We start from the raw sequence: 115,343 nt of genomic DNA, 5'->3' as shown, positions 1-115,343 counted from the left end.
CGGCACGGCCGACGGTCTGGCGTCACTGCTGGCGCGGATGGACCTCTCGCCGATCGAGGCGCAGCGGCTCGAGCCGGGCTCGCCGGCCTACCGCTATCTCACCTGAGCCGGACGGGATCCCGGCGGGGGAGCGCCGTCCCCCGCCGCGGTCCGCGGCGGCCGCTCAGCGCCAGGGGGCGCAGACCAGCCAGGGGCCGAACCACCAGCACGGGGCCGGCGGACCCCACCGGTTCCGTTCCCAGCCGCGATCGTGGTCCCGGCGGTCGCGGTGGTCGCGGCGATCCCAGTCGTTGCGGTGATCGGTCTGCTCCCAAGTGATCCCGATCGGCGCCGGGGCGTCGGCGGGTGCCGCGGCCGCGACTCCGGCCGGGGCGAGAGTGAGGGTGGCGGCGAGGAGTGCGCCGACGGTGGCAGTCCGGAGTTTCATGGAAATACACCCCGAGAAGCGTGTGCGTGCAGGAAGATTCCCCGACTACTCTTGACCGTACTCGGGACGGTCGGCGACAATCAAGGGTTCTTCGTCCCCAGGAGCCGGGCGACGACGCGCCTGTGCAGTTCCGGGTCGGGCTTGGGCAGGCCGAGCATCGCGCCCAGGTAGATGCCGTCGCCGACGAGGCGCACGATCTCGGCGGTGACCGGGTCGTCGATCTCCGCGCGCAGCCCCTCGTCCCACGACCGCAGCACCTCGACGACCGCCCGGTGCACGTCGTCGTGCCGGCCGTCGGCGCTGCGCAGGGCGGCCACCGTGGACCGGAACAGGTCCATCTCCGCCGAGTCGCCGGTCTCGTCCGGGTCGGCGAGGTACCACTCCGCGACCGGGGTGCCGCCCGCGACGGCGTCGGCGAGTCGGGCGTCGCCGCGTTCGCCGAGGCGCCGCACCATGGCGGCGAGCATCGCCTCCTTGGTCGGGAAGTGGTACAGCAGACCGCCTTTCGATACCCCTGCGGCGGCCGCGACGCCCTCGAGCGTCACCTGGGCGACCCCCACGTCGACGAGGGTGCGTTCGAGGGCGTCGAGGATCCGGTCGCGTGTGTCGGAGGCCATGGCCCGATCCTACCGTCCGTTTCTGTACCGTCCGGACGGTAGGTGCTACCGTACTTTGTGTACCGGCTGGACGGTTCAGTGTGGAGGGACGAAGGATGACGAACACCGGGCAGATGCCGCCGGTCCACCCGGCGGACGCGGGAACCGGGCATGCGCAGGCCGGCGTGCGCACCTGGGCGGGCCTGGTGGTGCTCGCGGGTGCCGTGCTGCTGATCGCGGTCGATGCAACCGTTCTCGACCTCGCCCTGCCCTTCCTCAGCGCCGATCTGGCCCCGAGTGGGGTCCAGCTGCTGTGGATCATCGACGTGTATTCGTTCGCCGTGGCCGGTCTGCTGGTGACGATGGGCGTGCTCGGCGACCGCGTCGGCCGACGCCGGCTCCTGCTGATCGGTGCCGTCGGCTTCGCCGCGGCGTCGGTGCTCGCGGCGTGGGCGCCGAGTCCCGAGCTGCTGATCGTGGCGCGGGCACTACAGGGTGTCTCGGGCGCCACCCTCATGCCCGCCACCCTGGGACTCATCCGGCACATGTTCACCGATCCGCGGGAGCGGACCGTCGCCATCGGCGTGTGGGGCGCGATGGCCGGCGGCGGGGCCGCCGCCGGCCCGCTCGTCGGCGGCTGGCTGCTCGAGCACTTCTGGTGGGGGTCGGTGTTCCTGATCAACCTTCCGATCATGGCGGTCCTCGTGGTCGCCGCGCCGTTCCTCGTCCCGGAATCGCGGGATCCGCACCCGGGCCGCTTCGACCTGCCGGGAGCCGCCCTGTCCCTGCTGGCCGTGGTACCGATCGTCTACGCGGTCAAGGAGACCGCGCTGCACGGCCCCCGCGTCGCGGCGCTGGTCGCGCTGGGGGGTGGTCTGACGGCCGCCGTCGCGTTCGTTCGTCGCCAGCGGAGCGCGGCGGATCCGCTGCTCGACCTCACGCTGTTCCGGCACCGCGAGTTCTCGGCCGCCGTCGCGACCAATCTGCTGTCGATCTTCGCCCTCGCCGGGGTGTTGTTCTTCGGTTCCCAGTACCTGCAGCTGGTCCTCGGAGTCGGACCGCTGGAGGCGGGTCTGCTGATGCTCCCCGGCACCGCGACCAGCGCCCTGTCCGCACTCGGCGCGGCCTGGCTCGTGCGGCGCCTGCCGGTGGGAACCGTCCTGTCGGGTGCCCTGGCCGTCGCAGCCGTGGGCGCCGCCGTGCTCCTGGCGCTGGACACCGCGCACGGAGCCGGCGTGTTCGTCGCCGGTTTCGTCCTCATCGGCGTGGGCGTCGGCATCGCGCTGACCCTCACCACCGACCTGGTGGTCGGGGCCGCCCCGGCCGACCGGGCCGGCGCCGCGTCCGCGGTGTCGGAGACGGCCTACGAGCTCGGTGTCGCCCTCGGTGTCGCGGTCCTCGGCAGCGTCGTCACCGCCGTCTACCGGTCCCGGCTCGGCGTCCCGGGTGGGGACCACGAGTTCGATACCCTCGGCGGCGCCGTCGCCGCGGCCGGCCGCCTGCCGGCGGCCGAGGCGGAGATCCTCCTCGAGTCGGCGCGCTCCGCGTTCGTCGCCGGCACCCACGGTGCCGCGGCCGCCACGGCGGCGATTCTGGCGGCCACTGCCGTGCTCACCCTGCGGATGCTGAGCCCGCGATGACCCGTCAGGTCCGAGGTGCAGCGGCGGCGTCGAGAACGACGAACGAATGCCCCGGGACGAGGGTCGCGGAGGCGGTCCGGTTGACCACCACCGGCTCCCACCACACGAGGGGAGCCCCGCCGAAGGGCACGGTGACCGGGTCGGGTCCGAGGTTGCACGCCACGCGCAGGCTGCCGCGGTGCAGCACGATCCAGCGCTCGTCCTCGTCGTAGTCGACGTGCAGGTGCTCGAGCCACGGATCGGTCAGCTCGGCGCGTTCGCGGCGCAACGCCAGGAGCTGCCGGTAGCAGTCGAGCACCCGTGCGTGGGCGGGTTCGGTCCGTTCGGCCCAGTTCAGCGTCGACCGCCGGAACGTCTCCGGATCCTGCGGGTCGGGGACGTCCTGGGCGTCCCATCCGTGCTCGGAGAACTCGCGCCGACGTCCTTCGGCGGTGGCCCGGGCCAACTCGGGTTCCGGGTGGGAGGTGAAGTACTGGAACGGTGAGCTCGCGTCCCACTCCTCGCCCATGAACAGCATGGGGGTGAACGGGGAGGTCAGCACCAGCGCGGCCTTGACGGCGAGCTGACCGGAGTCGAGGTAGTGGCCGGGCCGGTCGCCGACCGCCCGGTTGCCGACCTGGTCGTGGGTGCACGTGTAGGCCAGCAGGGAGCTCGCCGGGACGCGCCCGGTGTCGAGCGGCCGCCCGTGGGTGCGCCCGCGGAAGCTCGAATAGGTGCCGGCGTGGAAGAACCCGTGCCGCAGGGTGCGGGCGAGGCAGTCGAGCGAACCGAAATCGCCGTAGTAGCCCTGCCGCTCCCCGGAGACGGCGGCGTGCACGGCGTGGTGGATGTCGTCGTCCCACTGCGCCTGCAGGCCGTAACCGCCGGCTGCGCGGGGCGAGATCATCTTCGGATCGTTCAGATCGCTCTCCGCGATCAGGCTGAGCGGACGGCCCAGATGCGCCGACATCCGGTACGTCGCGACGGCCAGCTCCTCGAGCAGATGCACGGCGGTGTGGTCGACGAGAGCGTGCACCGCGTCCAGGCGCAGCCCGTCGATGTGGAACTCCCGCATCCAGCGCAGGGCGTTGTCGAGGATGTAGCGGCGCACCTCGCCGGAGTCCGGACCGTCGAGGTTGACCGACGCACCCCAGGTGCCCTGCCCACCGGACAGGTACGGCCCGTAGCGGTCCAGGTAGTTGCCGGACGGTCCGAGATGGTTGTACACCACGTCCAGGATCACCCCGAGGCCGCGGGCGTGGGCGGCGTCGACGAAGCGCTGCAGGCCGTCCGGACCGCCGTAGGGCTCGTGCACCGCGTACCAGAGCACACCGTCGTAACCCCACCCGCGGGTGCCGTTGAAGGCGTTGACCGGCATGAGTTCGACCAGGTCGACACCGAGGTCGACGAGGTCGTCGAGCCGGGCGACGGCCGCGTCGAAGGTGCCCTCCTCGGTGAAGGTGCCCACGTGCAACTCGTACACCACCCCGCCGGCGAGTTGCCGGCCGGTCCACGACGTGTCGGTCCAGGCGCGCTCGTCGAGCGTGTGCAGCTGGGACAGCCCGTGCACCCCGTCCGGTTGCCGCGGGGAGCGCGGGTCGGGCAGCACGGTCTCGTCCTCGTCGAGGAGGAAGCCGTAACGGGCACCGGGGGAGGCGTCGACCTCGGTGCGCCACCACCCCTGGTCCTCCCGGCGCATGGAGTGAACGGTGCCGTCGACGTGGAGCCGGACGGATTGCGGGGTCGGAGCCCAGACCTCGAAGGTGTGCACCCGATCAGCATGCCCGCTCGCCGCTGCCGCTGCAGACCTCCGGAATCGGCTGCAGTTCCGATGCAACCGATGCTGATAAGCTGAGTTCGATGTCCCAGCATGCCAAGAGGGCCTACAGTTCACCGCTGCGTGAGGAGGCTGCGCGCCGGACGCGAGCGACGATCGTCGACGCCGCCGCCCGGCTCTTCGTCGACCGCGGGTACGTCAGCACCACGGTCAGGCAGATCGCCGAGGCTGCCGGGGTGGCGGTGCGCACGGTCTTCACGGCGTTCCCCGGCGGCAAGTCCGAACTGTTCCGGGAGGCGCTCGACGCCGCGGTCGCGGGCGGGTCCGCGGTTGCCGTCGGCGACGAGCCCGCGCCGGGCCGGGGGCCACGTCCGGGACGGGTCGCGACCGGAACCGCGGGCTCGGACGCCGAACGCATCGTCGAGCAGGTCGTCCGCTACGGCGCCGACCTGCTCGAGCGGGCCGGCGGTCTGCTGATGACCTCGGTCGAGTCCTCGGGTGCGGACCCGGACATGCGCCGGTTCGCCGACGAGGACGCGCGCGCGACCGCGGACAACGCGCGCACCATCGCGGACGGGCTGCACCGGCACGGATTGCTGCGCGACGACGTGAGCGTGGAGCACGCGGCGCACGTGTTCTACACGCTGGGTTCTCCGCAGGTGCATGCCCTGCTGCGCCGCGACTGCGGCTGGGACGTGGACGAATACCGGGCGTGGCTCACGGCGACCCTGCGGGCGACGCTCCTGCGCTGAGCGCGGCCGCGGGCCCGGCCGCCCGCACCGCCCTCGGGGTGGTCCCGAAACGGGCCCGGAACGCCGTGCCGAACGCACTGAGCGAACCGAAGCCGGACGCGAAGGCGATACCCCCCACGGACACCGCGTTCCAGCGCGGATCCTCGAGGCGGCTGCGGGCGCGGTCCAGCCGCCGGGCGCGGAGCAGTTCCGCGGGCGTGGTGCCGGCCGTCCGCAACGCGAGCTGCAGTTGGCGCAGCGACCAGCCCAGCTCGCGGGCCATCGACGCCGGGGTCAGATCCGGGTCGTCCGAACGTTCGTCGACGTAGGCCCGGGCCGCCTCGGCCACCGCCTGCAGGCCACCGGGACGGAGGGGGCCGTGGGTATCGGCCAGGACGAGGGACACGAGCTCGATCACCCGTGCGCTGATCGCGACGAAGGCGGGGCCGGACAGCGACGTGCGTTCGCGGGCCAGCGTCCGCGTCATGGTCCCCGCCACCGCCCCGACGCCGCGGCGCAGGTCGAGCACACTCGGGCCGTCGGCGACGGCCCGATCGGGCAGGCAGCCCTCGGGGACGGTGAGCACCCACGCCCGGGCGTGGGCGCCATGGACGAGCTCGAACGGGCGGGCCATCGACACCAGGGCCGCGCGCCCGACGGGCACCGGCAGTGCGTGCCCGCCGTGGGCGACGGTGAGCGCACCGGACTTCGGCACGAACAAGCGCATGCTCCGGTCGTCGTCCCCGCGGACGTGCCGGGCGGTCCGCGCGTAGGTGATGCGATCGGACCAGAACTCGACGAGCTGGTGACCGCCGCAGCGCTGCACGTGTGTGGCCCCGACGAAGCCGGCCGGGGCACGCTCGTCCCGATCGGGGAACGAATAGTCCAGGGTGCCGTGGTTGAACCGCACGTGGTCGGTCCAGAACTCGGCGCGGTCGCGCTCCGGCACCCGGCCCGTCGTCGTGAACCGCACCTCGTACTCCGCTGCCACCGTGACCTCCTCGTCGGCCGTGCGCGCGCCGGACAGTGCTCTGCGCGGATCGGCGAGTGCTGCGTCCCGCCCGCTCCCTACGCTCGTCGGCAGTGTAGTGACGAACGCCACAGCCGGAGCGCGGTGGCCCGATCCAGGAGGTTTCCATGCTGCGAGCAGCGGTCAACGGGACGGAACTCGCCTACGTCGACGCCGGTCCGCGCGACGGAGTGCCGATCGTGTTCAGCCATTCGCTCTTCTTCGATCACACGATGTTCGACGCGCTCGCGGAGAAGTTCACCGCCGACGGGTACCGGGTCGTCGCCTACGATCATCGCGGGCAGGGCGAGAGCGCCCCGGCGCCGCGGGCGGAACTCGCGGTCGACGTCCTCGCCGAGGACGCGGCGGCCCTGATCGAACACCTCGGTCTGGCCCCGTGCCACGTCGTCGGCAACTCGCTCGGCGGGTTCGTCGCGCTGCGGCTCGCCGCGCGACGCCCCGAACTGCTCCGCACGGCCGCCGCGCTGGGTTCGTCGGCGGAGGAGGAACACAAGCTCGCCGAGTTCGCTCCGCTGGTCGAGCATCTCACCGAGCACGGCACGGCGGACGTCGTCGACACGGTCATGTACATCATGTTCGGCGATTCGAGCCTCGCTCAGGAGAGTTCGATGACGAGCACGTGGCGCGCCGCGATCGCCCGGCTCGAACCCCGCATCGGCGACGCCGCCCACGGCGTCATCCACCGCGGGCGGATCGTCGAGGAGCTGGCCGGGTGCCGCGTGCCGGTCCTCGCCGTCGCCGGGAGCGAGGACCACGCGTACCCGCCGCCGATCTCGTCGGCGAACATCGCCGACGCCGCGAGCGGCCGGCACGTCACGGTGGACGCCGCAGGGCACTCCGTGGCACTCGAACAGCCGGAGGCGGTCGCCGAGCACCTCAGGAAGCACTTCGCCGCGGCGGAGAAGGGCTGATCCGCAGGTCGGAGGGGCGCGGCAGCCGCCCGGCGACCTGAACCGTGCGGAGCTCGCGCACAGCAGCGGGAGGGCACCGGGCAGGAGCGATCGGGATGTACGGGCACGAATCCATACGAGACGGAATATCAAAATTATCCGAATAAGTGTGTCCACGTTCCTCGATCCACCGAAGCCCCGCCGAATAACCCCGCCGAGCAGCCACGCCGACCTCGGGCGGTGCGACGTGCCCCGGTGCCGAACCGGGGACGCTGACACAACCCGCCGACGGCACGGCGGGCGTGTTTCGGACCACCGCGCGGCGGATACCCGGGGCCGACAGGTTCCACCGTCCGCGCCCCCACCGGGGGTGCGGACGGCGATCGTCGCCGGCTCGACGGGTCGGTGACGGTGCGCCGGAGATGACGCTGCCGAGAAGGGGTTCCATGAGCCACGCCAGCTTCGCGTCCCGGGTCGGCGCGGCACGCGAGAGGATGTTCGATCTCGTGCTGGAGATCGCGGCGATCGTCGAGGCCGCCGACGCGCTCGACCGGGACTCCCTGCCCCTCGCCGACGAGATCGCCGTGAGCGGACTGATCGATGCCCTCACCGACGTGAGCCGGCACTTCGATGCGGCGGCGGAACCGTTCGGGGAGGCGGTGTGGTTCTCGCGGCACCTGCCCGGTCCGTTCGGTTGACGGCCACGGGTGAGGATTGCGCCGCCGGAAACCGGGTATGCGGTCGGGGCCGAGACGCTGCGCTCGGCCCTGTTTCCGTACAGCAGACACCAGGAGCGCACTTGAGCAACCAGGACCCCGGACCCCGACCCGAAGATGCGCCCGGCCTCGACGCCGGTGGGGGCGTACAGCCCGGAGACACCCCACCCGACGCCGGACAGACCTCCGGCCTGTCGCATCCCCAACCGAACCCGAGCCGGGTGATGCCCGTCTTCGCGATCGTGCTCATCGCGCTGATCGTGCTCGGAGTGGCGGCGTTCTTCGTGGCGCGCGCGTTCGCCCTGTTCGACTGAGACACCGAACGACTGGGACACCGAACGACTGGGACACCGAACGACTGAGACACCGAACGGTCGGGCTCGTCAGGGTCGTCCGAGCGCCCCGACGTAGTACCAGCGGCCACCCTCACGGAGGAACCGGCTGTGCTCGTGCAGCACGTCCTCGTGACCGCCGAAGCGGTAGTGGGCCCGGAACTCGACCGTCCCCTCCGAGTGCAGGAACCCGCCGCTCGTGCGCACCACCTCGAGCCCGGTCCACCGCTGCGCCGGATCGAGATCCAGTCGCGCCGGGCGGGTGTCGGGGTGCCACGTACGACGCAGATAGTCGTCGTCGCCCACCGCGAAGGCGGTGTACCGCGACCGCATCAGCTGCTCGGGCGTCGGCGCGTCCCCACCCGCGAGGAACGGCCCGCAGCAGTCGCCGAACGGAAGACCCCGGCCGCACGGACACGGAGCGGACGATTCGGGCCGGGGGTAGCGCGGGCGTCGAGTCACCGGCACATTATCGCCGCCGCCCGGAACCGGACGGTCGTGGCACGATCGACGCCCGGGACGAGCGCGGTCGGAGGAACGGTGAACCATGGTCGATTCTGCCGCCACACCGGCGCGGGGACAGGGCAGTCCCGGCACCGCGCTACACCACAGCTTCGCGGCCGTCCCGGTGGCCGGGCCGTACGACACCGCCGCCGACGTGCTCGACCGGATGCGGGAACACAGCTTCGACAGTGCCGCCGTCGTCGCCGTGCTCGTCGGTGAGACGCTCGCCGGTCTCGTCACGATCGAACGGCTGCTGGCGGCCCCCGGTGCCGCCCGGATGGACGACCTCATGGACCCGGATCCGCCGGTGGTGCACCCGGATACCGCGCAGGAACGCGCCGCGTGGAAAGCGGTGCAGCACGGCGAGCCGGGCCTGGCCGTCGTGGACGGCCACGGCCGGTTCCGCGGCCTCATCGCGCCGCAACAACTGCTCGCCGTGCTGCTGCACGAGCACGATCAGGACATGGCCCGGATCGGCGGCTTCGCGCACTCGGTGGAGGCGGCGCGGGCCTCGAGCGTCGAGGGAATCCGTCGCCGGCTCTGGCACCGGCTGCCGTGGCTCGTCGTCGGTCTGATCGGGGCCATGGTCTCGGCCCGCCTGATGCAGGTGTTCGAGGCCGAACTCGACGCCGACCTCGCCGTCGCGTACTTCGTGCCGGGAATCGTGTACCTGGCGGACGCCGTCGGGACGCAGACCGAGGCACTGGTCATCCGCGGATTCTCGGTAGGGGTGGGGATCCGCCGGATCGTGCGCCGGGAGGTGCTGACCGGACTGTCGGTGGGGGCGCTCCTCGGGGCGACCATGCTGCCGGCCGTGCTGCTCATGACCGGGAACCGGGATCTCGCGGTCGCCGTGGCGTCGGCCGTGCTGGCCGCGAGCACCATCGCGACGACCGTGGCGATGGTGCTGCCGTGGGCGCTGCAACGGCTGGGCAAGGACCCGGCGTTCGGGTCCGGCCCGCTCGCGACGGTGATCCAGGACCTGCTCTCCATCGTCATCTACTTCGTGGCCGTGACGCTGCTCCTCGGCTGAGGGTGGGGCGATCTCCACCCCAGGGTTCCTTGGGGCGCAGGACGATACCGGGTCACGATGAGACCACCGACCGACAACCCGTGGAGGCCCCGTGACCGCAACCTCGGAGAGGTTCACCCCGAGCCACACCGACCCGGATCGCGTGTTCGACGAGATCGACCGGATCGATGCCGAGATCGTCGCCGCCATCCGGTACCGGACCGGCCTCGTCCACCGTGCCGGCCGGCTGCGCCGCGCCGGGCACGGAACGACGTCCGTGCATGCGTGCCGCGAGATGGCGGCGCTCACCCGGTTCACCACTGCGCTGGGCCGGGACGGCACGGCGCTGGCGGCGACGCTGCTGCGGTTGGGCCGCGAACCCCTTGCCGACACCGCGACCTGCGGGCAGGATTGAGTCCGCCCCCGGAGGTTGTGATGAGCGTCGTCACCGAATCGCGTCTGACATACGTCGACAAGCAGGGGCGGCAGCATCGATTCGAGCTGTCGCCGGGCTCGCCTCGCGTCACCATCGGCCGGGCCCCGACGTCGGATGTGGCCTTCACCGGCGACAACGAGGTCTCCCGCCTGCACGCCGTCGTGGAGTGGATCGGCACCCACTGGACCATCCTCGACGACGGGCTCTCCCGAAACGGCACGTTCCTCAACGGGGAACGCATCACGGGACGCCGGCGGCTTCGGGAGGGCGACAGCATCCGGATCGGCTCGATCCGCCTGACCTTCCAGGAGATCGGCGCCGGCCCGGACGAGGCGACCCGTGTCGCGTCGGAGCTGCCGACGGTGCGATCGCTGACGCAGACACAACGCGGCATCCTGCTCGCGTTGTGCCGGCCCTACAAGCACGGCGCCGCCTTCGCCACCCCGGCATCCAACCAGGACATCGCCTCCGAACTGTTCCTCAGCGTCGATGCGGTGAAGACCCACCTGCGGGCGCTGTTCGCGAAATTCGGGGTCGAGGACCTGCCGCAGAACCAGAAGCGGGTCCGGCTCGCCGAGCTCGCCCTCCACAGCGGCGTCATCACCGAACGCGACCTCTGACCGGCGGCTCACCCGACCCGCTGCAGCAACCCGCCGAGTGCCCGCGCGACCTCCGCGGGCCGGTCGGTGATCACCGAATGGCCCGCGCCGTCGACCCGCACCAGCTCGGCGCGTGGCAGCCGCTCCGCCAGACCGGCCGACAGCTCGAACGGGGTCCACTCGTCCGCCGAGCCGCACAGCACGACTGCGGGGACGGCGGCGAGCACCGCCAACGCGGCGGACTCGTCGAGCACCGCGAACGATCGCAGGAACGCCGCCATCGTCACCACCGGCGTGTCGTTCGCCAGCACCGTCATCAGAGCCGCCCACCGGGAGCCGGGGGTTCGTCGCTGCGACGTCCGCCGCAGCGGCCGCACCGCCCGCCCACCCAGGTGCAGCGCGCGTTGCACCGCGCCGGGCGCGTGCCGCACCGCCCGGTGGAACAACGCGACCGCGGGACTGTCGAGGTAACGCCCGAGACCCGACCGCCCGAGATCACCGGCGGCGGTGCCGATGAGACAGACCCCGGCGACGCGGGTGCCGATCTCGTGCGGATGCTGACGGGCGTACGACAGGATCGTCATGCCGCCCATCGAGTGGCCGACCAGCACCACCGGACCGGCGGAGACCGCGCGCAGTACCGCCGCGAGATCACGCCCGAGCTGCTCGACGGTGTACGTCTCCGGCCCGGCAGTGCCGGACGCGCCGTGACCCCGGTGGTCGAAGAACACCATCCGCAGCGTGGCCCCGTACCGCCGGATCAACGAATCACGAAGCGGCGACCAGGTTTCCGTGCGTCCGCAGTGCCCGTGGACGAACACGGCGGTGAGCGGCGCGTCGGCCGCGCCGAGCTCGTGGACCGCGAGCGGCACGCCGTCGTCGGCGATCACCGTGTGGCGGCGCACGAGACGCTCGGTGCGGAGGGTGGACATGCGGACAAGGATCCACGGACGCCGGCGCCGGGACGAGCAGCCCCGGTGGTGGTGGATTTCACCTCAGGGGGCCACTTCTGCACCCTGGGTGGTGGACAATCTCGTCATGGATGCGCAGCGGTACGTCGGCGTGGTCGGGCCCGCGGAAGCCACGGCCGAACAACGCCGGATCGCCCGTCAGGTCGGCGGGCTGCTCGCGGCGCGACGCGCCGTCGTCGTGACCGGGGGACTGGGCGGGGTGATGGCCGCGGCGTCGCGCGGCGCCGCCGAGGCCGGCGGCACCACCCTCGGCCTGCTCCCCGGCGACGACCGCGCGGAAGCCAACCCGTACCTGACCGTGTCGATTCCGACCGGGCTCGGCGAGATGCGCAACGCCCTGCTGGTACGCACGTGCGAGGCGCTGATCGCGGTCGGCGGCAGCTGGGGCACGCTCAGCGAGATCGCGCTCGCCGTCCGGACCGGGGTCCCGGTGATCTCGATCGGGGGGTGGCCGCTGCCCGCCGCCGGGGTGCTCGCCGTCACCTCCGCCGGGGACGCCGTCGAAGCCATCCACGACCTGCTGTGGCGGCGCGATCCCACCGCGGGCTGGACCGGTTGAGGACTTCCCGCACCCGAGGGTGATTCTCGACCACCCCTGCGGGTGCCACCTCCACCGCTGGGGTCGGTATCTGCATCGGGGTCTGCGGACGACCGTGGAAGCAGCACAGTCCACCGGTCGTCAGGAGTACCCCCGTGTTGCACGAAAGCCCGGTCGCCCACGCACATCTCGGTGCCCCGCAGCCCACCGGCGCGTTTCCGCTCTCGGCGGCCCAGCGCGGCATCTGGTTCGCCCAGCACCTGGCCGGCGACACGCCCGTCAACATCGCCCAGTACGTCGACATCACCGGGGATCTCGACCTCGACGCCCTCGAGACTGCCGCGCGTGCGGTCGGACGCGAGTTCGGCACCGGGTTCCTGCGCATCCTCGAGGAGGACGGTCACCCGTTCCAGACCGTCGTGCACACCGGAGAGCGCCTGACGGTGGTCGACCTGCGGGGCGAAGCCGACCCGGTCGCCGCGGCCCGCGACTGGATGGAGCGCGACTACACCGCCCCCGTCGACATGTGCACCGACCGGCTCACCGTCACCGCCGTGCTGCGCGTCGGCGACAACCGCTGGTTCTGGTACGCCCGAATCCACCACATCGCCCTCGACGGCGTCGGAGCGATGACCCTCGTCGCGCGCACCGCCGAGCGCTACACCGCCACCGTCACCGGAACCACGGTGCACGCGCCGCGCACCGCCGCGCTGCCCGACATCGTCGCCGCGGACGAGGCCTACCGGCGCTCCCCGCGGTTCGAGACCGACCGCGCGTACTGGACCGAACACCTGGCCGGCCTGAGCGATCCCGTGTCGCTGGCCGGCCGGGGTGCCCCCGCCGACGCGCATCCACTGCTGGTCGGCGCGGAACTTCCCCCCGACACCGAGCAGGCCCTGCGCGATGCCGCCGCCCGGCGCGGGTCGAGCCTCGCCCCGCTGGTGGTCGCCGCGTTCGGCACCTACCTCGCCCGGATGACCGGCCACGACGAGGTGATGCTCAGCCTGCCCGTCTCGGCCCGCACCACTGCCGTGCTGCGCCGCTCCGGCGGCATGCTCGCCAACGTCGTGCCGCTGCGGTTGCGGACCGACGCCGCCACCGTCGCCTCCGTGATCGCCGCAGCGGAACTCGAGCTGACCGGGGCGCTGCGCCGCCAGCGGTACCGGCAGGAGGACATCGCCCGCGACCTCGGTCTCACCGGCGACCACGCCGCCGGGTTCGGCCCGTCGGTCAACCTCATGCTGTTCGACCACCAGGTCCGGCTCGGCGCGCTCACCGGCCGGGTGCACGTGCTCACCTCCGGGCTCATCGAGGACCTCTTCGTCAACCTCTACCCGGGCGGGCACAGCACGCACCTCGACTTCCAGGCCAACCCGAACCTGTACACCCGGGACGAGCTCGCCGCGCACCACCGACGGTTCCTCGCGTTCCTGCACCGTTTCGCCACCGCCGCCCCCGACCGGCGGCTCACCGACCTGGACCTGCTCGACGACGACGAGCGCGCGGCCCTCGTCCCGGCCCGCGGCGCCGACTCGGTGCCCCCCCGCACCCTCGCCGACCTGCTCGCCGCCGGGGCGGCCCTCGACCCCGGTGCCGTCGCCGTGATCGACGGTCCCCGCACCGTGACCTACTCCGAACTGGACAGCGCCACCGACCGGCTCGCCCGGCTGCTGCTGGCCCACGGCGCCGGCCCGGAGACCACCGTCGCGCTGGCGCTGGCGCGCTCGCTCGACTCGGTGCAGGCTGTGTGGGCGGTTGCCAAGACCGGGGCCGCGTTCGTGCCCGTCGACCCCGGCCACCCCGGCGCCCGGCTCGAGCACGTCCTGCGCGACAGCGGTGCCCGCATCGGCCTGACCGTCGCCGCGCACCGCGACGGGCTGCCCGACGACACCGACTGGATCGTGCTGGACGACCCCGCGACCGTCGCGGCGGTCGCGGCCACGGACGCCGCGCCGATCGCCGACCGGATCGTCCGACCCGAGCACGCCGCCTACATCGTCTACACCTCCGGGTCCACCGGCACCCCCAAGGGCGTCGTCGTCACCCACGCCGGCCTGGCGAATCTCGCCGACGACACCCGCACGCGGCTCGCCGTCACCCCCGATTCGCGGGCCACCCACCTGTACTCGCCGGCCTTCGACTCCTCGATCGAGGAGCTGCTGACGACCTTCACGGCCGGCGCCACCCTGGTGGTGGTACCGCCGCAGGCCTACGGCGGCGCCGAGCTCGCCGAGGTGCTGCACGCCGGACGGGTCACCCACCTCGACGCGACCCCGGCCGTGCTCGCGACCCTCGACCCCGACGACCACCCCGAGATCGGCACGGTCGTGGTCGGTGGTGACACCTGCCCGCCCGACCTGGCCGATCGCTGGTCCCGGGGCCGGCAGTTCCGCAACGCCTACGGCCCCACCGAGGCCACGGTCACCGCCACGTTCGCCGCCCCGCACCGTCGCGGCGCCGGCATCGACGTGGGAGCACCGATCCGCGGCATGCGTGCCCTGGTTCTCGACCGGTGGCTGCAGCCCGTGCCGGTGGGGGTGACCGGCGAGCTGTACCTGGCCGGGCCGGGTGTCGCGCGCGGCTACCTCGGCCGCCCCGACCTGACCGCGGCCCGCTTCGTGGCCGACCCGTCCGCGCCGGGCGAACGCATGTACCGCACCGGTGACCTGGTCCGCTGGCGCGGTGCGTCTTTCGGGCTGCCGGGGGAACCCGAAGGACACACCGGCGGCGCAGCCGCCGTACTCGAATTCGCCGGCCGCACCGACCACCAGGTCAAGATCCGTGGATTCCGCGTCGAACTCGGCGAGGTCGACGCCGCGCTGCTGCGGCACGACACCGTGGCCCGGGCCGTCACCGTCGGCACCTCCACGTCTGCCGGCGCGACCGTCCTCGCCGCCTACGTCGTCGGACGTCCCGGCACCCCCGTCGACGGTGACGCCCTGCGCGCCGCACTCGCCGACACCCTGCCCGCCTACCTCGTGCCCGCGGTGGTCACCGTGCTGCCCGAGCTGCCGCTCACCCCGGTCGGCAAGATCGACCGGGCCGCGCTGCCCGCCCCCGACTTCGGCGCCACCGCGACCACCGGCGGCCGCGCCCCCGAGGGCGCACGCGAGGAACTGATCGCCGCGCTGTTCGCCCAGGTGCTCGGGGTGGAGCGGGTTTCCGCCGACGACAGCTTCTTCGCCCTCGGCGGCGACAGCATCGTCGCGATCACCCTGGTCTCCCGCGCCCGCGCCGCCGGACTGCGCTTCACCGCCCGCGACGTCTTCGAACGTCGCACCGTCGCCGCCCTGGCCGCCGTCGCGGTGGCGGACACCGGCGCCGCGACGGCCCTCGCCGAACTCCCCGGGGGCGGCACCGGCCCGGTCGAGACCACCCCGATCGTGGCCGAACTGCTGGCCGGCGGCGGGCCCGTCGACCGGTACGGGCAGGCCGTGCTGATCCGGCTGCCCGAGCACCCCGACGCCGCGCACCTGGCCGGGGCCGTGCAGGCACTGCTCGATCGGCACGACGCGCTGCGGATGCGGCTGACCGCGTCCCGCACGCTCGAGGTGCTCCCGGCCGGCGCGGTTGCCGCCGAGGCAGTGCTGCACCGCACCGCCGTCGACGAGCCACGCCGCGCCGCCGAGGCCGCGCTGGAGGCCGCGGTGGACCGGCTCGACCCGGCCGCCGGGATCGTCGCACAGTTCGCGTGGCTGGCCTCGTCCGACGGCCGCGACGACCTGCTCGTGGCCGTCGTCCACCATCTCGCCGTGGACGCGGTGTCCTGGCGCATCCTGCTGCCCGACCTCGCCGCCGCCTACACCAGCGGCGGTGCCGCGTCCGCCCTCGCCCCGGTCGGCACGTCGCTGCGCCGGTGGGCACACGGCCTGACCGAGGCCGATCGCAGCGACGAATTGCCGCTGTGGGAGCGGATTCTCGCCACGCCCGATCCGGCGCTGGGGGAGCGGCCGTTCGACCCGGCGCGCGACACCGTCGCCACCTCCGCGCAGCTGCGCGTGCGCGTGCCCGCCGAGGTCACCGACGCCGTCCTGACCGCCGTGCCCCAGCGTTTCCACTGCGGCCCCGTCGAGGCGCTGCTCGCCGCGCTCGGCATGGCCGCCGACCGGTGGCGCCGCAACCGTGGCCGCACCGCCCCCGCGACGCTCGTCGGCGTCGAGGGCCACGGCCGGGAGGAGGCGGCGGTCCCCGGTGCCGACCTGTCCCGCACCGTCGGATGGTTCACCACCGTGCACCCGCTGGACGTGGACCTGACCGGGATCGACGTCGACGACGCCTTCGGCGGTGGTGCCGCCGCGGGCGCGGCGATCCGATCGGTCAAGGAACGGCTCGCCACCGTCCCCGACCACGGCATCGGCTACGGCCTGCTCCGGTACGTCGCCGGGCTCCTGCCCGCGCATCCGGCACCGCAGATCGCGTTCAACTTCCTCGGCCGCATCGACACCACGGTCGACGGGCCGTGGCTGCCGCTCGGCACCGCCGCGACCCGCGAACCACGCATGTCGCTGCCCGCGGTGCTCGACATCGACGCCGCCGTCGACGGCGACGGTCTCGTCGGCACGTTCACCTACGCCAGCGGCCTGCTCGACGAGGACGCCGTCGACGAGTTCGCACAGCTGTGGGTGGCCGCGCTCGCCGCCCTCGCCTGGCACGTCGCCGACCCGGCCGCCGGCGGGCACAGTCCCTCCGACTTCCCGCTCGTCGCCGTCGACCAGGACCGGATCGACGAGTGGGAGCACGAGAGGGAAGGCCTGGCCGACGTGTGGCCACTGTCCCCCCTGCAGGCCGGGCTGCTGTTCCACACCGGCTACGCCGCCGCGGACGCCCCCGACGACTACACCGTGCAGACCGTGCTCGACCTCGCCGGCACCGTCGACGCCGCCCGGCTGCGCGCCGCCGCCCAGTCCGTGGTCGACCGGCACGACAGCCTGCGTGCCGCCTTCCGTGACACCGCCGCCGGCCCGGTCCAGCTCGTGCGGCACACCGCCGTGCTGCCCTGGCAGGAAACCGACCTGCGCGGCCGCGCCGACACCGACGGCGAACTGGCGCGCATCCTCGAGGCGGACCGCGCCGACCGGTTCGACCTCGCCGCCGCACCGCTGCTGCGCATCCACCTGATCCGCACCGCCGACGACCGGTACCGGCTGCTGCTGACCAACCACCACCTCGTCCTCGACGGCTGGTCCACCCCGCTGCTCGTCGCCGAACTGCTCACCGCCTACGCCGCGGCCGCGGCGGTGCCCGGCCCGGCGCCGTCGTTCCGCGACCACCTGGCCTGGCTCGCCGGCCGGGACGCCGGTGCCGCGCGGTCCGCGTGGGCCCGGGCCCTGGACGGCATCGACGCCCCCACCCTCGTCGCCCCGCACGCCGACGCGTCCGACACCGGCGGCGCCGCCCACACCGTCGAGCTGAGCGCCGAGACCGCCGCCGGACTCGCCGCCACCACCCGCGCCCACGACGTCACCCTCGCCACGATCGTGCAGGCGGCGTGGGCGCTGACCCTGGCCGAGGCCACCGGCCGCACCGACGTGGTGTTCGGCTCCACCGTCTCCGGCCGCCCGCCCGAGCTGCCGGGCGTGGACGCGGTGCTGGGTCTGTTCGTCAACACCGTGCCGGTGCGAGTGCGTCTGCAGCCCACCGACACCGGCACCGAACTGCTGCGCCGCATCCAGGCCGAACAGGCGGCGCTGCTCGAGCACCAGCATCTCGGCCTCCCCGAGATCCACCGGGCGGCCGGCGCCACCGAACTGTTCGACACCCTCGCCGTCGTCGAGTCCTACCCGCTCGACCGCGACGCGCTCTCCGCTCTGGCCGGCAGCGCCGGAATGCGGGTCCTCGGCGTCGCCGGCGCCGAAGCCACCCCGTACCCCGCGAGCCTGATCGTCGAGCCGGGCGACCGGCCGCAGCTGAGCCTGCGGTACCGCCCCGCCGCGGTCGGCGACCTCGCCGCCCGCCACCTCCTCGAGCGATGCGCGCAGCTGCTCGGGTTGCTCGCCCGGACCCCGGACCGCCGCATCGCCGCGCTCGGCGCTCCCGGTGTCGCGGCCCCGTTCACACCCGGCCGGGACCGGGCCGTCACGCTCGCCGAGATCCTCACCGGCACCGCAACCCGTCACCCGGACGCGGTCGCCGTCGTCACCGACGCCGGCGAGACCACCTACCGCGATCTGAACGACCGGGCCGACGCGCTGGCGGGGCTGCTCGCGGCGCACGGCGCCGGTCCCGGCACGGCCGTCGCGCTGGCGCTCACCCGCTCGTTCGAGTCTCTCCTCGCCGCGTGGGCGGTCGCGAAGACCGGTGCAGCCTTCGTTCCCGTCGATCCGCGCCATCCGCAGGACCGGATCGAGCACATGCTCACCGACTCCGGCGCCCGGCTGGGCGTCACGGTCTCCGCTCACGGCGACCGGCTGACCGGTTCCGCGGCGACCTGGCTGGTCCTCGACGACCCCGCCACCCCCGCCCGCCTCGCCGCGACCGGCCCCGCGGTGACGTCGCCGGCCCGGCTCGACGACCCGGCCTACCTGATCTACACCTCCGGTTCCACCGGCACCCCGAAGGCCGTCACCGTCACCCACCGCGGCCTGGGCAACCTGGTCGACGCCCAGATCGCCGTGCTGGGACTGACCCCCTCGGCCCGTGTCGCGCACGTCGCGTCACCGAGCTTCGACGCCTCCGTCTTCGAACAGCTCGCCGCGTTCGCCGTCGGCGCCGGGCTCGTCGTCGTGCCACCGACCGTCGTCGGCGGCGACGAACTGACCGCCCGGCTCACCGCCGCCGCCGTCACCCACCTCGTCCTCACCCCCGCGGTGCTGGCCACCCTCGACCCGGCGGCGGCCACCACCGTGCGGACGGTGGGTGTCGGCGGCGAAGCCGTCCCCGCCGACCTGGTGCGCCGGTGGGCACCCGGCCGGACGATGCTCAACTTCTACGGCCCGACCGAGGCCACCATCTGGGCCACCGTCGCCGACCTCACCGCCGACGCGCCCGTCACGCTCGGCACCGGCATCCCCGGCACCGAGACCCTCGTCCTCGACGGCTGGCTCCGGCCGGCACCCCTCGGCACGGTCGGCGAACTGTACCTGTCCGGCCCCGGCCTGGCCCGCGGCTACCACGGGCGGGCACCCCTGACCGCGAGCCGGTTCGTCGCGCATCCCCGCCGGCCCGGCGCACGCATGTACCGCACCGGCGACCTCGTACGCTGGACCCGCGACGGCGACGGCCGACCCGTCCTGGAATATCTGGGCCGCACCGACTTCCAGGTCAAGGTGCGCGGCATCCGCGTCGAGCTCGGCGAAATCGACACCGCCCTCACCGCCGACGTCGACGTCGACTTCGCGACCACGCTCGGACGCCCCGGACCCACCGGCTCCACCGTCCTCGTCTCCTACGTGCGGCCCGTGCCGGGGCGCACCCTCGACCCGGCACGGCTGCGGGACCGGCTCGCCGAACAGCTCCCCGCCCATCTCGTGCCCGCCGCGATCGTCGTCCTCGACGAGGTTCCGCTCACCCCGGTCGGCAAGCTCGACCGGACGGCGCTGCCGGCACCGGACTTCGGCCGCAGCCGCCGCCCGGCCCGCGCGCCGCACGGGCCCGTGGAGGCCGCTGCCGCCGCCGCGTTCGCCGAGGTTCTCGGCCTGGACGACCTCGGTGCCGACGACTCGTTCTTCGACCTGGGCGGCAACTCCCTCGACGCGACCCGCGTGATCGCCCGCGTCAACGCCACCACCGGCACCGCCCTGGCGGTACGCGACCTGTTCGAGGCGCCCACCCCCGCGGCGCTGGCCGCACGCGCCGCGGGCCGCACCGGTGCCGCCGCCGCGCTCGGGCGACGCGAGCGGCCCGCCCGCCTGCCCCTCGGACCGGCACAGCACCGGATGTGGGTGCTCAACCAGTTCGACCCCGACTCCGGCGTCTACAACATCCCGGTGGCGCTGCGCCTGCACGGACCTCTCGACCTCACCGCCCTCACCGTCGCCTTCGGCGACCTCACCGGCCGGCACGAGAGTCTGCGCACCGTCTTCCCGGCCGACGCACACGGCCCGCACCAGGTGATCGTCGATACGGTGCCCCCCGGCATCGACGTCGTCGACGTGCCCGCAGACGCGGTCCGCGCCGCGGTGGCGGACTTCGCCGCTGCCGGTTTCGATCTGACCGTCGAGCTGCCGGTGCGGGCCCGGGTGCTGCGCCTGGGGGCGCAGGAGCACGTGCTGGTGCTGGTGCTGCACCACATCGCCGCGGACGGCGTGTCGGTGGCTCCGCTGGCGCGGGACCTGATCGCCGCGTACGCCGCGCGCACCGCGGGGGCGGCGCCGGCGTGGGCGCCGCTGCCGGTGCAGTACGCCGACTACACGCTGTGGCAGCGCGAGACGCTCGGCGACCCCGACGACCCCGACTCGACCACCGCCCGGCAACGCGAGTTCTGGACCCGCACGCTGGCCGGCCTCCCGGACCGCATCGTGCTGCCCGCCGACCGGCCCGGACCCGCGGTGCAGTCCGGCGCGAGCGCCGACGTCGCCTTCACCGTCGCCGCCGACGTGCACGCCCGGCTGCGACGTCTCGCCCGCACCGAGAACGCCACCGTGTTCATGACCGTGCACGCCGCGCTCGTCGCGCTGCTGTCGCGTCTCGGCGCCGGCGACGACATCGCGGTGGGCACCGCGGTCGCCGGCCGCGGCGCCGCCGAACTCGACGACCTGGTCGGGATGTTCGTCAACACCGTGGTCCTGCGCACCCCGGTGCGTCCCGAGGTCACGTTCGCCGACCTGGTGGCGCAGGTGCGCGAGGCCGACCTGGCCGCGTTCGCCCACGCCGACCTGCCGTTCGACCAGGTGGTCGAGGCGGTGCGCCCGGCCCGCTCGACCGCGCACCACCCGCTGTTCCAGGTCTCCCTCGCGCTGGCCGACTTCGCGGCACCCACGCTCGAGCTCGACGGGCTCGGGATCGCCGTGGAGGACATCGCCCGGGACTCCTCGCAGTTCGATCTCGCACTCGAGCTGCGCGAACACACCGGCGACGACGGACGGCCCGCCGGGCTGGACGCCACCCTCACCTACGCGACCGACCTGTTCGACCACGACACCGCCCGCACCCTCGCCGCGCGGTTCGTGCGCCTCCTCGCCACCGTCACCACCGACCCGGCCGTCCCCGTCGGGGACGTGACACTGCTGGACGCGGCCGAGTCCGCCGAGCTGGCCGCCACGGCCGGGCCGGCGGGTATCGGGCCGTGGCTGCTGCCCACGCTGCTCGCGGCCGCCGCCGCCGCACACCCCGCCCGCCCGGCGCTGCGGGCCGGCGGCACCGACTGGACCTACCGTGAACTCGACGACGCCGCCGGCCGGCTCGCGCACCGGCTCGTCGCCGCCGGGGTGGGTCCGGACGTGCGCGTGGCACTCGCACTGCCCCGCTCCGCGGAGTCGGTGCTCGCCGTGTGGGCGGTCGCCAAGGCCGGCGGCGCCTTCGTGCCCGTCGATCCGGCGTACCCGGCCGAGCGCATCGCGCACATGCTGCACGACAGCGGCACCACACTCGGACTGACCACGGCCGCGCACCGGGCCGCGCTGCCCGGCGCGCTCACCTGGCTCGAGCTCGACGACCCGGCGGTGCGGGCCGCATACGCCGACGACTCGGCCGCACCGTGGACCGATGCGGACCGGACCCGGCCGCTGCATCCCGAGCACGCCGCCTACCTGATCTACACCTCCGGCTCGACCGGCACCCCGAAGGCCGTCACCGTCACCCACCGCGGGCTGGCGAACATCGTGCGCGCCCAAGCCGACTCGCTCGACGTCGGGCCGGATGCGCGGGTCCTCGGCTTCGCCTCGCCCAGTTTCGACGCAGCGATCTTCGAACAACTGGCCGCCTTCGGCGCCGGGGGCTGCCTGGTGTCGGTCCCGCCCGGCATCGTCGGGGGCACCGAACTCGCCGCTCTCCTCGAGGCCGAGCAGGTGACGCACGCGGTCCTCACCCCGTCGGTGCTCTCGACGCTGGACTCGGCGGAGTCGACCTCGGTCCGGGTGCTCGCGGTGGCCGGCGAGGCGGTCGGTACGGACCTGGTGGAGCGGTTCGCCGGGGGCCGGACGATGCTGAACCTGTACGGGCCGACGGAGGCCACGATCTGGGCGACCGCGTCGTCGGCACTGACGGCGGGCCGGGCACTGACGATCGGATCCGCCGTGCGCGGCGTGACGCCGCTGGTGCTCGACGACCGGTTGCGGCCCGTCCCGGTCGGTGTGGCGGGGGAGTTGTACCTCGCCGGCGACGGGCTGGCGCGCGGCTACCACGGGCGGCCGGGACTGACCGCGGCCCGGTTCGTGGCGCATCCGCAGGGCGCGCGGATGTACCGCACCGGGGACGTGGTGCGGTGGGTGCACGCCGCCGGCCGGCTCGAGCTCGAGTACGTCGGCCGCAGTGACCACCAGGTCAAGATCCGCGGAATGCGGATCGAGGTGGGGGAGGTCGACGCGGCGCTGGCCGGGCTGCCGGAGGTCGACCGCGCGGTGACGGTGGGCCGGCCCGGACCGGCCGGGTCGCCGGTACTGGTGTCGTACGTGCTCGCGGCGACCGGGTGCGCCCCGACGGCCGAGGCGCTGCGGGCCCGGATGTCCGAGTTGCTGCCGGCCCATCTCGTGCCGGCGGCGCTCGTCGTGCTCGACGAGTTGCCGCTGACGCCGGTGGGCAAGCTGGACCGGGCGGCCCTGCCCGAGCCCGTGTTCGCCGCCGGCGCGGGGCGTGCCCCCCGCACACCGGCCGAGGAGGCCGTGGTCGCCGCGTTCGCCCAGGTGCTGGATCTGGACCGGGTGGGCATCGACGACTCGTTCTTCGACCTCGGCGGCAACTCGCTCGACGCCACCCGCGTCGTCGCCCGCCTGAACTCCGCCCTGGCGGTGCGCGACCTGTTCGAGGCGCCCACCCCCGCGGCGCTGGCCGTGCGCCTGCTCGAGCGTCCCGCGCCGAGGATCGCCCTCACGGCCCGGCCCCGCCCGGCCCGGGTGCCCCTCGGACCGGCGCAGCAGCGCATGTGGGTGCTCAACCAGCTCGACCCCACCTCCGCGGCGTACAACATCCCCGTCGCGTTGCGCCTGTCCGGTCCGATCGACGCCGCGGCGCTCGCCGCGGCGTGGCGGGACGTGACCGACCGGCACGAGAGCCTGCGCACCGTCTTCCCCGCCGATGCGGACGGCCCGCACCAGGTGGCCGTCGACGCCGGGAACGTGCTCGACTTCACCGAGGCACCCGCCGACGTGCATGCCGCGGTGGCGGGTTTCGTCGGTGCCGGTTTCGACCTGACCGTCGAGCTGCCGGTGCGGGCCCGGGTGCTGCGTCTGGGTGCGCAGGAGCACGTGCTGGTGCTGGTGCTGCACCACATCGCCGCGGACGGGGTGTCGGTGGCGCCGCTGGCCCGGGACCTGATCGCCGCGTACGCCGCGCGTACCGCGGGGGCGGCCCCGGGGTGGGCGCCGCTGCCGGTGCAGTACGCCGACTACACGCTGTGGCAGCGCGACATCCTCGGTGACGAGACCGATCCGCGGTCGACCGCCGCGCGTCAGCGCGACTTCTGGGTGAGCACCCTCGCCGGGCTCCCCGACCGGATCACCTTGCCCACCGACCGGCCGCGCCCGGTCGTGCAGTCCATGGCGAGCGCCGATGTGTCTCTCGCAGTCGACGCCGACGTGCACGCCCGGCTGCGGGCCGTCGCCGCCACCGAGAACGCCACCGTGTTCATGACCGTGCACGCCGCGCTCGTCGCGTTGCTCTCGCGTCTCGGCGCCGGCGACGACATCGCGGTGGGCACCGCGGTCGCCGGCCGCGGCGCCGCCGAACTCGACGACCTGGTCGGGATGTTCGTCAACACCGTGGTCCTGCGCACCCCGGTGCGTCCCGAGGTCACGTTCGCCGACCTGGTGGCGCAGGTGCGCGAGGCCGACCTGGCCGCGTTCGCCCACGCCGACCTGCCGTTCGACCAGGTGGTCGAGGCGGTGCGCCCGGCCCGCTCGACCGCGCACCACCCGCTGTTCCAGGTCTCCCTCGCGCTGGCGAACTTCGAGGAGCCGGAGCTCGAGGTCGCGGGCCTGCGCATCGCACTGCAGGACGTCGCCCACGAGTCCTCACCGTTCGACCTGAGCCTGACACTGCGCGAACGCACGACCGCGAACGGCGAACCCGCCGGAATCGAGGTGAGCCTCGGCTACGCCACCGACCTGTTCGACGACGCCACCGCCCGGACCCTCGCCGCCCGCTTCGGCCGGCTGCTGACGGCGGTCGCCGAGAACCCGCACGCCACGATCGGCAACGTCGACCTGCTCGATCCGCGGGAGGCCGACGAACTGCGGGCCGGCACGGGCCCGGAGCCCGTCGCCCCGGTGACCCTGCCGGAACTGCTGCACGCCGCGGCGACGGCGCGACCCGAGGCCGTCGCCGTGGTCACCGACGACCGGCAGGTCACCTATCGCGAACTCGACGCCCGCGCGGCGCTGCTCGCCGATGCCCTCGCCGCGCGGGGTGCCGGCCCCGGCACCCTCGTCGCGCTGGCACTGACCCGATCGTTCGACTCGGTGCTCGCGGTGTGGGCGGTCGCCCGAACGGGCGCGGCGTTCGTGCCCGTCGACCCCCGGCACCCGCAGGAACGGATCGAGTACATGCTCGCCGATTCCGGTGCCGTCCTGGGGGTGACCGTGACCGAGCACCACGACCGCCTGCCCGCCTCGCTCGGGTGGCTGGTGCTCGACGGCCCGGCTGCCGACACGCGTCTCGCGCTCGTCCCGCAGCGGCCGCGGGCCACGGCCGTGCACGTCGACGACCCCGCCTACCTGATCTACACCTCAGGTTCGACCGGCGCTCCCAAGGCGGTCACCGTCACCCACCGCGGACTGGGCAATCTCGTCGCCGCGCAGCGGGAGACCCTGGCGCTGACCCCGCAGGCCCGGGTCGCGCACATCGCGTCGCCGAGTTTCGACGCCGCGGTGTTCGAGCAACTCGCCGCGTTCGCCGTCGGCGCCCGGCTCGTGGTCGTCCCGCCCACCGTCGTCGGCGGCACCGAACTCGCCGACCGGCTCCGCGCGGCCCGGGTCAGCCATCTCGTCGTCACCCCCGCCGCGCTGTCGACGCTCGACCCGGCCGCCCTGACCTCGGTCGAGGTGCTGGCCGTGGCCGGGGAGGCGACCGGACCGGAACTCGTGGACCGGTTCGGCGAGGGCCGGACGATGCTGAACCTGTACGGACCGACGGAGGCCACGATCTGGGCGACGGCCGGCCCGCTGGTGCCGGGCCGGGCGGTGACGATCGGATCGGCCGTGCGCGGCGTGACGCCGCTGGTGCTCGACGCCCGCCTGCGGCCGGTACCCGCCGGCGTGACGGGCGAACTCTACCTGGCCGGGGCCGGGCTGGCGCGGGGCTACCACGGGCGGGTGGGGCTGACCGCGAGCCGCTTCGTCGCCCGTCCCGATCAGCCGGGGGAGCGGATGTACCGCACCGGGGACCTCGTGCGGTGGGTGCGGGCCGGGGGCCGGCTCGAGCTCGAATACCTCGGGCGCGGTGACCACCAGGTCAAGGTCCGCGGGATGCGCGTCGAGGTCGGGGAGATCGACGCGGCGCTCACGGCCCTGCCCGAGGTCGACTTCGCGGTCACCGTCGGGCGGCCCGGACCGTCCGGCGCCCAGGTGCTCGTCTCCTACGTGCTCCCGGCGCCGGGGCACCGCCTCGAACCGGCCCGGGTACAGCGCCGGACGGCGCAGCGGCTGCCCGGACACCTGGTGCCGGCGGCGATCGTCGTGCTCGACGAGTTGCCGCTGACCCCGGTCGGCAAGCTGGATCGCGCGGCGCTGCCGGAGCCGGTGTTCGCGGCCGGCTCGGGACGCGCCCCGCGCACCCCGGCGGAGGAGGCGGTCGTCGCGGTGTTCGCGCAGGTGCTCGGCCTCGCGCACGTCGGGATCGACGACTCGTTCTTCGACCTGGGTGGGACCTCCCTCGATGCCACCCGTGCCTGCGATCGGCTCGGCGCCGAACTCGGGACCGCCGTGCCGGTGATCGCGTTGTTCTCGGCGCCCACCCCGGCGGGCCTGGCCGCCCGCATCGAGGCCGAGGACACCGGCGGGCAGCCGGACTCGCCGTTCGCGGTGCGGCTGCCGCTGCGCACCGACGGCGACGGAGCCCCGCTGTTCTGCGTGCATCCGGCGTCCGGACTGGCGTGGGGCTACGCCGGGCTCGCCGCGCACCTCGCCCCCGGACGGCCGGTGTACGGACTGCAGTCCCCGCACCTCGACGGCCGCGAGGACGCCCCGGCGACGATCGCCGCGTACGCCGAGCGGTATGTCGACGAGATCCGTGCGGTCCAGCCCACCGGCCCGTACCACCTGCTCGGCTGGTCGCTCGGCGGATTCATCGCCCACGCCGTCGCGGCGCGGCTGCGCGACGCCGGCGAGGAGGTGGCGCTGCTCGCGCTGCTCGACGCGGACCTGATCGCCCGCGACGTCGCCGCGCCGGAACCGCTGACCGCCGGCGAACTCGTCGCCGCCCTCGGCTCGTCCCTGGGGCTGCCCGACGTCGATCCGGACCTGACGGCTGCCGAGGCCGCCGCGCTGATCCGGACCCACACCGGGGCTCCCGTCGACGCCGGCCACCTCGACCGGATGGTCGCCGACTACAACGGTTCGGCGGCGCTGCTCGCCGGCTACCGGCCACCGCTCTACGACGGCGACCTCGTCTTCGTCACCGCGACGGCCGACAAGCCGCATCACGCCGGGGGTTTCGCCGGCTGGCGACCCTACGTCACCGGCGCGATGCACAACCACCTGCTCGATGTCGCCCACGACCGGATGACCGCACCCGACGCGGTACCCGCCCTGGCCGCGGTGCTCGATCGGCATCTCGGCGACGACCGGTACCTCGCCGCGTCCTGACCGCGCAATCCACCCCCCTTTTCTTCCGAACGGAGCACCATGTCCCCCTCGACCCCCGCCGTCCTCGTCGATGCCGTCACCAAGAGCTTCGGGCCGGTCCCGGCCCTGTGCGGCGTGAGCTTCGCCGCCCAGCCCGGTGAGGTCCTCGGCGTCCTCGGCCCCAACGGCGCCGGCAAGACCACCACCGTGAACATCCTGTCCACCCTGCTGCGGCCGGATTCCGGACGTGCCGTCGTGGCCGGGCACGACGTCGTCACCGACCCGGCCGGGGTGCGCCGGGCGGTGATGCTCACCGGTCAGTACGCCGCCCTCGACGACATGCTCACCGGCTTCGAGAACCTCGTCCTGTTCGCCCGTCTGCTCGGGCTGCGGCGCCGCGCGGCCCGAGCCCGCGCGCGGGAACTGCTCGCCGAGTTCGACCTCGAGGATGCCGCCGACCGGCGGGTCGGCAAGTACTCCGGCGGCATGCGCCGCCGCATCGACATCGCGTGCGGGCTCGTCGTCCCGCCCCGGGTGGTGTTCCTCGACGAGCCGACCACCGGCCTCGATCCGCGCAGCCGCCAACGGGTCTGGGATCTGATCGCCGGCTTCAAGGCGCAGGGCGTCACCACGCTGCTCACCACGCAGTACCTCGAGGAGGCCGACCTGCTCGCCGACCGGATCGTCGTCATCGACCGGGGCACGGTCGTCGCCGAGGGCACCCCCGCCCAGCTGAAGCAGCGCGTCGGCGCCACCTTCTGCGAAGTCGTCCCGGTGCGGGCGGCCGACGTGCCCGCCGTGGCGCACGTGCTCCGCCGGTTCGCCCCGGCGGCGGTGGTCGAGGTCGCCGCCGACCGCGTCACGATCCCGGCCCCGCACGGCGCGGGCACCCTGGCGCAGGTCGCGACGGCCGTCGCCGCCCACGGCGTCGCCGTCTCCGACATCGCGCTGCGGCGGCCGTCGCTGGACGAGGTCTTCCTCGCCCTCACCGCCGCCCGGCCGCGATTCGAGGTGGTGGCATGACCACGACGACCGCCGCACCGTCGCCCCTCTACCAGTGGTGGGTGCTGTCCGCGCGCACCCTGATCCCCGCCGTCCGCGGCGGCGAACTCGTCACCGCGCTCGTCGCGCCGCTCGTGTTCACCGTCGGGTTCTACGTGCCGCTGCAACGGGTGATCGCCCTGTTCACCGGCGGGGCCGTCGACTACGGGCAGTTCCTGATGCCGCTGATCGCGCTGCAGGCCGTGGCCTTCACCGCGATCTCCGCCGCGTTCCTGGCCGCGACCGACGCGGTGCACGGCATCGACCGCCGGTTCGCGACGATGCCGATCGCGGCGGCCGTGCCGCTCGCCGCACGCCTGTCCGCGAGCACCGTCAAGTGCGCGCTGTCGCTGGCGGCGGCGATCGGTTGCGGGTACGTGATCGGCTTCCGATTCGCCGGGGCCACCGCGGCCGTCGGGTTCTGCGTACTCGCGCTCACCATCGGCACGGTCCTCACGCTGGGGGCCGATGTGCTCGGCACCGTGTTCCGCAGCCCGGAGGCCACCACGCAGGCACTGATGCTGCCGCAGCTCGTGCTCGGAATGCTCTCCTGCGGCTTCGTTCCGATCGACCAGTTCCCGGCCTGGATCCAGCCGTTCGTCCGCAACCAGCCCGTCTCCCAGTTCGCGTCGAGCCTGCGCGGGCTTGCCGACGGCACCGGCGCCACCCTGACGCCGACGCTGCTGTGGCTCGGCGGGATCCTCCTGGTCGTCGTCCCCCTGGCCACCCGCACGAACCGGAGGCAGCGATGAGCACCACCGTGACCACACCCGAGAATTCGGTTCCCGCTCTCGTGCGGCACACCGGCCTGCAGGCCGGGCGCCTGCTGACCCGCTGGCGCCGGGATCCGATGACGGTGCTGCAGAGCCTCGCCTACCCGGTGCTGCTGTTGCTCATGCTCGAGGCGGTGCTCGGCCGGCAGGTCTCGGCGTTCGCCGGGCAGGACGCGCTGTACGGGACGGTGCCGATGGTCGTCGTGATGAGCGCGCTGCTCGGCTCGCTGGCCGGCGCCGTCACGCTCGGCCGCGAGTGCGAGGCCGGGCTGCCCGCGCGGCTGTGGGTGCTGCCCGTCCACCGGGCTTCGGCGCTGGCGTCGAGATTCCTCGCCGAGGCGGTGCGCATCACCGTGACCACCGTCGTCGTCGTCGCCGCCGGGGTCGTGCTCGGTTTCCGCTTCCACCGCGGCCCGCTCGCCGCGATCGGTTTCCTGGCCGTACCGGTGCTGTTCGGGCTGGCGTTTGCCGCGCTGGTCACCGCGGCCGCATTCATGGCCGCGAAAACGGTGGTCATCGAAGCGATCTCGTTGCTGTGCACGCTGATGCTGTTCTTCAATCCGGGGTTCGTGCCGATCGGTGCGTACCCGGACGTGCTCGCGCCGGTGATCCGCAACCAGCCCATGACCAGTGCCGTCGAGACGATGCAGGCGCTGGCCCTGGGCGGCGCCGTCCAGGGCCCGCTGGTGCGCACCGTGGCCTGGTCGGTGGCCCTGGTCGCGGTGTGCGCCGTGCCGGTGATCCGCGGATACCGGCGGGCCCTGTGACCGGATCCGCCGCCGGTGATCCCGGCAGGGTGGCGAATCCGCCACCCGGGGTGGCTGGTTCGCGGCCCCCGGGTACGGGAGGATCGATCCAGTGAACACGCCGAATCCCGAAGGGAGGCAAAATGACCGCCGTTGCCGAACCAGGCACCACCGACTCCGAACTGCCCCGTCTGCGCGCCGACATCGACAGTCTCGACACCGAGATCCTCGCCGTGGTGCGGCGCCGTGTCGCGCTCGAGCGACGGATCGGGCAGCTCCGGGTCGGGACGGGGGCGCCCCGCGTCACCCACGCCCACGACATGAGCATGATCCGTCGCTACGCCGCCGAGCTCGGGGAGGACGGCACGGCCCTGGCCCTGGTCCTGCTGCGCCTGCGTTAGCGGTGCGGAGCGCGCCCGACGGTGCCGGGCGACACCCCTCGTTCCGGGTGTCGACACGGACCTCATCCGGTCGGTCGTCGGCGGGGCGGTCCCGGGTCCACACCCACTGTCCGCGGGGCCGCCCGCACCACCGGACCTTCGCCGCATCATCGAGCATCCGGACAACCCCTCCCGGCGTCGCCGGGAGGGGTTGTCCACCCCCGGGCGCAGTCCTAGTCGCGGGCCAGCACGGCTACGGGAAGGTCCGCGAACACCTCCGCCGGCGACACCGTTGCCGACAGCCGCCGCCCGGTGAGCCGGTCCACCCAGCGGCCCGGCGGCAGGTCGAGCGTCGTGTCGCCCCATCCGGTCTCCTCCAGGGTGACCGTGTGCCGCGAGGCGAGCGCCACCACGTCGACGTCGTCGGCCGCCGGGCCGCGCCCGAACCCGATGAGGTGAGCGGCGGCCGGACCCGACGCGGACAGCGGGACGTAGGCGCCACCGACGAAGCTCGCCGGCCGTTCGCGGCGCAGCCGCAGCGCCGACCGCACGACCGCGAGCTTCGCGGTACCGGCGTCGTCCACGGCCGGCGGCGGGTCCTGCTCGAGCAGCCGGCGCCTCGCGGCGAAGTCCACCGGCCGCCGGTTGTCCGGGTCCACGAGCGAGTCCTCCCACAACTCGGTGCCCTGGTACACGTCGGGGATGCCGGGTCCGAGCAGCTGCAGCAGCTTCTGCCCGAGCGAGTCCGCGGAGAAATGCGGGGCCAGCGACGCGACGAACTCGGTCAGCGACGCGCCGACAGGCCCGTCGCACACCGCGTCGAGCCAGGCCGCCACCGCGCCCTCGAACTCCTCGTCCACCTCCGTCCAGGTGGTGCGCACGCCGTTCTCCCGCAGGGCTTTCCGGGCGTACTCGTGCAGCCGGGACCGCAGCTCCTCCGTCACTCGACCGTCACGCGGCCAGGCCCCGAAGATGTTCTGCCACAAGAACAGTCCCGAGGCGGCGTCCGGGGGCGGTGTGACGGATTCCCATTCGGACAGGCACGCCGCCCACAGTTGCGGCACCTGCGAGAGCACCCCGATACGGGCGCGGACGTCCTCGCCGCGCTTGGTGTCGTGGGTGGACAGCGACGTCATCGCACGCGGCCACCACCGCGCCCGTTCCGACCAGGCGAGGTGGAATTCGGCGACGGGCAGCCCGAACCGGCCCGGGTGGCCGCCGACCTCCTGGAGGGAGACCAGCCGCGCCGCGCGGTAGAACAGGCAGTCCTCGACCGCCTTGGCGGTCGCGGCGCCGCACACCTGCCCGAACCGGGCCGCCGCCTCTGCGCCCCGGGCCAGGGCCCGCGACAGCACCTCGAGCGCGGGTTCGAGCGCGGGTTCGGCGCGGGCGCACTCACCCAGGATGCGGGGCAGCATCCCGGCCAGGGGCGCGTAGTCGGACCGGTACACGGGCAGCTCCGCCACCACCGCGATCACCGCGTCGCGCAGGTGCTCGTCCGGACAGGTCGCATCGGCGGCGTCCCGGCGGACCGCCCGCACCAGCCGGCGCACCTCCGGTGCCAGACCCGCCTGCAGCACCGTGCTCTTGAGCTGTCTCTCCTGCGCGTGCAGCCACTGCGCGTCGCCGGGCGCGCCGGTGCGGTCACGCGAGAGCGCGTCGAGGTCCTTCTCACCGCGCGGATCGAGGAACACCGCACCGACCTCGCCGAGCGCGTCGTAGCCGGTGGTGCCGTCGACCGGCAGGGTCGGGTCGAGCGGTTCGCCGTCGCCGAGGATCTTCTCGACGACCAGCCAGCGGTCCGGGCCGACGAGCTCGCGCAACCGCTGCAGGTAGCCGGTCGGGTCCGCCAGTCCGTCCGGATGGTCCACGCGGACGCCGTCGGTGAGGTCGTCGTCCATCCACGACGCCACCTGGGCGTGCACCGCGTCGAACACCGCCGGATCCTCCACCCGCACCGCGGCGAGATCGTCGACGGTGAAGAACCGGCGGTATCCGATCAGGCCGCTGTCCCACGGCACCAGCCGGTACGCCTGCCGCGCATGCACCTCCGCTCCGGTTCCCGCGTCGGTGCCCGGGGCGATCGGGAAGCGCCGCTCGTAGTAGGCCAGCGTCGGCTCGTCACCGGTACGGTCCACGGTCAGATCCTCGACGTCGGTCGCCGACCCCAGTACGGGCAGGGCGATCCGGCCGTCGCAGCCGTTGTCCGCGTCCCAGTCGACGTCGAAGTACGTCGCGTACGGCGAGGTGCGGCCGTGCCGCAGCACGTCCCACCACCACGGGTTCTCCCGCGGATCGCCGACGCCGACGTGGTTGGGGACGATGTCGATCAGCAGACCCATCCCGCGGGAGCGGACCTCGCGGGCCAGGGCCGCGAGACCCTCGCGGCCGCCGAGCGCCGCCGACACCGTCGTCGGATCCACCACGTCGTACCCGTGGGTCGAGCCGGCCGCGGCGCTGAGCACGGGGGACAGGTACACGTGGGAGACGCCGAGCGCGTCGAGGTAGTCCACGAGCGCGATCGCGTCCGCGAAGGTCGTCCCGTCGCCGGTGAGCTGCAGCCGATACGTCGACGACACCGGGCGCGGGCTCATGCGGTCCTCCGCATCACCAGCAGCGAACGGGCCTGCACCCGCACCGACTCCCCGGCGGTCACCACCTGCTCGCGCAGCCCGTCCGGCACGTCCGTGTCCAGCGCCACCGACCATTCCTCGGCGTGCGGACCGTCGGGGGTGACGAAATCGATCGGCTCGTCGTGCGCGTTGAAGCACAGCAGGAACGAATCGTCGACGACCCGTTCGCCGCGCTGGTTCGGCTCGTGGATGCCCTCGCCGTTGAGGAACACCGACAGCGACTTGCCGAACCCGCTGTCCCAGTCCTCCGGCGTCATCTCCTCGCCCGCCGGGGTGCGCCAGGCGATGTCACGGGACTGCTCGCCGCTGCGGATCGGGCGGCCCTCGAAGAACCGCCGTCGCCGGAACACCGGGTGCGACCGGCGCAGCGCGATCACGTTGCGGGTGAACTCGAGCAGGTCCGCGTTCGTCTCCGCGAGCGACCAGTCCATCCAGGACAACTCGTTGTCCTGGCAGTAGACGTTGTTGTTGCCCTGCTGCGTGCGCCCGAACTCGTCGCCGTGCGCGAGCATGGGGGTGCCCTGGGACAGCATCAGCGTGGCCAGGATGTTGCGGCTCTGCCGCTGCCGCAGCGCGAGCACGTCCGCGTCGTCGGTCGGGCCCTCCACGCCGCAGTTCCACGAGCGGTTGTGTGACTCGCCGTCCATGTTGTTCTCGCCGTTGGCGTCGTTGTGCTTCTCGTTGTAGGAGACCAGGTCGGCGAGGGTGAAGCCGTCGTGGGCGGTGACGAAGTTGATCGACGCGCTCGGCCGGCGGCCGGTGGCCTCGTACAGGTCCGACGAGCCGGTGAGCCGGGAGGCGAACTCGCCGAGCGTGGCCGGTTCCCCGCGCCAGTAGTCCCGGACCGTGTCGCGGTACTTGCCGTTCCACTCGGTCCACAGGCCGGGGAAGTTGCCCACCTGGTAGCCGCCCTCACCGACGTCCCACGGCTCGGCGATCAGCTTGACCTGCGAGACGATCGGATCCTGCTGCACGAGGTCGAAGAACGCGGACAGCCGGTCCACGTCGTGCAGCTCGCGGGCCAGGGTGGAGGCCAGGTCGAAGCGGAATCCGTCGACGTGCATCTCGGTCACCCAGTAGCGCAGCGAATCCATGATCAGCTGCAGGGTGTGCGGATGGCGGGCGTTGAGGCTGTTGCCGGTGCCGGTGTAGTCCATGTAGTAGGACTTGTCGTCGTCGACCAGCCGGTAGTAGGCGGCGTTGTCGATGCCGCGGAAACAGATCGTCGGCCCCATGTGGTTGCCCTCCGCGGTGTGGTTGTACACCACGTCGAGGATCACCTCGATGCCCGCCTCGTGGTAGGCGCGCACCATCGCCTTGAACTCGGCGACGACGCCGCTCGGGTTGCTGGCCGACGAGTAGTCCAGGTGCGGAGCCAGGAAGCCGAAGGTGTTGTAGCCCCAGTAGTTCCGCAGGCCCCGGTCCAGCAGCACCTGATCCTGCATGAACTGGTGCACGGGCATCAGTTCGATCGCGGTGACCCCGAGACTCTGCAGGTGCTCGATGATCACCGGGTGGGCCAGCCCCGCGTAGGTGCCGCGCAACTGCTCCGGCACGCCCGGATGGGTCGCGGTCATGCCCTTCACGTGGGCCTCGTAGATGACGGTCTCGTAGTAGGGCCGGCGCGGATGCCGATCGGAGACCCAGTCGAAGAACGGGTTGATCACCACGGTCGTCATCGTGTGTCCGAGCGAATCCAATTGGGGGAAATCGGGATTCGACGGTTCTTTGGGCTCGGTGGCGGACTCGGCCGGCGTGTCGTTCTCGTCGCCCGACTCCGCGGTGGCCGCACCTGGAGCGTCCGCACCGGAGGCGTCCTCCGCGGCCGCGTCCGACTGCTCCGGTTCCGACGGGGCCTCCTCGGCCTCGGACCCCGTCATGGCGTACGAGAACAGCGACGCATCGCCGTCGAACGCGCCGTCGAAGGCCTTGCCGTACGGGTCGAGCAGCAACTTGCTCGGATCGCAGCGCAGACCCTGCCCCGGATCGTAGGGGCCGTGGACGCGGTAGCCGTAGCGTTGGCCGGGGGTCACCGTGGGGAGGTAGACGTGCCAGACGTTGCCGTCGACCTCCTCGATCGGCACGCGGGTCTCGGTGCCGTCCTTGGCGATCAGGCACAGTTCGACCTTCTCGGCGACCTCGGAGAAGAGGGCGAAGTTCGTCCCCGCCCCGTCGTAGGTCGCGCCGAGCGGATAGGCGTTCCCCGGCCACACCGGGATCTCGGCCGGGAGGGCCTCGGTGGACGTGCTCGGCTCGGTGGGTTCCATGACGGCAACCCTAGCGGGATCCTCGGTCGTGTACGGACCGAGTGAGCCGGTCCGGCGCAGGTGCCGACCGGCCGCGCGGCGCGGACGCCTACAGTCGGACCCCGTGACCGTTCGCCGCCTGAATCCCGACGAGGTCGCCACGCTCGACGCGGCGCACCTGTGGCATCCCTACGGGGCCGTTCCCGCATCGACCGTGCCGCTCGTGGTCGACGAGGCCCACGGCACCCGGCTGCGGCTGGCCGACGGCCGGGAACTCGTCGACGGCATGAGCTCGTGGTGGGCCGCCGTGCACGGATACCGCCACCCCGCCCTCGACGCGGCGGTCACGCGCCAACTGGGGCGGATGAGCCACGTGATGTTCGGCGGGCTCACCCACGAGCCGGCCGCGCGGCTCGCGGAGCTGCTCGTGCGGATCACCCCCGACGGCCTGGACAAGGTCTTCCTCGCCGATTCCGGGTCGGTGTCGGTGGAGGTCGCGGTCAAGCTCGCCCTGCAGTACCAGCGCGCGGTGGGCCGGCCGGGACGGCACCGGCTCATGACCTGGCGGGGCGGCTACCACGGTGACACGTTCGCGCCGATGAGCGTGTGCGACCCCGACGGCGGCATGCACTCGATGTGGACCGGCGTACTGCAGCGGCAGGTGTTCGCGCCGGCGCCGCCGCGCGAGTTCGACCCGGCGTACGTCGCCGAGTTCGAGGCCACGCTCGAGGCCCACACGGACGAGCTGGCCGCCGTGATCGTCGAGCCGGTGGTCCAGGGCGCGGGTGGCATGCGCTTCCACGACCCCCGCTACCTGACCGAGCTGCGCCGGATGTGCGACACCCATGGCCTGCTGTTGATCTTCGACGAGATCGCCACCGGGTTCGGTCGCACCGGGGAGCTGTTCGCCGCCGATCACGCGGCCGTCGCGCCGGACGTCATGTGCGTGGGCAAGGCGCTGACCGGCGGATATCTGACGCTGGCGGCGGTGCTGTGCACGTCGGCCGTCGCCGAGGCGGTCAGCGCGGGCGAGGGCGGCGGCATCATGCACGGCCCGACGTTCATGGGCAATCCGCTCGCGTGCGCGGTGGCCGTCGCTGCCGTGGAGCTGCTGCTCTCGCGCGACTGGCGCGGCGAGGTCGCCGCGCTCGGCGCCGGCCTCGAAGCGGGTCTGGCGCCGGCGCGGGAGCTGCCGGGCGTGGTGGACGCGCGGGTGCTCGGCGGCATCGGCGTGCTCGAACTGGACCGGCCCGTGGACATGCGCGCCGCGACGGCGGCCGCCGTCGCGTCCGGCGTGTGGCTGCGTCCGTTCCGCAACCTGATCTACGCGATGCCGCCGTACATCTGCACGGCCGACGACGTGCGGATGATCGCCGCGGGGATGTGCGCCGCCGCCCGGACCTGACCCCGCCGTGGGGTGCCGGACGAGCCGGGCACGCCGCCCGCATTCCGACTTGAACGGTGTTCAGGTATGGTCTGCGGGCATGACCGCCTTCGCCAGCCTGGATTGGCTCGACGACGTCGCCGACGCCCGGCGCGCGGCGGGCCTGCGCCGCACCCTGCATCCGCGCACCCCGGCGCCGGGCATCGTCGACCTCGCCTCCAACGACTACCTCGGTCTCGTCCGGCACCCCGAGGTCCTCGCCGCCGCGACCGCCGCGCTGCGCCGCTGGGGCGGTGGCGCCACCGGGTCCCGCCTCGTCACCGGCACCACGAGCGAGCACGAACTGCTCGAGCGTGAACTCGCGGAGTTCACCGGCGCCGAGTCCGGTCTCGTGTTCGCCAGCGGGTACGCCGCCAACCTCGGCGCCGTCACCGCCCTCGCCGACCGCGACACCCTGATCGTCTCCGACGCGGGCTGCCACGCGTCCCTGGTCGACGCGTGCCGGCTCTCCCGCGCACGGGTGCAGATCGCCCCGCACGCCGACGTCGACTTCGTGCGGACGGCGCTCGCGACCCGCACCGAGCGGCGTGCCCTCGTGCTCACCGACTCCGTCTTCAGCGCCGACGGGGACCTCGCGCCGCTGCAGCAACTGCATGCGGCGTGCCGGGCACACGACGCGCTGCTGCTCGTCGACGAGGCCCACGGGGTGGGGGTCCGGGGCGGGGGCGGTCGCGGACTCGTCCACGAGGCGGGTCTCGCCGGTGAGCCGGACGTCGTGGTCACTGCCACGCTCTCGAAGTCCCTCGCGTCGCAGGGCGGCGTGGTGCTCGCCGACGCCCGCGTCCGGGCCCACCTGATCGATGCCGCCCGCACCTTCATCTTCGACACCGGTCTCGCGCCCGCCGCCGTCGGCGCCGCCCGTGGTGCGCTGCGCGTGTTGCGTGACGAGCCGCACCGGGCCCGAGCCGTGCTCGAGCGGGCCGCCGACCTGGCCCGGATCGCCGGGGTCGCCGCCCCCACGTCGGCGGTGGTGTCGGTGGTGCTCGGGGACCCGCAGGTCGCGTTCGACGCCGCGCAGGCGTGCCGCAGCCGGGGGGTCCACGTCGGATGCTTCCGGCCGCCGTCCGTTCCCGAGGGCACGTCCCGGCTGCGGCTGACGGCCCGCGCGAACCTGGACGCCGACGAACTCGCCCACATCGACGACGTCCTCACCGATGTGCTGTCCGGGGCACGGTCATGACGGTCCTGTGTGTGACCGGCACGTCCACCGACGTGGGCAAGACCGTCGTCACGGCGGCCTACGCCGCCGTGGCGGTGGCGGCGGGGCTGCGGGTCGCCGTATGCAAACCGGCACAGACCGGGGTGGCCGACGAGGCTCCCGGCGACCTCGCCGAGATCGCCCGGCTCACCGGGGGACGCGTGCACACCGTGGAACTGGCCCGCTACCCGGAGCCCCTGGCGCCGGACACCGCGGCGCGCCGCAGCGGCCGGCCCCTGCTGCACCTGCCCGTCGTCGTCGCCGCCGTACGCGAGCTCGCCGGCGCGCACGACCTGGTGCTCGTCGAGGGCGCCGGTGGGCTGCTCGTCCGGCTGGGCGAGGACGGATTCACCCTCGTCGACGTCGCCGCCGCGGTGAGCGCCCCGGCCGTGGTGGTGGCAGCCCCCGCCCTGGGGACCCTGAACCACAGCGCACTGACCGTCGCCGCGTTGCGGGCCGGCGGGGTCGAGTGCGCGGGCGTGGTGATCGGTGCGTGGCCGGAGCACCCGGGTCTGGCCGAGCGGTGCAATCTGCAGGATCTGCCCGGGGTCACCGGTGTGCCCCTCCTCGGGCGCCTCCCGGCGGGCAGCGGCGCCCTCGACGCGGTGTCCTTCGCCGACCAGGCCGCCCGCTGGCTGCCTGCCGACCGGCTCGGCCTGCCGGTTCGGCCCTGACACCTGTCCCCGCGGCGCCCGGCCGGGCGCACCGCCACGCTTCCCGCAGGTGAACGAATGTGCGAGGACGACGAGTTCGGGTAGGGTATCCGGTGCGGTTGAGACACCAGCCGTAGTGCCAGTGAGGACGCGTCCCGACGACGCGTCCCTACGTCAGTGCTACGCAGTGTTCGCCGCGTCCGGCGTCGACCGCTGCGTATCCCCGACCGAGGCAGACCGGAAGTCGGTGTAGGAGACAGCGCAAGCGATGAGGGTGCTCGATCACCAGCAGTGCGAGACGGCCCGCAGGCGGGCGGTCTCGCACTCCCACATTCTCGACGGCCCGTTCGGCCGGATCGCCGCGTCCTGGTTCGGGGCGCCGGTGCCGATCGTCGACGCCGACCGCATCCGGCTCGAGGCCGCCCACGGGCTGGGCGGGGCGCGGCAGATCCGCCGCGCTCCCGGCTCGTGCGCCGCACCGATCCTCTCCGACCGCCCGGTGGCCGACGCCCGCCTCGTCGCCGAACTTTCGGAATCGATTCTTGCACGGGCGCAGGACGACATCGCCCTGCTCACCGCAGGTATACCCCGTTGACTCCGACCCCCGGGATCGGACCCGCTATCGCACAGGAGGACAGTGTCTTGCATGATGGACAGATGAACGAAGCGACTTCCGAACAGCCGATCATGGCCGTTTCCCAGGCGTGGAGCGGCGACATCGCGGTGCTGTCGGTGGCCGGTGACGTGGATCTGGTCAGCGCCCCGCAGCTCGAGGAGGAAGCTGTCGCCACCCTCGGCAACGACAAGTGCCGGGGCCTGATCGTGGACCTCGGTGCAGTCAACTTCCTCGCGTCGGTCGGCATCGCCGTGCTGGTCGACCTGTCGAAGAAGACCGCCGGCACGACCCCCTACGCCGTCGTCGCGCAGGGTTCGGCCACCGCCCGGCCGCTGTCGCTGCTCGGCCTGGACGAGGTGTTCCCGATCCACAGCCGCCTGGACGAGGCGCTGGCCGCTCTGCAGGCCGACAAGGCCGGCACGGAGGCATGAACCGCCGCGGAGGCACGAGTCGGTCGGGTCGCGCCGGCTCGACCGGACCGGTGTGTCCGGGGTGGAAATCCGGCGGGGACCCGTCGACGACGAGGGAACGAGGATGCAGGCGCGAGGCGTAGCACCGGCCTTTCTGACGACGGGACTGTACTTCCGCGGCGTACGGGCCGAGGCCTCGCAGGTGACGATGCTGCGGCAGGCGCTCGACCGCTGGCTCAGCGGCTTGCGGCTCGCCGAGGTCGGCGGCCAGGACGTGCTGCTGGCCAGCTACGAGGCGCTCGCGAACGCCGTCGAGCACGCGTACACCGCGGATGACGGTGACGGCACGGTCGACCTCGAAGCGAAGTACTCGCCGCAGGACCGGTGTGTGGAGGTCGTCGTCACCGACCACGGGCACTGGCGGGGTTCGGCCACGCCGGCGGCCGATAGCTCCCGGGGGCACGGCCTGGCGCTGATCCGGAATCTGGCCTCGGATACCGACCTGGCCGTCAACCCCGACGGCACACAGGTGGCGATGCGCTGGCAGTTGCCGGGGAAGACCTCGGCGGCCACCGGCTGACGCGAGTCGCCCGGGCGGCACGCTGCCCACGAACGGATTCCGGCCCCGGCGCTTCGCGCGCCGGGGCCGGAATGCACTCCGGGAGAAGTCAGGCAGGCTGCGGGTGTCGGCGAAGGGCGGCGTCGCCGCCCGAGGCGAACACCGAGGTGCATACGGTCCCGAGGGGGACCGGGACGTCCCGGGCCGGCGAGGTCCCCGCACCGACCGGCAGGTCGTGCTCGGCGAGTGCCTCGAGGATCCGTGCGGGGGCGTCGTGCACGCAGACGCACGGAACGCCTGCGGCGCGCACGGACTGCATCGTCATCGCCTCGGCCGCGGAGCACGCGCCGTCGAGCACCTCCTCGGCGACGATCGCGCACACCACCCGGCCTCCGGCGAAGGTATCGGTGAGTCCGAATCCGTGCTCACGTGCCCACGTCCGCAACTCGGCCCCACGGGCGCCGTCGAGCACCCGGGAGCAGTCGCCGACGATCAGCAGTTCGCCGGCCGATCCCCCCTCGATCGATCCTGAAGTCATCTGATCCCCTGCTTTCCGCATCGACGTCCTCGACCTCATGCGCGCCCGGTGCCCGCCGACTGCTCGTCGGTGCGTGGTTCGGCGAACATCGCCTCGATACGGCGCTTGATCTCCTCGGTGCTCATGGCCGAGCCGGCAGTGGCCGAGGCGCGGCGGGAGGCGGCGGAGGCGAACAAGGTGGTCTGCATGACGTTTCTCTGTCCTAACTCTCTTCAGCGCGTGCTGCTTTCACAGTGGCATCCAAGTCTTCCCGGAGCACAGGTTTTCGAAACCTGTAGCAGAGATTTCACATTTCCTGGTCCGTTCTGTCCGGATCCGGCTCGGCATCCCGTTCGGTCACGGCCCGTGCGCGTCGATACCCGGATTCGCCTGCGAGGCCGCGCGAATGTCGTACTGTGATAGCTGTCACACAGAGTCGGCAGGTGTCGACGTGCCGACCGACCTCTCGGAGGTACGAATGTCCACCACCGAAATGCAGGAACTGCACCGCACCATCGGTCACCTGCGGCACTGCCTGACCTCGCTCCGGTCGCGGTACGGCGACGCCGCCGCCGTACGTCGTCTGGTCAACGACGTGGACCGGCTCGACATCGACGCGCAGGACCTGGCGGCCTCCCCGCCGCGGGAGGCGTCCCGGCCGGTCGGCGAGCGGATCCCGATCCCCGACACCCCGTACGACGAGATCTTCCGCGGCGTCGACTGCGACGACGAGGGGCTCGGCGGCCTGCACGGCTCGCGGTGAGCGCGCCCGCGGCAGGCACCGGCGTGCGCTCCGCGACGCGGGCCCGGATCGCGGCGCGCACGCTACGCACCGACCGGTGGTGGCAGCCGCCCCTGCTCACCACACTCGGACTGGCCGTCTTCGTCGTCTACGCGACGATCCGGTCGTTCGTGCGCACCGCGTACTGGGTGGAGGAGTACCACTACCTCACGCCGTTCTACTCCCCGTGCGTCAGCGCGTCGTGCGTGCCCGGTGCCCGGCACTTCGGCACGTGGGTGGGTGAACTGCCCATGTGGATCCCCCTGGCGTTCCTGTCGCTGCCGTTCCTGCTCGGGTTCCGGCTGACGTGCTACTACTACCGCAAGGCCTACTACCGCTCGATCTGGCTGGCGCCGCCGGCCTGCGCCGTCGCCGAGCCGCACGCCCGGTACACGGGGGAGACGCGGTTGCCGCTGCTGATCCAGAACTCGCACCGCTACTTCTTCTACGTCGCGCTCGTCATCTCGGCGATCAACACCTACGACGCGATCCTCGCGTTCCACGGTGCCGGGGGCGGGTTCGGGTTCGGGCTCGGCAACATCGTCCTGGTGGTGAACGTCGTGCTGCTGTGGGCATACACCGTCTCGTGCCACTCGTGCCGGCACGTCACCGGCGGCCGGCTCAAACACTTCTCGAAACACCCGCTGCGCTACCGGGTCTGGACGTTCGTTTCCAGGCTCAACACCCGGCACATGCAGCTGGCGTGGACCACGCTGGGCACCCTGATGATCACGGATTTCTACATCATGCTCGTGGCGAGCGGCACGGTTTCGGACCTGCGGTTCGTCGGCTGAGCCACGACGCCGGCCCGGGCGCCTGCCGCGGGCGGTTCGGCAGCAGAGGAGGACTGGATGGCGGACGTCGAACGGCACAGCTACGACGTGGTGGTCATCGGCGCGGGCGGGGCGGGGCTGCGTGCCGTCATCGAGGCGCGTCAGCGCGGACTGCGGGTCGCAGTCGTGTGCAAGTCGCTGTTCGGCAAGGCGCACACCGTCATGGCGGAAGGCGGGTGCGCCGCCGCGATGGGCAACGCCAACCCGCACGACTCGTGGCAGGTGCACTTCCAGGACACCATGCGCGGAGGGAAGTTCCTCAACAACTGGCGCATGGCCGAGTTGCATGCGCGCGAGGCCCCCGACCGGGTGTGGGAACTCGAGACCTACGGTGCGTTGTTCGACCGCACCCCCGACGGCCGGATCAGCCAGCGCAACTTCGGCGGTCACACCTACCCCCGGCTCGCGCACGTCGGCGACCGTACCGGGCTCGAGCTGATCCGCACGATGCAGCAGAAGATCGTGTCGCTCCAGCAGGAGGACTACGCCGCCACCGGCGACTACGACGCGCGGGTGCGGGTGTTCGCCGAGTGCACCGTCACCGAACTGCTGAAGGACGACGAGGGCCGCATCGCCGGTGCGTTCGGGTACTGGCGCGAGTCCGGCCGGTTCGTGCTGTTCGAGGCCCCCGCCGTCGTCCTCGCCACCGGCGGGATCGGCAAGTCCTGGAAGGTCACGTCGAATTCGTGGGAGTACACCGGCGACGGTCATGCGCTCGCGCTGCGGGCCGGGGCCGCTCTGATCAACATGGAGTTCGTCCAGTTCCACCCCACCGGGATGGTGTGGCCGCCCAGCGTCAAGGGCATCCTCGTCACCGAGGGGGTACGCGGTGACGGTGGGGTGCTGAAGAACTCCGAGAACGAACGGTTCATGTTCTCCTACATTCCGCCGGTGTTCAAAGGTCAGTACGCCGAGACGGAGGAGGAGGCCGACCGCTGGTACACCGACCAGGAGAACAATCGCCGCACCCCGGACCTGCTGCCGCGCGACGAGGTGGCCCGCGCCATCAATTCCGAGGTCAAGGCCGGTCGTGGCACCCCGCACGGCGGGGTGTTCCTCGACATCGCCTCACGCATGCCCGCCGAGGAGATCGTCCGGCGGCTGCCGTCGATGCACCACCAGTTCAAGGAACTCGCCGACGTCGATATCACCGCCGAGGCGATGGAGGTCGGCCCCACCTGCCACTACGTGATGGGCGGGATCGAGGTCGATCCCGAGACCGGGGCCGCGTCCGTGCCCGGCCTGTTCGCCGCCGGCGAGTGCTCGGGCGGGATGCACGGGTCGAACCGGCTCGGCGGCAACTCCCTGTCGGACCTGCTGGTGTTCGGCCGGCGCGCCGGTCTCGGCGCCGCCGACTACGTGCAGGGCCTCGGGCACCGTCCACGCCTCGCGGACGCGGACCTCGTCGCGGCGGCGCGTACGGCGCTGGCGCCCTTCGATCCCGCCGAGCCCGCGACGGCGGAGAACCCGTACACCCTGCACACCGGGTTGCAGCAGTGCATGCAGGACCTGGTGGGCATCATCCGGCGCGCGGACGAGATCGCCCGCGCCCTCGACGATCTCGCTGCGTTGCGGGCACGGATCCGCAACGTCGCCGTGGAGGGGCACCGGCAGTTCAATCCCGGCTGGCACCTCGCCCTGGATCTGCGCAACATGCTGCTCGTGAGCGAGTGCGTGGCCCGGGCGGCGTTGCTGCGCACCGAGAGCCGGGGCGGGCATACCCGCGACGACCACCCGTCGATGGATCCGAACTGGCGCCGGACGCTGCTGGTGTGTCGCACGGACGACGGCGACGGCTCGATCCCGGATGTCACCGTCGCGCCCGAACGTCAGGTGCCCATGCGTCCGGACCTGTTGGCGCTGTTCGATGTCGAGGAACTCGCCAAGTACTACACCGACGACGAACTCGCGGAACATCCGGGACGGAGGCCGTAGCCATGGGCTACCGAGCGGCATTCAGGATCTGGCGCGGCGACGACGGGGGCGGCGAACTGCGCGACTACACCGTCGAGGTGAACGAGGGGGAGGTCGTTCTCGACATCGTCCACCGGCTGCAGGCCACCCAGGCTCCCGACCTGGCGGTGCGATGGAACTGCAAGGCGGGCAAGTGCGGGTCCTGCTCGGCGGAGGTCAACGGCCGTCCGCGGCTGCTGTGTATGACCCGGATGTCGGTCTTCGCGGAGGACGAGGTGGTCACCGTGACCCCGCTGCGCACCTTCCCGGTGATCCGGGACCTGGTCACCGATGTGTCCTTCAACTACGCCAAGGCCCGGGAGATCCCGGCGTTCGCGCCCCCACCCGACCTGGCGCCGGGGGAGTACCGGATGCGGCAGATCGACGTGCAGCGGTCGCAGGAGTTCCGCAAGTGCATCGAGTGCTTCCTGTGCCAGAACGTCTGCCACGTGGTGCGCGACCACGAGGAGAACAAGGAGGCGTTCGCCGGACCCCGGTACCTGATGCGGATCGCCGAACTCGAGATGCATCCGCTCGACGTGGCCGACCGGCGCACCGCCGCCCAGGAAGAGCACGGACTGGGGCTGTGCAACATCACCAAGTGCTGCACCGAGGTGTGCCCGGAGAACATCCACATCACGGACAACGCGCTGATCCCGATGAAGGAACGCGTCGTCGACCGTCGCTACGACCCGATCGTCTGGCTCGGAAACAAGCTGTTCCGGCGCTGACCGGTCCGGCCGAATGTCACATGCGTTCAGTTGAACCGCACCGGTGTGACATTCGGTCCGGGCGCCTCGGCGCCGCCCGCGTGCAACCGGGTGCGGATGCCGTCGACGAACAGGGTCAGGCCGAAATCGAAGCGCACGGCCGGATCCCCGTCGAGCAGGTCGTCGTCCGAACCGGCCGCGGTCTCGGTGGCGACGTCGGGGGAGACGGGCTTGCGGGTCAGCGCCCCGAGTTCGGCGAGTTGCAGGCGGGACTGTTCGTCGACGGTGTGGCCGAGGACGTAGTGCAGCAGCGCGTATCCGGCGAGCTCGGCGTGCGCCCGGGACAACCGGGCCCGGAGCCCCGCCGCGACGAATGCCTCGCGCACCCGCGCAGTGGTCAGGCGCGACGCGTAGGTCGCGGCGACGAGTTCCGCGCCGTCTCGGTGCGCGAGCAGTGCGGCGCGGAAGCGATGCGCGAGTTCGCTGAGGGCGCCGTCCCACGTGGACGCGGTGGGCGGGGCCGCGACGCCGTCGAGGATGCGGTCGGCCATCGCCCCGAGCAGGGTCTGCTTGTTCGGGAAGTGCCAGTACAGGGCCCCGGGCTGGACGCCGAGCGAGGTGGCGAGCTTCCGCATCGTCAGGTCGCCGAGCCCGTACTCGTCGAGGATCGCCATCGCGCCGTCGAGGACGTCGCCGCGTCGCAACTGCACCGTTCGCTCCCGTCTGGTTCCCGAGCATCCGTCGCGTTGACAGTAGACCACCGTCACCCTAGCCTGAACGTCGTTCAAGTGAACGGTGTTCAAGTGTGCCGCGACCCGCATCCTCCAGGAGACTCCCGTGACCCAGGCCCCCGCCCGTGCCGACATCCTCGCCCTCGCCCGCGAACAGGTCCTGGGGCGTGGCGAGGGACTCGACCGTGAGCAGGTGCTCGAGGTGCTGCGGCTGCCCGACGACCGGCTCGAGGACCTGCTCGGCCTGGCCCACGAGGTCCGCATGACCTGGTGCGGCCCCGAGGTCGAGGTGGAGGGCATCATCAGCCTCAAGACCGGCGGCTGCCCCGAGGACTGCCACTTCTGCTCCCAGTCGGGACTGTTCGCCTCCCCGGTCCGTTCGGCGTGGCTCGACATCCCCAGCCTCGTCGAGGCCGCCAAGCAGACGGCCAAGACCGGCGCGACCGAGTTCTGCATCGTCGCCGCCGTCCGAGGGCCCGACGCGCGTCTGATGGCTCAGGTCGCCGCCGGTGTCGAAGCGATCCGCAACGAGGTCGACATCCAGGTGGCGTGTTCGCTCGGCATGCTCACCCGGGAGCAGGTCGACCAGCTCGCCGCGATGGGAGTGCACCGCTACAACCACAACCTCGAGACCGCCCGCTCGTTCTTCCCCCAGGTCGTCACCACCCACACCTGGGAGGAGCGGTGGGAGACGCTGCGGATGGTCCGTGAGGCCGGGATGGAGGTGTGCTGCGGCGGCATCCTGGGCATGGGGGAGACGCTCGAGCAGCGCGCCGAATTCGCCGCCGACCTGGCCGCCCTCGAACCCGACGAGGTGCCCCTGAACTTCCTCAACCCGCGCCCGGGCACCCCGTTCGGGGACCTCGAGGTCCTGCCGGCGGCGGAGGCGCTCAAGGCCGTTGCCGCCTTCCGGCTCGCGCTGCCGCGCACCATCCTGCGCTTCGCCGGCGGCCGCGAGATCACCCTCGGCGACCTCGGCGCCAAGCAGGGCATCCTCGGCGGCATCAACGCCGTCATCGTCGGCAACTACCTCACCACCCTCGGCCGGCCCGCCGAGTCCGACCTCGACCTGCTCGGCGAGCTGAAGATGCCGATCAAGGCGCTCGGCGAGACCTTCTAGGAGGCCGGTGTGTTCAATCCGTTCACCGGCCGGCCCGTGGACGAGGACGCCCCGGTCCCGGCCGCGGCCCGGCTCGGTCTCGAACCGCCCCGGTTCTGCGAGCAGTGCGGACGGCGGATGATCGTGCAGATCGCCCCCGACGGCTGGTGGGCCCGGTGCTCACGGCACGGGATGCTCGATTCGAGCCTGACCGAACGTCGCTGAGACGGGGGCCGGCCGCCGGCGGGCACGGTCGCAGCGCGTCCGCCGGCGGCCGGACCCGGCTCAGTCGAGGATGGCGGTCGCTTCGACTTCGACGAGCACATCCGGCTCGAACAGGTAGTCCACGCCGACGAGGGAGGCCGGCGGCACCGGCACGGGCAGCCCGATCTCCTCGGCGACCTGTTCGAGGCCCGCCATGAAGTCGGTGATCTTCTCCGGTGCCCAGTTCGTGACGTAGAAGGTCAGCCGCAGGACGTCGCCGAACCCCGCCCCCGCACCGGCCAGTCCGGTTGCGGTGTTCCGCAACGCCTGGGCGACCTGTCCCGCCAGATCGCCGGGTGAGACGGGGGTGCCGTCCGCGAGCCGGGCGATCTGGCCGGCGACGTGGACATGGCGGGTGCCCGTGCCGACGGCGACGTGGTGGTACGGGGTGGGCTGGGTCATGCCTTCGGGGGTCAGGTATCGAACGGTCATGGGGTGCTCCTCGCTCATCGATCCGAACAGGTATCACAGTGATACTTGGTCTCCGAAGGTCACTTCAACGAGACTAGGTGTCGTGCGCGATACCACCTCGGACGCCCTCGGTGCACTCACGGTCACCGCACCGCATCGTGAGCTGCTCGATCAGATCCTCGACAAGTGGTCGTTGGCGGTGTGCAACGAGCTGTGCGAGCGTCCGAGCCGGTTCAACGAGCTGCGGCGCGCGATCCCCGCCGTGACGCAGAAGTCGCTGACCGCGACCCTGCGTCGACTCGAACGCAACGGCATCGTCGAGCGCACGCTCCTCAGTTCCCGCCCGGTCGCGGTCGAATACCGGATGACCCCGCTCGGTAAGACGCTCCGCCCGCCGGTCGACGTCCTCCTCGCGTGGGCCGACGCGCACCTGCCCGAAATCGACGCCGCCCGCGCGCGCTTCGATGCGGAGTCGGACCTCGCCTGAGGCGCCGCGTCCGGGGCTCGCGGAATCGGGGTGCGCGCGAACTCCGGGTGCGATCCGGGACGCCGTGCGGCGGGCCAGGGCGGATCGCCCCCGGGTGCTGACCCCCGCCCCGCCGGGTCCACCCGGGCGCCGGCACCGGTCAACCCGGCGGGCGCAGGGCGGCGAACTCGTCGGTGACGCGCAGGCGCGACTCGGTGAAGCGGAACAGCGCGGGAGGCCGGCCGCCGGCCCGGCCGGACGGCGCGGTGGTGCCGGTGGGGGTCAGGACGTCGCGCCGCTTGAGCACGCGCTGCAGGTTCGTGGCGTCCACCTGGTATCCGAGTGCCGCGCAGTAGATCTCGCGCAACGTGGACATGGCGAACTCGGCCGGGGCCAGCCCGAAGGCGATGTTGGTGTACGACAGCTTGGCGGCCAGGCGGGTGCGCGCGTTCTCGACCATGATCCCGTGGTCGAAGGACATCGCCGGCAGGTCCGAGACGGGATGCCAGGCGGTGTCCCCGGGTAGCCGGGGATCGGAGGTGATCGGCACCAGCCCGAGGTACGTCGAGGCGATCGTGCGCGGTCCCGGCACGCGGTGCGGATCGGAGAACACCGAGAGCTGCTCGAGGTGCGCCACCTCGCGCACGTCGACCTTCTCGGCCAGCTGGCGGCGCGCGGAGGTGGTGAGGTCCTCGTCGTCGCGGAGGCGGCCTCCGGGCAGCGACCAGGTGCCCGCCTGCGGGTCGAGGGCACGCTGCCACAGCAGCACTCCGAGCTCGGTCTTCGTGCCCCCGTGGGTGTCCGGGAATCGGCGGACCTGGAACACGACGATGAGCACTTCGTGAAGGGTGCTACCATGTGTCATGTTTTCGATCCTAAGTCGAAAACCACCGAATACGGAAATCCGGGCACAGCCCGCCCGGTGCACGGCGAAGGAGCAGGCCATGACCACTACGACGTGGGCGGGCGCACAGACCCCGATCCAGGACGGACCCGCCGGTTACACGGGCGTCGAGGCGACCCCGGAATGGGCCGAGGAGGTCCGGCGACTGGCGCGTGAGCGCAACGCCACGTTGCTGGCGCACAACTACCAGCTGCCCGCCATCCAGGACGTTGCCGACCACGTCGGCGACTCCCTCGCCCTCTCGCGCATCGCCGCCGAGGCCGAGGAGGACACCATCGTCTTCTGCGGCGTGCACTTCATGGCCGAGACCGCGAAGATCCTCAGTCCCACCAAGACGGTCCTCATCCCCGACGAGCGGGCCGGCTGCTCGCTCGCGGACTCGATCACCGCCGAGCAGTTGCGCGAATGGAAGGCCGATCATCCCGACGCGGTCGTCGTGTCGTACGTCAACACCACCGCCGAGGTCAAGGGCCTGACCGACATCTGCTGCACCTCCTCGAACGCGGTCGACGTCGTCGCCTCCATCGACCCCGACCGCGAGGTGCTCTTCCTGCCCGATCAATTCCTCGGCGCCCACGTCAAGCGCGTGACCGGCCGGCAGAACATGCACATCTGGGCGGGCGAGTGCCACGTGCACGCCGGGATCAACGGCGACGAACTCGCCGCCAAGTCCAAGGCGCACCCCGACGCCGAGCTGTTCGTCCACCCCGAGTGCGGCTGCGCGACGTCCGCGCTGTACCTCGCGGGCGAGGGCTTCGTCGCCGACGACAAGGTCAAGATCCTGTCGACCGGCGGCATGCTCGACGCGGCCCGCGCCACCGGCGCGAAGCAGGTTCTCGTCGCCACCGAGGTGGGCATGCTGCACCAGCTGCGCAAGGCCGCACCCGGAGTCGACTTCCAGGCCGTCAACGACCGCGCGTCCTGCCCCTACATGAAGATGATCACCCCGGCCGCGTTGCTGCGCTGCCTGCAGGAGGGCAAGGACGAGGTCCACGTCGACCCGGCCGTCGCCGAGCGGGCGCGGCAGTCGGTGCAGCGGATGATCGCCATCGGCAACCCCGGCGGCGGGGAGTGATCATGTCCTCCGGTGTCGGCGCGGCCCGAGCGGAGCGGCAGGACACGATCCGCTGGGAGGCCCGCGCCGACCTCGTGGTGGTCGGGGGCGGCGTGGCCGGCCTCACCGCCGCCCGCGCCGCGTCCCGGCGCGGACTGCGGGTACTGACCGTCAGCAAGGGCGGCCCCACCGACACCGCCACCCAGTACGCGCAGGGCGGCATCGCCGTCGTCGCCCCGGGCCCGGCGGATTCCGTGGACGCCCACGTCGCCGACACGTGCGCCGCCGGTGCCGGTCTGTGCGACGAGGCGGCCGTGCGGTCCATCGTCTCCGGCGGCCAGGATGCCGTCGCCGCGCTCACCGACCTCGGCGCCGTGTTCGACCGCGGCCGCGACGGCGGCATCGCCCGCACCCGCGAGGGCGGGCACAGCACCCGGCGCATCATCCACGCCGGCGGCGACGCCACCGGCGCCGAGATCCAGCGTGCCCTGGGCGCCGCCGGCCTGCCGGTGCTCTTCGGGGCCACCGCCGCCCGCGTCCTCACCGACGACGGTGGAGTCACCGGGCTGCTCGTCCTCGACGGCCGGGGCCTCGGTGTCGTCCACGCCCCGGCCGTGCTGCTGGCCACCGGCGGTCTCGGGCAGCTGTACGCGTGCAGCACCAACCCGGCCGGCGCCACCGCCGACGGGATCGCGCTGGCGCTGGACGCCGGCGCCGCCGTCGCCGACCTCGAGTTCGTGCAGTTCCACCCGACCGTGCTGTTCGCGGCCGGATCCGTCGGCCGCCGCCCACTCGTCAGCGAGGCCGTGCGCGGCGAGGGCGCACGCCTCGTGGACAGCGCCGGCCGCTCGGTCACCGCCGGAGCGCATCCCCTCGGCGACCTCGCACCGCGCGACGTCGTCTCCCGTGCCATCGCCACCCGGCTCGCCGAACTCGGCGACGACCACGTCCTGCTCGATGCGCGGCACCTGGAGGGATTCGCGCGGCGGTTCCCGACCGTCACGGCCTCCCTCGCGCAGGTGGGCCTGGACCCGGCTCGGGACCTGATCCCCGTCGCCCCGGCCGCGCACTACTCGTGCGGTGGGGTCGTCACCGACGTGTACGGCCGCACCGGCGTTCCGGGGCTGTACGCGGCGGGGGAGGTCGCCCGCACCGGCCTGCACGGGGGCAACCGGCTCGCCTCCAACAGCCTGCTCGAGGGCCTCGTCGTCGGCGAACGCGCCGGCGTGGCAGCGGCCGAGGAGCGCGGGGGACTGCGCGTCGAGACCGCCGACGCCGACCTGCCGGCGCGGCCCCGCGCGCCCCGGGCGGCGTTGCAGCAGCTGATGACCCGGCACGCCTCCGTCGTCCGCGATGCGGCCGGACTCGCCGTCGCCGGGGCGAACCTCGCTGCCGCCCCGACCGACCGGTGCGCCGACGCGCCGGCACTCGAGGACGCCGCGCTCACCGTCGCGGCCCGGGCCCTGACCCTCGCGGCCGGCGCCCGGACCGAGAGCCGCGGATGCCACACCCGTTCGGACCATCCCGGCACCGACCCCGCCCAGCGTCGCAGCCTCGAGACGCGGCTCGATGCGGACGGCGAGATCACGCTGCACACACCACAACTCACAGGAGCGCACTGAATGGCCAGTACCGAGCTGCCCGCCGGACTCGATCGGGACGAGACGCTCGCGCTGGTGCGCGTCGCCCTCGACGAGGACCTGCGCTACGGCCCGGATGTGACCACCGACGCCACGGTGCCCGCCGATGCCGTGGCCACGGCATCGGTGGTGCCGCGCAGCCCCGGCACCGTCGCCGGGATCGACATCGGTCTGCTGGTGCTCGACGAGGTCCTCGGCGCCGGCACCTACGAGGTGCTCGACCGTGCCGTCGACGGGCACCGCGCCGAGGCGGGGGAGACCGTCCTGACGGTGCAGGCACCCACCCGGGGCCTGCTCACCGCCGAGCGCACCATGCTGAACCTGATGTGTCACCTGTCCGGCATCGCCACGGCCACCGCTCGGTGGGTGGACGCCGTCGCCGGCACCGACGCGAAGATCCGCGACAGCCGCAAGACCCTGCCCGGCCTGCGCGCGCTGCAGAAGTACGCGGTGCGGGTCGGTGGTGGGGTCAACCACCGGATGGGTCTCGGCGACGCCGCGCTGATCAAGGACAACCACGTCGTCGCCGCCGGTTCGGTCGTCGCGGCGCTGCGGGCCGTGCGGGCCCAGGCCCCCGGCCTCGAGTGCGAGGTGGAGGTCGACAGCCTCGAGCAGTTCGACGAGGTGCTCGCCGAGAACGTCGAGCTGATCCTGCTCGACAACTTTCCGTTGTGGCAGACGCAGATCGCGGTGCAGCGGCGTAACACCCACGCGCCGCGGACTCGCCTCGAGTCCTCCGGGGGCCTGACCCTCGACGTGGCCGCGGACTACGCCCGCACCGGCGTCGACTACCTCGCCGTCGGCGCGTTGACCCATTCGGTGAGCGTCCTCGACCTCGGTCTCGACATGTGACGCCACGCCGAGCCGCGCGTGGCGCCGGCCGCGCCGATCGCGTACAACTGGCTACGTATCCGCCGCCGTGAGGCACCTCACGGCGGCGGCGCGCGTCCGGCGGGTCACAGGGGGCCCACCACGAACGAGTTCCCCGGCGGGGGAGCGGAGAGAGTTCGCATGCGTCTGCCGATGGCACCGACCGACTCGATGTTCCTGCTCGGCGAGTCGCGCGAACATCCCATGCATGTCGGGGGACTGATCCTGCTGCAGCCGCCGCCGGGCGGCGACGCCCGTACCCTGCGCACCTTGTTCGACGCGGCCCTCGCCCGTGACGACGTGGCGTCCCTGTGGCGCCGACGAGCCGTCCGCTCGCTCACCACCTTCGGGATGTGGGCGTGGGAGGACGATCCGCACTTCGATCTCGAGTACCACGTCCGGCGCGACGCGCTGCCGCAGCCCGGCGGGAACGCCGAACTGCGCGCGCTGGTGTCCCGGCTGCACAGCACCCTGCTCGACCGCAGCCGGCCGCTGTGGGAGATGCACCTGATCGAGGGTCTCGCCGACGGCCGGTACGCGATCTACACGAAGATCCACCACGCCCTCGCCGACGGGGTCGGTGCCATGCGGCTGCTGCACCGGGCCCTGAGCGCCGACCCGGACCGCACCGACATGCCGGCGCCCTGGTCGCCCTTCCCGTCCCCGGACCCGGTGCACTCCGCGGTGGGGACCGCGCTCGACCTGCCGGGCGTGACGGTGCGCGCCGTGCGCGGCGTGATCGGCGAGACCGTCGGGATGGTGCCCGCCGTGGTCGGGACCGTGGACCGGGCCCTGCGGGGCCGAGGTGGCGCGATGTCGCTCGCGGCGCCGCGCACGATGTTCAACGTCTCCATCGCCGGTGGCCGCCGCTTCGCCGCGCACGACTGGTCGCTGGTGCGGCTGCGGCGCGTCGCCGAGGCGGCCCGCGCCACCGTCAACGATGTCGTTCTCGCGATGTCCGCGGGAGCACTGCGCGCCTATCTGCTCGAACACGAGGCCCTGCCCGACGATTCGCTCGTCGCGATGGTGCCGGTCTCGCTGCGGCGGGAGAAGACCACCGAGGGCGGCAACGACGTCGGCGTCCTGATGTGCCCGCTGGCGACCCACCTCGACGACTCGGCGGCGCGCCTGCTCGCCGTCAGGGACGCGATGGTCGACGGCAAGCAGTCCCTGCGGGGCCGCTCCCAGACGGCGCTGCTCACCGTGAGTGCCCTGGGCATGGCACCGCTTGCGGTGGGGGTGCTCACCGGCAACCGGGCCGTGGTCCGCCCGCCGTTCAACGTGATCGTCTCCAACGTGCCCGGCCCGACCGAGCCGCTGTACTGGAACGGTGCCCGCGTCGACGCCCTGTACCCGCTGTCGGTGCCGGTCGACGGGCAGGCCCTCAACATCACCTGCACCAGCACCGACGACCGGATCGCCTTCGGTCTGACCTCGTGCAGCCGCAGCGTCCCGCGGCTCGATCGTCTCCTCGGGCACCTCGACGACGAACTCACCGCACTCGAACGCGCCTTCGGGGTGCCGGCCGCCGGCCACGATCGGTCGGGCTAGGCTCGCCGGCGTGACTTCCTTCGAGCCCGCCGTCGTCGCGGCCGTGACCCGGCACATGAACGACGACCACGCCGACGACAACCTGCTGGTGGTCCGTGCGTTCGCCGAACCCACGGCAGACGTCGCGCGCATGACCGGCGTGCACACCGAGTTCGGCGAGTGGGTCGCCGAGGTGGGCGGCACCGAGACGACGGTGCGGGTGCCGTGGCTCGAACCCGTCGCCGACCGGGCGGGGATCCGTACCGCGGTCGTCGCCCTGTATCACGCCGCGTGCGAGCGGCTCGGCGTGCCGCCGCGACAGCACTGACCGGACGCTAGGCCGCGGTGGCCGTGCGGCGCACGGTGGCGAGGAACGCGGCGGCAGCGAAGAACAGCCCGGAGAACACCCGGCCGGTGAGGCGCTGCTGGTGTGGCGAGCGCATCAGCGTCAGCACCCGTGCCGCCAGACCCGTGTATCCGGTCATGACGATCATGTCGACGGTCACCATGGTCGCCGCGATGATCAGGTACTGCTGCAGCAGCGGAGCCCCGGGATCGAGGAACTGCGGCAGTACGGCCAGCATGAACACCACAGCCTTCGGGTTGCTCGCGTTGATCAGGAAGCCGCGGGCCACCAGGACCGGTGCCGAGCCGAGACCCGGCGCCGCGTCGGGGGTGACCTCGGTGGGCCGCGTGCGCCACTGGCGCACTCCCAGATAGACGAGGTAGGCGACGCCGAACCACTTGATCACCGTGAAGGCGGCGGCGGATCCGGCGAGGATCGCGCCGACGCCGGCGGCGACCACGACGATCTGCAGCAGCAGGCCGAGTTGCAGTCCGACGATGTTCCACCAGCCGCGCCGCAACCCGTGGGCGAGGCCCGAGGACATCGATGCGATGGCGCCGGCGCCGGGGGAGAGGCTGATCATCCAGGACGCGCCGAGCAGGGCCACCCAGGTCTGCCAGGTCATCCCGCCATGCTACGACCGGGCCGGGCGGGTCATCTCGGCACCGGTGCCGGCACCGGCACCGGCCAGGGCTCGCCGGTGACGGCCCGGTAGGCGGCGACCCCGTCGGTCGGGCGGCGCATCAGATCCGGATCGGTGCGCACGTCGACGGTGTAGAGGCCGAAACGTGGTGTGTAGCTTCCCCACTCGTAGTTGTCGGTGATCGACCAGTAGTTGTATCCGAAGACGGGGGCGCCGTCGGCCGCGGCTCGGCGCACCCGGTCGACGTGCTCACGCAGGTGTCGCGCCCGGGTCCAGCCGTCGGCGCGGGGCGCCCCGTCGGCGGTGGGCATTCCGTTCTCCACCACGTACAGCGGCAGCCCGGGGTAACGGTGGGTGTAGTGCATCAGCGCCTCGTACATCCCGTCGGGATGCGGAACGATCGAGGCGAAGTCGTCGGTGAGCGCGTGGATCGCGCTCGGGTTGTCCACCGTGGCGCCGTAGTAGTAGTCCAGGCCGAGGAAGTCGAGGGTGTCGCGGACCCGGTCGACGAACAGCGTGTCGAGTCCGGTCTGGACGCCGGGTATGTATGCGGTGTTCGACGTCACGCGCGCCCCCGGATCCAGTTCGTGGATCCGGGCATAGACGGCGCGGTGCGCGACGACCAGGGCGTCGAACATGCGCGGGACGTCGCCGGCGGTGAGCCCGCCGAAGGCGAGTTCCTTCTGGACGTAGATGGTCGGTTCGTTGATCGTCACCCACATCACCCCCTGCCCGGCGTACCGGGCGACGACCCGCTCGGCGTTGGCGAGCCACGCCTCGATCGTGGCGGGATCGCGCCAGCCGCCGCGGTCGGCGATCCAGCCGGGGTACACCCAGTGGTCGAGGGTGATCATCGGGATCATGCCGTGCCCGCGCACCGCCGCGACCACGTCGTCGTAGTAGCGCAGTTCGGTCTCGTCCCAGTCGTGTGGGGTGGGTTGGATGCGGGACCACTCGACCGAGAACCGGAACACGTCCACCCCGAGGCCTGCGGCGGCGGCGATGTCCTCCCGGTAGCGGTGCCGGAAATCCACCGACGTGCCGACAGGTTCGCGGGTGCGGCCCGCCGCGGCGTATCGGGTCCAGTTGCTGTCCGGCGGTGAGCCTTCGGACTGGAAGCCCGAACTCGACACGCCCCACAGGAACCCGTCTGCCGGGGCGTGGGCGGGCGGCGCCGGCCCCGCCGCGGCGGGGGTTGCGACGACGACGGCCAGTACCACCGCCACCGCGGCCCTCGAGGCCACCGCGACCGCGGCCGCCCGGACTGCGGTGGCGGAGATCCTCATCGGGAGTGCGCGGCGATCCGGGCAGCGAGCCGTGGCCACAGGTCCGCGAGGGCGCGCCGGCCGACGAACAACCCGAGGTGGCCGGCATCGACCTCGTGCACCGTGATGTCACCCGCGGGGGTGCGCACCTGGTCGGCGAGGGCGAGGACCTGTCCCGGTGGCACCACGAGGTCCTGTCGACCGAGGACGATGTGCACGGGGCACTCGACGGCGGTCAGGTCCACCGTGCCGGCAGCGGTGGTGACGGCGCCGGCGACGAGGCCGTTGCCGATGAACAGGTGCTCGAGGATCCACGTCCGGAACGCCGCAGGGATCTCCTGCCGCCACAGGAACCACCGGCGTTCCTCGATCGCCTGGGCGAGGGTCTCGGGGTCGTCGAGCAGACCCAGCAGTTCGAGGCTGCGCTCGATCTCGCTCACCGGGTCGGTGGGCAGCACCCCGAACAGCCGGCCGGTGTCGTACCACAGGTTCAGCACGGACGTGGACACCGCGCGGGGCAGGTGGTCGAAGGCGACGGCAGCGGGACGGTCGGCGTGGAAGTCGATCGGCGCCCCCGCGACGGTGAGGCTGTGCACGGTCTGCGGGTGCAGGGCGGTGTGCATCGCCGCGAGCCAGCCGCCCTGGCTGCCGCCGATCAGGTTGACCCGACCGCCGAGCATGTCGACGGCCTCGGCGAGGACGGCGAGATGGTCGTCGAGGGAGGCGCTGTCGGTGGCCGGACCGGCGGGTGCCCAGTCCAGGCAGTACAGCCGTGTCAGCCCGCCGCCGCGCAGGGCCTGGACCTGACTGCGGTCGGAGGAGAGATCGACGATGCACGAGTGCGACCCGGACTGCGGCGGCAGCAGCAGGGTGGGTACGGCTTCCGGTTCCGGGGCGTCGGGGTCGCTGCAGTCACGCAGCCGGGCGAGCGGCCAGGAGTGTGCGACGGGCCACGGATGCGCCCAGTGCGGCGGTTCGCGGTCGGTGAGCGCCCGCCACCAGTCGGCGATGTCGGTCGCGACGTCGAGTGGATGCGCGCCGCGCCGGGTCAGGGTGGCCAGGTAGCTGCTCCAACCGGCGATCGCCGCCGCCCCCAGACGGAACGGGGCGGCGGCGATCGCGACGGTCTGCAGGGCATCCATGGGGTTCATTGAACCGGCGCCCGGCGTAGTGGTACGGCTTCTCCGTCGCGATCGCGACGGAAAAGACGCACAATCGATCACTTGAGGAGATCGCGGGCGGTGGTGGTGACCGTGGCGGTCAGCTCCCGGGCGAAGGAGACCTGCGCCTTGGTGAGGTCCTCGACCCAGCCGACGGGGCTGGCGGAGGCGAGCTTCTCCTGCAGGTCGAGCAGGCTCGACACGGCGCGCTCGTAGGTGTCGACGGTCAGGTTGCCGCTCTGCTTGGCGGCGTCGACGACCTTGTCGTTGAACTCGCTCAGGCGGGCGGCGCTGTCGTCGAGGGCCTTGGTGAACTCGGCGGTGGCCTGGTTGGCGGCGGCGGTGGCCGACTCGGCGATCTTCTGAGCGGCGGCGGTGGCGTCCGCGGTGGCCTTGGCAGCGGCCTCGTTGGCCTTGGCGGCGTCGGCGGTGGTCTTGGCGACGGCGGCGTCGACCGGGGTCTTGGCGGTGGTCATGGCGTTCCTTCCGTTCGAGTGTGCGACAGCGCCTCGGAGGACGCTGTTAGCAGGTTAGCAGGATGATTGCTAACGGGCAAGTCCTCAGCTGAAGACGTACGTACCCGGAGCATCCTCGAGCGGGGGATGGGCGGTACTCCCCATGGCCGGCGGCGCCACCAGTTCCCCGGCGCGCTTGTTCGACCACGCCGTCCAGTCCTCCCACCACGAGTGCTCGTAGCGGGTGGCGGCCTCGTCCCAGACCTGCGGATCCGCGGGCAGGGGGGTGCCGGACTCGGCGTCCGGCGCGCCGACGGCCTTGAACCACACCCGCTTGCCCGGGGGGTTCACCGCACCGGCGACGTGCCCGCCGTTGGTGAGCACGTAGCGCACGTCGCCCCCGAGCAGGTTCACCGCCTGGTACGACGACGTCCAGGGCACGATGTGGTCGTTGATCGCGCCGACGACATAGGTGTCACACGCGATGTCGTGCAGGTTCAGCGGCTGTCCGTCGAGCACGTAGAGGCCCTCGGCGAGCTCGTTGCGGCCGTAGAGCGACCGGAGGTAGTGCGAGTGCATCTCCGCGGGCATGCTCGTGCTGTCCTCGTTCCACGCGAGGATGTCGAAGGCCGCCGGCTTCTCGCCCTTCATCCACCGCGAGACCCAGTAGTTGAAGACGAGGTCCTTCGCGCGGATCATGTCGAAGCTGCCGGCCATCTCCTTGCCGGACAGGAAGCCCTGCTGCCGCATCCGGAACTCGACGAGGTCCAGCGTCGCCGGGTCGGTCAGCAGACCCAGTTCCCCGACCTGGCTGTAGTCGAGCAGCGTGTTGAGCATCGTGAAGGCGCTCACGCGCTTGTCGCCGACGGCGAACGCGCGCGCGGCGGCCATCGCGGCCATCGCGCCGCCGAGGCAGATGGAGAGCACCTCGATCTTCGGCGAGCCGGTGATCTCCTCGACCACGTCCAGCGCAGTGGCGATGCCGTCGACGTAGTAGTCGTCCATCGTGATGTGCCGCATCGACTCGTCCGGGTTCCGGTACGAGATCATGAACACGGTTCGGCCGTGCTGGACCGCCCATTCGGCGAGGCTCCGGCCGGGCGCGAGGTCGAGGATGTAGTACTTGTTGATCCAGGGCGGTGCGGCCAGGATCGGCACCGCGTGCACCTGCTCGGTCTGCGGCGCATACTGGATCAGCTCGATCAGGTCGTTGCGGAAGACCACCTTGCCGGGTGTGGCCGCGAGGTTCTCGCCGACGGTGAACGCGTCCGAATCCACCTTCAACGGCAGGCCGCCGCGGTTGAGGATGTCGTGCGCGGCGTAGCGGGCGCCGCGCAGCAGGCTCGCCCCGCCGGTCTCGAAGGCGCGGGTGAGCACACCGGGATTCCACAGGAAGTTCGACGGCGCCAACGCGTCGAACATCAGGTTCGCGAACTGGCGTGCCTTACCGTCCTGCAGCGGATCGCCGGAGCCGGCCTCGGTGAGTTCCTCGACGTAGGCCCGCGTGGCCAGGTAGCTCTGCAGGAGCGAGAAGTACGCGGGGTTCTCCTGCCACGCGGTGTCGGAGAAGCGGCGGTCCCGCGGGTCGACCGGCATCGGTGCGTCGGGATCGTTCGCGTTGAACACGCGGGTGGCCGCGGCCGGGATCTTCGCCAGCCGGCCCGCGTACTCCGCCGTCGCGGCGGTGACGGCCTGAGGGTTGCGGACCGCGCGTCCGGCCACCGACGTCACTGCGGGACCCCAGCCGATCGGGTCCAGGGTCGACTTCAACTTCTTGTGCACGTGGTCGAGCAAGGGACATCTCCAGACGAGGAAGAGGGGTGTGTCCCGAGGGTGACACCGCGTGCCGAGCCGCGCATCTTACCGCGAGGTACATGCGAGCTGCACGTCCCGGGCATGGTCCGGGACGGGCCCCTCACCAGCCGAAACATGAGGAAGGCTCACATTGGCGGGTGCGATGTGAACTTCCTCACTCTGTGCCGTCGTCGGGGCGCGCGCCACGACGACGCTTACCCACCGTCACCTCCCGGAACGCCTCGTACATCTCCACCAGCGACCGCCGCTGCGCGTTGGTCAGGTCCGGATCCTCGTGGATCGCGCGGACCACCGCCGACTCACCCGGGTCCGGCCGGCCCACCTCCGCCGTCAGCGCGTCGGCCGACAGATGCAGCTGCTCGGCGATCGCCTGCAGCACGCGCTCGCTCGGTGCGCGCAGGTTCCGTTCGATCTGCGACAGGTACGGGTTCGAGATCCCCACCATCGCGGCCAGCTGCCGCATGGGCAACTCGGCGAGCTCACGTTGCCGGCGGATCAGCTCCCCCAACGTCGGGGGGCGCGACGCATCGTCCTCCATGGGGTCAGCATAGGTCCGGCTGCCCCTCGCACCGGAGCGCGCCGACGGCGCGTTCGGGGACTGCCGTCGAGGGTGATCGCCGCCATCACGGATAATGGAACGGACCCCCGTTCGCGAGAGAGGACACCTCATGCTTGCCCGCACCGACCTGCGCGGTCGAACCCCCACCACTGCGGAGCTGAGGGGCGCGCTGCCCCGCGGCGGAGTGGATGTGGACGCGGTGCTGCATCAGGTGCGGCCCGTCGTCGAGGACGTACGCGACCGAGGCGCCGTCGCGGCCCTCGACTACAGCGAGAAGTTCGACGGGGTCCGTCCCGACCGCGTGCGGGTTCCGAGGGCCGAACTCGACCGGGCGCTCGACGAACTCGATCCCGCCGTGCGTTCGGCGCTGGTCGTGGCGATCGAACGCACCCGCACGGTGCACCAGGACCAGCGCCGGACCGACACCGTCACCGAGGTCGTGCCCGGCGGCACCGTCACCGAACGCTGGGTGCCGGTCGAGCGGGTGGGGCTGTACGTGCCCGGCGGCAACGCCGTCTACCCCTCGTCGGTCGTGATGAACGTCGTGCCCGCCCAGGCCGCCGGTGTCGAGTCGCTCGTCGTCGCCTCCCCGCCGCAGGCGAACTTCGGGGGCCTGCCGCACCCGACGATCCTCGCCGCTGCCGCCCTGCTCGACGTCGACGAGGTGTGGGCCGTCGGCGGGGCCCAGGCCGTGGCGCTGCTCAGCTACGGCGGCACCGACACCGAGGGTGCCGAACTGGCGCCCGTGGACATGATCACCGGCCCGGGCAACATCTACGTCACCGCCGCCAAGCGCCTGTGCCGCGCCGTGGTCGGCATCGACGCCGAGGCCGGCCCCACCGAGATCGCCATCCTGGCCGACCACACCGCCGACCCGGTGCACGTCGCCGCCGACATGATCAGCCAGGCCGAGCACGACGTCATGGCGGCGTCGGTGCTCGTCACCACCAGCGCCGACCTCGCCGACGCCGTCGACGCCGCCGTCGACGCCCAGCTCGAGCGCACCAAGCACCGCGAACGTGTACGGACCGCGTTGTCGGGCAGCCAGTCCGGGATCGTCCTCGTCGACGATGTCGACCAGGGTCTGCAGGTCGTGAACGCCTACGCCGCCGAACACCTCGAGATCCAGACCGAGAACGCGTCCGCGGTCGCGGCGCGGGTGCGGGCTGCGGGCGCGATCTTCGTCGGTCCCTGGGCGCCGGTCAGCCTCGGCGACTACTGCGCCGGCTCGAACCACGTGCTGCCCACCGCCGGCTGCGCCCGGCACCAGTCCGGCCTGAGCGTGCAGACGTTCCTGCGGGGCATCCACGTCGTCGAGTACACCCGGGAGGCGCTCGAGGACGTCGCGGGACACGTGATCACCCTCGCCACCGCCGAGGATCTGCCCGCCCACGGCGAGGCGGTACGGCTGCGCTTCGAGGACCAGCAGTGAGCACGCCGGGATCCGGTATCACCGTCGACGACCTGCCACTGCGGGAGAACCTGCGCGGCAAGTCCGCCTACGGTGCGCCGCAGCTGACGGTGCCGGTGCAGCTGAACACCAACGAGAACCCGCACCCGCCGACGCAGGCGCTGATCGACGACGTCGCCGAGTCGGTGCGCGAGGCTGCCGCGCAGCTGCACCGCTACCCCGACCGTGACGCCGTCGCGCTGCGCACCGACCTGGCCGCCTACCTCACGCGGCAGACCGGGGTCGCCGTGAGCGTCGAGAACGTCTGGGCCGCCAACGGATCCAACGAGATCCTGCAGCAGATCCTGCAGGCCTTCGGCGGCCCGGGCCGCTCCGCGATGGGGTTCGTGCCGTCCTACTCGATGCACCCGATCATCGCCGACGGCACCCAGACCGAGTGGTTGCCCACGTACCGGGGCGAGGACTTCACCCTCGACGTCGACTCGTCGGTCGCCGCCATCCGGGTGCAGCGCCCCGACGTGGTCTTCGTCACCAGCCCCAACAACCCGACCGGACACAGCATCCCGCTGGACGAGCTGCGCGCGATCTGCGCGGCCGCCCCCGGCATCGTGATCGTCGACGAGGCCTACGCCGAGTTCTCCGCCGCCCCCAGCGCGCTCGCCCTGATCGACGAGTACCCGGCCAAGGTGATCGTCTCGCGCACCATGAGCAAGGCGTTCGCGTTCGCCGGTGGCCGGCTCGGTTACCTCGCCGCCGCGCCCGCCGTCGTCGAAGCGCTGCTGCTCGTGCGGCTGCCCTACCACCTGTCGGTGCTCACCCAGGCCGCCGCCCGCGCCGCGCTGCGCCACGCCGACGAGACTCTCGGCTCGGTCGCGCGGCTGTGCGCCGAACGCGACCGCATCGTGACCGAGCTGACCCGATTCGGCTACCACGTGGTGCCTTCGGATGCGAATTTCGTCCTGTTCGGCCGCTTCGCCGACGCCGCCGCCACCTGGCGCCGCTACCTCGACGAGGGAGTGCTGATCCGGGACGTCGGCATCCCCGGGTTCCTGCGCACCACCGTCGGCCTGCCCCACGAGAACGACGAACTGCTACGGGTGAGCGAAAAGCTCGCCGCCACCGAGATCGAGGACGCGCGATGAGCGAGCAGACCACCCCCACCCCGCGCACCGCGCGGATCGAACGGACCACCAAGGAGTCGTCCATCGTCGTCGAGCTGAACCTCGACGGCACCGGCCGCACCGACATCGCCACCGGTGTCCCGTTCTACGACCACATGCTCACCGCACTCGGTCAGCACGCCAGCTTCGACCTGACCGTGCGCGCGCAGGGCGACATCGAGATCGAGGCGCACCACACCGTCGAGGACACCGCCATAGTCCTCGGCCAGGCGCTGAACCAGGCGCTCGGGGACAAGCGCGGCATCCGCCGCTTCGGGGACGCCTTCATCCCGATGGACGAGACCCTCGCGCACGCGGCGGTGGACGTCTCCGGCCGTCCCTACTGCGTGCACACCGGCGAACCGGACTACATGGTGCACTCGGTGATCGGCGGTTACCCCGGCGTGCCGTACTCGACCGTGATCAACAAGCACGTGTTCGAATCCCTGGCCTTCCACGCCCGCATCGCCCTGCACGTCCGCGTGCTCTACGGCCGCGACCAGCACCACATCACCGAGGCCGAATTCAAGGCCGTCGCGCGAGCGTTGCGCCAGGCCGTCGAGCCGGATCCCCGGGTCAGCGGCGTGCCGTCGACCAAGGGCACCCTGTAGTGGACGTCGTCCTGACCTACGGCCTGTTCATGGTGGCCGGCCTCGCCGCAGGCGGCACCTGGTCGATGTGGCGGGCCGGGAACAACCTCTTCGCCGGAGTGCTGCTGGCGCTGACCCTGCTTGCCGCGATCGCCGGCGTGCTGAGGCTGCTCTGACCCCCTCGGATCGGCCCGGCCTGATCGGGGTGCCGGGCCTGCCCGCCGCCTGGGCGATGGCGGCGGGCGCGTTCGCCGGCTTCTCCCTGCTGCTGCCCGTGGTGCCGCAGGCCGTCGCCGACGCCGGCGGCAGCGGCACCCTCGCCGGCGCGGTGACGGCAGTGTTCATGGCCGCGACCGTGCTCACCCAGCCGGCCGTCCCGCGCCTGGTCCGGGCCCGCGGCTACCGCACCGTGCTCGCCGCCGGATGCCTGCTCCTCGGCGTGCCGTCGCTGCTGCTCCTGCTGTCACTGCATCCGGCCGTGGTGCTGCCGACCTCCGCGGTGCGCGGCATCGGCTTCGGCATGATCACCGTGGCCAGCGCCGCGCTCGTGGCCGAACTCGCCCCCGCCCGGCTGCTCGGTCGCGCCACCGGGGCACAGGGCATCGCCATCGCCGCGGCGCAGATGGTCGGCCTGCCGCTCGGCCTGGCCGTCGCCGAGCGGGCCTCCACCGTGCCCGTGTTCGTGCTCGGCGCAGCGGTGCCCACGTTCGCGCTCGTCGCGATAGCGCGCCTGCCGCGAGTGGTCGCCCGCCGCCCCGGCGCGGCCGGAAGCCGCATGCCGCTCGGCGCACTGGCCCTGCCGGCGGTGGCGATCGCCGCCGGCGCTGTCGCCTACGGTGGCCTCACCTCGCTGCTGGCGATCGCCGTACCCGCGGCCTCCGGGTACGTGGCGGTCGCGTTGGCGCTGATCAGCGCGTCCACCCTCGTCGGCCGCTACGGTGCCGGCGCGGTCGCGGACCGGATCGGCGCGGGCCGGCTCCTGCCGGCCGGGCTCGGTCTGGTCGCCGTGGCGATGGTGCCGTTCGCGCTCGCCGCGGACGAGCGCGGTGGCGCGGCGGTACTGCTCGGTGCGGCCGTGGTATTCGGTCTCGGTTTCGGGATCGTCCAGAACGACGCGCTGATGCTGGCGTTCCGTCGCGCCGGACCCGCCCACATCGGCGCCGCGAGCGCCGCCTGGAACATCGGCTTCGACGCGGGCACCGGGGCCGGATCCCTGCTGCTCGGCGGGATCGCCACCGTCGCAGGCTATCCCGCCGCCTTCGCCACCGTCGCGCTGCTCGTGCCGCTCCTGCCGCTGCTCGCGCGGATCGCCGGGCCGTCGGAGCGGCGCGGCGCGGCCCCATAGAATCGAGGCCATGAGCGCAACCAAGGTCGCCGTCCTCGACTACGGCTCCGGCAATCTGCATTCGGCGACGCGCGCGGTGGCGCGCACCGGCGTGCAGGTGGAGGTGACCGCCGACCCGCAGGTCGCGCTCGCCGCCGACGGCCTGGTCGTGCCCGGTGTCGGCGCGTTCGCGGCGTGCATGGCGGGACTGAAGGCGGTGCGCGGGGACCGCATCATCGGCCAGCGGCTCGCCGGCGGCCGTCCCGTGCTCGGCATCTGCGTCGGCATGCAGATCCTCTTCGACAAGGGTGTGGAATTCGGGGTCGAGACCGACGGCTGCGGCGAATGGCCCGGCACCGTCGAACGCCTCGATGCGCCGGTACTGCCGCACATGGGGTGGAACACCGTCGACGCCCCCGACAACAGCGTGCTGTTCGCGGGCATGGACCCCGACACCCGGTTCTACTTCGTGCACTCCTACGCCGCGCAGACGTGGGAGCTGCCGCCGTCGGAGCTCATCGCTCCGCCCGCACTGACCTGGGCCGAGCACGGCGTGCGGTTCCTCGCCGCGGTCGAGAACGGCCCGCTGTCGGCGACGCAGTTCCATCCCGAGAAGTCCGGTGACGCCGGGGCCGAACTGCTGCGCAACTGGGTCGGCAGTTTGTGAACCGCGGCGCGGGCGACGACCCGGCCCGGCCGGGCTTCTCGCTCGGCCGGCTGGCCCTGACCGCGATGGGTGCCGCCACGGGCGTGCTCCTGCTCGCCACCGGCGTGATCGTGGTGCTGCAACCGGGGCCCGTCGTCGCGTTGATCGTCGCCCTCGCCGGCGTGGCCGGCGCGATCGGCGCGATGGGCGTCGTCTCGACACGGATGACGCGCCGCGCCTTCGGCCGCGACGGTAACGATGTGCCGCGCCGCGACGGTAACGATGTGCCGCGCCGCGACGGTAACGATGTGCCGCGCCGCGACGGGGACGATGTGCCGCGCCGCGACGGTAACGATGTGCCGCGCCGCGACGGGGACGTTTGACCGTCGGGGCCGGTGCTCGGCGGCCGCCGCGACCCGCTAGCATGGGCGCAGTGAGCCTGGTCCTTTTGCCTGCAGTCGATGTCTCCAACGGTGAAGCAGTTCGCCTCGTCCAGGGAGAGGCGGGCAGCGAGACCAGCTACGGCTCTCCGCGCGATGCCGCCCTCGAATGGCAGAACGCCGGCGCCGAATGGGTGCACCTCGTCGATCTCGACGCCGCCTTCGGGCGTGGCTCCAACCGCGAGCTCCTCGCCGACGTCGTCGGCGAGCTCGATGTGAAGGTCGAACTGTCGGGCGGTATCCGCGACGACGAGTCCCTCGAAGCGGCGCTGGCCACCGGGTGCGCCCGTGTCAACCTCGGCACCGCCGCTATCGAGGATCCCGACTGGTGCGCCCGCGCCATCGCCGAGTACGGCGACCGCATCGCCGTCGGACTCGACGTCAAGCTCATCGACGGACAGTGGCGTCTGCGCGGCCGCGGCTGGGTTTCCGACGGCGGCGACCTGTGGGAGGTCCTCGCGCGGCTCGACCGCGACGGTTGTAGCCGGTACGTCGTCACCGACGTCACCAAGGACGGCACCCTCACCGGCCCCAACCTCGATCTGCTCGCCCAGGTCTGCGCCGCCACCGACGCTCCCGTCGTCGCCTCCGGCGGCGTGTCCGCCCTCGACGACCTGCGGGCGATCGCCGGTCTCGTCGACCGGGGCGTCGAGGGTGCCATCGTCGGCAAGGCGCTGTACGCCGGTCGGTTCACGCTCACCGAGGCACTCGACGCGGTCTCGCGCTGATCCGATGACCACGCCCGCCGACCTGTCCAGCCTGCTCGCCGTCGCCGGCGAGGTGCTCGACGTCGCGTCGGAACGTTTCGTCGCCGGTCGCGGGGCGCCGCGCTCGGTGGACAAGGGCCCCAACGACTTCGCCACCGACCTCGACCTCGAGCTCGAACGGAGCATCTCCTCCGAACTCGAGCGGCGCACCGGCATCTCCGTGCACGGTGAGGAGTTCGGCGGTCCCGAAGCCGATTCGGGCACGGTATGGCTGCTCGACCCCATCGACGGCACCGTCAACTACTCGGCCGGGCTCCCCACGGCGGGGATCCTGCTCGCGCTCGTCCGGGACGGCGACCCGGTCCTCGGACTGACCTGGTTGCCGTTCGTCGGAGACCGGTTCGCGGCCACCGCCGGCGGGCCGCTGCTGCGCAACGGCCGTCCCCAGCCGCCGCTGCAGCCGGCGGCTCTCGGGGAGGTGATGGTCGGTGTGGGCAGCTTCGACATCGACAGCCGCGGGCGCATCCCGGGCCGACGCCGTCTCGATGTCATCACCGAGCTCAGCCGCCGGGTCTCCCGCCTGCGCATGCACGGTTCGACCGGAGTGGACCTGGCGTACACGGCGGCCGGCGTGCTCGGCGCGGCCGTCGTCTTCGGGCACCACCCGTGGGACAACGCCGCCGGTGTCGCTCTGGTCCGGGCAGCCGGTGGCCGCGCCACCGACTTCGCCGGCGAGCCCTGGCGCATCGGATCCGGTTCGGTGGTCGCCGGAGCGCCGGGTGTGCACGAGGAGATACTCGACATCGTGGGATCGCTCGCCGGTCCCGTCCCCGAGGAGGACCGAATTACATGACCCTGGCAGTGCGGGTGATCCCGTGTCTGGACGTCGACGCCGGCCGCGTCGTCAAGGGGGTGAACTTCGAGAACCTGCGCGACGCCGGTGATCCCGTCGAGCTCGCCGCTGCGTACGACCTGCAGGGCGCGGACGAGTTGACCTTCCTCGACGTCACCGCGTCCAGCGGCGATCGCGGCACCATGCTCGACGTGGTCAGCCGCACGGCCGAACAGGTGTTCATCCCGTTGACGGTGGGCGGCGGTGTGCGCACCGTCGAGGACGTGGATCGGCTGCTGCGGGCCGGCGCGGACAAGGTCAGCATCAACACCGCTGCCATCGCCCGCCCCGAGGTGCTGCGCGAGATGTCCGAGCGGTTCGGCTCGCAGTGCATCGTGCTGTCCGTCGACGCCCGCACCGTGCCCGACGGCGAGGACGACACCCCGTCGGGCTGGGAGGTCACCACGCACGGCGGTCGTCGGGGCACCGGCATCGACGCCGTCGAATGGGCCCGCCGCGGCGCGGAACTCGGGGTGGGGGAGATCCTGCTGAACTCGATGGACGCCGACGGCACCAAGTCCGGATTCGACCTGCCGATGATCCAGGCGGTGCGCGCCGCGGTCCACGTGCCGGTGATCGCCAGCGGCGGCGCCGGAGCGGTGGAGCACTTCGCGCCGGCCGTGCACGCCGGCGCCGACGCGGTGCTCGCGGCCAGCGTGTTCCATTTCGGGGAGCTCACCATCCCGCAGGTGAAGGCGGCGATGCGCGCAGAGGGGATCGAGGTGCGATGAACAGGCTGGATCCGGCGATCGCGGCGCGGCTCAAGCGCAACGAGGCGGGGCTGTTCGCCGCCGTCGCGCAGGAACGCGCCACCGGCGAGGTGCTGATGATGGCATGGATGGACGACGAGGCGCTCGCGCGGACCCTCGAGACCCGCACGGCGACGTACTTCTCGCGTTCACGCGGACAGTACTGGGTCAAGGGCGAGACCTCCGGCCACACCCAGCACGTGCACGAGGTGCGGCTCGACTGCGACGGCGACACGGTGTTGCTCGTCGTCGACCAGGTCGGGGCCGCGTGCCACACCGGCACCCACACGTGCTTCGACGCGGACGTCCTGCTCGCCGCCGAATAGGCGCCTCCGGCGCCGGTGTGTCCTTTGGGCTGCTCCAGCAGCCCAAAGGACACACCGGCCGCGGAGCGGCCGTCAGATGACGATCGGCGCGCCGGTGAGCAGGCTCCACAGGCCGAGTCCGAGGAACACGACGGTGCCGATGGCCGACCGGATCGGATCCCCCGTGAGGAAGCCTTCCGCGGCCCAGCCGACGAACTCGGTGAACAGTTCCGACGATCCCATGCTGATCCTTCCGAGAGGTGATGCATGACGAGGACGGTGTCCGAGGGGAAATCGACCGACCGGATTGTTTCGTTACGCCTCGTCGACCGGCGGTGCGGCACAATGCACCCATGCCTCTCATCCAGATCAGCCAGACCCCCGGTCTCACCGTCGAGCAGAAGCGCGCCACCATCGAGGCGGTGACCAAGGCCTACGCGGAGGCGACGGGCAAGGATGCGAAGTCGGTGTGGGTGACCATCACCGAGGTGCCGCGGGAGCAGTGGGGAGTCGGAGGTGTCCCGCTCGGGTAGAGCGCACCGCCCGCGACGCGCGCCGGCCGACGGTCCCGGCCGGCGGATCCTGGCAGGATCGCCGTATGGAGTCCGCGAACCTGACCCGAGCCGAAACCGCCGAGCGTTCCCGGGCCGTGTCGGTCCGCAGCTACCACGTCGAGCTCGACCTGCGCGGCGCCCCGGACGCCGGGAACCCCGGCTTCACGACCACGACGACGGTCGAGTTCTCCGCGACTGCGGACGCGACGTGGCTCGACTTCCTCGGCCCCGCCGTGGAGTCGGTCGTGCTCAACGGCGCCGCGGTGCCCGTCCGGTACGACGGCGCGCGCATCGGGCTGAGCGGCCTGCGCGCGCACAACGTCGTCACCGTCGTCGCCACCGCAAGCTACAGCAGGTCCGGCGAGGGTCTGCACCGGTACCTCGATCCCGCCGACGGCCGGACCTACCTGTACACGCAGTACGAACCCGCGGACGCGCGACGCGTGTTCGCGTGCTTCGAACAGCCGGACATGAAGGCGCCGTTCACCTTCGTCGTGTCCGCCCCGGCGGGCTGGCAGGTGCTGTCCAATCAGCATGTCGCCGAACGAGAGTCGCTCGGCGACGCCCAGACGGTGAAGTTCGCGCCGACACTGCCGATCTCCACCTACATCACCGCCGTCGTGGCGGGACCGTACCACCGCGCCGAATCCTCTTGGGGCCGGGACGAACTCGCCGTTCCCCTGGCCGTGTTGTGCCGCGCCTCGCTGGCGCAGTACCTCGACGCCGACGCGGTCTTCGCGGTGACCCGGCAGGGGATGGACTTCTACGCCGACCATTTCGGCTATCCCTACCCGTTCGGCAAGTACGACCAGGTGTTCGTGCCCGAGTACAACCTGGGTGCGATGGAGAATCCGGGGTGCGTCACCTTCACCGAGGCGTATGTGTTCCGCGGCGCCGCCACCACCGCGCAGTACCAGGCCCGCGCGAACACGATCCTGCACGAGATGGCCCACATGTGGTTCGGCGACCTCGTCACCATGACGTGGTGGGACGACCTGTGGCTCAAGGAGTCCTTCGCCGACTACATGGGCGCGCTGGTCAGCGCCGAGGCCACCGAGTTCACCGACGCGTGGGTCGCCTTCGCGAACCGGCGCAAGGCATGGGCCTACCTGCAGGACCAGTTGCCGACGACCCACCCGATCGTCGCCGACATCGGCGACCTCGAGGCCGCCAAACTCAACTTCGACGGCATCACGTATGCGAAGGGCGCGAGCGTCCTCAAGCAGCTCGTCGCCTTCGTCGGGCGGGACGCCTTCTTCGAGGGCGCGCGGCGCTACTTCCGCAGGCACGCCTTCGGGAACACCACTCTCGCGGATCTGCTCGCCGAGCTGTCGGCGACGTCGGGGCGGGACCTGTCGGGCTGGGCGCGCGCCTGGTTGCAGACCAGCGGTGTGTCGACCCTGACGCTCGAGGACGCGGGGGAGGGGCGGTCCGCGATCGTCCAGCGGCCGGCGCGACCCCACCGGCTGGCCGTCGGGCACTACGACTTCGACGAGCACGGCGACCTGGTCTGCCGGCGCCGCGTCGAGGTCGACCTCGAGGCCGAACGCACCCCGATCGAGTGCGCGCCCGCGCCGCTGATCCTGCTCAACGACGCCGACCTGACCTACGCCAAGGTCCGGCTCGATCCACGCTCGCTCGAGACGGTGGAGCATTCGCTCGACCGCGTCGCCGACCCGCTGGCGCGGGGATTGATCTGGTCGGCGCTGTGGAACGCCACCCGTGACGGGGAGCTGAGCGCGGCGCGGTACCTGGCCGCGGTCCGCAGGTTCGCGGTGTCCGAATCGAATCCGGCCCTGCTGACCGCGCTGACGGCGAACGCGTCCTATGCGATCGAGCACTACCTACCGATGACGAGCCGGCCCGAGCAGCGCCGCCTCTGGCTGGAAGCGGCCTGGACGGCGACGTTCACCGCCGAGCCGGGGTCGGACGGGCAACTCGCCTGGGCCCGCGCGGTCGCGACGGCCGCCACCGTCGACGACACCCGCGCCGCGGAGCTGCGGGCGATGCTCGACGGGACCGGGAAGGCACCGCAGGGGCTGCGGTCGGATCCGGATCTGCGCTGGCAGCTGTGGACCGCCCTGGCGGCCACCGGGCACGCGGAACCCGCCGATCTCGACGGGGAACTCGCCCGCGACGACACCGGTTCCGGACGGACCGCTCGGCTGCGCGCCCTGGCCGCGCGACCACTCGCCGCGGTCAAGGAACAGGCGTGGACCGCGATCCTCACCGACACGGCGCTGTCGAACGAGCACCTCGACGCCACCATCGCCGGGTTCCGGGCCGGGGCGCACCGGGAACTGATCGCCCCGTTCGACGACGACTACTTCGCCGCGATCCGCACGGTGTGGTCCGAGCGCAGTATCGAGATGGCGCGCCGGATCGTCGTCGGGTTGTTCCCGGCCGGGGACACCCTCGAGCCGAGCGACCGGTGGCTCGACGCGCACGCCGACGCCCCGGCGGCATTGCGGCGCCTGGTGGTCGAGCAGCGCGACCACCTGGCCCGCGACCTGCGGGCCCAGGCGCTCGGCTGAGCGGAGGTCCCGCCGGACGGGCGGTCGTCGGAGTCAGGCCTTGCCGGTCCCGGCGGCGATGCCCCGGTCGAGCTGCCCGAGCAGTGCGGTGCCGAGCTCGGTGAGCGCGGCGACCTGTTCGTCGTCGAGGCCCCGGAACACCAGGGCCTGGACGGTCGCGACGTGACCGGGCGCCGCTTCGACGAGCTTGGTCATGCCGGCGTCGGTGAGCACCGCGTACGAGCCGCGCGTGCCGGGCACGCTCTGCCGGCGCACCCACCCGGCGTTCTCCAGCTTGGTCACCACGTGGGACAGCCGCGAGAGCGACGCGTTGGACAGCTGCGCCAGCTCGGACAGGCGCAGCCGCCGGCCGGGCGCCTCCGACAGCTCGGCGAGGACCGAGTAGTCGAAGTGGGTGAGCGCCGAGTCTCGCTGCAGCTGCGTGTCGAGCGCGGCCGGCAACCGGGTGATCAGTGCCACCAGTTTCCGCCAGGCCCGCTGCTGGGATGCGGTCAGCCACTCGGTGTCGTCGATCTGCGCGGAGCCCACTGGTGCACCGTCCTTTCTCGATCGTCCACCCTATCGGGACCGCCGGTGCGGGAGGCCGGCGTCCCGTCGGAGCCGATGGTCAGGGGCGCTGTCCCATGCCGGTGGCGACCTCGTGCAGTCGGCCGCCCATGCTGTCCGCCGTCAGTGGCGGCGTCGGCAGTCCCGCGCCGTCGCGGAGTCCGGTCAGGAACTCCTCGAGAGTGGCCCGGGGAGAGAACCGCGGGATCCACTCGAGATCCGTGCGGGCGCGGGTGCAGTCCATGAGCGGCAGCCGCAGCACCGTGTCGAGCAGCCCGGGGGAGGCGGGGGCGAGCCGGGCGTGCCAGGCGACGGCGACGGCCGCGTGCAGCGCCGCGGCCGGGACGGGCACCGTGCGGGCCCCGAGGATCTCGGCGAGGACTTCGGTGTCGACCGGGGGCTCGGCGGCGAGATTGAAGGCGCCCCGCACCGGTCGCAGCACGGCCCGCACGTACGCGTCGGCGGCGTCCTCGGTGTGCAGTACCTGCATCCGCAGCCCGGCGGTGCGAGGGACGACGGGCAGGGCGCGGACGAGGCGTCCGGGGACGAACGGTCCGGCGAACAGTCGGCGCTGGGCGGTGGCGGACTCGCGCTTGAAGATGAACCCGGGCCGCATCCGGACCACCCGGAGGTCGGGGTGCCGCAGTTCGAACGCGTCGAGCCAGCGTTCGAGGTACGCCTTCTCCCGCGGGTATGCGGCGCCGGGCCAGCCGTGGGTGGGCCAGCGCTCGTCGATCCGCTCGTGCTGGGGTCCCGGCGAGTAGGCGCCGACCGACGAGGCGTGCACCACGGCGGGGACGCCCGCCGCGGCGGCGGTCTCGAACACCCGGATCGATCCGAGAACATTGTTGCGCCAGGTGACCTCGGGTTTGTGGGTGGGCTGGAAGAGCCAGGCCAGGTGAACGACCGCGTCGGCACCCCGCAGCAGCTCGTGCAGGTCGTCGCGGGCGACGTCGGCGACGACGAAGTCGGTCTTGGGGCAGCGCCAGTCGGTGGGGCGGCGGGCGATGCCGATCACCGATCCGATGGTCTCCCGGGCGGCGAGTGCCGCCGTGACGCTGGTGCCCACGTTTCCGGTCGCGCCCGTGACGACCACTTTCAGGCCCTGTGTTCCGGTCATGGGCGGGGGATACCCGCGCCGTCGCCGATCCATCCCCGCCGGGAACGTTCCGGAGGCTCCGGCGCGGCCTCGGGTAGTATTGTTGAAGCTTCAATATTAGGAGTTCGTGTGAGTCTCATGCCCGCCCTGTTCCTCAGTCACGGTGCGCCGCCCCTGGTCGACAGCGCGACGTGGGTGGCGCAGCTGCAGCGCTGGGCCGCCGACCTGCCGACCCCCACCGCGATCCTCGTGGTCTCCGCGCACTGGGAGTCCGCGCCGCTGACGATCGGTGCCACCACCACCGGTACCCCGCTCGTGTACGACTTCGGCGGGTTCCCCCGCCGCTTCTACGAGGTCACCTACCCGGCGCCCGGTGCCCCCGACCTCGCCCGCACGGTGGCCGCGCTCATGCCCGACGGCGAACCCGTCGTGCAGCAGCCGCACCGCGGTCTCGACCACGGCGCGTACGTGCCGCTTACCGTCATGTACCCGGACGCGGACATCCCGGTCCTGCAGATCTCCCTGCCCACCCTCGAGCCGGCGCGGCTGCTCGCGCTCGGCGCGCGGCTGCGGCCCCTCCGGGAGCAGGGTGTGCTCGTCGTCGGCTCCGGCTTCACCACCCACGGTCTGCCGTTCCTGCGCGACCCGCGTCCCGAGGCCGCCGCGCCGGGCTGGTCCGCCGAGTTCGACGCATGGGCCGCCGAGCGGCTCGCCGCCGGCGACGTCGACGGTCTGCTCGACTTCCGCACCCGGGCGCCCGGCATGCCGTACGCCCACCCGACGATCGAGCACTTCGCCCCGCTGTTCGTCACCCTCGGCGCGTCGAGCGACCCGGAGCGGGCGCCCCGGCAGGTGATCGACGGGTTCTGGATGGGATTGGCGAAGCGCTCCGTCCAGGTGGACTGACCGTCAGTCCCGGGCCGCGCGCCGCGCCCGCAGCGCCGCGAGGGCGCGGTCCGCGTGCACGTCGGGGCGCACCTCGCTGGCGATCACCTCGAGCACGGTGCGGTCGGTGTCCAGCACGAACGTGGTCCGCTTGACCGGCGACAGCCGGGCGAGCAGCCCCCGGCGCACCCCGAACCGGGCCGCCACCTCGCCGTCCGGGTCGGACAGCAGCGGAAAGTCGAACGACTGGCGTGTCGACCATGCGCCCAGCCGGTCCACCGGGTCGGTGCTGATACCGATCCGGGTCGCGCCGACGGCCGCGAACTCGGCCGCCAGATCCCGGAAGTGGCACGCCTCCGCCGTGCACACGGGGGTGAACGCGGCCGGATAGAAGAACAGCACCACCGGCCCGTCCGCCAGCAGCGCGGACAGGGTCCGCGGACGCCCGTCCTGGTCGTTCGCCGTGAAGTCGGGGGCGGTATCACCGGCTCTCATGTCCGGTGACGCTACCGCGACCGCGCTCGTCGCGGCAGGCCCTGGGATGATGGGCGCCATGTCCGGCGAGCCCACCACCATCCCCGCAGCGGCGCCCGACCCCACCGAGGGCGGTCGACCCGACTCCACCACCACCCGCGAGCAGTTCCGGCTCCTCGCCGCCGAGCACCGGGTCGTCCCCGTGACCCGCAAGGTCCTCGCCGACGCGGAGACTCCGTTGTCGGCGTACCGCAAGCTCGCCGCCGACCGGCCCGGCACCTTCCTGCTCGAATCCGCCGAGAACGGCCGGTCCTGGTCCCGGTGGTCGTTCATCGGCGCAGGCAGCCCCGCCGCGCTCACCGTGGTCGACGGCGAGGCCACCTGGTACGGGCACGTGCCCGCCGGGGCCCCCACCGGCGGCAACCCCCTCGACGTGCTGCGGCAGACGTTGCAGCTGCTGCACACCGAGCGGCTGCACGGCCTGCCCCCGCTCACCGGCGGCATGGTCGGCTACCTCGGCTACGACGTCGTGCGCCGGATCGAACGGCTGCCCGAACACGCTGTCGACGACCTGCACATCCCGGAGACGGTGATGATGCTCGCCACCGACCTCGCCGCCGTCGACCACCACGAGGGCGCGATCACCCTCATCGCCAACGCCGTCAACTGGGACGGTTCCGACGAGCGCGTCGACGAGGCGTACGACGACGCCGTCGCCCGGCTGGACCGGATGACCGCGGCGCTGGCCGCGCCGGCCCCGTCGACCGTCTCGACCTTCGACCGCCCCGCCCCCGACTACCGGCGCCAGCGCACCACCGACGGCTTCGGCGCCGACGTGCGCCGGCTCATCGGCGAGATCGAGGCCGGCGAGGCGTTCCAGGTGGTGCTGTCCCAGCGCTTCGAGATCGACTGCCCCGCGGCGCCGATCGACGTGTACCGGATGCTGCGGGCCTCGAACCCGAGCCCGTACATGTTCCTCATGCACGTTCCCGACGGCGACGGCGGCACCGCGTTCTCCATCGTCGGCTCGAGCCCGGAGGCGCTGGTGACCGTCGCCGACGGCGTCGCCACCACGCATCCCATCGCCGGCACCCGCTGGCGCGGCACCAGCGAGGAGGAGGACATCCTGCTCGAGAAGGACCTGCTCGCCGACGAGAAGGAGAACGCCGAGCACCTCATGCTCGTCGACCTCGGCCGCAACGACCTGGGCCGGGTGTGCGAACCCGGCACGGTCAAGGTGCACGACTACCGGCACATCGAGCGTTACAGCCACGTCATGCACCTCGTCTCGACCGTGACCGGTCGCCTCGCCGAAGGCCGGCACGCCCTCGACGCGGTCACCGCGTGCTTTCCCGCCGGGACCCTGTCCGGTGCCCCCAAGGTGCGGGCGATGGAACTGATCGACGAGCTCGAACCGACCCGGCGCGGCATCTACGGCGGCATCGTCGGCTACCTCGATTTCGCCGGTGACGCCGACACCGCCATCGCGATCCGTTCCGCCCTGGTCAAGGACGGCGTCGCCTACGTGCAGGCCGGTGCCGGCGTCGTGGCCGACTCCGACCCGGTCTACGAGGACACCGAAGCGCGCAACAAGGCCATGGCGGTGCTCTCCGCCGTCGCCGCCGCCGGCACCCTCACCCCGTACGACGGGGACCGGTCGTGAGTGCTCGCGACGCCACCGGGCGGCGCCGCGGCGCGACCGCCGCGCTGCTCGCGACCGCCGCCGCCGCGCTGTGGGGTGCGAGCCGCCTGACCTGGGTGACCGTCACCTCCTCCGACGGCCTCGGTGAGGACCGGGTCACCGGGCTCGTCGGGGGGACGTGGGCGGCTGCGCTGACCCCGCTCGCCCTGGCGCTGCTGGCCGCGGTCGCGGCGTCCTTCGCGGTGCGCGGGTGGGCACTGCGGGTGCTGGCGGTGCTCGTCGCGGTCGTCGCGGTCGCTGCCGCCGTTCCGGCGGTGGGCCTGCTCACCGGGAGCGCCGACGACGCGACCGCGGCGCGCATCGCCGAGTTGCCCGCACGCGCCGAGGTCACCTCCCTCACCGTCGCCACCGCCCCGGCGCTGCTCGCCCTGGCCGGTGCCGTCGCCGCGCTGGCCGCCGCGGTGCAGCTGTGGCGCACCCCGCGGGCCCGGGCGGGGCTGTCGTCCCGCTACGACAGCCCCGCCGCCCGCCGGGAGGCCACGGTCCGCCGGGACACCGCCGACGAGCCGGTCACCGAACGCACGCTGTGGGACGCGCTCGACGCGGGGGAGGACCCCACGGTCGACGCCGCCGACGACCGGTCCGCCGATCGAGGCGGGGAGGGCGGCACCGACGATTCGGGGACCCGCCGCACGGGTCGGTGAGGGCGCGCACTACCCTTCAAGAAACTCCGATGAGCTTTCTCACATCGGATTGACAGGGGCGAAAGGACTTCGAGCCACGATGACAGTTCTCGACTCGATACTCGAAGGGGTGCGCGCCGACGTCGCCGCCCGGGAAGCGGTCCTCGACTTCGCTGCGGTCAAGGCCGCGGCCGCCGCCGCGCCCCCGTCCCTCGACGCCAAGGCCGCGTTGCTCGAGCCGGGAATCGCCGTGATCGCCGAGGTCAAGCGGGCGAGCCCGTCGAAGGGTGCGCTCGCCGACATCTCCGATCCCGCCGAACTCGCCAAGGCCTACGAGGCCGGCGGTGCCCGCGCGATCAGCGTGCTCACCGAGCAGCGCCGGTTCCAGGGCAGCCTCGAGGACCTCGACGCCGTGCGGCGCGCGGTGCGGATCCCGGTGCTGCGCAAGGACTTCATCGTGGGGCCGTACCAGATCCACGAGGCGCGTGCCCACGGCGCCGACATCGTGCTGCTCATCGTCGCCGCCCTCGAACAACCCGTGCTGACCTCGCTCGTCGACCGTGTCGAATCCCTCGGGATGACGGCGCTCGTGGAGGTGCACACCGAGGAGGAGGCCGACCGGGCCCTCGAGGCCGGCGCCACGGTCATCGGAGTCAACGCCCGCGATCTCAAGACTCTCGAGGTCGACAAGAGCACATTCGCCCGGATCGCGCCGGGGTTGCCGACCGAGGTCGTCAAGATCGCCGAGTCCGGGGTGCGCGGTCCCTCCGATCTGCTCACCTATGCCGGCGCGGGCGCCGACGCGGTGCTCGTCGGTGAGGGTCTGGTGACCAGCGGCGACCCGCGCCACGCGGTTGCCGAACTGGTCACCGCCGGCACCCATCCGTCCTGCCCGAAGCCCGCGCGCTGAGCGCAGTCCGGTGCACCGCCGACGGCCCGGACCCGGCGACGAGGCGGGGGCGACGTTGGGGCAGACTGGACGGGTGAGCACAGACGATCCCGTACTTTCCGCCAAGGGCCGCGGTCTGCCCCGCATGAGCGCCGCAGTGGCCGAGCACAGCGCGCACGAACCCGACCCCGGCGGCCACTTCGGGGTCTTCGGCGGGCGGTTCGTCCCCGAGGCGCTGATGGCGGTCATCGAGGAGGTCACCGCCGAATACGACAAGGCGCGGGTCGACAACGGGTTCCTCGACGAACTCGATCGGTTGCAGCGCGACTACACGGGCCGGCCGTCCCCGGTGTACGAGGCCAAGCGGCTGAGCGACCACGCCGGCGGCGCCCGGATCCTGCTCAAGCGCGAGGATCTCAACCACACCGGCTCACACAAGATCAACAACGTGCTCGGCCAGGCCCTGCTCGCCAAACGGATGGGCAAGAGCCGGGTCATCGCGGAGACCGGCGCCGGGCAGCACGGTGTCGCCACCGCCACCGCCTGCGCGCTGCTCGGCCTCGACTGTGTCGTCTACATGGGCGAGGTCGACACCGAACGGCAGGCCCTCAACGTCGCCCGGATGCGCCTGCTCGGCGCCGAGGTCGTCGCCGCCACCAGCGGCTCGCGCACCCTCAAGGACGCGATCAACGAGGCGATGCGCGACTGGGTCACCAACGCCCACAACACGTACTACTGCTTCGGCACCGCCGCCGGCCCGCACCCGTTCCCGATGATGGTGCGCGACTTCCAGCGGATCATCGGCCTGGAGGCGCGCGCGCAGGTGCAGGCGCTCACCGGACGGTTGCCCGATGCCGTCACCGCCTGCGTCGGCGGCGGGTCCAACGCCATCGGCATCTTCCATGCCTTCCTCGACGACCCCGGCGTCCGCCTGGTCGGCTTCGAGGCCGGCGGCGACGGCGTGGAAACCGGGCGGCACGCCGCCACCATCACCGGCGGCACGCCCGGCGCGCTGCACGGCGCCTACTCCTACCTGCTGCAGGACGAGGACGGGCAGACCGTCGAGTCCCATTCGATCTCCGCCGGCCTGGACTACCCCGGCGTCGGACCCGAGCACTCCTACCTCAAGGACATCGGCCGCGCCGACTACCGGCCCGTCACCGACACCGAGGCCATGGACGCGTTCTCGCTGCTCTCGCGCACCGAGGGCATCATCCCCGCCATCGAGTCGGCGCACGCCGTCGCCGGGGCCCTGGACCTGGGTCGCGAACTCGGCCCCGGCGCGGTCGTGCTGGTCAATCTGTCCGGCCGCGGCGACAAGGACGTCGACACCGCCGCGCGGTGGTTCGGGCTCCTTCCCGCCGACCCGGCCACCCCCGACACGACGGAAGGATCCGCGCAGTGAGCGCCCAGCAGCCGCAGTCCCGCCTCGGCGAGGTCTTCGCCCGATGCAAGGCCGAGAACCGGGCCGCGCTCGTCGGCTATCTCCCCGCCGGGTACCCCGACCTGCCGCGCTCGATCGAGGCGTTCGAAACGCTCGTGCAGGCCGGGTGCGACATCGTCGAGGTCGGCATCCCCTACAGCGACCCGGTGATGGACGGCCCCACCATCCAGGCCGCCGCCGACGGGGCACTCACGGCGGGTTTCCGGGTGCGGGACGTGTTCCGCGTCGTCGAGGCCGTCGCCGCCGCCGGGGGCCACGCTGTCGTGATGACCTACTGGAACATCGTCCTCAAGTACGGGATCGACGAGTTCGCCCGCGACCTCGCCGCCGCCGGAGGACTGGGCATCATCACCCCGGACCTCATTCCCGACGAGGCCGAGCGGTGGATGGCGGCGGCGGACCGGCACGGGCTCGACCGCATCTTCCTCGTCGCCCCGTCCTCGACCGCCGAGCGTCTCGCCACGACCGTCGACTCCTGCCGCGGATTCGTCTACGCCACCTCCACGATGGGCGTGACCGGCGCCCGCGACGCCGTCTCGGACATGGCGCCCGAACTCGTCGCGCGCGTGCGCGAGCACTCGCAGATTCCCGTGGGTGTCGGCCTGGGCGTGCGGTCGCGGGACCAGGCCGCCCAGATCGCCGCCTACGCCGACGCGGTGATCGTCGGCTCGGCGCTGGTGGCCGCCGTGGCGCAGGGCGCCGACGCGTTGCGCGCGCTCACCACGGAACTCGCGGAGGGCGTGCGCTCGGCTAGCGTGGCCACGTGACCTCCACCGCCGTCCCCGCCGCCACCGTCCTGGCGTATCTGCCCAGTCCGCCGCAGGGGGTGTGGTACCTCGGGCCGATCGCGCTGCGGGCCTACGCCCTGTGCATCATCGTCGGGATCGTCGTCGCGATCTTCTGGGGCGACCGCCGCTGGGTCGCCCGCGGCGGCGAACCGGGCACCGTGCTCGACGTCGCGGTGTGGGCGGTGCCGTTCGGTCTGATCGGTGGCCGCCTGTACCACGTCGCCACCGACTGGCAGAAGTACTTCGGTGCGGGCGCCGACCCGGTCGACGCGCTGAAGATCTGGCAGGGCGGGCTGGGCATCTGGGGGGCGGTCGCCCTCGGCGGGGTGGGCGCCTGGATCGGGTGCCGTCGCCGCGGCGTCCCCCTGCCCGCCTTCGGTGACGCGCTGGCCCCGGCGATCCTGCTGGCCCAGGCCATCGGCCGGCTCGGCAACTGGTTCAACCAGGAACTCTACGGTCGGGAGACGACCGTGCCGTGGGGCCTCGAGATCTACGAACGCCGCAACGACGCAGGACAGACGAGCCCGGACCTCATCGACGGAATCTCCACCGGGCAGGTCGCGGCGGTGGTGCACCCGACGTTCCTGTACGAGCTGGTGTGGAATCTGCTCGTCGTGCTGCTGCTCGTGTTCGTCGACCGGCGATTCCGCATCGGACACGGCCGACTGTTCGCTCTCTACGTGGCCGGATACAGCGCGGGCCGCTTCTTCGTCGAACTCATGCGGTCCGATCCGGCCACCGAGATCGCCGGGATCCGGATCAATTCCTTCACGTCCGCCATCGTGTTCGTCCTCGCCGTCGCCTACGTCGTCGTCGCGCGCAAGGGCCGGGAAGCGCCGGAGGAACTGAAATCCCGCCGTCCGGGTGGCGCAGACGAGGCCGCCGCGGCCGGTGGCGCAACCGGGACCGACGACGGGCACCGCGACGGCGCGTCCGGGTCGGTGGTGCCGGCCGAGCCCGGCGGTAAGGTCGAGTCAGGTACGCGCAGCGAGAACGAAGGGGACAAGTCGTGACCACATCCGACCCGGGATCCCCGGGTCCCACATCCGACGCGGGGTCCCCGGAGCCCACGGGCCCGGATCTGCGGAAGAAGGACGAGACCTCCACGGGGCCGGACCTGCGCAAACAGGCCGCCGCCGAGGAGGCGTCCGAAGCCGGCGCGAGCGCCGCACCACGCGACGGCGAGCCGGCCTCCACCGAGGAACTGCCCGCGTTCGGTGGCACCGCCGACTACGATCCGACCGCCCAGGCGTCGCTGTCCGTTCCGCCGCCCACCACCGAGTCGACCGCGCCCACCTGGGGTACGGCGGGACCGGGCTGGAACACCTATGCGGGCATGGGCAACGGTCCGGGCTGGGGCACCACGCCGAGCTATCCGCCGCCGTCGAGCGAAGGGCAGTACGGCACCGCGCACGACTCCGAGGCACAGACCGGCGGCCGGTACGGCGGCACCGGACCCGTCTACGGCACACCCGACCCGCAGTTCCAGGGCGCGCCGCAGTACCCGCCGGCCTCCGCACCGGGCTACGGATCCTCCGGTTACGGGCCCACCGGTTACGGTGCCTACGGCGATCCCTCCGCCCCGTACGGGCGGGATCCGGCGACCGGCGAACCGTACTCCGACAAGTCGAAGACCACCGCGGGTCTGCTGCAACTGCTGCTGCCCTTCGTCGGGATCTGCGGCGTCGGACGGCTCTACCTCGGGAGCACCGCCGTCGGCCTCATCCAGCTGCTGGGGCTGTGGATCGGCGGCCTGCTGGCGATCGTCCTGATCGGTTTCGTGATCATGCCGGTGATCTGGGTGTGGTCCGTCATCGACGGGATCATGATGCTCACCGGCAGCGTCCGCGACTCCGACGGCCGCCCGCTGCGGCCCTGACCCACCCGCCCGGCGGCCGGTCGCGCACCTCGCGCGGCCGGCCGTCGCGCGCGTAGACTGACCGCCACCGGGACCGATCCCCGGTTCGACCGTCGGGCGGACCTGGTCCGGCCACCCACACCGCACAGCGCACGCCCGTCGTGGCGACCCCGTCGGGGCCGCTCATCCGACGACGCGTGACGTCGCCCCACACCGGCGACGTGGAGGTGGACCGGTGCGGCATTCCGGGATGCCCGAGGCCCGCGGACTCTACGACCCCGCCCGCGAATCGGATTCCTGTGGCGTGGGCGCGGTCGTCGACCTGCGCGGCCGCAGCACACACCGGACCGTCACCGACGCGCTCACCGCGCTGCGCAACCTCGGCCACCGCGGCGCCAGCGGCCGGGAACCCGCCAGCGGGGACGGCGCCGGTATCACCCTGGCCCTCCCCACCGCCCTCTTCGATGCCGTCGCCGGCGTCGAGCTGCCGCCGCCCGGGTGCTACGCCACCGGCCTGTGCTTTCTGCCCCGCGACCCACGCGCCCGGGCAGCGGCCCGCGAACGGATCCACACGCTCGCCGCCGAGGAGGACCTCGAGATCCTCGGCTGGCGCGAGGTTCCCGTCGACCCGGCCGGCCTCGGGCGCACCGCCGAGGCCTGCCGCCCCCACGTCAGCCAGCTGTTCGTCGCCGCCGCAGGCGCGGACGGTGCCCGCCCCGCGGGCCTGGACCTCGACCGGCGGGTGTATCCGCTGCGGCGCCGCGCCGAGCACACCGGCGACGTCTACTTTCCGTCGCTGTCCGCCCGCACCGTCGTCTACAAGGGCATGCTCACCGCACAGCAACTGCCGGGGTTCTACCCCGACCTGCGGGACCGGCGTTGCGCCAGCGCGATCGCACTCGTGCACAGCCGCTTCTCCACCAACACCTTTCCGTCCTGGCGGCTCGCGCAGCCGTTCCGGTACAGCGCCCACAACGGCGAGATCAACACCATCCGCGGCAACCGGAACCGGATGCACGCGCGGGAGGGGCTCCTGCGCACCGGGCTGCTGCCCGGCGACCTGACCCGCCTGTTTCCGCTCTGCACCCCCGACATGTCCGACTCCGCGACCCTCGACGAGGTCCTCGAACTGCTCCATCTCGCCGGGCGTTCACTGTCGCACGCGGTGACCATGCTCGTCCCGCCCGCCTGGGAGAACGCGCCCGGACTCGATCCCCGGCGCCGCGCCTTCCACCGCTTCCACGCCGCGCTGCTCGAACCGTGGGACGGACCGGCGTGCCTGCCCTTCACCGACGGACGGTGGTTCGGGGCCGTGCTCGACCGCAACGGGTTGCGGCCGGGCCGCTGGTGCCGCACCGCCGACGACCGGGTCCTGTTCGGCAGCGAGACCGGAATGCTCGACGTGCCACCGGAACACATCGTGCACAAGGGCCGGCTCGAGCCGGGCCGGATGCTCCTCGTCGACACCGCCACCGGGCGCATCGTCCCGCCCGACGAACTGCTCGACACCCTCGCCGCCGCCCACCCCTACGACCGGTGGCTGCGCGAGGGTCAGGTCGACCTGGCGGATCTGCCCCGTCCGGCCGGGCACCCCGCCGCGGACCACGAGCCGGATCGGGACCACCGGCTGTTCGGCTACACCCGAGAGGACCTCGAGGTGCTGCTCGAACCGATGGCCGCGACCGGTGCGGAACCGCTCGGTTCGATGGGCGCCGACATCGCCCCCGCGGTGCTGTCGCCGCGCCCCCGGCTGCTCTACGACTACGTCGTCGAGCTGTTCGCCCAGGTCACCAACCCGCCGTTGGATGCCATCCGCGAACGGGTCGTCACCTCGATGCGGCGCGTCGCCGGCCCGGAGGACAACCTGTTCGACGCGTCCGCGAAGTCGTGCCGGCAGCTGGTGCTTCCCGGTCCGGTGCTCGACTCCGACGACCTCGCCGCCGTCGCGGCACTCGGCCCGGGCGGCCCGCGTCCGGCCCTCGCCGCACGGGTGCTGCCCGCGCACTTCGCGGTCGGCGGCGACCCCGGCGAGGCCCTCGCGGCGGGACTCGCGGCCCTGCGCCGCGCCGCCGACGCCGCCCTCGACGACGGTCGCGGCATCCTGATCGTCACCGACCGCGGGTGCGGTCCGGACCGCGTCCCGATCCCGTCGCTGCTCGCCGTCGCCGCCGTGCACCACCACCTCGTCCGCACCCGGCGGCGCACCCGCGTCGCGCTCCTCGCCGAATCCGGCGACGCCCGCGAGGTCCACCATGTGGCCGCGCTGGTCGGGTTCGGCGCCGCGGCGGTCTGCCCGTACGTCGCCTTCGGCACCGTGCGCTCCCTCGCGGCCGCCGGGCGCATTCCCGGCACGGACCCGGCGGCGGCCGCGGCGAACTACCGTCGCGCCCTCGTCACCGGTGTCCGCGAAGTGATGGCCAAACTCGGCATCTCGACCCTCGCCTCGTACACGGCGGCGCAGACGTTCGAGGGCGTCGGCCTCGCCCGGGAGGTCGTCGACGAGTACCTGCCCGGTACCGTCTCCCGACTGGGCGGCGCCGGGCTCGCCGACCTGGCCCGTGACGCCCGTCGCCGGCATCGGCATGCCTTCGGGAACCGTTGTGCCGACACCCTTCTCGACAGCGGCGGCGTGTACCGGTACCGGCGCGACGGCGAACCCCATCTGTTCACCCCCGAGACGGTGTTCCTGCTGCAGCACGCGACCCGCACGGGACGCGCGGACGTCTACGCACGCTACTGCGCCGAGGTCGACCGTCTCGCCGCCGCGGGCGCCACGCTGCGCGGGCTGCTGCGCACCGTCGCCGCGGAGCCGATCCCGCTCGACGAGGTCGAGCCGGAGGCGGAGATCGTGCGCCGCTTCGCCACCGGGGCCATGAGCTACGGGTCGATCTCCGGGGAGGCACACGAGGCCCTCGCCGTCGCGATGAACCGGCTCGGCGGCCGCTCGAACTCGGGGGAGGGCGGGGAGGAGCGCGACCGGCTCGGCGACCCGCTGCGGCGCAGTGCCGTCAAACAGGTCGCCAGCGGCCGCTTCGGCGTCACCGCCGACTACCTCGCCGACGCGACCGACCTGCAGATCAAGATGGCTCAGGGAGCGAAACCCGGTGAAGGTGGCCAGCTTCCCGGTCACAAGGTGTATCCGTGGATCGCCCGCACCCGGCACGCCACGGCGGGCGTCGGCCTGATCTCCCCACCGCCGCACCACGACATCTACTCCATCGAGGACCTCGCCGAACTCGTCCACGACCTGCGGTGCGCCAACCCGCGGGCCCGCATCCACGTCAAACTGGTCAGCGGTGTCGGCGTCGGGATCGTCGCCGCCGGTGTCGCCAAGGCCCATGCCGACGTGGTCCTGATCTCCGGCCACGACGGTGGCACCGGCGCCGCACTGCTCACCGCCCTGCAGCACGCCGGCACCCCGTGGGAGATCGGGCTCGCCGAAACCCAGCAGACCCTCGTGCTGAGCGGCCTTCGCGACCGCATCACCGTGCAGTGCGACGGCGGTCTGCGCACCGGTCGGGACGTGCTGATCGCGGCGCTGCTCGGCGCCGAGGAGTTCGGGTTCGCCACGGCGCCCCTGGTGGTCCTCGGCTGCATCCTCATGCGGGTGTGTCATCTCGACACATGCCCCGTCGGGATCGCCACCCAGAATCCCCGACTCCGGGAGAAGTTCACGGGCAGAGCAGAATTCGTGGAACAGTTCTTCCGGTTCGTCGCCGCGGACGTGCGCCGGCGGCTCGCGGCGCTGGGCCTGGCCCGCCTCGACGACGCCGTCGGCCGGGTCGACCTGCTCGAACCCGACGCGGCGCTCGCGCACTGGCGTCGCCGCGGGCTCGATCTCGCGCCGCTGTTCACCCCGCCCGCCGACGCCCTCGGCGCGCCCCCACAGCGCCGCCGCACCCGCCCGGCCGCCGGACCCCCCGACGCGCCGTTGGACCGGGACCTGATCGCCCGCGCCGGCCCCGCCCTCGACCACGGCCGGCCCGTGCAGCTGACCGGGACCGTCACCAACCGGGACCGCGCCGTCGGCACCCTGCTCGGCTGGACCGCCGGCCGACGGTGCCCCGCGGGTCTGCCCGAGGACACCGTGCGGATCGACCTGCACGGCAGCGCCGGACAGTCCCTCGGCGCCTTCCTGCCCACCGGGATCACCGTCACCGTCACCGGCGACGCCAACGACTATGTAGCCAAGGGTCTGTCCGGCGGGCGCGTGGTGGTGCGCCCCGACGCGGCCGCGCCGTTCGACCCGCACGAGCAGATCGTCGCCGGCAACACCGTCCTGTACGGGGCGACCTCCGGCGAGTTGTTCCTGCACGGTCGGGTGGGGGAGCGCTTCGCCGTGCGCAATTCCGGCGCCGACGCCGTGTGCGAGGGCACCGGCGACCATGCCTGCGAGTACATGACGGGCGGCCGCGTGGTGATCCTCGGACCCACCGGCCGCAATCTGGCCGCCGGTATGACCGGGGGTCTGGCCTACGTCCTCGACCTCGAGCCCGGCCTCGTCAACACCGACTCGGTGCAACTGCAACCGGTCGACCCCGCCGAGCTCGCGCAGGTGCGGGATCTGATCGCCCGCTACCGCGCACGCACCGGATCGGCAGTCGCCGGGGAACTGCTCGCCGACTGGGCCGGCAACGCGGGGCGCTTCACCGCGGTGGTGCCCGAGGATCTGATCCGGATCCGCGCGACCGCCCGCGAACGGCCCACCCCGGTCGGAGCCGACGGTGCCTGACCCCCGCGGATTCCTGCGTTACGACCGCTGCGAGCCGCCGCGCCGGCCCGCCGCCGAACGCGTCCGCGACTGGGCAGAGGTGCACCGCGCGCAGTCCCCCGACGAGGAGCTCCGCACGATCCGGGAACAGGCCGCCCGCTGCATGGACTGCGGACTCCCGTTCTGCCACAGCGCCGGAACGGGCTGCCCGCTCGGCAACCTGATCCCCGAATGGAACGACCTGGTGCGCCGCGACCGGTGGGCCGAGGCCGCCGACCGACTGCACGCCACCGACAACTTCCCCGAGTTCACCGGCCGGTTGTGCCCGGCCCCGTGTGAATCCGCCTGCGTGCTGGCCCGGGACGACCACGCCGCCGGTGTGACGGTCGAACGGATCGAACGGGCGATCGCCGACCGGGCGTGGGCCGACGGCCGCGTGCCGCCCCGCCCCCCGGTCCGCCGCACCGGCAGATCCGTCGCCGTCGTCGGCTCCGGCCCGGCGGGTCTCGCCGCGGCCCAGCAACTCACCCGCGCCGGACACGCCGTGACCGTCCTCGAACGTGCCGACCGGCTCGGCGGCCTGCTGCGGTACGGCATCCCGGCGTTCAAGATGGACAAGGCGCTCGTCGACCGGCGTCTCGCGCAGATGCGCGCCGAGGGCACGGTGTTCCGCACCGGCACCGAGGCGGGGGTCGATCCGGATGTCGCCGCTCTGCGGGCCGAATTCGACGCCGTGGTCCTCGCGGTCGGAGCCGGACGCGCCCGCGACCTGCCCGTCCCGGGGCGCGGACTCGACGGGGTGCATCCCGCGATGGAGTTCCTCGTCGCCGCCAACCACGAGTGCGCGGGCGACGGACCCACCCCGATCAGCGCCGCCGGGCGGCACGTGGTGATCGTCGGTGGCGGGGACACCGGTACCGACTGCTTCGGCACCGCGCTGCGGCAGGGCGCGCGGTCCGTCACCCAGCTCGACTACCGGCCCCGCCCGCCCGGCCGGCGCGACGAGGACGTCACCCCGTGGCCACTCGTGCCGTGGGTGCTGCGGACGGCACCCGCGCACGAGGAGGGCGGGACCCGGCGGTTCGAGGTGACGGTGCAGCACTTCGCCGGGTCCGGTGGGCGGGTGCGGACGCTCGAACTGGCGGAGGTGGACGCGCGCCGCGCCCCCCGCGGGAACACCTTCGCCATCCCCTGCGACCTCGCGCTGCTCGCGGTCGGCTTCGAAGGGGTGCAGCGCGGACCGCTCCTCGAGGCCTTCGGCCTGGTCCCCGGCGGGCGAGGCACGCTCGGCTGCGACGACCACTGGCAGACCGCCACCCCGGGGGTGTTCGTGTGCGGCGACGCGCACCGGGGGGCGTCACTCGTGGTGTGGGCGATCGCCGAGGGGCGTGCGGCGGCGCACGGGGTGGACACCTTCCTGACGGGGGAGTCGGAGCTGCCGGCGCCGGTCCGTCCCGGCTCGCTGCACCTGGGCTTCCCGCGTTTTCCGCCCCGCCGGCCGGGGTAAGCCGCACGGGTGAGCGACCGTGCCGGTCGCGGCAGGAAGGAACGTCATGAGCACGATCATCGAATCGGTCGACGTCCACGTCCCGATCCGTACGGCCTACGACCAGTGGACGCAGTTCGAGGAGTTTCCCCGCTTCATGGAGGGCGTCGAGCAGGTCCGCCAGATCGACGACACCCACACCCACTGGGTCGTCACGGTGGCCGGTGGAACCAGGGAGTTCGACGCGACGATCACCGAGCAGCATCCCGACGAGCGGGTCGCATGGAAATCCGACGCCGGTCCGGACCATGCCGGCGTGATCACCTTCCACCGGCTCGACGAGTCCACCACGCGGGTCACCGCTCAGATGGATGTCGACCCCGACGGCGTGATGGAGAACGTCGCCGACAAACTCGGGCTGCTCGACCTGCGCATCAAGGGCGACATGCAGCGCTTCAAGGAGTTCATCGAGAAGCGGGGCGTCGCCGACGGCGGCTGGCGCGGCGACGTCGATCGTCCCGGTTCGTGAGCGCAACCCGGAAGGAGAAGGTCGTGACGGCGAAGAAGTCGAGGGACGAGGACGACGGGCCCAAGGGCGGCCGGCCCGGCCCGGTGGACGAGGGCAAGGACGGCGGCATGGCGACCCGGGAGAAGGCCCCGGAGATCGCCGAGAACGCCACCGACGACTGATCGGGGAACCGGAACGGGGCGGTGCGGCCGAGCTGCACCGCCCCGTTGCCGGTGCGCACACCCGTCGCGGGTTCCGGCTTCCCGGGTCGAGGCAACCCCGAAGCCGGAGGGCCTGGACGTCGATAGGTCCTGGACGTCGATCCGCAGCGTCACCCCGCCGGTGAGCGGACGGCGAACTGCAGTCCGAAGTTGTTCAGGGTGGCCGGCAGCGGTCGTGCCGGATCCGGCGTCAGCCGGGAGGTCAGCGTGAATTCGGCGCCGGCGAGCAGGTGCGCGAGCAGGGTACTCGTGACGAACAGGACGAGATTGCGACCCGGGCACCCGGCCGGGCCGACACTGAACGGCACGAGCGCGGGATACCGGTCCGCCCGGCCGTCGAGCCAGATCTCCGGCGCGAACCGGTCCGCGAACGGCAGCGTCTCGCGATCGCGGTGGAAGGCCGGCGCCAGCACGACGAACCCGGTCCCGGACGGGATCGGGTAGCTGCCGCGCTCGTCGCTCCACGTCGTGTCGGCCGTCGAATCCCGCAGGATCGCAGGGGTGGTCGGCCACAGCCGCGTCGTGTCGAGGACGCACCCACGCAGGTATTCGAGCGGTGCGGGGCTCCCGAGGCCGGCGGCGGCGATGTCGCTGCGGGCCCGCGCCCGTTGTTCGGGATGGGTGGCGAGTACTGCGAGGGTGCGAGCGGTGACCATGCCTGCGGCGTCGAAGGCGAACAGCCAGTGCGGAATCTGCCCCTGCGGATCGACCGCGGCCGGTTCGGCGATCTCTCCGAGCGCGCCGGCGAGGGTTCCGGCGGGAGCCCGCTCGACGTAACCGTGCAGCCGCTCGGTGAACCGGTCGCGCAGCCGATGGCGCACCGGATGGGCGTAGGCCCAGTTGCCGTCGGACCGCAACCGCCACAGCTGATCGGTGAGGGTGTCGTCGTCGCGCGCCGCATCGCCGAGGACGAGCCTGCGCACCAGTCGCCACCAGCACCGGGTGAACTCGGCGGCGCTGAGGCCGCCCTCCGCGCGGGCGCGGCGCAGCAGCCCGTTCGCCTCCTCCTCGATGGTGTGCAGCATCGGTGTGGCGAGCCGGTGCAGGTCCCGATCGGTGTCGAGCGCCGCCTCGTTGACGGCACGGCGCCTCTCCCGCAGCGGGGTGCGCGAGACGAGCACGCCGTGCGGCTGGAACGGACCGAGGGCAGCGCGCTTCTCGACCGTCGCGGCGGTGTAGGACCCGGCGTCGGTGCGCAGCACGGCATCGACGTCCTGGGGGGAGAGCACCACCGCGAGGGTCCGCCCGGGCAGGGCGAGGGTGAGGGGAGCGTCCCCGTAGCGGTCGCGCAGGCGCGCGACGGTGCCGACGATGCGCGCGTCGGCCTGTGTCCGCTCGAGCAGACCCATCACCCTGCGACGGCGTGCGATGGCGCCCGCGGCGACGAACGGCAGGCCGACCTCGGCGGCGAACCGGGCGGTGTCGGCCGCGGAGGCCCGCCGGGCACGAGGCGGGGAGGGGCTCTGAACTACGGGGCCGGTCATCGGCGGTCTCCTCCCGACGCAGGGTCACGGTCACGGGAGGAATCGCCGCCCGGACGGATCGCTAAACGTGATCCGGCCGCACCGAGCCCGATTCAGGCGCTCGCCGCCGCGGTGGGACCGGTCCCGCTGGCGCGCAGGTCCGTGAGAAAGGCGTTGGCCCACCGGTCGACGTCGTGATGGAGCACCTGGGTGCGCAGCGACTGCATCCGGCGGGCCGCGGTGGCCGGATCCTCGGTGGCGGCGACGACGATGGCGCGTTTGACGGCGTCGAGGTCGTGTGGATTGACCAGGTGGGCGCGGCGCAACTCGCTTGCCGCCCCGGTGAATTCACTCAGGACGAGGGCTCCCGTGCCGTCGGCCCGGCACGCGATGTACTCCTTGGCGACCAGGTTCATGCCGTCGCGCAGAGGCGTGACGAGCATGACGTCCGCGGCGCTGTACAGGGCCATGAGCTCGTCCCGGTCCACGGGCCGGTGCAGATAGTGCACCACCGGCCGGCCCAGCTGTCCGTACTCGCCGTTGAGGTGACCCACCTTGCGTTCGATGTCCTCGCGCAGCTGCGCGTAGGCGGACACGCGCTCGCGGCTCGGCGTGGCCAGCTGCACCATGGCGACCTTCTCGGGGTCGAGGGTGCCCTCGTCGAGCAGCTCGTGCAGCGCCTCGAGCCGGATGTCGATGCCCTTGGTGTAGTCGAGGCGGTCCACGCCGAGCAGAAGGGTCTCGGGGTTGCCGAGTTCCTCGCGGACCTGCGCGGCCCGCTCACGGATGTGCGGGGACTGCACGCGTTCGGCGAAATGGGCCGAGTCGATCGAGATGGGGAAGGCGCCGACCTGCACGCGCCGGTCACCGACGTCGACGCTGCCCACACACGAGTCCAGGTCGGAGTGCGCGTTGGTGTGCAGCCCGAGCAGGCGCTGCGCCAGGAACAGGAAGTTGCGGGCGCCGCCGGGCAGGTGGAAGCCCACCAGGTCGGCGCCGAGCAGGCCCTCCACGACGGCGGTGCGCCACGGCAGTTGGAGGAACAGCTCCGTAGGCGGGAAGGGAATGTGCAGGAAGAATCCGATCCTCAGGTCGGGCCGCAACTCGCGCAGCATCTTCGGCACCAGCTGCAGCTGGTAGTCGTGCACCCACACGGTGGCGCCCGGGGCGGCCGCCTCGGCCGCCGCCGCCGCGAAGCGGCGGTTGACCGCGACGTAGGTCCGCCACCACGTCCGGTCGTAGACGGGTGCGACGATCGCGTCGTGGTACAGCGGCCACAGTGTCGCGTTGGAGAAGCCTTCGTAGTAGTCGGCCACCTCGCCTTCGGTGAGCGAGACGGGGTGCATCGTGATGCCGTCCTCGGTGAAAGGCTCGAACGCGACGTCGGCGGCGCCGGGCCAGCCCACCCATGCGCCGTCGGCGGCGCGCAGCACCGGTTCCAGGGCGGTGACGAGTCCCCCCGGGCTGCGGCGCCACCCGCCTCGTCCGTCGTCGGCCGAAGGGTCGTAGTCGACCGGGAGCCGATTGGCCACCACCACCAGGTCCGCTGCGGTCATCGCGTCGCGCCTCCTTGCTCGACACCGGGGCCGGTCGCTCCGGCGAGTGCCGTCGAACTCGTACTTATGACAAGTAGTTTTTGTCTATCACTCGCGGCGGAGCGGGGAGGCGCTTCGAGGCGCCCGAGATCCCGCGTCGTCCCGCCTCCGCTCGCACTCGATAGATAATCTGTCTCGCAGAACAGAAGTTTTGTCAAACGCTGCGTGCACTCCGATCGGGTCGGCGTGCCCGCGAGCAGACGCGGTCCCGCGCGCGGCGACGTGCATGCGCCGGTCGCCCGGCGGTTTCGGCACCCGGGGAACGGGGTAGCCCGACTGTGGGTTACCCGGCACCCACGTGCCGACCGGCGGGCCGGCGAGCCGGCCTGCGGAGGTACTACACACGAGCCTGTAGGAGGAATCGAAGATGGCGAAGTTCACCGTCCCCGGCCTGAGCGACAGCGAGGGGGTCCGGGTGGCCGAAGTGCTGCAGAATCGCCTCAGCGCCTACAACGACCTGCACCTCACCCTCAAGCACGTGCACTGGAACGTCGTGGGACCGAACTTCATCGGCGTGCACGAGATGATCGACCCGCAGGTCGAAGCGGTCCGGGGATTCGCCGACGACGTCGCCGAGCGCATCGCGGCCCTCGGTTCGTCGCCGAAGGGAACCGCGGGCGCGATCGAGAAGGACCGTTCGTGGGACGACTACTCGGTCGGGCGGGACACCGCCCAGGCGCATCTCGCCGCGCTCGATCTGGTGTACGACGGCGTGATCGGGGACTGCCGCAAGGCGATCTCGGAGGTCGGGGAGATCGATCCGATCACCGAGGATCTGCTCATCGGGCAGACGCGGGATCTCGAGAAGTTCCAGTGGTTCGTCCGGGCCCATCTCGAGAACGCCTCCGGGACCCTGACGCACGAGGGCGCACGCACCGAGCAGCAGGCCGCGAACGAAGCCCGCTGAGCGGGCGGCGGCCGGGTTGCCGGTTGCTCGACTACGCACCGGTCGCCGGCGGGCGACCGGTGCGTCTGTTACGAGGTCGCTGCGCTGTCGTCGGTGGCCGCCCGCAGGCGCGCGTTGTCCGACTCGAGGCGCGCGTTGGCGTCCTCGAGGCGCGCGTTGTCCGATTCGAGGCGCGCGTTGTGCGATTCGAGGCGCGCGTTGTGGGATTCGAGACGGGCAGTGTGGGATGCCAGTTCGGCGTGGTGCGACTCGAGCCGGAAGATCTGGGCGATGCCGGCCAGATTGATGCCCTCGGACAGGAGCTCGCTGATCCGTCGCAGGCGCGCCACGTCGTCGTCGCTGTAGCGGCGGGTGCCGCCCCGGGTGCGCGCCGGGCTGAGCAGTCCGCGACGCTCGTACAGCCGCATGGACTGCGGGTCGACCCCGGACAGCTCGGAAGCCACCGAGATGCCGTAGACACCGCGGCGGGGGTGCGGCACCGGCTCCTTCCTCGTCTTCTCCATTCCAGGTTCCCTCGTTCGGTGTCCTCGCTGCCACGGTCTCCGGTGGACCGGAATCTACCCGATCACCACAGGAAACCTGCAGTACCGGAGACAGTTGCAGGTGGGGCGGCGGGGACGTCGATCGTCCGTCGCGAGCCGTCTCGGTGCGATTATCTCTTTCACGTGACACAGATTTTATCGCCCGGCCCGCTCGTCGCCCACCGCCGTCTCCGTGGCGTTGCTCCGGCCCGCCGGCTGCGGATCGCCCGCCGTGCTCCGCCGTCGCCGCGGGGGTACTAGGCTCGACCGCGTGACCCGACGCACCAAGATCGTTTGCACCATGGGCCCGGCCACGGCAGACCCCGAGGTCCTGAGGGAACTCGTCGACGCCGGGATGGACGTGGCCCGCCTCAACTTCAGCCACGGCACCCACGCCGACCACGAGGCTCACTACCGCCGCGTGCGGGAGGCCTCCGATACCAGCGGGCATGCCGTCGGCATCCTCGCCGACCTGCAGGGCCCGAAGATCCGCCTCGGCCGGTTCGCCGAGGGCCCGACGGTGTGGAAGACCGGTGAGATCGTCCGGATCACCGTCGACGACGTCGAGGGCACGCACGACCGGGTCTCGACCACCTACGAACAACTCGCCGACGATGCGCGCCCGGGGGATCGCCTGCTCGTCGACGACGGCAAGGTCGGCCTGGTCGTCGAGCACGTCGAGGGTCCGGACGTGGTCTGCCGCGTGACCGAGGGGGGACCGGTCAGCAACAACAAGGGCGTGTCCCTGCCGGGGATGAACATCTCGGTGCCGGCGCTGTCGGAGAAGGACATCGAGGACCTCGAGTTCGCCATGCGGCTCGGCGTGGACTTCGTCGCGCTGTCGTTCGTGCGTTCCCCGGCCGACATCGAGCTCGTGCACGAGGTGATGGACCGGGTCGGGCACCGGGTGCCGGTGATCGCCAAGCTCGAGAAGCCCGAGGCCATCGAGAATCTCGAGGCGGTCGTGCTGGCGTTCGATGCGGTGATGGTCGCCCGTGGTGACCTCGGCGTCGAGATGCCGCTCGAGGAGGTGCCCCTGGTGCAGAAGCGGGCGATCCAGATCGCCCGCGAGAACGCCAAGCCCGTCATCGTGGCCACCCAGATGCTCGAGTCGATGATCGAGAACTCCCGGCCGACCCGCGCCGAGGCCTCCGACGTCGCCAACGCGGTGCTCGACGGCGCGGACGCGGTGATGCTCTCCGGCGAGACGTCCGTCGGCAAGTACCCGGTCGAGACGGTGCGGACGATGGCCCGCATCATCGCGGCCGTGGAATCCGATCCCACCCGGGTGCCGGCGCTGACCCACGTGCCACGCACCAAGCGCGGGGTGATCTCCTACGCGGCACGGGACATCGGCGAACGGCTCGAAGCCAAGGCGCTGGTGGCGTTCACCCAGTCCGGCGACACGGTACGGCGCCTGGCGCGACTGCACACCCGGCTGCCGCTGCTGGCGTTCACCCCGGTGCCGCACATCCGCAGCCAGCTGGCGCTGACCTGGGGCACCGAGACGTTCTCCGTCGAACCGGTCGACACCACCGACGTGATGGTGCAGCAGGTCGATGCGGCGCTGCTCTCCCTCGGCCGATACCAGCGCGGCGACCTCGTCGTCATCGTGGCCGGGTCCCCGCCCGGCCGCTCCGGCTCGACCAACCTGATCCACGTGCACCGGCTCGGCGAGAAGGACACCCATTGAGCCGTCGCACCGCGACCGATCTCGAGGTCCTCGTCGATCTGCTCGATCTCGCGCAGATCGACGAGGACCGCTACCGCGGAGAGCACCCGGCCCAGGTGGGCAGCCGTACCTTCGGGGGCCAGCTCGTCGCCCAGGCACTGATCGCGGCCGGCCGCACCGTCGGCGACCGGCCGGTGCACGCGCTCAACGCTCACTTCATCCGCGGTGGCGACGTCAAGGCGCCGATCGAGTATCGGGTGGCCCGGCACCGCGACGGCCGGGACTTCGCGAACCGCATGGTCACCGCGTCCCAGAACGGCCAGGAGCTGTTCGTCATGCTCGTCGCCTTCCAGCGGTGGGGTAAGGGACTCGAGCATGCGGTGAGCGTTCCGGAGGTGCCCTACCCGGACGTGCTGCCGCCGCTCGGGGACCACCTGTCCGGGTTCGAGGATCATCTGCCGCACTTCGTCAATGCCCTCAAACCGATCGACATGCGCTATGCCAACGACCCCGCGTGGATCCTCAAGGGCACCGGGGAACGGCTCTCGCACAACCGGGTGTGGATGCGCGCCGACGGCGCGTTGCCCGAGGACGCGCTCCTGCACGCCGCCACCCTGGCCTACAGCTCCGACACCACCGTGCTCGATTCGATCCTCACCACCCACGGGTTGTCCTGGGGGCTGGACCGCATCGTCGCCGCGACCGTCAACCACTCCATGTGGTTCCACCGGCCGGTCCGGTTCGACGAATGGACGTTGTACGCCACCGAGTCCCCGGTCGCGGCGGGCTCGCGCGGGCTCGCGACGGGCCGCTACTTCACCCTCGAGGGGGAACTCGTGGCCACGGTCGTGCAGGAGGGGCTGATCCGCCACTTCCCGCGCCGCGGCTGACGCGGGCGACCGCGTTCCGCGCCGCCGCCTGCGCAGTTCCTCGTCCCCGCCGGGCGCCCCTCAGTGCTCCACGCGGCTGCGGCGGTTCTCGAGCTCGTCGAGGATCAGCCCCAGTCCGTAGCCGAACTCGTCCGCGAACGAGTAGTCCTTCCCGATCACCAGTTCGCCGATCAGCTCGGCCAGGTAAGGGTAGGTGTCGGCCGGCACGTCGAGCTCCGAGGCGAACTCCTCGGCGCCGTCCGCCGCCGCAAAGGGCAGTTTCAGTTCGGTGAGCACGAAGCCGTACACATATGCGTCGACGACCGAGAAGGCGTGGGACGCCAGGGCCACCGGGAAGCCGTTCGTGCGCAGGCAACCGAGCACGGCATCGTGGTGCCTCAGGAGCGACGGACCCGGCGAACGGCGGGACTCGATCAAGGTGAGCGCCCAGGGATGCCGGGCGAGCACGTTCCGGGCCGAGGTCGCCCGGTGGAACATCGCCTGCCGCCACGGTTCGCCCGGTCCGGGCAGCACGATTCCCGCGAAGATCCAATCCGCGAGCCCATCGAGCAGCTCGGCCTTGTTGGCGATGTGGTGGTAGAGCGACATCGCCTCCACACCCAGCTCCTTCCCGACGTTACGCATGCTCACCGCGGTGAGGCCGCCGCGGTCGGCTACGCGAACCGCGGCTTCGATGATCCCGATGCGGCTCAGCGCCGGCCGTTCGTTCATGTCTCCCTCGCGACCCTTGCGGACTTACAGCCGTAAGCCTAATGTCGCCAGACAAGACTTACATGTGTAAGGGAGGGCTTGTGAAGGCTGCAGTTGTCGACAGGTACGGGCCACCGCACGTCGTCCGCGTCGCAGAGGTGCCCACCCCGACCCCCAGGGACGCGGAAATCCTTGTCCGCGTCGCCGCCGCGGCCGTGACGGCCGCGGACTCGCGGATCCGCGCGGCTCGCTTCCCGAGCGGGTACGGACCGTTCGCCCGACTGATGTTCGGTGTGTTCCGGCCCCGGCGAAAAATCCTGGGCAGCACCTTCTCCGGTGTCGTCGAGTCGGTCGGGGTGAAGGTCGGCGGGTACTCCCGCGGCGACGAGGTGTGCGGCATGACCGGACTCGCGATGGGGACGCACGCGGAGTACGTCACGGTCGCGGCGGAGCGGGTGGTCCGCAAACCGGCAGCGGTCAGTCACACCGATGCAGCGGCGCTGCTGTTCGGCGGGAGCACCGCGCTGCACTTCCTGCGGGACAAGGCCGCGGCGGGACGCGGCGGTTCGGTGCTCGTGAACGGGGCGTCGGGTGCGGTCGGAACCAGCGCCGTCCAGCTGGCCAAGCATTTCGGCGCCACCGTCACGGCCGTCACCAGCACGCCCAACGTCGGCCTCGTCGCCGGACTCGGCGCCGACACGGTCGTCGACTACACGGTCACCCCGGTGTCCGACCTGACAGACCGGTTCGACGTCGTACTCGACACCGTCGGCAACCTCACCCCCTCGTCCGGCCGGACGCTCCTGACCGACGGGGGCGTTCTGCTGCTTGCGGTGGCGAACCTGTGGGAGACGCTGCGCCCCGGTGCCGATGTCAAGGCGGGCGCTGCGCCCGAGCGAACCGAGGACTTCGAGTTCCTCCTGGAGTTGTCGGCCGCCGGCCGGCTCGTCACCGTCACCGACGACATCGGGGGACTCGAGCAGATCGTCTCGGCCCACGCGCGAGTGGACTCCGGCCACAAGGTCGGCAACCTCGTCGTCCGACCGGCGGGGTGACCGCACCGCTTCGAAGCCGAGGATTCTGCCGAGCCGGCGGCGCTGCGATGCCGGAAACTGGGCTGATGACGATGTTCACCCCCATCAGCCCGGCCGTCCTTGCCGACGCCATCGCCGAGCGCGCCGCCGGGCACCACGGACGGGTGTGTGTCGCGATCTCCGCCGCCGACGCGGCCGCACCGCTGGATCTGGCCGAGCAGGTGGCCGCCCGCCTGCGCGTCGAGGGGCGGCCGGCGGCCGTGCTGTCGCTGCACGACTTCGTGCGCCCGGCCTCGCTCCGGTTCGAGCACGGGCGCACCGACCAGGAGAGCTACCGCGCGAACTGGTTCGACTTCGGGGCGCTCGACCGCGAAGTGGTCCGGGGCCTGCGGGAGAACGGACGGTGGCTGCCGAAACTGTGGGACGAGGTGGAGGACCGGTCGGCACGCGCGCGGCGGATCGACGCTCCCGACGGTCAGGTGCTGACGATCGCCGGGCCCATGCTGCTCGGTCGGGGACTGGGCTTCGACGTCACGGTGCACCTCGCGATGTCGCAGGCCGCGTTGGATCGGCTGACGCCCGCCGAGGACCGCTGGACGATCCCGCCACTGCTCGGGCACGACGCCGCGACGGCCGCCGACGCCGACATCGTCGTGCGGTACGACCACCCGGACCGGCCGGCGATGCACGCTGCCGGTGCGGTCGGCGGGGACCGGCGAGCCGGGCGGGGGCGATGAACCCGTGACCGGGCGGGGGCGATGAACCCGTGACCGGGCGGGGGCGATGAACCCGTGACCGGGCGGGCCCGGAGGCCGGACAGCCGGAAGACCGCACACACGTGCCGCCTGGTCGAGCCCGGGCCGGCGACGAACGGACCCTCCGCGCGCCGCGTCCCTTGTCCCCGCCGTCAGAGCTTGTAGCCGATCGTCCGCAGCAGGGCCTTGCGGTCGGCGACATCGGCGCTCGTCTCCACGCCCACGGGCGGGTTTCCGTCGATCACCCCGGCGATGCCCCGACCGAGATCGGTCTCGGCGACGATGATCTCGACCGGGTTGGCCGTGGCGCAGAAGATGCCGCAGACCTCCGGTACCTGCTTCAACGTGTTCAGGAAGTTCACCGGGTACCCGTCCTCGACGAACACGAAGAACGAGTGACCCGCGCCCACCGCCAGGGCGTTGCGCCGGGCCAACTCGACGAGCCGGTCGTCGTTGCCGGAGAAGCGCACGAGGCGAGGCCCGGACGCCTCGCAGAACGCCACGCCGAACCGCAGGTGAGGACTCACCCCGGCCAGTGCTTCGTGCAGATCCTCGACGGTCTTGACGAAGTGGGCCTGCCCGACGACGACGTTCATGTCGTCGGGCTTGTCGATCGCCACGATGTGCAACTCCACGATCGCCTCCTCGGATGCCCTGCGGACCGACAGACGTCGCCAGTCAGTCTGCCCGGCCGCGCCCCTCGGGGCAACGATCCCGCAGTCGGCGCCGAACGGAAGCTCTACCGCCGAACCTTCGGCGGGCGTCCCGGCACGGAGCATCCCGATCCGACCGTCCGGAGGACTTTTTCCCTCGGACCCGGGCGGGTCGACCGCCGGCACCGCACGCCCACGATGCGGGGCGTGAGGACCAATGCCCCTATGCCGGTCGTCCGGGGCGGCGCATGATCGGCTCGACGCGAACGGAGGGAGCGGCCGTGACGACGAGCAGCGACGCGGTGATCCGCAAGACGGCCGGCGAACTGCGGGTCCCGCCGAACCTGTCGGACTACGAGACCACCTGCGCTCGATTCACGTGGGAGCAGGTGGCGGCGCAGATGCCGGGCCCGCCGGGCGGCGGATGCAACATCGCCTGGTCGGCGGTCGACCGGCACGCCGACGGCCCGCTGCGGGACCGGCCGGCGCTCCGGTTCCTCGCACCGGGGGACGCAACCGGCCGCATCGAGGTCACGGAGTTGTCGTACCACGACCTCGCCGACCGGGTCCGCCGCTTCACCCGCGTCCTGCGCGACCTCGGGATCGGCAAGGGCGACCGGCTGTTCGTGTTCGCCGACCGGATCCCCGAGCTGTACATCGCTGTCCTCGGCGCCCTGCGCAACGGCACGGTCGTCACCCCGCTGTTCTCGGCCTTCGGTCCCGAACCGCTGGTCACCCGCCTCGAACTCGGCTCCGCGCAGGTCTTGGTGACCACGGAGGCGCTGTACCACCGGCGCGTCGCCGCGGTGCGCGACCGGGTGCCGACCCTCGAACACGTGCTGCTCGTCGGCGACGGCGGCGCCCCCACCGACGTGCCGGGCACGCTCGACCTGAGGGCACTGCTCGAGGCCGCCGAACCGGCCGCCGACCTCACCCCCACGACCGCCGACGACCCGTCGTTGCTGCACTTCACGAGCGGCACCACCGGCACCCCGAAGGGGGCGCTGCACGTGCACGGGGCCGTCGTGACGCACTACGCCACCGGCCGGTACGCCCTCGACCTGCACCCCGACGACATCTACTGGTGTACCGCCGATCCGGGGTGGGTGACGGGCACGTCGTACGGCATCGTCGCGCCGCTGCTGCACGGCGTCACCTCGATCGTCGACGAGGCGGAGTTCGACGCCGAACGGTGGTACCGGATCCTGCAGGACCAGCAGATCAGCGTCTGGTACACCGCCCCCACCGCCGTCCGGATGCTCATGCGCGCCGGACCCGAGGTGGCGAGGCGCTACCGGTTCCCGAACCTGCGGTTCGTCGCCAGTGTCGGCGAGCCGCTGGCCCCGGACGCCGTGTGGTGGGGTACCGAGGTGCTGGGACTCCCCATCCACGACAACTGGTGGCAGACCGAGACCGGCGGCATCATGATCGCCAATACACCGGCGTTCGACATCAAGCCCGGCTCTATGGGCCGTCCGCTGCCCGGGGTCGACGCCCGGATCGTCCGCCGCGACGAGGACGGCACCGTGCACGAGGTCACCGAGCCCGACACCGAAGGGGAACTGGCGCTGCGGGCCGGCTGGCCCTCGATGTTCCGCGGCTATCTGAACCAGGACCAGCGGTACCGCAAGTGCTTCGCCGACGATCTGTACCTCACCGGGGACCTCGCGCGCCGCGACGCCGACGGATACTTCTGGTTCGTCGGCCGCGCCGACGACGTCATCAAATCCGCCGGGCATCTCATCGGACCGTTCGAGGTCGAGAGCGCGCTCGCCGCGCACCCGGCCGTCCTCGAAGCCGCCGTGATCGGTGTGCCCGACGACATCCTCGGCGAGAAGGTCAAGGCGTTCGTCGTCCTCGAACGCGGCGTGGCACCGGACGACGCGTTGCGCCGCAAGCTGATCGGGCATGCCCGCGTCAAGCTCGGTGCGGCCGTCGCCCCGAAGGAACTCACCTTCGTCGACTCGCTGCCGCACACCCGCAGCGGCAAGACGCTGCGCCGGTTGCTCAAAGCCCGCGAACTCGGCCTCGCCGAAGGCGACACCTCGACGCTCGAGACCCCGGAGGTGGCCGGATGACCAGCGACCGGATCGGCGCTCACGCCGCCGGATTCCCCTACGACCGCGAGTTCGCGCTCGGGCTGCTGGCCGACATGCTGCGCATCCGGCGGATGGAGGAGAAGGCCGCCGAACTCTACGGCGCCGGCAAGATCCGCGGATTCCTGCACCTGTACGTGGGGGAGGAGGCCGTGGCAGTCGGGGCCCTGCACGCACTCGATCGCGGCGACACCGTCGTCGGTACCTACCGTGAACACGGGCACGCCCTCATCCACGGGTTGTCCATGAACGCGATCATGGCCGAGATGTTCGGCAAGCAGGAAGGCTGCTCCCGCGGTCGCGGCGGTTCGATGCACCTGTTCGACGCCGCCACCCGCTTCTACGGCGGCAACGCGATCGTCGGTGGCGGCCTGCCGCTGGCGGTGGGCCTGGCGCTGGCCGACAAGATGCAGTCGGCCCCGAGGGTCACCGCCTGCTTCTTCGGCGAGGGAGCGATGGCCGAGGGCGCGTTCCACGAAGCGCTCAACCTCGCGGCCCTGTGGCAGCTGCCGGTCCTGTTCTGCTGCGAGAACAACCTGTACGCCATGGGCACCGCCCTGGCCCGGTCCGAATCGCAGACCGACCTGTGCGCCAAGGCCGCCGCGTTCGGTGTCCCCACCCTCCGGACGGACGGGATGGACGTGCTCGCCGTCCACGAGACGACCCGGGCCGGGGTCTCCCACGTCCGCAGTACCGGCGGACCGATGTTCGTCGAGTTCCAGACCTACCGATTCCGCGCCCATTCGATGTTCGATCCCGAACTCTACCGGGACAAGGCCGAGGTCGAACGCTGGAAGGAACGCGGCCCCATCCACACGTTCTCGGCGCGGCTGAAGGCGCTGAATCTGCTGACCGAGGAACAGTTCCTGCACCTCGACGCGCAGGCCACGGCCGAGGTCGACGCCGCCGTCGCCTTCGCCGAGGCCGGCACCTGGGAGCCGGAGTCCGACCTCCTGCGCGATGTGACCACACCGGCCGGGGAGGCGCCGTGAAACTCAGCTATCGCGAAGCCCTGCGCGCCGCCCTGCACGACGCGCTCAGCACCGATCCGCGAGTGTTCCTGATGGGGGAGGACATCGGGCGGTACGGCGGCACGTACGCCGTGACCAAGGGCCTGCTCGACGAGTTCGGACCCGAACGCATCCGGGACACCCCACTGTCGGAACTGGGGTTCGTCGGCGCGGGCATCGGGGCGGCCCTCGGCGGGATGCGCCCCGTCGTCGAGATCATGACCGTCAACTTCAGCCTGCTCGCCCTCGATCAGATCGTGAACACCGCCGCCGCGCTGCGCCACATGTCGGGCGGCCAGTTCTCCGTGCCGATCGTGATCCGCATGGCCACCGGGGCCGGACGGCAACTGGCCGCGCAGCACTCGCACAGCCTCGAGGCGTGGTACGCACACATCCCCGGCATCCGGGTCCTGGCCCCGGCAACCGTGCAGGACGCCCGCGGAATGCTCGCCCCCGCCCTGGCGGATCCGGACCCGGTCGTCGTGTTCGAGCACGCCCTGCTCTACAACACCACCGCCGACGTCGACCCCGACGAACCGGTCGACATCGACCGCGCGCGGGTGCTCCGGCCCGGCGGCGACGTGACCCTCGTCGCCTACGGCGGCACCGTCGGCAAGGCCCTCGCCGCCGCGGAAACGCTCGCGGGCAGCGGCATCGAGGCCGAGGTCGTCGACCTGCGGGTGCTGCGTCCGCTCGACACCGCCACCGTCGTGGACTCCGTCCGCCGCACCCATCGGGTGGTGGTCGTCGACGAAGGCTGGCGCAGCGTCGGCCTCGCCGCCGAAGTGACCACCCGGATCGTCGAGGAGGCGTTCTACGACCTGGACGCGCCCGTGGCCCGGGTGTGCAGCGAAGAGGTGCCGGTGCCCTACGCCCGGCACCTGGAACAGGCGGCGATCCCGCAACCGGAGAAGATCGTCGCCGCCGTGCTGGCGTTGACGGGCGAGAACTGAGGAGGCGACGTGTTCGAGTTCACCCTGCCGTCCCTCGGCGCCGACATGGACGAGGGCACCCTGACCGAATGGCGCGTCGCACCCGGTGACACGGTCGAGCGGGGCCAGGTGATCGCCTCGGTGGACACCGCGAAGGCGGAGGTCGAGGTCGAGATCTGGCGGGACGGGGTCGTCCACCGGCTGCTCGCGCAGCCGGGCGTGACCCTGCCGATCGGCGCGGCGATGGCCACGATGCTCGAACTCGGGGAGGACGCTCCGCCCGTCGACGGGATCCCGGCGTCCGAGGCCCCGGCTGCGACACCCGTCCCCGCACCGGCTGTGGCGGCCCCCGTTCCCGCGCCCGCCGGTGCGGCCCCCGCCACCCGGCCCGCGCCGGCCGCGCGGCGGCGGATCTCGCCGGCCGCCCGCCGGCAGGCCCGGGCGCTGGGCGTCGACCTCGACACCGTGACCGGCACCGGGCCCTGGCAGTCGGTGACGATCGAGGACGTCGATCGGGCGGCGGCCGCCCGTACCGCGGTCGCATCCGCCGCCCCGGCGCCCCCGCCCGCCGCGGCTCCGGCGAAGACCCCCGTCGACAAGGCCGCCGAGATGCGCCGCGCCGTCGCATCCGCGATGGGACGGTCCAAACGGGAGATCCCGCACTACTACCTCTCGGAGCAGATTCCGCTCACACGCGCCCTCGACTGGCTCACCGACTACAACGCGCAACGGCCGGTCACCGAGCGCGTCCTGCTTGCGGCGCTGCTGATCAAGGCGGTCGCGCTGGCCACCCGGCGCTGTCCGGAGATGAGCGGATTCTGGACCGACGACGAGTTCCACCCGGCCCCGGCCACACACGTGGGGGTGGCGGTCTCCCTGCGCCAGGGTGGGCTGATCGCCCCGGCGATCCACGACGTCGCCGACCTCGCCCTGCCCGAACTCATGGCGGCTCTCGCCGACCTCGTCAAGCGCGCCCGGGCCGGATCGTTGCGCAGCTCGGAGATGTCCGACCCCACCGTCACCGTGACCAACCTCGGGGAGGAGAGCGTGGAGTCGGTGTACGGGGTGATCTACCCGCCGCAGGTCGCGCTGGTCGGTTTCGGCAAGCCGACACGGCGCCCGTGGGTCGACGGCGACACCGTGCGGCCCGTATCGGCGGTCACCGCGACCCTGGCCGCCGACCATCGGGTCAGCGACGGCCGGCGCGGCGCCCTGTTCCTGACCGAGATCGCCGAACTGCTCCAGCACCCCGAACGACTGTGAGGTGAGATCGTGACCACCGACGAGACCGCTACCGGCGAACCCGCCGACCTCCGCGCCGCCGTCGTCGCCGCGATCGCCGACGTCGCCCCCGAGATCGAGGATCTCGAACTGGCGGGGGACCGGCCGCTGCGCCAACAGGTCGACCTCGACTCGATGGACTGGCTGAACGTGCTGATCGGCCTGCGATCGTCGCTCGGAGTGGACATCCCCGAGGCGGACTACGCGCACCTGAGCACGCTCGACGGTCTCGTCGACTATCTGGCGCAGCGCCTCGGCCAGTGAACCCCCCGGATCGGGTCCCCGACCGCCCGGCCGGGTGCATGCTGGGGAGTGCAACGACCGACGAGGATGCAGTCGTGGACGGGGACATGGCCGGGAACAACCCTCTGTGTGGGCGAGTCGGAGAGATCGCCGTGGCGCTGCGGAGGCTGTCCGACTCGCTCGACGAGGGCGACGAGCTGCCCGAACTCCTGCGGCGGCTCGTCGGCAACGTCGTGAAGATCGTGCCCGACGCCGGGAGCGCAGGGGTGACGGTGGTACGGGACGGTCGGCTCGAGACCGAGGTCTGCAGCAATCCGCTGGTCTACGAACTCGACCACGCGCAGTTCCTCGCCGGTGCAGGGCTGTGCCTCGACGCGGCGCGGAGCGGCCGGGTGGTCCGCGCGGACCGCGCGGAGACGCGGCGACGCTGGCCGGAATTCGCGGAGCGCGCGGAACAGTTCGGGACGGCGAGCTCACTGGCCGCCCCCTGCGGATCGACGAGGAGACAGCCGGCTCGTTCAACCTCTACAGCGAGCACGACCACGGATTCGACTCGCTGGACGAGACGCTGGTGGAGGTGTTCACGACGGCTGTGGAAACCGCGCTGCGGCAGGCCCGACGCGGTGCCCGCGCCCGGGCGGAGATCGCGCAACTCGGTCGCGCCCTGCGGTCGCGTCCGACGATCGACCGCGCGGTCGGGATCGTCATGGCCGCTCGCGGACTGACCGCCGAGGAGGCCTTCGCCGTGCTGGTGCGGCAGTCGCAGCACGAGAACGTCAAGCTGCGCGACATCGCGGCCCGCCTCGTCGCCCGGCCCGTCCCCACCGGTCGGCCCCCACGCCCGGGGCCGTGACCGGGCGGGGCCCACCCGGTGAGGTGCGGCCCGCCGCCGATTCGGGAAAAACCCCGAAAGCGAGGTTTCGCCGGTGTGCCCGGAGGTATCACTCCGACAGCCGCAGCCGATCCGGCTCCGGTCACGTGTTCGAACGAAAGGAGCCGGCCATGGCCGAGCACGCAGGACGAACTATGACCCGGACACCGGTGCAGACAGCCGCCCTCGCTGTCGGCGTGGTGTTCCTCCTCGTCGGCATTCTCGGGTTCATTCCCGGAATCACGACCAACTACGACACCATGACGTTCGCCGGACACGAGTCCGAGGCCCTCCTGCTCGGGATCTTCGAAGTCTCGATCCTCCACAACATCGTGCATCTGCTCTTCGGCGTGGCGGGCGTCGCGATGGCCCGCACGGTGGGTGCCGCCCGGTCCTACCTCATCGGCGGCGGCATCATCTACCTGGTGCTGTGGCTCTACGGCCTGATCATCGACAAGGACAGCTCGGCCAACTTCGTGCCGGTCAACTCCGCCGACGACTGGCTGCACTTCGTTCTCGGGGTGGGCATGATCGCCCTCGGCTACCTCCTCACCCGCCGGACCACGACGCACCGCGCCGTGCCCGGTACCCGCTGACCGTCACCCCTCGACCGCCGGTCCTCGCCGCTCGCGGCGAGGACCGGCCGCGTTTCGCACCACCCCGCCGACGGACACGCGGCGATCGGCCTCGACCGCGGCGCGCCTGCCGAGCGGCGTTCACCTCCGCGGCCCGCTCCGGCGACGCTGGACCACCACGTAGACGACCACTCCGACCAGAATGAGAATTCCCAGAATTTCCATGACCGTCGGATACCCGCCGTGCCCGAGGTGAAGCAGCACGGTCCGGAGCCGCAGCGAAACTCGTGGCGAGGACCGCGCGGTCGGTCGCGTCGCAGTGGTCGACCGCCGAATCGGCGTCGCGCACCCGGAACGGGGGCCACAATCGTCCGCATGGATCGCGCGATGGCGCGGCAGACGGGAGTGGCGACCGATGGAGTGGGGAAATGTACTCGTCGACAGCGCCTGGTGGACGCTGAAGGCGTATGTGATCACAGCGGTGGTGTTCGTCGTCGTGGTGGCGCTGCTCGCACGGGCAACCCACTGGGGGCGGCAGTGGTGGCGCATCGCGCAGCCCTACTTCGATCCCCGCCGTGGCCTCGGCCCGCTCGGACTCGTGGCCCTGGTTCTGCTGTTCACCGTCTTCGCGGTGCGGGTCAACGTGCTGTTCTCGTACTGGTACAACGACTTCTACACCGCGATCCAGAATCTCGACGAGGCGGCGTTCTGGCGGTTCATGCGGGTGTTCGCCGTGCTCGCCACCATCCACGTGGCGCGCAGCCTCGTCGCGTACCTGCTCGGCCAGACCCTCGACATCCACTGGCGCACCCACCTGAACAACCGGCTCGTCGACACCTGGCTCGACACCGGCGCGTTCTACCGGGACCGGTTCGTCGATCCGCCCGTGGACAACCCCGATCAGCGCATCCAGGTCGACGTCACCGATTTCGTCACCACCACCCGCATCCTGTCGATGGGAGCGGTCACCGCGGTGCTGTCCATCGTCAGCTTCACCGGCATCCTGTGGGACCTGTCGGGCCCGATCACCGTCTTCGGCACCGAGATCCCCCGTGCCATGGTGTTCCTGGTCTATCTCTACGTGCTGGTCACCACCGCGGTGGCGTTCTGGATCGGCCGGCCGCTGATCCGCCTGAACTTCCTCAACGAGAAGCTCGGCGCCACCTACCGCTACGCCCTGGTCCGCGTCCGCGAGTACGGCGAGAACATCGCCTTCTACCGTGGGGAGGGTGTCGAGCGGGGTGGCCTGCTGAGCCGATTCGCCGCGGTGATCCGCAACTGGTGGCGGATCGTGTTCCGGATCCTGAAGTTCGACGGCTTCAACCTGACCGTCAACCAGATCGCGGTGATCTTCCCGTTCCTCATCCAGGGGCCGCGACTGTTCGCCGGACAGATCACCCTCGGCGACGTGATGCAGACCGGCAACGCCTTCGGCCAGGTCCACGAATCGCTGTCCTTCTTCCGCGAGTCCTACGACGACTTCGCCGCGTTCCGGGCCACCACCATCCGGCTCAACGGATTGCTCGACGCCACCGAGCAGGCGGCGAAGCTGCCCGTCCTCGTCGCGACCGAGCAGGGCGACACACTCGACATGCACGGTCTCGACGTCCGGACCCCGTCCGGCCGTCCCCTCGTGACCGGCCTCGACATCGACATCCCGCCCGGCGAGGCCCTGCTCGTGCGCGGCGCTTCCGGCAGCGGCAAGACGACGTTGCTGCGCTCCCTCGCCGGGCTCTGGCCGTACGCACACGGCCGGATCGCGCGTCCGATCGGCGACGCGCTGTTCCTGTCCCAGGATCCCTACGTGCCGCTCGGGACGCTGCGCGAAGCCCTGTCCTACCCTCGTCCGCCGATGCCCGACGACGCGCAACTCGGCGAGGTGCTCGACCGCGTGCACCTCGGGCACCTGACCGAACGTCTCGACGACGACACCGACTGGGCGCGCGTGCTCTCGCCCGGGGAGCAGCAGCGCCTCGGCTTCGCACGAGTCCTGCTGGCCCGGCCGCGCACGGTGTTCCTCGACGAGGCCACCGGCGCCGTGGACGAAGGGCTCGAACACGCGCTCTATCGCACCCTCCGCGAGGCCCTGCCGGACAGCGTCATCGTCAGCGTCGGGCACCGCAGCACCCTCGACACGTTCCACGACCGGGTCCTCGAACTGCAGGGGGAGGGACGCTGGACGGTCACCGAGAGCGTCCGCTGAGACCCGGCCGCCCGGCGAATCTGCCCGACTCGGGTCCACACCGCGCGGCGACCGAACTACGCTGAAGGATCGGTGACCTCGATGCCGGCGACGGCCGACGGGAACGGCCGGCAGTGGCACCGGTGCCCGGTCCCGGGCCGGAATGCGCGTGCGCCAGCCGAGGAGGACACCATGCACCACGGAACTTCCCGCCGGCGGCGCCCGCATCGGTCGGTCACCACCCTGATGTCCCTTCCCGGATCCGCGCTGCGGGGCGGCGTCCGGGTCGCGGCCGCCGGTGCCGGCGTCGCCCTCGACGCCGCCGTCGTCGGCGCCGCCACGGCGGCAGGCGTCGGGACGGCGTTGCTCCGTGCCCCCGTCGCCGCGGTCGCCGCGCCGGCCCCCGCGGCGATCCTCCATCTCGTCGCCGACGTCGCCCGGGAAGCGGGCAGCGGACGCCCCGCCCGGCGCTGCGCGGCGAACGGTGCCCGAACCTGGATCGAAGTCCGGGGCCTCGACGGCCCGGACGGCGCGGCGCTCGGCGACCGGGTCCTCGCCGCGATCCGGGCCACCCCGGGCGTGGCCACGGCCGAACTGCACCGCCCCTGGTGCCGCCTCGTGGTGTCCACGGACCCGGACGGACCTACGGACCGCGCCCTGCGGCGCATCGTCGAGCGCGTCGAAACCGACTGTGTTGCAACCGAACACTGTGTCCCAACCGAGGACTCCGCCGCCACCGAACACCCCGCCGCCCCGCCCGGGCTGCCCGGCGACGACGTCCTGCTCGTCCGGCGGGGCGTGTCCGCGGCCGCCGCCGTCACCGGGCTGGTACTGACCGCGACGGGACGCCGTCTGCGCCTGCCGCGCCTGCCCGGCGCCGCAGCCGCCCCGGTGCTCGTGTCGGACTATCACCCCCGCATCCGCGCCCTCGTCGAATCCGCACTGGGGACCGGCAGGGCGGACCTGCTGCTGGCCGCCGGGACCACCGTGCTGCACACCCTGACCCTCGCACCGGCGTCGGCCGCCGTCGAAGCCGTCACCCGGACCGTCCTCGTGGGCGAGACACTGGCGATGCGGCGCGCCTGGCGCGACTTCGAACCGGAACTCGCCGCCCACGCGGCCGTGGCCCACTGCCCACATCGTCCGGCCCGTCCCACCGAACCGGCGGCCGGAGTGGTCGAGCGCTACACCGACCGCGCCGGCTGGGCCGGACTCGCCGGCGCGGCAGCGGCCGGGATGCTGACCGGCAAACCCGCCACCGCCGGCACCGCGGCGCTCGTCGCCGTCCCCAAGGCCACCCGCACCGCGCGGGAATCCTTCGCCGCCACCCTCGCCCGCGGGCTCGCCGCCCGCGGAGTGCTGACTCTGCGCCCGGACGTGCTGCGCCGTCTCGACCAGGTCGACGCGCTCGTCGTCGACCCCCGCGCCCTGTACACCTCCGCCCTCACGGTGACGCGACTGAACGGCGTCCCCGACCGCGACCGCAGCGCGGTGTGGGACCGGGCTCGGGCGGCGGTCGACCGTGGCATCCTGACCGCCGGCCGGCACCCCGTCTCCGCCGTGCCGGACGCGCCCGGGCACCTTCCCGCCGACGCACAGGTACTGATCGGACCGGTCCACGACCGCTACGCCTCCGCCGTGCTCGCCGCCGCCCGACGCGCGGGGATCGCCGTGGTCTCCGCGGAGGACGAGGCGATGGGATCACTGCGGAACGGCTTCGACCGTCTCGAACCCGTCGCCGAGTCGATGGACACGACCCTGTTCGACGTCGTCGACAAGCTGCAACGCGGCGGCTGCACCGTCGCGGTCCTCACCGTCGAGGCAGCGCAGGCTCTCGGCCTGGCCGACGTGGGCCTCGGTGTCCTCCGCGACGGGCACCGCCCACCCTGGTCGGCGGACGTGATGATTCGCGATCTGACCGGCGCGTGGCGGATCCTGCACGCGCTCCCGGCCGCGCGGACCGCAAGCCGGCGCGGCGTGGAGATCGCCCGCGACGCGTCCGCCCTCGGGACGTTGCTCATGGTGCCCGGCGTGCCCGGCAGCGGTCCGGAGTCGGTCACCGCCGGCGCCGCGGCCGGGTTGTGGGCCGGAACGTCGGCGGCCCGCGCCGCGCTGGCCGCGCCGCTGCCGCAACCACGTTCGGCCCACGACTGGCATGCCCTTCCGGTGGACGAGGTCTGCGCGCTCCTCCCCGCACCGGGCGACCTGCTCACGCCCGCAGCGGACTCCGGGTGGCGAGCGCGGACCCGGATGCGCGTGGTGCGGGGCGTCCGGCGGGTCGGTGTCCGTCCGCTCGGATCCGCGGCCGACTTCACCCGGGCCGTGCGCACCGAACTGGCGGACCCGCTGACGCCGGTCCTCGCCACGGGCTCCGCGGCGAGCGCGGTGCTCGGATCGCCGCTCGATGCCGTACTCGTCGGATCCGTACTGCTGCTCAACGCCGCGCTTTCGGCCGCCCAGCGTCTGCGCGCCGAACGTCTTCTGAAAAGGCTTCTGGCGGTGCAAGACCCACCTGCCCGCCGCGTCGCCGGCCCGCGCGGGGACCGGCGGTACGTCGGGGTCCCCGCGGCCGGGCTGCGCCCCGGACACGTCGTCGAGGTCCGTCCGGGCGAGGTCGTGCCCGCGGACGGGCGCATCGTCCACGCCGACGGGGTCGAGGTCGACGAGTCGGCCCTGACCGGGGAGTCGCTTCCGGTCGCCAAGCAGAGTGAATCGACGCCGGGGGCGCCGCTGGCCGAACGCGCCTGCATGCTCTACGCGGGCACCACCGTGCTCACCGGCACCGCGGTGACGATCGTGACGGCGGTGGGAGGGGCTACCGAGGCCCGTCGCGCCACCGCGATGGCGCCCGCACAGGTCCGGGAAGTGGGGCTGCAGGCACGCCTGAGCACCCTCACCCGCCGCGCGCTGCCCGTCAGCCTCGGCGGCGGCGTACTCGTTGCCGCACTGGGGTTGCTGCGCGGCACCGGAATCCGCGCGGCAGTGACCAGCGGTGTGGCGGTCACCGTTGCGGCCGTGCCGGAAGGGCTGACCCTCGTAGCCACCCTCGCTCAGGTCGCATCCGCCCGCCGGCTCACCAAGCGCTCGACCCTCGTGCGCGCACCCCGCTCGATCGAGGCCCTCAGCCGTGTCGACGTCGTCTGCTTCGACAAGACGGGCACACTCAGCGAGAACCGTCTGCGAGTCGTCACGGTCGAAGCCGCCCCCGGCTTCACCCGGCAGGACGTGCTGGCCTACGCCGCCCGCACCGGCATCCCGGCGAACGGGGGAGCGCCCGAGCACGCCACCGACGTCGCGATCGTCGAGTCCGCGCATGCCGCCGCCGTCGCGGACCGGGCCGCCGAACGGACCGCCCACCTGCCGTTCCGGTCCGGCCGGGCCTACGCTGCCGCGATCGCCGGAAACCACCTGGCGGTCAAGGGCGCCCCGGAGACGATGCTCGGTGCCTACGGTGACGACAGCCCCGAACTCCGGGAGCGGGTGCACGCCCTGGCCGCCGAGGGCCTACGGGTGATCGCGGTGGGGCAGCGTGACCTGAACCACTCCGAAACCGATTGGGCGACGGACGATCCCGATGCCCTCGCGGAACTGTGCGGGAACGGGCTGCGGCACGTCGGGCTGATCGGATTGTCCGACACACCGCGGGCCGACGCGGCCGGATTGCTGCCCGCGCTGCTCGAGCAGGGCGTCGCCGTCCGGCTCGTCACCGGCGACCACCCGGTGACCGCCGTCGCGATCGCCGCCGAACTGGGCCTGCCCGTCGGCACGGATCAGGTACTCAGTGGTGCGGAATGGGACGGGCTCTCGCACACCGAACGAAAGCACGCCGTGGAGCAGTGCCTCGTCTTCGCGCGGATGTCCCCCGAGCACAAGGTGCAGATCGTGCAAACCCTCGAACACGCCGGACACGTGTGCGCCATGGTCGGCGACGGCGCCAACGACGCCGCCGCGATCCGCGCCGCGAGCGTCGGAATCGGCGTGGCTTCCCACGGCAGCGACCCCGCGCGCGGCGCGGCCGACGTCGTGCTGCTCGAGGGGCGCGTCGCGGGTCTGCTCGACGCGCTCGACGAGGGCCGCGTGCTGTGGCAGCGGGTCCAGGCCGCCGTGGCGGTCCTGCTCGGCGGCAACGCGGGTGAGGTCGCGTTCGCGCTACTCGGCAGCCTGGTCACCGGCCGCTCCCCGCTCAATGCCCGGCAGCTGCTGCTGGTGAACATGCTCACCGACGCGCTCCCGGCAGCGGCCCTGGCCGTCAGTACCCCCCGCATCGACGGCTCCGGTCCCGCGCCGCGGCCCGACGAGTCCGCGCTCCTGCACACCGTGGCCGTCCGCGGCGCCACTACCGCGGCCGCGGCCACCGCGGCCTGGGCCATGGCACGGATGACGGGCTCGAACGCGCGTGCATCGACGGTGGCGCTCGTCGCGCTCGTGGGCGCTCAGCTCGGGCAGACCCTGCTCGACTCGCGCAGCCCCCTCGTCGTCGGCACCGTCCTCGGCTCGCTCGCCGTGATGGCCGCACTGATCAGCACGCCGGGGGTGAGCGGACTGCTGGGCTGCGTGCCGATCGGCCCGGTGGGGTGGACCCAGGCACTCGGGTGCGCGGGAGCAGCCACCGTGCTCGCCGCCGTCGCCTCGACCGCCGCGCAACGGCTACCGGCGATCGGCGCGGTGGTGACGTCGGTGCTTGCGCCGCGAGAACCCGGAGACGCTTCCGAGACCCCGGCAGCCACGGACCCTCGGGTCGCGCCGGCAGGGGGAGAGAAGTAGTCGCGAGGCCGGCCGACGCGCTCGCCGTGCGTACCACGCGGGGCGCCGAGTTCACCGCCGGACCCCCGGGCCGTCCATCCGTCGACCTACATGTTCGCCCGCCGGCCTGGTACACCGTCGACACCCGACCCGGCCGGACCCCACGCCGAGGGGAGTCCGTGCATGGATCTCGAGGCGCGCTGATCGATGCTCGGTGGCCACACCGTGCCCTGGGCACCCCGTCCACACCGTGCCCTGGGCACCCCGTCCACACAGTGCCCTGGGCACCCGGCCCACACAGTGCCCTGGGCACCCCGTCCACACAGCGCCCTGGGCACCCGGCGACATGCCGATGAGGTCGACGCCGCTCGATCCGGCCCGTGGGCAATGGCCTCGAACACAAAGGGCCGGCACTGAGATGTGCCGCACATGATTTCCTATCAACCATTGAGAGTTCCGTAGCGACGCCGCATCCGAGCCGGTGATGCTTCTTGTCGCTCCGCGGGCACTGTTCCCCGGTGCCCGGCATCCCTCCAACGCAAGGAGATTCGCGTGGAACTCGATCTGCGCCACCGTATCGCCACCGGCCCCATGAGTCGGTTCCAGTGGACAGCGGTCGCACTGTGTGTAGCGCTGAACGTGCTCGACGGTTTCGACGTCCTCGTCATGGCCTTCACCTCCCAATCCGTCTCGCAGGAGTGGGGCATCTCAGGATCGGTCCTGGGTCTGCTGCTCAGTGCGGGCTTGTTCGGAATGGCGATCGGTTCGATCGCCCTCGCGCCGTGGGCGGATCGTGTGGGTCGCCGGACCATGATCCTCGTCTGCCTGACTCTGTCGTCCACCGGCATGCTGATCTCGGCGGTGAGCCAGAACGCCGGCCAACTCGGCGCGCTGCGCGTGCTCACCGGTATCGGCATCGGTGGAATCCTGGCCAGCAGCAATGTCATCTCCAGTGAGTTCGCGTCGAATCGCTTTCGCGGCCTGGCCGTGACCCTCAACTCCACCGGCTACGCGGTCGGGGCGACACTCGGGGGCGTGGTGGCCGTGGTCCTGCAGAGTTCGTCCGGTTGGCGTTCGGTATTCCTCTTCGGCGGTGTGTGCACCGCGGCCCTGATCCCGCTCGTCTGGTTCCGGCTGCCGGAGTCCCTCGACTTCCTGTTCGCCCGCCGCCCGGCGAACGCACTCGAGCGCATCAATTCGTTCGCAGTCCGCGCGGGCCACTCGCCGGTGAGCGCGCTGCCCCCGGCCCCTGCCACTGCCGATGCCCGGAAGCGCGGTGTCGGACCGACCGCCCTGCTCGTCCCGGGACAGCGTCGGAACACCCTGTTGATCTGGGGTGCCTTCTTCCTGACGATGTTCGGTTTCTACTTCGTGACGAGTTGGACGCCGAAGCTGCTGGTGGAGGCCGGGATGTCCGCGACGCAGGGGATCACCGGCGGTGTGCTGCTCAATCTGGGCGGCATCTTCGGCACCGCCCTCCTCGGCGTGCTGACAGTCCGGTTCCGCCTCGGACGCGTCCTGGTCGGATACCTGGTCGCGTCGGCGATCCTGCTCGCCGTATTCGTGCCTGCCATGGGGACCGTCGCGGTGGGCTTCGTCCTCGGTGCAGCGATCGGCGTCGTCGTGAACGGCTGCATCGGCGGGCTCTACGCGCTGACCCCGGCCGTGTACTCGCCTTCCCTGCGCGCTACCGGCATGGGCTGGGGCATCGGCGTCGGACGCATCGGCGCGATCATGTCACCGATCGTCGCGGGTGGGTTCCTCGACGCCGGATGGACCGCGACCCAGCTGTACCTGCTTGTCGCCGTCGCTTTCCTGGGTGCAGGGGTGGTGGTCTCCGTTGTTCGTGTCACGGCGCGAAGCGGCGTGACTACCGTCGAGGGTGAACTCACCATCGTGTGAGTCCGGGCGGCCGTGGAGAGGAGTGGGCGTGGCGCGAGTTCCCACGGGAGAGTCTGTGCTTGCCCGCGCGGCACGCGTCATCGAGGCGTTCGGCATCGACGATTCCACGCTGACGGTCTCCGAGATCGCCCGGCGCGCAGGCCTGCACGTCGCCACCGCCTCCCGGCTGATCGAGGAACTCGTCCGGTGCGGATGGCTCGAACGTGACGGTCGTCGAGTGCGGGTCGGGGTGCGCCTGTGGGAGGTGGCTTCACGGTCGTCACCCACGGTGAGCCTGCGGGAGGCGGCGCGTCCGTTCATGGAGGACCTGCACGCGGTGGTCGACCAGCACACCCAGCTGGCGGTCCGGGAGGGCACCGAGGTGCTGTTCCTGGAACGACTCACCGCGCGCGGGGCAGCCGTCAACTTCACGCGCGTCGCCGGTCGGCTACCACTGCACGCCTCCTCGTCCGGGCTCGTGCTGCTCGCGCACAGTCCGGTCGAGGTGCAGGACGAGGTGATGAACGCGCCGATGCGCGCCTTCACCGAGCACACCATCCACACCCCCCGGGATCTGCGTGCTGCGCTGGCGCAGATCCGCAGACAGGGATACGCGCTCTGCGCGGGCCACCTCCACCCCGACACCACCGGCGTGGCGGTCCCCGTCCGCGGGGCGTCCGAGGAGGTCGTCGCCGCACTGGGGTTGATCGTGCCGAACGACCCCTCCGCTTACGCGCAGATCCCGGCACTGCAGGCCGCCGCTCGAGGCATATCCCGAGTGATCTCCCACCCGACGCCGCCGAGCCGGTAACCCGCCGCACACATTTTCTCTCAATGATCGAGAAACGTCTGGTGTGAACTTCACGGTCCGGACCATCCTCGATCCGACGACGAGACAGAGGAGTTTGTCGTGTCCGATCACATTGCCGCCACGGAGTCGGCTGTGCGAGTCATTGCGAAAGAGTCTGCGGCACAGGGTGTTACTGCCCTGACGCTCGCCCATCCCGACGGTAGGCGCCTGCCGGACTGGGCGCCGGGTGCGCACAT

Annotated in this window: 103 protein-coding genes (2 of these 103 running past the window's edge); 75 read left to right on the top strand and 28 right to left on the bottom strand. The window is 72.4% G+C overall.

What is annotated here, in order from left to right:
• On the top strand, positions 1–106 hold the 3' portion of the coding sequence (gene ilvA, locus ACWPQI_RS13860; RefSeq protein WP_010594411.1) for a threonine ammonia-lyase IlvA. 1,217 nt of this gene lie to the left of the window's left edge; only the last 106 of its 1,323 coding nucleotides appear in the window; its start codon lies beyond the left edge, outside the window; its stop codon occupies positions 104–106.
• A 57-nt stretch (positions 107–163) separates the two neighbouring features.
• Here ilvA and ACWPQI_RS13855 read toward each other — a convergent pair whose 3' ends face one another.
• Together ACWPQI_RS13855 and ACWPQI_RS13850 are read right to left on the bottom strand one after the other, a co-directional pair.
• Entirely contained in the window at positions 164–427 is a 264-nt protein-coding gene (locus tag ACWPQI_RS13855) for a hypothetical protein (RefSeq protein WP_010594412.1), read from the bottom strand.
• 80 nt (positions 428–507) lie between these two features.
• Complete coding sequence (locus ACWPQI_RS13850) at positions 508–1,044, bottom strand: TetR/AcrR family transcriptional regulator (protein WP_003938240.1); 537 nt, start codon at positions 1,042–1,044, stop codon at positions 508–510.
• A gap of 95 nt (positions 1,045–1,139) precedes the next feature.
• On the opposite strand from ACWPQI_RS13850, the gene ACWPQI_RS13845 reads away from it, so the two are divergent.
• Positions 1,140–2,663 carry an MFS transporter gene (locus ACWPQI_RS13845; protein WP_048771001.1) on the top strand — a complete coding sequence of 508 codons (1,524 nt, stop codon included), beginning with the start codon at positions 1,140–1,142 and terminating at the stop codon, positions 2,661–2,663.
• Positions 2,664–2,667: 4 nt separating this feature from the next.
• Here ACWPQI_RS13845 and treZ read toward each other — a convergent pair whose 3' ends face one another.
• Complete coding sequence (gene treZ, locus ACWPQI_RS13840) at positions 2,668–4,413, bottom strand: malto-oligosyltrehalose trehalohydrolase (protein WP_048771003.1); 1,746 nt, start codon at positions 4,411–4,413, stop codon at positions 2,668–2,670.
• An 89-nt stretch (positions 4,414–4,502) separates the two neighbouring features.
• Here treZ and ACWPQI_RS13835 point away from each other — a divergent pair, with 89 nt between their 5' ends.
• Entirely contained in the window at positions 4,503–5,171 is a 669-nt protein-coding gene (locus ACWPQI_RS13835; protein ID WP_010594416.1) for a TetR/AcrR family transcriptional regulator, read from the top strand.
• On the opposite strand, the gene ACWPQI_RS13830 is transcribed toward ACWPQI_RS13835, so the two are convergent.
• A complete protein-coding gene (locus ACWPQI_RS13830; RefSeq protein WP_010594417.1) occupies positions 5,137–6,141 on the bottom strand; it encodes a helix-turn-helix domain-containing protein in 1,005 nt (334 codons plus the stop codon). The genes ACWPQI_RS13835 and ACWPQI_RS13830 overlap by 35 nt on opposite strands.
• Before the next feature lie 146 nt (positions 6,142–6,287).
• Between ACWPQI_RS13830 and ACWPQI_RS13825 the strand changes: the two genes are divergently transcribed.
• From ACWPQI_RS13825 to ACWPQI_RS13815, 3 genes are all read left to right on the top strand, one after another.
• Positions 6,288–7,091 (top strand): alpha/beta fold hydrolase, encoded by an 804-nt coding sequence (locus ACWPQI_RS13825; RefSeq protein WP_010594418.1) that lies wholly within the window; start codon positions 6,288–6,290, stop codon positions 7,089–7,091.
• A 425-nt stretch (positions 7,092–7,516) separates the two neighbouring features.
• Positions 7,517–7,768 carry a hypothetical protein gene (locus ACWPQI_RS13820; RefSeq protein ID WP_010594419.1) on the top strand — a complete coding sequence of 84 codons (252 nt, stop codon included), beginning with the start codon at positions 7,517–7,519 and terminating at the stop codon, positions 7,766–7,768.
• A 101-nt stretch (positions 7,769–7,869) separates the two neighbouring features.
• Positions 7,870–8,100, top strand: a complete 231-nt coding sequence (locus tag ACWPQI_RS13815; RefSeq protein ID WP_010594420.1) for a DUF6480 family protein — start codon at positions 7,870–7,872, stop codon at positions 8,098–8,100.
• 69 nt (positions 8,101–8,169) lie between these two features.
• Here the strand turns inward: ACWPQI_RS13815 and ACWPQI_RS13810 are convergent, their stop codons facing one another.
• Complete coding sequence (locus ACWPQI_RS13810; protein ID WP_108754919.1) at positions 8,170–8,580, bottom strand: YchJ family protein; 411 nt, start codon at positions 8,578–8,580, stop codon at positions 8,170–8,172.
• Between the two features lie 85 nt (positions 8,581–8,665).
• Here ACWPQI_RS13810 and ACWPQI_RS13805 point away from each other — a divergent pair, with 85 nt between their 5' ends.
• The 3 genes from ACWPQI_RS13805 (at position 8,666) to ACWPQI_RS13795 (ending at position 10,690) form a co-directional block, all read left to right on the top strand.
• Positions 8,666–9,655, top strand: coding sequence for a magnesium transporter (locus ACWPQI_RS13805; protein ID WP_010594422.1), 990 nt, complete (start codon positions 8,666–8,668; stop codon positions 9,653–9,655).
• Positions 9,656–9,746: 91 nt separating this feature from the next.
• The gene (locus tag ACWPQI_RS13800) at positions 9,747–10,049 is read left to right on the top strand and encodes a chorismate mutase (protein WP_010594423.1); all 303 of its coding nucleotides are present in this window, start codon (positions 9,747–9,749) and stop codon (positions 10,047–10,049) included.
• A gap of 20 nt (positions 10,050–10,069) precedes the next feature.
• Positions 10,070–10,690, top strand: a complete 621-nt coding sequence (locus ACWPQI_RS13795) for an FHA domain-containing protein (RefSeq protein WP_010594424.1) — start codon at positions 10,070–10,072, stop codon at positions 10,688–10,690.
• An 8-nt stretch (positions 10,691–10,698) separates the two neighbouring features.
• Here ACWPQI_RS13795 and ACWPQI_RS13790 read toward each other — a convergent pair whose 3' ends face one another.
• Positions 10,699–11,601 carry an alpha/beta fold hydrolase gene (locus ACWPQI_RS13790; RefSeq protein ID WP_395704342.1) on the bottom strand — a complete coding sequence of 301 codons (903 nt, stop codon included), beginning with the start codon at positions 11,599–11,601 and terminating at the stop codon, positions 10,699–10,701.
• Between the two features lie 106 nt (positions 11,602–11,707).
• On the opposite strand from ACWPQI_RS13790, the gene ACWPQI_RS13785 reads away from it, so the two are divergent.
• The 6 genes from ACWPQI_RS13785 (at position 11,708) to ACWPQI_RS13760 (ending at position 30,012) form a co-directional block, all read left to right on the top strand.
• On the top strand, positions 11,708–12,199 hold the full coding sequence (locus ACWPQI_RS13785) for a TIGR00725 family protein (RefSeq protein ID WP_003938253.1): 492 nt from the start codon (positions 11,708–11,710) through the stop codon (positions 12,197–12,199).
• A gap of 134 nt (positions 12,200–12,333) precedes the next feature.
• Positions 12,334–27,072, top strand: coding sequence for a non-ribosomal peptide synthetase (locus ACWPQI_RS13780; protein ID WP_474738380.1), 14,739 nt, complete (start codon positions 12,334–12,336; stop codon positions 27,070–27,072).
• A gap of 39 nt (positions 27,073–27,111) precedes the next feature.
• Complete coding sequence (locus ACWPQI_RS13775; RefSeq protein WP_048771011.1) at positions 27,112–28,074, top strand: daunorubicin/doxorubicin resistance ABC transporter ATP-binding protein DrrA; 963 nt, start codon at positions 27,112–27,114, stop codon at positions 28,072–28,074.
• On the top strand, positions 28,071–28,844 hold the full coding sequence (locus ACWPQI_RS13770) for an ABC-2 transporter permease (RefSeq protein ID WP_064066002.1): 774 nt from the start codon (positions 28,071–28,073) through the stop codon (positions 28,842–28,844). Before ACWPQI_RS13775 ends, ACWPQI_RS13770 begins: the two co-directional genes overlap by 4 nt.
• A complete protein-coding gene (locus ACWPQI_RS13765; protein ID WP_064066003.1) occupies positions 28,841–29,632 on the top strand; it encodes an ABC transporter permease in 792 nt (263 codons plus the stop codon). Before ACWPQI_RS13770 ends, ACWPQI_RS13765 begins: the two co-directional genes overlap by 4 nt.
• Before the next feature lie 122 nt (positions 29,633–29,754).
• Complete coding sequence (locus tag ACWPQI_RS13760) at positions 29,755–30,012, top strand: chorismate mutase (protein WP_010595229.1); 258 nt, start codon at positions 29,755–29,757, stop codon at positions 30,010–30,012.
• Positions 30,013–30,224: 212 nt separating this feature from the next.
• Here the strand turns inward: ACWPQI_RS13760 and treY are convergent, their stop codons facing one another.
• Positions 30,225–32,585, bottom strand: coding sequence for a malto-oligosyltrehalose synthase (treY, locus tag ACWPQI_RS13755; RefSeq protein WP_040272581.1), 2,361 nt, complete (start codon positions 32,583–32,585; stop codon positions 30,225–30,227).
• A complete protein-coding gene (gene glgX, locus ACWPQI_RS13750) occupies positions 32,582–34,891 on the bottom strand; it encodes a glycogen debranching protein GlgX (RefSeq protein WP_010595232.1) in 2,310 nt (769 codons plus the stop codon). Before glgX ends, treY begins: the two co-directional genes overlap by 4 nt.
• A gap of 103 nt (positions 34,892–34,994) precedes the next feature.
• On the opposite strand from glgX, the gene ACWPQI_RS13745 reads away from it, so the two are divergent.
• The 6 genes from ACWPQI_RS13745 (at position 34,995) to ACWPQI_RS13720 (ending at position 39,771) form a co-directional block, all read left to right on the top strand.
• Positions 34,995–36,275, top strand: coding sequence for an adenosylmethionine--8-amino-7-oxononanoate transaminase (locus ACWPQI_RS13745; protein ID WP_017681408.1), 1,281 nt, complete (start codon positions 34,995–34,997; stop codon positions 36,273–36,275).
• Between the two features lie 79 nt (positions 36,276–36,354).
• Entirely contained in the window at positions 36,355–37,494 is a 1,140-nt protein-coding gene (locus ACWPQI_RS13740; protein ID WP_017681409.1) for an 8-amino-7-oxononanoate synthase, read from the top strand.
• Positions 37,491–38,186: a dethiobiotin synthase gene (bioD, locus tag ACWPQI_RS13735; RefSeq protein ID WP_017681410.1), complete on the top strand. Its 696-nt coding sequence runs from the start codon at positions 37,491–37,493 to the stop codon at positions 38,184–38,186. Before ACWPQI_RS13740 ends, bioD begins: the two co-directional genes overlap by 4 nt.
• A gap of 247 nt (positions 38,187–38,433) precedes the next feature.
• Positions 38,434–38,760, top strand: coding sequence for a hypothetical protein (locus ACWPQI_RS13730; protein ID WP_010595237.1), 327 nt, complete (start codon positions 38,434–38,436; stop codon positions 38,758–38,760).
• Positions 38,761–38,822: 62 nt separating this feature from the next.
• The gene (locus tag ACWPQI_RS13725; RefSeq protein WP_003935836.1) at positions 38,823–39,212 is read left to right on the top strand and encodes an STAS domain-containing protein; all 390 of its coding nucleotides are present in this window, start codon (positions 38,823–38,825) and stop codon (positions 39,210–39,212) included.
• A 103-nt stretch (positions 39,213–39,315) separates the two neighbouring features.
• Positions 39,316–39,771 carry an ATP-binding protein gene (locus tag ACWPQI_RS13720; protein WP_051009393.1) on the top strand — a complete coding sequence of 152 codons (456 nt, stop codon included), beginning with the start codon at positions 39,316–39,318 and terminating at the stop codon, positions 39,769–39,771.
• An 88-nt stretch (positions 39,772–39,859) separates the two neighbouring features.
• On the opposite strand, the gene ACWPQI_RS13715 is transcribed toward ACWPQI_RS13720, so the two are convergent.
• Positions 39,860–40,288, bottom strand: a complete 429-nt coding sequence (locus ACWPQI_RS13715) for a hypothetical protein (protein ID WP_010595239.1) — start codon at positions 40,286–40,288, stop codon at positions 39,860–39,862.
• A 35-nt stretch (positions 40,289–40,323) separates the two neighbouring features.
• Positions 40,324–40,476: a hypothetical protein gene (locus tag ACWPQI_RS13710; RefSeq protein WP_017681412.1), complete on the bottom strand. Its 153-nt coding sequence runs from the start codon at positions 40,474–40,476 to the stop codon at positions 40,324–40,326.
• A 269-nt stretch (positions 40,477–40,745) separates the two neighbouring features.
• Here ACWPQI_RS13710 and ACWPQI_RS13705 point away from each other — a divergent pair, with 269 nt between their 5' ends.
• From ACWPQI_RS13705 to ACWPQI_RS13690, 4 genes are read left to right on the top strand one after another with little or no spacing between them, the layout of a single operon-like run.
• The gene (locus ACWPQI_RS13705; RefSeq protein WP_003935832.1) at positions 40,746–41,030 is read left to right on the top strand and encodes a hypothetical protein; all 285 of its coding nucleotides are present in this window, start codon (positions 40,746–40,748) and stop codon (positions 41,028–41,030) included.
• Positions 41,027–41,842, top strand: a complete 816-nt coding sequence (locus tag ACWPQI_RS13700; RefSeq protein ID WP_010595241.1) for a hypothetical protein — start codon at positions 41,027–41,029, stop codon at positions 41,840–41,842. Before ACWPQI_RS13705 ends, ACWPQI_RS13700 begins: the two co-directional genes overlap by 4 nt.
• A gap of 57 nt (positions 41,843–41,899) precedes the next feature.
• A complete protein-coding gene (locus ACWPQI_RS13695) occupies positions 41,900–43,816 on the top strand; it encodes a fumarate reductase/succinate dehydrogenase flavoprotein subunit (protein ID WP_474738379.1) in 1,917 nt (638 codons plus the stop codon).
• Between the two features lie 2 nt (positions 43,817–43,818).
• Positions 43,819–44,565 carry a succinate dehydrogenase/fumarate reductase iron-sulfur subunit gene (locus tag ACWPQI_RS13690; RefSeq protein ID WP_010595243.1) on the top strand — a complete coding sequence of 249 codons (747 nt, stop codon included), beginning with the start codon at positions 43,819–43,821 and terminating at the stop codon, positions 44,563–44,565.
• A 26-nt stretch (positions 44,566–44,591) separates the two neighbouring features.
• Here ACWPQI_RS13690 and ACWPQI_RS13685 read toward each other — a convergent pair whose 3' ends face one another.
• Positions 44,592–45,254, bottom strand: coding sequence for a TetR/AcrR family transcriptional regulator C-terminal domain-containing protein (locus ACWPQI_RS13685; RefSeq protein ID WP_010595244.1), 663 nt, complete (start codon positions 45,252–45,254; stop codon positions 44,592–44,594).
• Between the two features lie 127 nt (positions 45,255–45,381).
• On the opposite strand from ACWPQI_RS13685, the gene bioB reads away from it, so the two are divergent.
• A complete protein-coding gene (bioB, locus tag ACWPQI_RS13680) occupies positions 45,382–46,395 on the top strand; it encodes a biotin synthase BioB (RefSeq protein ID WP_026137926.1) in 1,014 nt (337 codons plus the stop codon).
• Positions 46,396–46,404: 9 nt separating this feature from the next.
• Entirely contained in the window at positions 46,405–46,599 is a 195-nt protein-coding gene (gene bsaP / locus ACWPQI_RS13675) for a biotin synthase auxiliary protein BsaP (protein ID WP_017681415.1), read from the top strand.
• A 60-nt stretch (positions 46,600–46,659) separates the two neighbouring features.
• On the opposite strand, the gene ACWPQI_RS13670 is transcribed toward bsaP, so the two are convergent.
• Positions 46,660–47,070: a RidA family protein gene (locus ACWPQI_RS13670; RefSeq protein WP_017681416.1), complete on the bottom strand. Its 411-nt coding sequence runs from the start codon at positions 47,068–47,070 to the stop codon at positions 46,660–46,662.
• An 82-nt stretch (positions 47,071–47,152) separates the two neighbouring features.
• Here ACWPQI_RS13670 and ACWPQI_RS13665 point away from each other — a divergent pair, with 82 nt between their 5' ends.
• A complete protein-coding gene (locus ACWPQI_RS13665) occupies positions 47,153–47,536 on the top strand; it encodes a winged helix-turn-helix transcriptional regulator (RefSeq protein WP_010595247.1) in 384 nt (127 codons plus the stop codon).
• A 139-nt stretch (positions 47,537–47,675) separates the two neighbouring features.
• Here ACWPQI_RS13665 and ACWPQI_RS13660 read toward each other — a convergent pair whose 3' ends face one another.
• A complete protein-coding gene (locus ACWPQI_RS13660) occupies positions 47,676–48,380 on the bottom strand; it encodes an NUDIX hydrolase (protein WP_010595248.1) in 705 nt (234 codons plus the stop codon).
• A 79-nt stretch (positions 48,381–48,459) separates the two neighbouring features.
• Here ACWPQI_RS13660 and nadA point away from each other — a divergent pair, with 79 nt between their 5' ends.
• The 5 genes from nadA to ACWPQI_RS13635 all read left to right on the top strand — a co-directional run bounded on the left by nadA (position 48,460) and on the right by ACWPQI_RS13635 (position 53,841).
• Positions 48,460–49,494, top strand: coding sequence for a quinolinate synthase NadA (nadA, locus tag ACWPQI_RS13655; protein WP_010595249.1), 1,035 nt, complete (start codon positions 48,460–48,462; stop codon positions 49,492–49,494).
• 2 nt (positions 49,495–49,496) lie between these two features.
• Positions 49,497–51,095, top strand: coding sequence for an L-aspartate oxidase (locus tag ACWPQI_RS13650; protein WP_342661206.1), 1,599 nt, complete (start codon positions 49,497–49,499; stop codon positions 51,093–51,095).
• Complete coding sequence (gene nadC / locus ACWPQI_RS13645; protein WP_010595251.1) at positions 51,096–51,965, top strand: carboxylating nicotinate-nucleotide diphosphorylase; 870 nt, start codon at positions 51,096–51,098, stop codon at positions 51,963–51,965.
• Between the two features lie 159 nt (positions 51,966–52,124).
• Positions 52,125–53,534, top strand: a complete 1,410-nt coding sequence (locus tag ACWPQI_RS13640; RefSeq protein ID WP_040272575.1) for a WS/DGAT/MGAT family O-acyltransferase — start codon at positions 52,125–52,127, stop codon at positions 53,532–53,534.
• A gap of 10 nt (positions 53,535–53,544) precedes the next feature.
• Entirely contained in the window at positions 53,545–53,841 is a 297-nt protein-coding gene (locus tag ACWPQI_RS13635; RefSeq protein WP_010595253.1) for a DUF2470 domain-containing protein, read from the top strand.
• Positions 53,842–53,848: 7 nt separating this feature from the next.
• Here ACWPQI_RS13635 and ACWPQI_RS13630 read toward each other — a convergent pair whose 3' ends face one another.
• The 6 genes from ACWPQI_RS13630 to ACWPQI_RS13605 form a co-directional block, all read right to left on the bottom strand.
• Positions 53,849–54,484 carry a LysE family transporter gene (locus ACWPQI_RS13630; RefSeq protein ID WP_040272571.1) on the bottom strand — a complete coding sequence of 212 codons (636 nt, stop codon included), beginning with the start codon at positions 54,482–54,484 and terminating at the stop codon, positions 53,849–53,851.
• A gap of 29 nt (positions 54,485–54,513) precedes the next feature.
• Positions 54,514–55,788, bottom strand: a complete 1,275-nt coding sequence (locus ACWPQI_RS13625) for a family 1 glycosylhydrolase (RefSeq protein ID WP_040272569.1) — start codon at positions 55,786–55,788, stop codon at positions 54,514–54,516.
• Entirely contained in the window at positions 55,785–56,909 is a 1,125-nt protein-coding gene (locus ACWPQI_RS13620) for an esterase (RefSeq protein ID WP_432794098.1), read from the bottom strand. The genes ACWPQI_RS13625 and ACWPQI_RS13620 overlap by 4 nt, the downstream gene beginning before the upstream one ends.
• A gap of 77 nt (positions 56,910–56,986) precedes the next feature.
• Complete coding sequence (locus ACWPQI_RS13615; protein WP_010595257.1) at positions 56,987–57,403, bottom strand: hypothetical protein; 417 nt, start codon at positions 57,401–57,403, stop codon at positions 56,987–56,989.
• An 84-nt stretch (positions 57,404–57,487) separates the two neighbouring features.
• On the bottom strand, positions 57,488–59,176 hold the full coding sequence (locus ACWPQI_RS13610) for a PHA/PHB synthase family protein (protein WP_017681423.1): 1,689 nt from the start codon (positions 59,174–59,176) through the stop codon (positions 57,488–57,490).
• A gap of 175 nt (positions 59,177–59,351) precedes the next feature.
• On the bottom strand, positions 59,352–59,735 hold the full coding sequence (locus ACWPQI_RS13605; RefSeq protein ID WP_010595260.1) for a helix-turn-helix domain-containing protein: 384 nt from the start codon (positions 59,733–59,735) through the stop codon (positions 59,352–59,354).
• 130 nt (positions 59,736–59,865) lie between these two features.
• On the opposite strand from ACWPQI_RS13605, the gene hisD reads away from it, so the two are divergent.
• From hisD to hisI, 11 genes are read left to right on the top strand one after another with little or no spacing between them, the layout of a single operon-like run.
• Positions 59,866–61,188 (top strand): histidinol dehydrogenase, encoded by a 1,323-nt coding sequence (gene hisD, locus ACWPQI_RS13600; RefSeq protein WP_010595261.1) that lies wholly within the window; start codon positions 59,866–59,868, stop codon positions 61,186–61,188.
• Positions 61,185–62,309, top strand: coding sequence for a histidinol-phosphate transaminase (locus tag ACWPQI_RS13595; RefSeq protein ID WP_010595262.1), 1,125 nt, complete (start codon positions 61,185–61,187; stop codon positions 62,307–62,309). Before hisD ends, ACWPQI_RS13595 begins: the two co-directional genes overlap by 4 nt.
• Positions 62,306–62,938 carry an imidazoleglycerol-phosphate dehydratase HisB gene (hisB, locus tag ACWPQI_RS13590; RefSeq protein ID WP_010595263.1) on the top strand — a complete coding sequence of 211 codons (633 nt, stop codon included), beginning with the start codon at positions 62,306–62,308 and terminating at the stop codon, positions 62,936–62,938. The genes ACWPQI_RS13595 and hisB overlap by 4 nt, the downstream gene beginning before the upstream one ends.
• Positions 62,938–63,093 carry a hypothetical protein gene (locus ACWPQI_RS13585; protein ID WP_017681426.1) on the top strand — a complete coding sequence of 52 codons (156 nt, stop codon included), beginning with the start codon at positions 62,938–62,940 and terminating at the stop codon, positions 63,091–63,093. Before hisB ends, ACWPQI_RS13585 begins: the two co-directional genes overlap by 1 nt.
• A 29-nt stretch (positions 63,094–63,122) precedes the next feature.
• Positions 63,123–64,262 carry an MFS transporter gene (locus ACWPQI_RS13580; RefSeq protein ID WP_010595264.1) on the top strand — a complete coding sequence of 380 codons (1,140 nt, stop codon included), beginning with the start codon at positions 63,123–63,125 and terminating at the stop codon, positions 64,260–64,262.
• A gap of 10 nt (positions 64,263–64,272) precedes the next feature.
• The gene (hisH, locus tag ACWPQI_RS13575; RefSeq protein WP_010595265.1) at positions 64,273–64,908 is read left to right on the top strand and encodes an imidazole glycerol phosphate synthase subunit HisH; all 636 of its coding nucleotides are present in this window, start codon (positions 64,273–64,275) and stop codon (positions 64,906–64,908) included.
• Positions 64,905–65,270 carry a hypothetical protein gene (locus ACWPQI_RS13570; RefSeq protein WP_474738378.1) on the top strand — a complete coding sequence of 122 codons (366 nt, stop codon included), beginning with the start codon at positions 64,905–64,907 and terminating at the stop codon, positions 65,268–65,270. Before hisH ends, ACWPQI_RS13570 begins: the two co-directional genes overlap by 4 nt.
• Positions 65,271–65,320: 50 nt before the next feature.
• The gene (gene priA / locus ACWPQI_RS13565) at positions 65,321–66,055 is read left to right on the top strand and encodes a bifunctional 1-(5-phosphoribosyl)-5-((5-phosphoribosylamino)methylideneamino)imidazole-4-carboxamide isomerase/phosphoribosylanthranilate isomerase PriA (protein WP_040274263.1); all 735 of its coding nucleotides are present in this window, start codon (positions 65,321–65,323) and stop codon (positions 66,053–66,055) included.
• 4 nt (positions 66,056–66,059) lie between these two features.
• Positions 66,060–66,887: an inositol monophosphatase family protein gene (locus ACWPQI_RS13560; protein ID WP_010595266.1), complete on the top strand. Its 828-nt coding sequence runs from the start codon at positions 66,060–66,062 to the stop codon at positions 66,885–66,887.
• Positions 66,884–67,657 carry an imidazole glycerol phosphate synthase subunit HisF gene (hisF, locus tag ACWPQI_RS13555; protein ID WP_010595267.1) on the top strand — a complete coding sequence of 258 codons (774 nt, stop codon included), beginning with the start codon at positions 66,884–66,886 and terminating at the stop codon, positions 67,655–67,657. The genes ACWPQI_RS13560 and hisF overlap by 4 nt, the downstream gene beginning before the upstream one ends.
• On the top strand, positions 67,654–68,001 hold the full coding sequence (hisI, locus tag ACWPQI_RS13550) for a phosphoribosyl-AMP cyclohydrolase (protein WP_010595268.1): 348 nt from the start codon (positions 67,654–67,656) through the stop codon (positions 67,999–68,001). Before hisF ends, hisI begins: the two co-directional genes overlap by 4 nt.
• A 72-nt stretch (positions 68,002–68,073) precedes the next feature.
• Here hisI and ACWPQI_RS13545 read toward each other — a convergent pair whose 3' ends face one another.
• On the bottom strand, positions 68,074–68,223 hold the full coding sequence (locus ACWPQI_RS13545) for a hypothetical protein (protein WP_017681430.1): 150 nt from the start codon (positions 68,221–68,223) through the stop codon (positions 68,074–68,076).
• 110 nt (positions 68,224–68,333) lie between these two features.
• Here ACWPQI_RS13545 and ACWPQI_RS13540 point away from each other — a divergent pair, with 110 nt between their 5' ends.
• Complete coding sequence (locus ACWPQI_RS13540) at positions 68,334–68,513, top strand: tautomerase family protein (protein WP_010595269.1); 180 nt, start codon at positions 68,334–68,336, stop codon at positions 68,511–68,513.
• 65 nt (positions 68,514–68,578) lie between these two features.
• Positions 68,579–71,068: an aminopeptidase N gene (pepN, locus tag ACWPQI_RS13535; RefSeq protein ID WP_017681431.1), complete on the top strand. Its 2,490-nt coding sequence runs from the start codon at positions 68,579–68,581 to the stop codon at positions 71,066–71,068.
• Between the two features lie 33 nt (positions 71,069–71,101).
• On the opposite strand, the gene ACWPQI_RS13530 is transcribed toward pepN, so the two are convergent.
• Complete coding sequence (locus ACWPQI_RS13530) at positions 71,102–71,596, bottom strand: MarR family winged helix-turn-helix transcriptional regulator (RefSeq protein WP_010595271.1); 495 nt, start codon at positions 71,594–71,596, stop codon at positions 71,102–71,104.
• Positions 71,597–71,675: 79 nt separating this feature from the next.
• On the bottom strand, positions 71,676–72,734 hold the full coding sequence (locus ACWPQI_RS13525) for an NAD-dependent epimerase/dehydratase family protein (RefSeq protein ID WP_162919324.1): 1,059 nt from the start codon (positions 72,732–72,734) through the stop codon (positions 71,676–71,678).
• Positions 72,735–72,851: 117 nt separating this feature from the next.
• Between ACWPQI_RS13525 and ACWPQI_RS13520 the strand changes: the two genes are divergently transcribed.
• Positions 72,852–73,619: a dioxygenase family protein gene (locus ACWPQI_RS13520; RefSeq protein WP_010595273.1), complete on the top strand. Its 768-nt coding sequence runs from the start codon at positions 72,852–72,854 to the stop codon at positions 73,617–73,619.
• Positions 73,620–73,622: 3 nt separating this feature from the next.
• Here ACWPQI_RS13520 and ACWPQI_RS13515 read toward each other — a convergent pair whose 3' ends face one another.
• Positions 73,623–74,093 carry a peroxiredoxin gene (locus ACWPQI_RS13515; protein ID WP_017681433.1) on the bottom strand — a complete coding sequence of 157 codons (471 nt, stop codon included), beginning with the start codon at positions 74,091–74,093 and terminating at the stop codon, positions 73,623–73,625.
• A 58-nt stretch (positions 74,094–74,151) separates the two neighbouring features.
• Between ACWPQI_RS13515 and ACWPQI_RS13510 the strand changes: the two genes are divergently transcribed.
• From ACWPQI_RS13510 to ACWPQI_RS13460, 11 genes are all read left to right on the top strand, one after another.
• Positions 74,152–75,735, top strand: coding sequence for an anthranilate synthase component I (locus ACWPQI_RS13510; protein ID WP_010595275.1), 1,584 nt, complete (start codon positions 74,152–74,154; stop codon positions 75,733–75,735).
• Entirely contained in the window at positions 75,732–76,418 is a 687-nt protein-coding gene (locus ACWPQI_RS13505; RefSeq protein ID WP_017681435.1) for a TIGR02234 family membrane protein, read from the top strand. The genes ACWPQI_RS13510 and ACWPQI_RS13505 overlap by 4 nt, the downstream gene beginning before the upstream one ends.
• Positions 76,419–76,497: 79 nt before the next feature.
• The gene (gene trpC, locus ACWPQI_RS13500; RefSeq protein WP_010595278.1) at positions 76,498–77,307 is read left to right on the top strand and encodes an indole-3-glycerol phosphate synthase TrpC; all 810 of its coding nucleotides are present in this window, start codon (positions 76,498–76,500) and stop codon (positions 77,305–77,307) included.
• A 124-nt stretch (positions 77,308–77,431) separates the two neighbouring features.
• The gene (gene trpB, locus ACWPQI_RS13495; RefSeq protein WP_051059606.1) at positions 77,432–78,691 is read left to right on the top strand and encodes a tryptophan synthase subunit beta; all 1,260 of its coding nucleotides are present in this window, start codon (positions 77,432–77,434) and stop codon (positions 78,689–78,691) included.
• Entirely contained in the window at positions 78,688–79,497 is an 810-nt protein-coding gene (gene trpA, locus ACWPQI_RS13490; RefSeq protein WP_010595280.1) for a tryptophan synthase subunit alpha, read from the top strand. The genes trpB and trpA overlap by 4 nt, the downstream gene beginning before the upstream one ends.
• Positions 79,494–80,531, top strand: coding sequence for a prolipoprotein diacylglyceryl transferase (gene lgt, locus ACWPQI_RS13485; protein ID WP_102031174.1), 1,038 nt, complete (start codon positions 79,494–79,496; stop codon positions 80,529–80,531). Before trpA ends, lgt begins: the two co-directional genes overlap by 4 nt.
• Complete coding sequence (locus ACWPQI_RS13480) at positions 80,528–81,397, top strand: TM2 domain-containing protein (RefSeq protein WP_102031173.1); 870 nt, start codon at positions 80,528–80,530, stop codon at positions 81,395–81,397. Before lgt ends, ACWPQI_RS13480 begins: the two co-directional genes overlap by 4 nt.
• 214 nt (positions 81,398–81,611) lie before the next feature.
• Complete coding sequence (gltB, locus tag ACWPQI_RS13475; protein ID WP_474738377.1) at positions 81,612–86,108, top strand: glutamate synthase large subunit; 4,497 nt, start codon at positions 81,612–81,614, stop codon at positions 86,106–86,108.
• The gene (locus ACWPQI_RS13470) at positions 86,101–87,594 is read left to right on the top strand and encodes a glutamate synthase subunit beta (RefSeq protein WP_064066217.1); all 1,494 of its coding nucleotides are present in this window, start codon (positions 86,101–86,103) and stop codon (positions 87,592–87,594) included. Before gltB ends, ACWPQI_RS13470 begins: the two co-directional genes overlap by 8 nt.
• Before the next feature lie 46 nt (positions 87,595–87,640).
• Positions 87,641–88,102: an SRPBCC family protein gene (locus ACWPQI_RS13465; RefSeq protein WP_017682165.1), complete on the top strand. Its 462-nt coding sequence runs from the start codon at positions 87,641–87,643 to the stop codon at positions 88,100–88,102.
• Positions 88,099–88,263, top strand: a complete 165-nt coding sequence (locus ACWPQI_RS13460; RefSeq protein ID WP_017682166.1) for a hypothetical protein — start codon at positions 88,099–88,101, stop codon at positions 88,261–88,263. Before ACWPQI_RS13465 ends, ACWPQI_RS13460 begins: the two co-directional genes overlap by 4 nt.
• A gap of 149 nt (positions 88,264–88,412) precedes the next feature.
• On the opposite strand, the gene ACWPQI_RS13455 is transcribed toward ACWPQI_RS13460, so the two are convergent.
• A complete protein-coding gene (locus ACWPQI_RS13455) occupies positions 88,413–89,786 on the bottom strand; it encodes a cytochrome P450 (RefSeq protein WP_017682167.1) in 1,374 nt (457 codons plus the stop codon).
• Positions 89,787–89,878: 92 nt separating this feature from the next.
• Positions 89,879–91,321, bottom strand: a complete 1,443-nt coding sequence (locus tag ACWPQI_RS13450) for an alpha,alpha-trehalose-phosphate synthase (UDP-forming) (RefSeq protein ID WP_017682168.1) — start codon at positions 91,319–91,321, stop codon at positions 89,879–89,881.
• 406 nt (positions 91,322–91,727) lie between these two features.
• Between ACWPQI_RS13450 and dps the strand changes: the two genes are divergently transcribed.
• On the top strand, positions 91,728–92,267 hold the full coding sequence (gene dps, locus ACWPQI_RS13445; RefSeq protein WP_010595287.1) for a DNA starvation/stationary phase protection protein Dps: 540 nt from the start codon (positions 91,728–91,730) through the stop codon (positions 92,265–92,267).
• 68 nt (positions 92,268–92,335) lie between these two features.
• On the opposite strand, the gene ACWPQI_RS13440 is transcribed toward dps, so the two are convergent.
• On the bottom strand, positions 92,336–92,770 hold the full coding sequence (locus ACWPQI_RS13440) for a MerR family transcriptional regulator (RefSeq protein WP_010595288.1): 435 nt from the start codon (positions 92,768–92,770) through the stop codon (positions 92,336–92,338).
• A gap of 289 nt (positions 92,771–93,059) precedes the next feature.
• Between ACWPQI_RS13440 and pyk the strand changes: the two genes are divergently transcribed.
• Together pyk and ACWPQI_RS13430 are read left to right on the top strand one after the other, a co-directional pair.
• A complete protein-coding gene (gene pyk, locus ACWPQI_RS13435) occupies positions 93,060–94,481 on the top strand; it encodes a pyruvate kinase (RefSeq protein ID WP_010595289.1) in 1,422 nt (473 codons plus the stop codon).
• Positions 94,478–95,350, top strand: a complete 873-nt coding sequence (locus ACWPQI_RS13430; protein ID WP_010595290.1) for an acyl-CoA thioesterase — start codon at positions 94,478–94,480, stop codon at positions 95,348–95,350. Before pyk ends, ACWPQI_RS13430 begins: the two co-directional genes overlap by 4 nt.
• A 60-nt stretch (positions 95,351–95,410) precedes the next feature.
• Here ACWPQI_RS13430 and ACWPQI_RS13425 read toward each other — a convergent pair whose 3' ends face one another.
• Positions 95,411–96,061, bottom strand: a complete 651-nt coding sequence (locus ACWPQI_RS13425) for a TetR/AcrR family transcriptional regulator (protein WP_017682171.1) — start codon at positions 96,059–96,061, stop codon at positions 95,411–95,413.
• Positions 96,062–96,141: 80 nt separating this feature from the next.
• Here ACWPQI_RS13425 and ACWPQI_RS13420 point away from each other — a divergent pair, with 80 nt between their 5' ends.
• On the top strand, positions 96,142–97,095 hold the full coding sequence (locus ACWPQI_RS13420) for an NAD(P)-dependent alcohol dehydrogenase (RefSeq protein ID WP_102031171.1): 954 nt from the start codon (positions 96,142–96,144) through the stop codon (positions 97,093–97,095).
• 65 nt (positions 97,096–97,160) lie between these two features.
• Positions 97,161–97,811: a nucleoside/nucleotide kinase family protein gene (locus ACWPQI_RS13415; protein ID WP_048771048.1), complete on the top strand. Its 651-nt coding sequence runs from the start codon at positions 97,161–97,163 to the stop codon at positions 97,809–97,811.
• 170 nt (positions 97,812–97,981) lie between these two features.
• On the opposite strand, the gene ACWPQI_RS13410 is transcribed toward ACWPQI_RS13415, so the two are convergent.
• Positions 97,982–98,464 (bottom strand): adenosine-specific kinase, encoded by a 483-nt coding sequence (locus ACWPQI_RS13410; protein ID WP_010595294.1) that lies wholly within the window; start codon positions 98,462–98,464, stop codon positions 97,982–97,984.
• 266 nt (positions 98,465–98,730) lie between these two features.
• Here ACWPQI_RS13410 and acsA point away from each other — a divergent pair, with 266 nt between their 5' ends.
• The 12 genes from acsA to ACWPQI_RS13350 form a co-directional block, all read left to right on the top strand.
• Positions 98,731–100,560, top strand: a complete 1,830-nt coding sequence (acsA, locus tag ACWPQI_RS13405; RefSeq protein ID WP_017682174.1) for an acetate--CoA ligase — start codon at positions 98,731–98,733, stop codon at positions 100,558–100,560.
• On the top strand, positions 100,557–101,570 hold the full coding sequence (gene pdhA / locus ACWPQI_RS13400) for a pyruvate dehydrogenase (acetyl-transferring) E1 component subunit alpha (protein WP_017682175.1): 1,014 nt from the start codon (positions 100,557–100,559) through the stop codon (positions 101,568–101,570). Before acsA ends, pdhA begins: the two co-directional genes overlap by 4 nt.
• The gene (locus ACWPQI_RS13395) at positions 101,567–102,541 is read left to right on the top strand and encodes an alpha-ketoacid dehydrogenase subunit beta (protein WP_017682176.1); all 975 of its coding nucleotides are present in this window, start codon (positions 101,567–101,569) and stop codon (positions 102,539–102,541) included. The genes pdhA and ACWPQI_RS13395 overlap by 4 nt, the downstream gene beginning before the upstream one ends.
• Before the next feature lie 9 nt (positions 102,542–102,550).
• The gene (locus tag ACWPQI_RS13390) at positions 102,551–103,783 is read left to right on the top strand and encodes a dihydrolipoamide acetyltransferase family protein (protein ID WP_102031170.1); all 1,233 of its coding nucleotides are present in this window, start codon (positions 102,551–102,553) and stop codon (positions 103,781–103,783) included.
• Positions 103,784–103,792: 9 nt separating this feature from the next.
• The gene (locus tag ACWPQI_RS13385) at positions 103,793–104,065 is read left to right on the top strand and encodes an acyl carrier protein (RefSeq protein WP_010595299.1); all 273 of its coding nucleotides are present in this window, start codon (positions 103,793–103,795) and stop codon (positions 104,063–104,065) included.
• A 343-nt stretch (positions 104,066–104,408) separates the two neighbouring features.
• On the top strand, positions 104,409–104,897 hold the full coding sequence (locus ACWPQI_RS13380) for an ANTAR domain-containing protein (protein ID WP_228287193.1): 489 nt from the start codon (positions 104,409–104,411) through the stop codon (positions 104,895–104,897).
• A 173-nt stretch (positions 104,898–105,070) separates the two neighbouring features.
• Positions 105,071–105,511, top strand: coding sequence for a DUF4383 domain-containing protein (locus tag ACWPQI_RS13375; RefSeq protein ID WP_017682388.1), 441 nt, complete (start codon positions 105,071–105,073; stop codon positions 105,509–105,511).
• Positions 105,512–105,905: 394 nt separating this feature from the next.
• On the top strand, positions 105,906–107,693 hold the full coding sequence (locus ACWPQI_RS13370; protein WP_010595302.1) for an ABC transporter ATP-binding protein/permease: 1,788 nt from the start codon (positions 105,906–105,908) through the stop codon (positions 107,691–107,693).
• Between the two features lie 171 nt (positions 107,694–107,864).
• Entirely contained in the window at positions 107,865–112,436 is a 4,572-nt protein-coding gene (locus ACWPQI_RS13365; RefSeq protein ID WP_225223406.1) for a cation-translocating P-type ATPase, read from the top strand.
• 531 nt (positions 112,437–112,967) lie between these two features.
• The gene (locus tag ACWPQI_RS13360; RefSeq protein WP_010595304.1) at positions 112,968–114,317 is read left to right on the top strand and encodes an MFS transporter; all 1,350 of its coding nucleotides are present in this window, start codon (positions 112,968–112,970) and stop codon (positions 114,315–114,317) included.
• Positions 114,318–114,345: 28 nt separating this feature from the next.
• The gene (locus ACWPQI_RS13355; RefSeq protein ID WP_029540102.1) at positions 114,346–115,107 is read left to right on the top strand and encodes an IclR family transcriptional regulator; all 762 of its coding nucleotides are present in this window, start codon (positions 114,346–114,348) and stop codon (positions 115,105–115,107) included.
• A 99-nt stretch (positions 115,108–115,206) separates the two neighbouring features.
• Positions 115,207–115,343 carry the beginning of a PDR/VanB family oxidoreductase gene (locus tag ACWPQI_RS13350; protein ID WP_029540103.1) on the top strand. 823 nt of this gene lie beyond the right edge of the window, so 137 of the gene's 960 nt are visible here — the first part of the coding sequence; the start codon lies at positions 115,207–115,209; the stop codon falls past the right edge of the window.

Source organism: Rhodococcus sp. LMD, from assembly GCF_056108245.1.
The sequence above is the reverse complement of the archived record's forward strand: the minus strand, read 5'-3'. Positions and strand labels throughout refer to the sequence as shown.

Bases quoted from the DNA above. Each gene is read 5' to 3' on its own strand.
- ACWPQI_RS13855 (WP_010594412.1), bottom strand. From the start codon at position 427: ATGAAACTCCGGACTGCCACCGTCGGCGCACTCCTCGCCGCCACCCTC.
- ACWPQI_RS13850 (WP_003938240.1), bottom strand. From the start codon at position 1,044: ATGGCCTCCGACACACGCGACCGGATCCTCGACGCCCTCGAACGCACC.
- ACWPQI_RS13845 (WP_048771001.1), top strand. From the start codon at position 1,140: ATGACGAACACCGGGCAGATGCCGCCGGTCCACCCGGCGGACGCGGGA.
- ACWPQI_RS13835 (WP_010594416.1), top strand. From the start codon at position 4,503: ATGTCCCAGCATGCCAAGAGGGCCTACAGTTCACCGCTGCGTGAGGAG.
- ACWPQI_RS13825 (WP_010594418.1), top strand. From the start codon at position 6,288: ATGCTGCGAGCAGCGGTCAACGGGACGGAACTCGCCTACGTCGACGCC.
- ACWPQI_RS13820 (WP_010594419.1), top strand. From the start codon at position 7,517: ATGAGCCACGCCAGCTTCGCGTCCCGGGTCGGCGCGGCACGCGAGAGG.
- ACWPQI_RS13805 (WP_010594422.1), top strand. From the start codon at position 8,666: ATGGTCGATTCTGCCGCCACACCGGCGCGGGGACAGGGCAGTCCCGGC.
- ACWPQI_RS13795 (WP_010594424.1), top strand. From the start codon at position 10,070: ATGAGCGTCGTCACCGAATCGCGTCTGACATACGTCGACAAGCAGGGG.
- ACWPQI_RS13790 (WP_395704342.1), bottom strand. From the start codon at position 11,601: ATGTCCACCCTCCGCACCGAGCGTCTCGTGCGCCGCCACACGGTGATC.
- ACWPQI_RS13785 (WP_003938253.1), top strand. From the start codon at position 11,708: ATGGATGCGCAGCGGTACGTCGGCGTGGTCGGGCCCGCGGAAGCCACG.
- ACWPQI_RS13775 (WP_048771011.1), top strand. From the start codon at position 27,112: ATGTCCCCCTCGACCCCCGCCGTCCTCGTCGATGCCGTCACCAAGAGC.
- ACWPQI_RS13770 (WP_064066002.1), top strand. From the start codon at position 28,071: ATGACCACGACGACCGCCGCACCGTCGCCCCTCTACCAGTGGTGGGTG.
- ACWPQI_RS13765 (WP_064066003.1), top strand. From the start codon at position 28,841: ATGAGCACCACCGTGACCACACCCGAGAATTCGGTTCCCGCTCTCGTG.
- ACWPQI_RS13760 (WP_010595229.1), top strand. From the start codon at position 29,755: ATGACCGCCGTTGCCGAACCAGGCACCACCGACTCCGAACTGCCCCGT.
- treY (WP_040272581.1), bottom strand. From the start codon at position 32,585: ATGAGCCCGCGCCCGGTGTCGTCGACGTATCGGCTGCAGCTCACCGGC.
- glgX (WP_010595232.1), bottom strand. From the start codon at position 34,891: ATGGAACCCACCGAGCCGAGCACGTCCACCGAGGCCCTCCCGGCCGAG.
- ACWPQI_RS13740 (WP_017681409.1), top strand. From the start codon at position 36,355: ATGACCGCCTTCGCCAGCCTGGATTGGCTCGACGACGTCGCCGACGCC.
- bioD (WP_017681410.1), top strand. From the start codon at position 37,491: ATGACGGTCCTGTGTGTGACCGGCACGTCCACCGACGTGGGCAAGACC.
- ACWPQI_RS13730 (WP_010595237.1), top strand. From the start codon at position 38,434: ATGAGGGTGCTCGATCACCAGCAGTGCGAGACGGCCCGCAGGCGGGCG.
- ACWPQI_RS13725 (WP_003935836.1), top strand. From the start codon at position 38,823: ATGAACGAAGCGACTTCCGAACAGCCGATCATGGCCGTTTCCCAGGCG.
- ACWPQI_RS13720 (WP_051009393.1), top strand. From the start codon at position 39,316: ATGCAGGCGCGAGGCGTAGCACCGGCCTTTCTGACGACGGGACTGTAC.
- ACWPQI_RS13715 (WP_010595239.1), bottom strand. From the start codon at position 40,288: ATGACTTCAGGATCGATCGAGGGGGGATCGGCCGGCGAACTGCTGATC.
- ACWPQI_RS13710 (WP_017681412.1), bottom strand. From the start codon at position 40,476: ATGCAGACCACCTTGTTCGCCTCCGCCGCCTCCCGCCGCGCCTCGGCC.
- ACWPQI_RS13705 (WP_003935832.1), top strand. From the start codon at position 40,746: ATGTCCACCACCGAAATGCAGGAACTGCACCGCACCATCGGTCACCTG.
- ACWPQI_RS13695 (WP_474738379.1), top strand. From the start codon at position 41,900: ATGGCGGACGTCGAACGGCACAGCTACGACGTGGTGGTCATCGGCGCG.
- ACWPQI_RS13690 (WP_010595243.1), top strand. From the start codon at position 43,819: ATGGGCTACCGAGCGGCATTCAGGATCTGGCGCGGCGACGACGGGGGC.
- ACWPQI_RS13670 (WP_017681416.1), bottom strand. From the start codon at position 47,070: ATGACCGTTCGATACCTGACCCCCGAAGGCATGACCCAGCCCACCCCG.
- ACWPQI_RS13660 (WP_010595248.1), bottom strand. From the start codon at position 48,380: ATGACACATGGTAGCACCCTTCACGAAGTGCTCATCGTCGTGTTCCAG.
- nadA (WP_010595249.1), top strand. From the start codon at position 48,460: ATGACCACTACGACGTGGGCGGGCGCACAGACCCCGATCCAGGACGGA.
- ACWPQI_RS13650 (WP_342661206.1), top strand. From the start codon at position 49,497: ATGTCCTCCGGTGTCGGCGCGGCCCGAGCGGAGCGGCAGGACACGATC.
- nadC (WP_010595251.1), top strand. From the start codon at position 51,096: ATGGCCAGTACCGAGCTGCCCGCCGGACTCGATCGGGACGAGACGCTC.
- ACWPQI_RS13640 (WP_040272575.1), top strand. From the start codon at position 52,125: ATGCGTCTGCCGATGGCACCGACCGACTCGATGTTCCTGCTCGGCGAG.
- ACWPQI_RS13630 (WP_040272571.1), bottom strand. From the start codon at position 54,484: ATGACCTGGCAGACCTGGGTGGCCCTGCTCGGCGCGTCCTGGATGATC.
- ACWPQI_RS13625 (WP_040272569.1), bottom strand. From the start codon at position 55,788: ATGAGGATCTCCGCCACCGCAGTCCGGGCGGCCGCGGTCGCGGTGGCC.
- ACWPQI_RS13620 (WP_432794098.1), bottom strand. From the start codon at position 56,909: ATGGATGCCCTGCAGACCGTCGCGATCGCCGCCGCCCCGTTCCGTCTG.
- ACWPQI_RS13615 (WP_010595257.1), bottom strand. From the start codon at position 57,403: ATGACCACCGCCAAGACCCCGGTCGACGCCGCCGTCGCCAAGACCACC.
- ACWPQI_RS13605 (WP_010595260.1), bottom strand. From the start codon at position 59,735: ATGGAGGACGATGCGTCGCGCCCCCCGACGTTGGGGGAGCTGATCCGC.
- hisD (WP_010595261.1), top strand. From the start codon at position 59,866: ATGCTTGCCCGCACCGACCTGCGCGGTCGAACCCCCACCACTGCGGAG.
- hisB (WP_010595263.1), top strand. From the start codon at position 62,306: ATGAGCGAGCAGACCACCCCCACCCCGCGCACCGCGCGGATCGAACGG.
- hisH (WP_010595265.1), top strand. From the start codon at position 64,273: ATGAGCGCAACCAAGGTCGCCGTCCTCGACTACGGCTCCGGCAATCTG.
- ACWPQI_RS13560 (WP_010595266.1), top strand. From the start codon at position 66,060: ATGACCACGCCCGCCGACCTGTCCAGCCTGCTCGCCGTCGCCGGCGAG.
- hisF (WP_010595267.1), top strand. From the start codon at position 66,884: ATGACCCTGGCAGTGCGGGTGATCCCGTGTCTGGACGTCGACGCCGGC.
- hisI (WP_010595268.1), top strand. From the start codon at position 67,654: ATGAACAGGCTGGATCCGGCGATCGCGGCGCGGCTCAAGCGCAACGAG.
- ACWPQI_RS13545 (WP_017681430.1), bottom strand. From the start codon at position 68,223: ATGGGATCGTCGGAACTGTTCACCGAGTTCGTCGGCTGGGCCGCGGAA.
- ACWPQI_RS13540 (WP_010595269.1), top strand. From the start codon at position 68,334: ATGCCTCTCATCCAGATCAGCCAGACCCCCGGTCTCACCGTCGAGCAG.
- pepN (WP_017681431.1), top strand. From the start codon at position 68,579: ATGGAGTCCGCGAACCTGACCCGAGCCGAAACCGCCGAGCGTTCCCGG.
- ACWPQI_RS13525 (WP_162919324.1), bottom strand. From the start codon at position 72,734: ATGACCGGAACACAGGGCCTGAAAGTGGTCGTCACGGGCGCGACCGGA.
- ACWPQI_RS13520 (WP_010595273.1), top strand. From the start codon at position 72,852: ATGCCCGCCCTGTTCCTCAGTCACGGTGCGCCGCCCCTGGTCGACAGC.
- ACWPQI_RS13515 (WP_017681433.1), bottom strand. From the start codon at position 74,093: ATGAGAGCCGGTGATACCGCCCCCGACTTCACGGCGAACGACCAGGAC.
- ACWPQI_RS13510 (WP_010595275.1), top strand. From the start codon at position 74,152: ATGTCCGGCGAGCCCACCACCATCCCCGCAGCGGCGCCCGACCCCACC.
- trpC (WP_010595278.1), top strand. From the start codon at position 76,498: ATGACAGTTCTCGACTCGATACTCGAAGGGGTGCGCGCCGACGTCGCC.
- trpB (WP_051059606.1), top strand. From the start codon at position 77,432: ATGAGCGCCGCAGTGGCCGAGCACAGCGCGCACGAACCCGACCCCGGC.
- ACWPQI_RS13465 (WP_017682165.1), top strand. From the start codon at position 87,641: ATGAGCACGATCATCGAATCGGTCGACGTCCACGTCCCGATCCGTACG.
- ACWPQI_RS13455 (WP_017682167.1), bottom strand. From the start codon at position 89,786: ATGACCGGCCCCGTAGTTCAGAGCCCCTCCCCGCCTCGTGCCCGGCGG.
- ACWPQI_RS13450 (WP_017682168.1), bottom strand. From the start codon at position 91,321: ATGACCGCAGCGGACCTGGTGGTGGTGGCCAATCGGCTCCCGGTCGAC.
- dps (WP_010595287.1), top strand. From the start codon at position 91,728: ATGGCGAAGTTCACCGTCCCCGGCCTGAGCGACAGCGAGGGGGTCCGG.
- ACWPQI_RS13440 (WP_010595288.1), bottom strand. From the start codon at position 92,770: ATGGAGAAGACGAGGAAGGAGCCGGTGCCGCACCCCCGCCGCGGTGTC.
- ACWPQI_RS13425 (WP_017682171.1), bottom strand. From the start codon at position 96,061: ATGAACGAACGGCCGGCGCTGAGCCGCATCGGGATCATCGAAGCCGCG.
- ACWPQI_RS13415 (WP_048771048.1), top strand. From the start codon at position 97,161: ATGACGATGTTCACCCCCATCAGCCCGGCCGTCCTTGCCGACGCCATC.
- acsA (WP_017682174.1), top strand. From the start codon at position 98,731: ATGATCGGCTCGACGCGAACGGAGGGAGCGGCCGTGACGACGAGCAGC.
- pdhA (WP_017682175.1), top strand. From the start codon at position 100,557: ATGACCAGCGACCGGATCGGCGCTCACGCCGCCGGATTCCCCTACGAC.
- ACWPQI_RS13375 (WP_017682388.1), top strand. From the start codon at position 105,071: ATGACCCGGACACCGGTGCAGACAGCCGCCCTCGCTGTCGGCGTGGTG.
- ACWPQI_RS13370 (WP_010595302.1), top strand. From the start codon at position 105,906: ATGGAGTGGGGAAATGTACTCGTCGACAGCGCCTGGTGGACGCTGAAG.
- ACWPQI_RS13365 (WP_225223406.1), top strand. From the start codon at position 107,865: ATGCACCACGGAACTTCCCGCCGGCGGCGCCCGCATCGGTCGGTCACC.